Annotated in this window: 103 protein-coding genes, 1 tRNA gene and 2 pseudogenes (1 of these 106 running past the window's edge); 46 read left to right on the top strand and 60 right to left on the bottom strand. The window is 71.0% G+C overall.

Going from position 1 to position 114,061, the window contains the following annotated elements; genetic code table 11:
* The 8 genes from AB0I28_RS15575 to AB0I28_RS15540 all read right to left on the bottom strand — a co-directional run.
* A protein-coding gene (locus AB0I28_RS15575) for a branched-chain amino acid ABC transporter permease (protein ID WP_357493637.1) crosses the window boundary here: on the bottom strand, positions 1-381 show its start. It extends 498 nt beyond the left edge of the window; the window shows 381 of its 879 coding nt (coding positions 1-381); the start codon lies at positions 379-381; its stop codon lies beyond the left edge, outside the window.
* The gene (locus tag AB0I28_RS15570; RefSeq protein ID WP_357493635.1) at positions 381-1,562 is read right to left on the bottom strand and encodes an ABC transporter substrate-binding protein; all 1,182 of its coding nucleotides are present in this window, start codon (positions 1,560-1,562) and stop codon (positions 381-383) included. The genes AB0I28_RS15575 and AB0I28_RS15570 overlap by 1 nt, the downstream gene beginning before the upstream one ends.
* Positions 1,559-2,221, bottom strand: coding sequence for an ATP/GTP-binding protein (locus tag AB0I28_RS15565; protein ID WP_357493634.1), 663 nt, complete (start codon positions 2,219-2,221; stop codon positions 1,559-1,561). The genes AB0I28_RS15570 and AB0I28_RS15565 overlap by 4 nt, the downstream gene beginning before the upstream one ends.
* 9 nt (positions 2,222-2,230) lie before the next feature.
* Positions 2,231-2,647 carry a roadblock/LC7 domain-containing protein gene (locus AB0I28_RS15560; protein ID WP_357493632.1) on the bottom strand — a complete coding sequence of 139 codons (417 nt, stop codon included), beginning with the start codon at positions 2,645-2,647 and terminating at the stop codon, positions 2,231-2,233.
* On the bottom strand, positions 2,634-5,753 hold the full coding sequence (locus tag AB0I28_RS15555) for a sensor histidine kinase (protein WP_357493631.1): 3,120 nt from the start codon (positions 5,751-5,753) through the stop codon (positions 2,634-2,636). The genes AB0I28_RS15560 and AB0I28_RS15555 overlap by 14 nt, the downstream gene beginning before the upstream one ends.
* 256 nt (positions 5,754-6,009) lie before the next feature.
* On the bottom strand, positions 6,010-7,209 hold the full coding sequence (locus AB0I28_RS15550) for a hypothetical protein (RefSeq protein WP_357493629.1): 1,200 nt from the start codon (positions 7,207-7,209) through the stop codon (positions 6,010-6,012).
* A gap of 202 nt (positions 7,210-7,411) precedes the next feature.
* On the bottom strand, positions 7,412-7,825 hold the full coding sequence (locus AB0I28_RS15545) for a PaaI family thioesterase (RefSeq protein ID WP_357493628.1): 414 nt from the start codon (positions 7,823-7,825) through the stop codon (positions 7,412-7,414).
* Between the two features lie 50 nt (positions 7,826-7,875).
* Positions 7,876-8,262, bottom strand: coding sequence for a helix-turn-helix domain-containing protein (locus AB0I28_RS15540; protein WP_357494273.1), 387 nt, complete (start codon positions 8,260-8,262; stop codon positions 7,876-7,878).
* Positions 8,263-8,405: 143 nt separating this feature from the next.
* Here AB0I28_RS15540 and AB0I28_RS15535 point away from each other — a divergent pair, with 143 nt between their 5' ends.
* On the top strand, positions 8,406-9,344 hold the full coding sequence (locus AB0I28_RS15535) for a phosphotransferase (protein ID WP_357493627.1): 939 nt from the start codon (positions 8,406-8,408) through the stop codon (positions 9,342-9,344).
* Between the two features lie 12 nt (positions 9,345-9,356).
* Here AB0I28_RS15535 and AB0I28_RS15530 read toward each other — a convergent pair whose 3' ends face one another.
* A complete protein-coding gene (locus tag AB0I28_RS15530) occupies positions 9,357-10,730 on the bottom strand; it encodes a stress response protein (protein WP_357493625.1) in 1,374 nt (457 codons plus the stop codon).
* Positions 10,731-10,869: 139 nt separating this feature from the next.
* Here AB0I28_RS15530 and AB0I28_RS15525 point away from each other — a divergent pair, with 139 nt between their 5' ends.
* From AB0I28_RS15525 to AB0I28_RS15515, 3 genes are all read left to right on the top strand, one after another.
* The gene (locus AB0I28_RS15525) at positions 10,870-11,247 is read left to right on the top strand and encodes a VOC family protein (RefSeq protein ID WP_357493623.1); all 378 of its coding nucleotides are present in this window, start codon (positions 10,870-10,872) and stop codon (positions 11,245-11,247) included.
* A gap of 248 nt (positions 11,248-11,495) precedes the next feature.
* Positions 11,496-12,296: a serine protease gene (locus AB0I28_RS15520; RefSeq protein ID WP_357493621.1), complete on the top strand. Its 801-nt coding sequence runs from the start codon at positions 11,496-11,498 to the stop codon at positions 12,294-12,296.
* A 146-nt stretch (positions 12,297-12,442) separates the two neighbouring features.
* Entirely contained in the window at positions 12,443-12,709 is a 267-nt protein-coding gene (locus tag AB0I28_RS15515) for a hypothetical protein (RefSeq protein WP_357493620.1), read from the top strand.
* Between the two features lie 47 nt (positions 12,710-12,756).
* Here the strand turns inward: AB0I28_RS15515 and AB0I28_RS15510 are convergent, their stop codons facing one another.
* Together AB0I28_RS15510 and AB0I28_RS15505 are read right to left on the bottom strand one after the other, a co-directional pair.
* Positions 12,757-14,112: an erythromycin esterase family protein gene (locus tag AB0I28_RS15510; protein WP_357493618.1), complete on the bottom strand. Its 1,356-nt coding sequence runs from the start codon at positions 14,110-14,112 to the stop codon at positions 12,757-12,759.
* A gap of 27 nt (positions 14,113-14,139) precedes the next feature.
* Positions 14,140-14,781 (bottom strand): hypothetical protein, encoded by a 642-nt coding sequence (locus tag AB0I28_RS15505; protein WP_357493616.1) that lies wholly within the window; start codon positions 14,779-14,781, stop codon positions 14,140-14,142.
* A 288-nt stretch (positions 14,782-15,069) separates the two neighbouring features.
* Here AB0I28_RS15505 and AB0I28_RS15500 point away from each other — a divergent pair, with 288 nt between their 5' ends.
* A complete protein-coding gene (locus AB0I28_RS15500; protein ID WP_357493615.1) occupies positions 15,070-15,786 on the top strand; it encodes an SDR family oxidoreductase in 717 nt (238 codons plus the stop codon).
* Between the two features lie 182 nt (positions 15,787-15,968).
* Positions 15,969-16,424 (top strand): GNAT family N-acetyltransferase, encoded by a 456-nt coding sequence (locus tag AB0I28_RS15495; RefSeq protein WP_357493613.1) that lies wholly within the window; start codon positions 15,969-15,971, stop codon positions 16,422-16,424.
* A 174-nt stretch (positions 16,425-16,598) separates the two neighbouring features.
* On the opposite strand, the pseudogene AB0I28_RS15490 reads toward AB0I28_RS15495, so the two are convergent.
* Positions 16,599-16,781: pseudogene (locus AB0I28_RS15490) on the bottom strand (NUDIX domain-containing protein); the annotation flags it as partial.
* Between the two features lie 104 nt (positions 16,782-16,885).
* Between AB0I28_RS15490 and AB0I28_RS15485 the strand changes: the two are divergent.
* Entirely contained in the window at positions 16,886-17,233 is a 348-nt protein-coding gene (locus tag AB0I28_RS15485; protein WP_357493611.1) for a PLD nuclease N-terminal domain-containing protein, read from the top strand.
* A 490-nt stretch (positions 17,234-17,723) separates the two neighbouring features.
* Here the strand turns inward: AB0I28_RS15485 and AB0I28_RS15480 are convergent, their stop codons facing one another.
* Positions 17,724-18,527 (bottom strand): YwqG family protein, encoded by an 804-nt coding sequence (locus AB0I28_RS15480; RefSeq protein WP_357493609.1) that lies wholly within the window; start codon positions 18,525-18,527, stop codon positions 17,724-17,726.
* 248 nt (positions 18,528-18,775) lie between these two features.
* Between AB0I28_RS15480 and AB0I28_RS15475 the strand changes: the two are divergent.
* From AB0I28_RS15475 to AB0I28_RS15465, 3 genes and pseudogenes are all read left to right on the top strand, one after another.
* Positions 18,776-19,531, top strand: a pseudogene (locus AB0I28_RS15475) (beta-L-arabinofuranosidase domain-containing protein); the annotation flags it as partial.
* A 304-nt stretch (positions 19,532-19,835) separates the two neighbouring features.
* Positions 19,836-20,393 carry an RICIN domain-containing protein gene (locus AB0I28_RS15470; RefSeq protein ID WP_357493607.1) on the top strand — a complete coding sequence of 186 codons (558 nt, stop codon included), beginning with the start codon at positions 19,836-19,838 and terminating at the stop codon, positions 20,391-20,393.
* 85 nt (positions 20,394-20,478) lie between these two features.
* A complete protein-coding gene (locus AB0I28_RS15465) occupies positions 20,479-22,833 on the top strand; it encodes an AbfB domain-containing protein (protein WP_357493605.1) in 2,355 nt (784 codons plus the stop codon).
* A 50-nt stretch (positions 22,834-22,883) separates the two neighbouring features.
* On the opposite strand, the gene AB0I28_RS15460 is transcribed toward AB0I28_RS15465, so the two are convergent.
* From AB0I28_RS15460 to AB0I28_RS15435, 6 genes are all read right to left on the bottom strand, one after another.
* The gene (locus AB0I28_RS15460) at positions 22,884-23,897 is read right to left on the bottom strand and encodes a LacI family DNA-binding transcriptional regulator (RefSeq protein ID WP_357493603.1); all 1,014 of its coding nucleotides are present in this window, start codon (positions 23,895-23,897) and stop codon (positions 22,884-22,886) included.
* 51 nt (positions 23,898-23,948) lie between these two features.
* The gene (locus AB0I28_RS15455) at positions 23,949-24,968 is read right to left on the bottom strand and encodes an ABC transporter permease (RefSeq protein ID WP_357493601.1); all 1,020 of its coding nucleotides are present in this window, start codon (positions 24,966-24,968) and stop codon (positions 23,949-23,951) included.
* Complete coding sequence (locus AB0I28_RS15450) at positions 24,965-25,924, bottom strand: ABC transporter permease (protein ID WP_357493599.1); 960 nt, start codon at positions 25,922-25,924, stop codon at positions 24,965-24,967. Before AB0I28_RS15450 ends, AB0I28_RS15455 begins: the two co-directional genes overlap by 4 nt.
* 1 nt (position 25,925) lies before the next feature.
* The gene (locus AB0I28_RS15445) at positions 25,926-27,488 is read right to left on the bottom strand and encodes a sugar ABC transporter ATP-binding protein (RefSeq protein ID WP_357493598.1); all 1,563 of its coding nucleotides are present in this window, start codon (positions 27,486-27,488) and stop codon (positions 25,926-25,928) included.
* Between the two features lie 74 nt (positions 27,489-27,562).
* A complete protein-coding gene (locus tag AB0I28_RS15440) occupies positions 27,563-28,639 on the bottom strand; it encodes an ABC transporter substrate-binding protein (RefSeq protein ID WP_357493596.1) in 1,077 nt (358 codons plus the stop codon).
* 144 nt (positions 28,640-28,783) lie between these two features.
* Positions 28,784-29,752 carry a hypothetical protein gene (locus AB0I28_RS15435; RefSeq protein WP_357493594.1) on the bottom strand — a complete coding sequence of 323 codons (969 nt, stop codon included), beginning with the start codon at positions 29,750-29,752 and terminating at the stop codon, positions 28,784-28,786.
* Between the two features lie 369 nt (positions 29,753-30,121).
* Between AB0I28_RS15435 and AB0I28_RS15430 the strand changes: the two genes are divergently transcribed.
* Positions 30,122-33,298, top strand: coding sequence for a S8 family peptidase (locus AB0I28_RS15430; protein ID WP_357493592.1), 3,177 nt, complete (start codon positions 30,122-30,124; stop codon positions 33,296-33,298).
* A 60-nt stretch (positions 33,299-33,358) separates the two neighbouring features.
* On the opposite strand, the gene AB0I28_RS15425 is transcribed toward AB0I28_RS15430, so the two are convergent.
* Complete coding sequence (locus AB0I28_RS15425) at positions 33,359-34,408, bottom strand: aldo/keto reductase (protein ID WP_357493589.1); 1,050 nt, start codon at positions 34,406-34,408, stop codon at positions 33,359-33,361.
* A gap of 129 nt (positions 34,409-34,537) precedes the next feature.
* Between AB0I28_RS15425 and AB0I28_RS15420 the strand changes: the two genes are divergently transcribed.
* The 5 genes from AB0I28_RS15420 (at position 34,538) to AB0I28_RS15400 (ending at position 39,583) form a co-directional block, all read left to right on the top strand.
* Positions 34,538-35,422: a helix-turn-helix transcriptional regulator gene (locus AB0I28_RS15420; protein ID WP_357493586.1), complete on the top strand. Its 885-nt coding sequence runs from the start codon at positions 34,538-34,540 to the stop codon at positions 35,420-35,422.
* Positions 35,423-35,534: 112 nt separating this feature from the next.
* Positions 35,535-37,211, top strand: a complete 1,677-nt coding sequence (locus AB0I28_RS15415; protein ID WP_357493584.1) for a SulP family inorganic anion transporter — start codon at positions 35,535-35,537, stop codon at positions 37,209-37,211.
* Positions 37,212-37,302: 91 nt separating this feature from the next.
* Entirely contained in the window at positions 37,303-37,791 is a 489-nt protein-coding gene (locus AB0I28_RS15410; protein WP_357493582.1) for a carboxymuconolactone decarboxylase family protein, read from the top strand.
* Positions 37,792-37,904: 113 nt separating this feature from the next.
* Positions 37,905-38,837 carry an ATP-binding cassette domain-containing protein gene (locus tag AB0I28_RS15405; protein ID WP_357493580.1) on the top strand — a complete coding sequence of 311 codons (933 nt, stop codon included), beginning with the start codon at positions 37,905-37,907 and terminating at the stop codon, positions 38,835-38,837.
* Positions 38,834-39,583 carry an ABC transporter permease gene (locus AB0I28_RS15400; RefSeq protein ID WP_357493578.1) on the top strand — a complete coding sequence of 250 codons (750 nt, stop codon included), beginning with the start codon at positions 38,834-38,836 and terminating at the stop codon, positions 39,581-39,583. The genes AB0I28_RS15405 and AB0I28_RS15400 overlap by 4 nt, the downstream gene beginning before the upstream one ends.
* Here the strand turns inward: AB0I28_RS15400 and AB0I28_RS15395 are convergent.
* From AB0I28_RS15395 to AB0I28_RS15375, 5 genes are all read right to left on the bottom strand, one after another.
* Positions 39,567-42,704: a BTAD domain-containing putative transcriptional regulator gene (locus tag AB0I28_RS15395; protein WP_357493576.1), complete on the bottom strand. Its 3,138-nt coding sequence runs from the start codon at positions 42,702-42,704 to the stop codon at positions 39,567-39,569. The two genes, AB0I28_RS15400 and AB0I28_RS15395, sit on opposite strands and share 17 nt — an antisense overlap.
* A gap of 244 nt (positions 42,705-42,948) precedes the next feature.
* The gene (locus AB0I28_RS15390) at positions 42,949-44,148 is read right to left on the bottom strand and encodes a DUF4241 domain-containing protein (RefSeq protein ID WP_357493574.1); all 1,200 of its coding nucleotides are present in this window, start codon (positions 44,146-44,148) and stop codon (positions 42,949-42,951) included.
* A complete protein-coding gene (locus tag AB0I28_RS15385; protein WP_357493573.1) occupies positions 44,139-44,291 on the bottom strand; it encodes a hypothetical protein in 153 nt (50 codons plus the stop codon). The genes AB0I28_RS15390 and AB0I28_RS15385 overlap by 10 nt, the downstream gene beginning before the upstream one ends.
* 300 nt (positions 44,292-44,591) lie before the next feature.
* A complete protein-coding gene (locus AB0I28_RS15380; protein WP_357493571.1) occupies positions 44,592-45,674 on the bottom strand; it encodes a hypothetical protein in 1,083 nt (360 codons plus the stop codon).
* Positions 45,675-45,740: 66 nt separating this feature from the next.
* Positions 45,741-47,303, bottom strand: coding sequence for an FAD-dependent monooxygenase (locus AB0I28_RS15375; RefSeq protein ID WP_357493569.1), 1,563 nt, complete (start codon positions 47,301-47,303; stop codon positions 45,741-45,743).
* 122 nt (positions 47,304-47,425) lie between these two features.
* Here AB0I28_RS15375 and AB0I28_RS15370 point away from each other — a divergent pair, with 122 nt between their 5' ends.
* Entirely contained in the window at positions 47,426-49,327 is a 1,902-nt protein-coding gene (locus tag AB0I28_RS15370; protein ID WP_357493567.1) for an alkyl sulfatase dimerization domain-containing protein, read from the top strand.
* Positions 49,328-49,664: 337 nt separating this feature from the next.
* Positions 49,665-49,892: a hypothetical protein gene (locus AB0I28_RS15365; RefSeq protein WP_357493565.1), complete on the top strand. Its 228-nt coding sequence runs from the start codon at positions 49,665-49,667 to the stop codon at positions 49,890-49,892.
* A 260-nt stretch (positions 49,893-50,152) separates the two neighbouring features.
* Here AB0I28_RS15365 and AB0I28_RS15360 read toward each other — a convergent pair whose 3' ends face one another.
* Positions 50,153-50,839, bottom strand: a complete 687-nt coding sequence (locus AB0I28_RS15360; RefSeq protein ID WP_357493563.1) for a 2-phosphosulfolactate phosphatase — start codon at positions 50,837-50,839, stop codon at positions 50,153-50,155.
* Positions 50,840-50,907: 68 nt separating this feature from the next.
* Between AB0I28_RS15360 and AB0I28_RS15355 the strand changes: the two genes are divergently transcribed.
* Positions 50,908-51,549, top strand: a complete 642-nt coding sequence (locus tag AB0I28_RS15355) for a hypothetical protein (protein WP_357493561.1) — start codon at positions 50,908-50,910, stop codon at positions 51,547-51,549.
* Positions 51,550-51,667: 118 nt separating this feature from the next.
* Here the strand turns inward: AB0I28_RS15355 and AB0I28_RS15350 are convergent, their stop codons facing one another.
* The 4 genes from AB0I28_RS15350 to AB0I28_RS15335 form a co-directional block, all read right to left on the bottom strand.
* On the bottom strand, positions 51,668-52,276 hold the full coding sequence (locus tag AB0I28_RS15350) for a hypothetical protein (protein WP_357493559.1): 609 nt from the start codon (positions 52,274-52,276) through the stop codon (positions 51,668-51,670).
* Between the two features lie 212 nt (positions 52,277-52,488).
* Complete coding sequence (locus tag AB0I28_RS15345; RefSeq protein ID WP_357493558.1) at positions 52,489-54,159, bottom strand: hypothetical protein; 1,671 nt, start codon at positions 54,157-54,159, stop codon at positions 52,489-52,491.
* 168 nt (positions 54,160-54,327) lie between these two features.
* On the bottom strand, positions 54,328-56,163 hold the full coding sequence (locus tag AB0I28_RS15340; protein WP_357493556.1) for a hypothetical protein: 1,836 nt from the start codon (positions 56,161-56,163) through the stop codon (positions 54,328-54,330).
* A gap of 284 nt (positions 56,164-56,447) precedes the next feature.
* Complete coding sequence (locus tag AB0I28_RS15335) at positions 56,448-57,386, bottom strand: nucleoside hydrolase (protein WP_357493554.1); 939 nt, start codon at positions 57,384-57,386, stop codon at positions 56,448-56,450.
* Positions 57,387-57,482: 96 nt separating this feature from the next.
* Here AB0I28_RS15335 and AB0I28_RS15330 point away from each other — a divergent pair, with 96 nt between their 5' ends.
* Positions 57,483-58,022 carry a hypothetical protein gene (locus tag AB0I28_RS15330; RefSeq protein WP_357493552.1) on the top strand — a complete coding sequence of 180 codons (540 nt, stop codon included), beginning with the start codon at positions 57,483-57,485 and terminating at the stop codon, positions 58,020-58,022.
* A 69-nt stretch (positions 58,023-58,091) separates the two neighbouring features.
* Here AB0I28_RS15330 and AB0I28_RS15325 read toward each other — a convergent pair whose 3' ends face one another.
* The 3 genes from AB0I28_RS15325 to AB0I28_RS15315 are packed head-to-tail and all read right to left on the bottom strand — an operon-like array spanning position 58,092 to position 61,145.
* Positions 58,092-59,147, bottom strand: coding sequence for a Gfo/Idh/MocA family oxidoreductase (locus tag AB0I28_RS15325; protein ID WP_357493550.1), 1,056 nt, complete (start codon positions 59,145-59,147; stop codon positions 58,092-58,094).
* 1 nt (position 59,148) lies between these two features.
* Positions 59,149-59,955, bottom strand: coding sequence for a sugar phosphate isomerase/epimerase (locus tag AB0I28_RS15320; protein WP_357493548.1), 807 nt, complete (start codon positions 59,953-59,955; stop codon positions 59,149-59,151).
* Positions 59,956-59,990: 35 nt separating this feature from the next.
* On the bottom strand, positions 59,991-61,145 hold the full coding sequence (locus tag AB0I28_RS15315; protein ID WP_357493546.1) for an ROK family transcriptional regulator: 1,155 nt from the start codon (positions 61,143-61,145) through the stop codon (positions 59,991-59,993).
* A gap of 286 nt (positions 61,146-61,431) precedes the next feature.
* Between AB0I28_RS15315 and AB0I28_RS15310 the strand changes: the two genes are divergently transcribed.
* Both AB0I28_RS15310 and AB0I28_RS15305 read left to right on the top strand, forming a co-directional pair.
* A complete protein-coding gene (locus tag AB0I28_RS15310; RefSeq protein WP_357494271.1) occupies positions 61,432-63,288 on the top strand; it encodes an ABC transporter ATP-binding protein in 1,857 nt (618 codons plus the stop codon).
* A complete protein-coding gene (locus AB0I28_RS15305) occupies positions 63,272-64,198 on the top strand; it encodes an aminoglycoside phosphotransferase family protein (RefSeq protein WP_357493544.1) in 927 nt (308 codons plus the stop codon). Before AB0I28_RS15310 ends, AB0I28_RS15305 begins: the two co-directional genes overlap by 17 nt.
* Before the next feature lie 57 nt (positions 64,199-64,255).
* Here AB0I28_RS15305 and AB0I28_RS15300 read toward each other — a convergent pair whose 3' ends face one another.
* Positions 64,256-64,654: a hypothetical protein gene (locus tag AB0I28_RS15300; protein WP_357493542.1), complete on the bottom strand. Its 399-nt coding sequence runs from the start codon at positions 64,652-64,654 to the stop codon at positions 64,256-64,258.
* A gap of 99 nt (positions 64,655-64,753) precedes the next feature.
* The gene (locus AB0I28_RS15295) at positions 64,754-65,839 is read right to left on the bottom strand and encodes a DUF5937 family protein (protein ID WP_357493540.1); all 1,086 of its coding nucleotides are present in this window, start codon (positions 65,837-65,839) and stop codon (positions 64,754-64,756) included.
* A 99-nt stretch (positions 65,840-65,938) separates the two neighbouring features.
* Between AB0I28_RS15295 and AB0I28_RS15290 the strand changes: the two genes are divergently transcribed.
* Positions 65,939-67,240 carry an MFS transporter gene (locus AB0I28_RS15290; RefSeq protein ID WP_357493538.1) on the top strand — a complete coding sequence of 434 codons (1,302 nt, stop codon included), beginning with the start codon at positions 65,939-65,941 and terminating at the stop codon, positions 67,238-67,240.
* Here the strand turns inward: AB0I28_RS15290 and AB0I28_RS15285 are convergent.
* Positions 67,161-67,568, bottom strand: coding sequence for a hypothetical protein (locus tag AB0I28_RS15285; RefSeq protein WP_357493536.1), 408 nt, complete (start codon positions 67,566-67,568; stop codon positions 67,161-67,163). The genes AB0I28_RS15290 and AB0I28_RS15285 overlap by 80 nt on opposite strands.
* A gap of 111 nt (positions 67,569-67,679) precedes the next feature.
* Here AB0I28_RS15285 and AB0I28_RS15280 point away from each other — a divergent pair, with 111 nt between their 5' ends.
* A complete protein-coding gene (locus AB0I28_RS15280; RefSeq protein ID WP_357493535.1) occupies positions 67,680-68,354 on the top strand; it encodes a maleylpyruvate isomerase family mycothiol-dependent enzyme in 675 nt (224 codons plus the stop codon).
* A 338-nt stretch (positions 68,355-68,692) separates the two neighbouring features.
* Here AB0I28_RS15280 and AB0I28_RS15275 read toward each other — a convergent pair whose 3' ends face one another.
* Positions 68,693-69,184, bottom strand: coding sequence for a DUF1877 family protein (locus tag AB0I28_RS15275; protein WP_357493533.1), 492 nt, complete (start codon positions 69,182-69,184; stop codon positions 68,693-68,695).
* A gap of 270 nt (positions 69,185-69,454) precedes the next feature.
* Here AB0I28_RS15275 and AB0I28_RS15270 point away from each other — a divergent pair, with 270 nt between their 5' ends.
* Positions 69,455-70,513, top strand: coding sequence for a tetratricopeptide repeat protein (locus AB0I28_RS15270; protein ID WP_357493531.1), 1,059 nt, complete (start codon positions 69,455-69,457; stop codon positions 70,511-70,513).
* A gap of 156 nt (positions 70,514-70,669) precedes the next feature.
* Here AB0I28_RS15270 and AB0I28_RS15265 read toward each other — a convergent pair whose 3' ends face one another.
* From AB0I28_RS15265 to AB0I28_RS15255, 3 genes are all read right to left on the bottom strand, one after another.
* The gene (locus AB0I28_RS15265; protein WP_357493529.1) at positions 70,670-70,864 is read right to left on the bottom strand and encodes a hypothetical protein; all 195 of its coding nucleotides are present in this window, start codon (positions 70,862-70,864) and stop codon (positions 70,670-70,672) included.
* 114 nt (positions 70,865-70,978) lie between these two features.
* Positions 70,979-71,113: a hypothetical protein gene (locus AB0I28_RS15260; protein ID WP_357493528.1), complete on the bottom strand. Its 135-nt coding sequence runs from the start codon at positions 71,111-71,113 to the stop codon at positions 70,979-70,981.
* Positions 71,114-71,182: 69 nt separating this feature from the next.
* Complete coding sequence (locus AB0I28_RS15255) at positions 71,183-71,500, bottom strand: hypothetical protein (RefSeq protein ID WP_357493526.1); 318 nt, start codon at positions 71,498-71,500, stop codon at positions 71,183-71,185.
* 328 nt (positions 71,501-71,828) lie between these two features.
* Here AB0I28_RS15255 and AB0I28_RS15250 point away from each other — a divergent pair, with 328 nt between their 5' ends.
* The gene (locus AB0I28_RS15250) at positions 71,829-72,437 is read left to right on the top strand and encodes a dihydrofolate reductase family protein (RefSeq protein ID WP_357493524.1); all 609 of its coding nucleotides are present in this window, start codon (positions 71,829-71,831) and stop codon (positions 72,435-72,437) included.
* A gap of 60 nt (positions 72,438-72,497) precedes the next feature.
* The gene (locus AB0I28_RS15245) at positions 72,498-72,827 is read left to right on the top strand and encodes a YciI family protein (RefSeq protein WP_357493522.1); all 330 of its coding nucleotides are present in this window, start codon (positions 72,498-72,500) and stop codon (positions 72,825-72,827) included.
* Positions 72,828-73,141: 314 nt separating this feature from the next.
* On the opposite strand, the gene AB0I28_RS15240 is transcribed toward AB0I28_RS15245, so the two are convergent.
* Entirely contained in the window at positions 73,142-74,269 is a 1,128-nt protein-coding gene (locus AB0I28_RS15240) for a pentapeptide repeat-containing protein (RefSeq protein ID WP_357493520.1), read from the bottom strand.
* 619 nt (positions 74,270-74,888) lie between these two features.
* On the opposite strand from AB0I28_RS15240, the gene AB0I28_RS15235 reads away from it, so the two are divergent.
* A complete protein-coding gene (locus AB0I28_RS15235) occupies positions 74,889-77,144 on the top strand; it encodes a hypothetical protein (protein WP_357493519.1) in 2,256 nt (751 codons plus the stop codon).
* Positions 77,145-77,598: 454 nt separating this feature from the next.
* A complete protein-coding gene (locus AB0I28_RS15230) occupies positions 77,599-78,177 on the top strand; it encodes an HD domain-containing protein (protein WP_357493517.1) in 579 nt (192 codons plus the stop codon).
* Between the two features lie 134 nt (positions 78,178-78,311).
* Here AB0I28_RS15230 and AB0I28_RS15225 read toward each other — a convergent pair.
* Positions 78,312-78,384: transfer RNA gene (locus AB0I28_RS15225), tRNA-Arg, on the bottom strand.
* A gap of 28 nt (positions 78,385-78,412) precedes the next feature.
* Positions 78,413-79,192, bottom strand: coding sequence for a dimethylargininase (gene ddaH / locus AB0I28_RS15220; protein WP_357493516.1), 780 nt, complete (start codon positions 79,190-79,192; stop codon positions 78,413-78,415).
* A 72-nt stretch (positions 79,193-79,264) separates the two neighbouring features.
* On the opposite strand from ddaH, the gene AB0I28_RS15215 reads away from it, so the two are divergent.
* From AB0I28_RS15215 to AB0I28_RS15180, 8 genes are all read left to right on the top strand, one after another.
* Positions 79,265-80,914, top strand: a complete 1,650-nt coding sequence (locus tag AB0I28_RS15215; protein ID WP_357493514.1) for an FAD-binding dehydrogenase — start codon at positions 79,265-79,267, stop codon at positions 80,912-80,914.
* Positions 80,915-80,985: 71 nt separating this feature from the next.
* Positions 80,986-81,510: a potassium channel family protein gene (locus tag AB0I28_RS15210; RefSeq protein ID WP_357493512.1), complete on the top strand. Its 525-nt coding sequence runs from the start codon at positions 80,986-80,988 to the stop codon at positions 81,508-81,510.
* Positions 81,511-81,991: 481 nt separating this feature from the next.
* On the top strand, positions 81,992-83,026 hold the full coding sequence (locus tag AB0I28_RS15205) for an ABC transporter permease (RefSeq protein WP_357493510.1): 1,035 nt from the start codon (positions 81,992-81,994) through the stop codon (positions 83,024-83,026).
* Between the two features lie 3 nt (positions 83,027-83,029).
* Positions 83,030-83,923: an ABC transporter permease gene (locus tag AB0I28_RS15200; protein WP_357493508.1), complete on the top strand. Its 894-nt coding sequence runs from the start codon at positions 83,030-83,032 to the stop codon at positions 83,921-83,923.
* Between the two features lie 15 nt (positions 83,924-83,938).
* Positions 83,939-85,006, top strand: a complete 1,068-nt coding sequence (locus AB0I28_RS15195) for an ABC transporter ATP-binding protein (protein WP_357493506.1) — start codon at positions 83,939-83,941, stop codon at positions 85,004-85,006.
* Positions 84,999-86,090 carry an ABC transporter ATP-binding protein gene (locus AB0I28_RS15190; protein WP_357493504.1) on the top strand — a complete coding sequence of 364 codons (1,092 nt, stop codon included), beginning with the start codon at positions 84,999-85,001 and terminating at the stop codon, positions 86,088-86,090. The genes AB0I28_RS15195 and AB0I28_RS15190 overlap by 8 nt, the downstream gene beginning before the upstream one ends.
* A complete protein-coding gene (locus tag AB0I28_RS15185) occupies positions 86,087-86,293 on the top strand; it encodes a hypothetical protein (protein WP_357493503.1) in 207 nt (68 codons plus the stop codon). The genes AB0I28_RS15190 and AB0I28_RS15185 overlap by 4 nt, the downstream gene beginning before the upstream one ends.
* Complete coding sequence (locus AB0I28_RS15180) at positions 86,290-88,107, top strand: ABC transporter substrate-binding protein (protein WP_357493501.1); 1,818 nt, start codon at positions 86,290-86,292, stop codon at positions 88,105-88,107. The genes AB0I28_RS15185 and AB0I28_RS15180 overlap by 4 nt, the downstream gene beginning before the upstream one ends.
* Before the next feature lie 111 nt (positions 88,108-88,218).
* Here AB0I28_RS15180 and AB0I28_RS15175 read toward each other — a convergent pair whose 3' ends face one another.
* Together AB0I28_RS15175 and AB0I28_RS15170 are read right to left on the bottom strand one after the other, a co-directional pair.
* Positions 88,219-88,986 carry an alpha/beta hydrolase gene (locus tag AB0I28_RS15175; RefSeq protein ID WP_357493499.1) on the bottom strand — a complete coding sequence of 256 codons (768 nt, stop codon included), beginning with the start codon at positions 88,984-88,986 and terminating at the stop codon, positions 88,219-88,221.
* A 14-nt stretch (positions 88,987-89,000) separates the two neighbouring features.
* On the bottom strand, positions 89,001-90,419 hold the full coding sequence (locus AB0I28_RS15170; RefSeq protein ID WP_357493497.1) for an arylsulfatase: 1,419 nt from the start codon (positions 90,417-90,419) through the stop codon (positions 89,001-89,003).
* A 125-nt stretch (positions 90,420-90,544) separates the two neighbouring features.
* On the opposite strand from AB0I28_RS15170, the gene AB0I28_RS15165 reads away from it, so the two are divergent.
* From AB0I28_RS15165 to AB0I28_RS15150, 4 genes are all read left to right on the top strand, one after another.
* Positions 90,545-91,291 (top strand): RNA pseudouridine synthase, encoded by a 747-nt coding sequence (locus tag AB0I28_RS15165; RefSeq protein ID WP_357493495.1) that lies wholly within the window; start codon positions 90,545-90,547, stop codon positions 91,289-91,291.
* 33 nt (positions 91,292-91,324) lie between these two features.
* The gene (locus tag AB0I28_RS15160; RefSeq protein ID WP_357493493.1) at positions 91,325-92,695 is read left to right on the top strand and encodes a hypothetical protein; all 1,371 of its coding nucleotides are present in this window, start codon (positions 91,325-91,327) and stop codon (positions 92,693-92,695) included.
* A gap of 56 nt (positions 92,696-92,751) precedes the next feature.
* The gene (locus AB0I28_RS15155) at positions 92,752-93,174 is read left to right on the top strand and encodes a hypothetical protein (protein WP_357493491.1); all 423 of its coding nucleotides are present in this window, start codon (positions 92,752-92,754) and stop codon (positions 93,172-93,174) included.
* Between the two features lie 95 nt (positions 93,175-93,269).
* Positions 93,270-93,821 (top strand): GNAT family protein, encoded by a 552-nt coding sequence (locus tag AB0I28_RS15150; protein WP_357493489.1) that lies wholly within the window; start codon positions 93,270-93,272, stop codon positions 93,819-93,821.
* A gap of 1 nt (position 93,822) precedes the next feature.
* Here AB0I28_RS15150 and AB0I28_RS15145 read toward each other — a convergent pair whose 3' ends face one another.
* Positions 93,823-94,440: a methyltransferase gene (locus AB0I28_RS15145; RefSeq protein ID WP_357493487.1), complete on the bottom strand. Its 618-nt coding sequence runs from the start codon at positions 94,438-94,440 to the stop codon at positions 93,823-93,825.
* Positions 94,441-94,524: 84 nt separating this feature from the next.
* Between AB0I28_RS15145 and AB0I28_RS15140 the strand changes: the two genes are divergently transcribed.
* Positions 94,525-95,493, top strand: a complete 969-nt coding sequence (locus AB0I28_RS15140; RefSeq protein WP_357493485.1) for a hypothetical protein — start codon at positions 94,525-94,527, stop codon at positions 95,491-95,493.
* Between the two features lie 80 nt (positions 95,494-95,573).
* Here AB0I28_RS15140 and AB0I28_RS15135 read toward each other — a convergent pair whose 3' ends face one another.
* Complete coding sequence (locus AB0I28_RS15135) at positions 95,574-96,815, bottom strand: MFS transporter (RefSeq protein ID WP_357494270.1); 1,242 nt, start codon at positions 96,813-96,815, stop codon at positions 95,574-95,576.
* A gap of 75 nt (positions 96,816-96,890) precedes the next feature.
* On the opposite strand from AB0I28_RS15135, the gene AB0I28_RS15130 reads away from it, so the two are divergent.
* Both AB0I28_RS15130 and AB0I28_RS15125 read left to right on the top strand, forming a co-directional pair.
* Entirely contained in the window at positions 96,891-97,439 is a 549-nt protein-coding gene (locus AB0I28_RS15130; RefSeq protein WP_357493484.1) for a CGNR zinc finger domain-containing protein, read from the top strand.
* An 81-nt stretch (positions 97,440-97,520) separates the two neighbouring features.
* On the top strand, positions 97,521-99,764 hold the full coding sequence (locus AB0I28_RS15125; RefSeq protein ID WP_357493482.1) for a hypothetical protein: 2,244 nt from the start codon (positions 97,521-97,523) through the stop codon (positions 99,762-99,764).
* Positions 99,765-99,771: 7 nt separating this feature from the next.
* Here the strand turns inward: AB0I28_RS15125 and truA are convergent, their stop codons facing one another.
* The 10 genes from truA to AB0I28_RS15075 form a co-directional block, all read right to left on the bottom strand.
* Positions 99,772-100,632 (bottom strand): tRNA pseudouridine(38-40) synthase TruA, encoded by an 861-nt coding sequence (truA, locus tag AB0I28_RS15120; RefSeq protein WP_357493480.1) that lies wholly within the window; start codon positions 100,630-100,632, stop codon positions 99,772-99,774.
* A gap of 34 nt (positions 100,633-100,666) precedes the next feature.
* Complete coding sequence (locus AB0I28_RS15115) at positions 100,667-101,515, bottom strand: hypothetical protein (protein ID WP_357493478.1); 849 nt, start codon at positions 101,513-101,515, stop codon at positions 100,667-100,669.
* A gap of 99 nt (positions 101,516-101,614) precedes the next feature.
* The gene (rplQ, locus tag AB0I28_RS15110) at positions 101,615-102,157 is read right to left on the bottom strand and encodes a 50S ribosomal protein L17 (protein ID WP_357493476.1); all 543 of its coding nucleotides are present in this window, start codon (positions 102,155-102,157) and stop codon (positions 101,615-101,617) included.
* 38 nt (positions 102,158-102,195) lie between these two features.
* The gene (locus AB0I28_RS15105) at positions 102,196-103,212 is read right to left on the bottom strand and encodes a DNA-directed RNA polymerase subunit alpha (protein WP_184790176.1); all 1,017 of its coding nucleotides are present in this window, start codon (positions 103,210-103,212) and stop codon (positions 102,196-102,198) included.
* Between the two features lie 96 nt (positions 103,213-103,308).
* Entirely contained in the window at positions 103,309-103,935 is a 627-nt protein-coding gene (gene rpsD, locus AB0I28_RS15100) for a 30S ribosomal protein S4 (RefSeq protein WP_357493474.1), read from the bottom strand.
* Between the two features lie 17 nt (positions 103,936-103,952).
* Entirely contained in the window at positions 103,953-104,357 is a 405-nt protein-coding gene (gene rpsK / locus AB0I28_RS15095) for a 30S ribosomal protein S11 (RefSeq protein ID WP_184790178.1), read from the bottom strand.
* 42 nt (positions 104,358-104,399) lie between these two features.
* On the bottom strand, positions 104,400-104,780 hold the full coding sequence (gene rpsM, locus AB0I28_RS15090) for a 30S ribosomal protein S13 (protein WP_357493473.1): 381 nt from the start codon (positions 104,778-104,780) through the stop codon (positions 104,400-104,402).
* Between the two features lie 182 nt (positions 104,781-104,962).
* Positions 104,963-105,076, bottom strand: a complete 114-nt coding sequence (gene rpmJ / locus AB0I28_RS15085; RefSeq protein WP_012854604.1) for a 50S ribosomal protein L36 — start codon at positions 105,074-105,076, stop codon at positions 104,963-104,965.
* A gap of 25 nt (positions 105,077-105,101) precedes the next feature.
* A complete protein-coding gene (gene infA, locus AB0I28_RS15080; RefSeq protein WP_013016493.1) occupies positions 105,102-105,323 on the bottom strand; it encodes a translation initiation factor IF-1 in 222 nt (73 codons plus the stop codon).
* A 1,547-nt stretch (positions 105,324-106,870) separates the two neighbouring features.
* Positions 106,871-107,467 carry a hypothetical protein gene (locus AB0I28_RS15075; RefSeq protein WP_357493472.1) on the bottom strand — a complete coding sequence of 199 codons (597 nt, stop codon included), beginning with the start codon at positions 107,465-107,467 and terminating at the stop codon, positions 106,871-106,873.
* 141 nt (positions 107,468-107,608) lie between these two features.
* On the opposite strand from AB0I28_RS15075, the gene AB0I28_RS15070 reads away from it, so the two are divergent.
* On the top strand, positions 107,609-110,188 hold the full coding sequence (locus AB0I28_RS15070; protein ID WP_357493471.1) for a M4 family metallopeptidase: 2,580 nt from the start codon (positions 107,609-107,611) through the stop codon (positions 110,186-110,188).
* Between the two features lie 48 nt (positions 110,189-110,236).
* Here the strand turns inward: AB0I28_RS15070 and AB0I28_RS15065 are convergent, their stop codons facing one another.
* Positions 110,237-111,178 (bottom strand): RNA polymerase subunit sigma-70, encoded by a 942-nt coding sequence (locus AB0I28_RS15065; RefSeq protein ID WP_357493470.1) that lies wholly within the window; start codon positions 111,176-111,178, stop codon positions 110,237-110,239.
* 68 nt (positions 111,179-111,246) lie between these two features.
* On the opposite strand from AB0I28_RS15065, the gene AB0I28_RS15060 reads away from it, so the two are divergent.
* Entirely contained in the window at positions 111,247-111,939 is a 693-nt protein-coding gene (locus tag AB0I28_RS15060) for a DUF899 family protein (RefSeq protein ID WP_357493469.1), read from the top strand.
* A gap of 44 nt (positions 111,940-111,983) precedes the next feature.
* Here the strand turns inward: AB0I28_RS15060 and AB0I28_RS15055 are convergent, their stop codons facing one another.
* Both AB0I28_RS15055 and AB0I28_RS15050 read right to left on the bottom strand, forming a co-directional pair.
* Positions 111,984-112,634, bottom strand: coding sequence for a nicotinamide mononucleotide transporter family protein (locus AB0I28_RS15055; RefSeq protein ID WP_357493468.1), 651 nt, complete (start codon positions 112,632-112,634; stop codon positions 111,984-111,986).
* Between the two features lie 112 nt (positions 112,635-112,746).
* Positions 112,747-113,982 carry an aminoacyl--tRNA ligase-related protein gene (locus AB0I28_RS15050; protein ID WP_357493467.1) on the bottom strand — a complete coding sequence of 412 codons (1,236 nt, stop codon included), beginning with the start codon at positions 113,980-113,982 and terminating at the stop codon, positions 112,747-112,749.
* Positions 113,983-114,061: the final 79 nt, after the last annotated feature.

Here is a 114,061-nt window from a genome sequence, read left to right as displayed (position 1 = left end):
CAGCGCCGACGGCAGCGTCGGGCGCAGCTCGTCGGCGCCGAAGACGCGTTCGAGCAGCGCTCCCCCGGCGAGCGCGATGCCGAAGGTCAGCAGGGCCTGCGCGAGGTGCCCGCGCCCGGCCAGCGGCGTCAGCGCCGCCCACAGGACGCCACCGGCGGCGAGGCCGGCACCGGCGCCGGCGAGCACGCCGAGACCGAGTCCGGCCCAGGTCCCGTCGGAGACGGAGACGGCAACGTAGCCCCCGGCGACGTACACGGTGCCGTGGGCGAGGTTGAGCACGTCGGCGACCCCGAAGATCAGGGTGAGCCCGGCCGCGACGGTGAACAGCAGCAGCCCGTAGGCCAGACCGTTCACGGCCGGGATCAGGTAAGCGTCGATCATCAGTTGCCGACGGTGGCCAGGTCCTCGATGAGCATGTTCGACAGCATCTCGCCGTCCTTGGCGACCTGCCGCAGGTACCAGCGCTGGATCGGCGAGTGGGTGGTCGGGTTGAACTGCCACGAGCCGCGCGGGCTGTCGATCACGCCGAGTTTGCTGATGGCGTCGTTGACGGCCTGCGAGGTGACGTCCTGGTCGGCCGGGATCGCCGCGATCGCGCGGTCGAGGACCGCGGCGGCGTCGAAGGAGGCCATCGCGAAGGTCGTGGGCTGGCGCTGGTAGCGGGCGCTCCACTCGGCGACGAAGGTCCGGTTGGCCGGGTTGTCGAGGTCGGGGCTGTAGTTGAGGACGTTGCGGATGCCCTCGGCGGCGTCGCCCTGGGCGGCCAGTACCGCTCCCTCGGTGAGGAAGGCCCCGTACAGCGGGATGTCGGCCGCGTCGGACTCGGCGTACTGCTTGACGAAGTCGACGGCCGCCTTGCCGGCGTAGAAGCAGTAGACCGCCCTGGCGTTGGTCATGGCGATCTCGTTGAGGTAGGGCAGGAAGTCGGTGGTCTGCGGGAACGGCGTCCACTTGGTCTCGCCGTCGGGGTTGGCCAGCTGACCGCCCAGCTGCTTGTAGGTGTCGACGAAGCCGCGCAGCTCGTCGTGCCCGCCCTGGTAGTCGGGGCCGATGGCGTAGACGGGGCCGTCGACGTTCTCCTTGACGTAAGGGGCGATGGCGATGCCGGGCTCGTCACTGATGTAGCTGGTGTGCCACAGCCAGTTGTTGTCCTTCATGTCGGGGCGGCCGTTCGCGCCGACGAGTGGGAGCTGGTTCTCCTGCGCGAGCGAGGCGATCGCCGCGTAGGAGCCGCCGCCGACGATCCCGGCGAGGGCGTCGACCTCCTCTTGGACGACAAGGCGCTCGGCGGCGGGGAGGGCGGTGGTGGGCCCGTCTCCCTCGTCGGCGACGCGCAGGTCGACCGTCCGGCCGCCGAACTTGCCGTCGTGGGTGTCGAGGTAGAGCTGGAAACCGTCGCGCATGTCCTCGCCGACGGTCTGGTACGTGCCCGACAGGGACGCGACGAAGCCGATCTTGACATCGCCGGATCCGCCCTCGTCTCCGCCGGTGCAGGCGGTGGCCGTCACGCTCAGCAGGGCGGCTGAGGTGAGGGCCACGAAGGCTCTCGTGCGGGATTTCATGGGTGCTCCCGGTCAGTGGGTGGAGTGAGGGGATGACCGCACCGGAAAGCTCTGGGGTGCGGAGGAGCGGAAGCGGTTGCGGTCCGGGAGCCGGCCTTGAAGTGCGCGAGGGTCGAGGCGAGGGCGCTCAGAGCGGCGGGTCGGACACGGGCGTCGCAGGACAGGACCCGGACGCGGGGGGTCACGCCGAGGTCGTCGCGGACCCGGCGGGTCGGGGGCACGGGTGCGTCGTCGAAGCGGTTCACCAGCACGACGAAAGGAAGGCCCCGCCCGGCCAGGAAGGCACGGGCGGGGGCGCTGTCGGCGATCCGGCGGGGGTCGGCCAGCAGGACCGCGCCCCCGGCGCCGTGGGCGAGGCGGTCCCACATGAAGCGGAACCGCGGCTGGCCGGGGGTGCCGAACAGGTACACGTACTCGTTGTCGACGGTGATCCGGCCGAAGTCCATGGCCACGGTCGTGCCCCGCGTCGGGGTCGCCGACACGGCCGCCTCGACGGCGACCGTGCCCACGTCCGAGACGGTCTTGATCAGCGTCGACTTGCCCGTGGCGGGCCCGCCGACGACGACGAGCTTGCCGACGGGTTCGGGAGTCGCGGCCCGTCCCCGGTCGCACAGCCGGTGCAGGGCAGCGCCCCGGCCGCTCACGTACGAGGGGGCCATCTCCTCACCTCAGGTCGTCGACGCGGTCTTGTGCGGGAGGAGGGTCGGGCGCGCCCCGGGGGTCAGGGCGGGTCCGACCTGGTTGATGAGCTTGGTCAGTTCGTGGCCGACCTGGCCCAGGTCGCCGTCCCGGCTGATGAGGGCGACCAGGCACGCGCCACTGGAGACCGACATGGTCGACAGGTAGCCGCCGTCCATCTCGGTGAGGTTGGAGATCACCCGTCCGGCCTGGAGGGATTTGGAGGCACTGTGCAGAAGACTGACCAGGCCGGAGGCCACCGCGGCAAGGCGGTCGGCGTCGTCCTCGCCCAACGCGCTGTTGCGCGCGATGAGCAGGCCGTCGGCGGACACCGCGAGCGTGTGTGTCACGTCGGGCACGCGCGCGACGAAGTCGTTGAGCAGGAAATCCAGGTCAAGCTCGGTCACTGTCTGGCTCTCGATCGGTCGTTGTCATGGACATGGTCTGTTTGATGCTCGAGGTCCCCCGCGCGTAGGCGGCGAAAGTCGCGCCGACCGAATCGGGATCCCGATAGTCGCTCGGCTGGGGGGTGGGCACTGCGGCCGCGCCCTGGTGGTCGTCGGGCAGACCACCGGGCACCAGGTGCGCCATCGGCGCACGGCGGGGAAGTTCGCCAGTGGGACTCAGCAGGGCGCTGGCGGCGTCACTGATGTTGGTCCAGCCGTCCTCGGCGGGGCGCCGCTGCGATGGCACGGACGGGGTGATGATCGGCAGTGCGACGGTCTCCTGGTCGGTGAGCGTCGCGGCGGCCGGCGCGGGGTCGGAGTCGGCCGGCTCCGGTCGGGCCGCGGACTCCACCTCCGTCGCGGGTTCGGGGTCGGGCGCGTCGGCCGGCGGTGCGGCTTCGGCGTCGGGGGCCGGGGACGGCGTCCCGAAGTAGCCGCCCTTCGGCGGCACGGGGGTCTGCTGGAGCGCCCCGGCGATCTCCCCGGCGGGAGTCCTGGCGGGGAGGTTGTCACCGTTGGTCGGGGACAGCCGCTCGAAGAGCCCTCCCGCCAGGGGCGCGGGCTCGGTTTCGCGAGCGGGCTCGGGTTCCGGAGCGGGTTCCGGAGCGGCTGCTGGGGCGTCCGGCGTCCGGCTGGGCATCGGCGCGCTGTACCCGTTCGCGGGGGCGTCCGGCGTCCGGCTCGGCATCGGCGCGCTGTACCCGTTCGCGGGAACCGGTACCGCGTTCCCGCCCCCGGTGTCGCGCCTGGCGAACAGGCCGCCTTTCGAGAGCATTCCCGTCGCCTCGGCGGCCGCGACCTCGCCGGCCTCCGGCTCGGCCGGTTCGTCCACCGGCCGCGGGTGCGGGCTGGGACGGCGTGTCGGCAGTGCGGAGGCACCGCCGGTCGAGGTGTCCTCAGTCGACGGCGTGGACTCGGTGTCGCCGAACGGCCGGAAGGCCTGCGTCGCCTCGGACGCGCCGCTGCTCGCCTCGGTGTTCTCGAATGCCTTGAACGGCTTCGGGGTCTCCTCGGCGACCGGCTCGACCGTCCCGGATGGACGAACGCTCGGCGGGACCGCGACCTCCGCGGTGTCCTCGTCGGCGACCGAGGTCGGCTCGTTGCGCCCACCGGGACTGCCCGTCCCGGCGAACAGCAGCGTCGGCACCGGCGCCTCGTCGACCTCGACCTCGGCGGTCGTCTCGGCCTCCGCGGGGACAGCGCGCTCGACGCGCCGGAACAGCGGAGCGGCCGGGCCGCCGGAGTCGCCGTCGCGCGGCTGCTCCTTCGACAGCAGCGCCGCCGGCACGGTCACCTCGGCGATCGTGCCCTTGGGCTTGTTGTCACGCAGCTCGACGGTGATACCGTGCCGCGTCGCGATCGTGCCGACCACGGTCATGCCCATCGTGTGCAGCGCGTCGAGGTCGAGTCGCGGATAGGCCAGGCGACCGTTGAGCTTCTCCCGCTGCGGCGGTTTGATGCCGATCCCGTCGTCGCTGATCTGGATGATCGTGCGGTCGGCGAGCGCACTGGCCGAGACGGTGACGTGCTGCGAGAAGCGGGTGGCGTTGTCGACGAGTTCGGCGAGCAGGATGACCATCTCGTCGACGAGGCTCGCCTTGACCGCGACGCCTTCGGCGAGTCCGGCGAAGTGGACGCGCGTGTAGTGCTCGACCTGGCCCTGTGCGGCCTTGAGGACGTCGGCGACGGGTTCGTCGCGGACGCGGGCCTGGGCCGGCGAGGAGCCGCCGAGGACGAGGAGGCTGTTGTTGCGGCGGGAGAGCAGCGTGACCATGTGGTCGAAGGCGAACAGCCTTTCGAGCCACTCGGGGTTCTCCTCGCGGTGCTCGGCCTCGTCGAGGGCCTTGGTGAGCCGGCCGGTGAGGGAGTTGCCGCGCCGGGCGAGTTCGACGAACATGCGCGCGATGTGCAGGCGCAGGACGGCCTGTTCGGCGGCGACGCGGACGGCCTCGGTGTGGACGGCGTTGAACGCGCGGGCCACCTCGGCGAGTTCGTCGGCGCCCTTGGCCGGCAGGAGTTTGGTCTGGTCGGCGGCGAACTGGTCGGGGGTGCGGTTGCCGATGGAGTCGCCGTCGTTGAGCTTGGCGACGGCCTCGGGCAGGTCGACGGCGGCGACGCGGTGGGCGGCGTCGCGCAGGCGGCGCAGGCCGCGCACGACGGGCCGGCCGAGGCGGACGGCGAGCCACAGGGCGAGGGCGACGGTGAGGAGCACCGCGCCGGCCTGGAGCCCGGCCCACAGGCGCTGCCCGTCGCGCATCTCGGTGACCACGTCGATGACGTCGCGGTCGACGAGGTCCTGGATGAGGTGGAGGTGCGCCAGGCGCGCGTTCATGGCCTGCGACCAGAAGACGGGCTGGGTGACCAGCCGCTGTCCGGGTTTGGTGCGGGCGACGTCGTCCTCGGCGATCTGGGCCTGGACGGCCTCCATGCCCGAGAGGGACTGCTCGACCCAGCCGCGCCACTCGGGCAGGGCGAGGTCGTTGAACAGGCGCATGGCCTCGATGTAGCCGCTGCGGTCGGCGGTGATCTCCTGCTGTGTGGCGGGCAGGAGCCGGCCGCGGGCGAGGGCGCGCTGGACGGTGGTGCGCTCGGCGCCGGCGTACTCGGCGGCGGCGGCGAGTGCCGCGGCGGCGCGGATCTGGTCGGCGATCTCGCCCTGGGCGCCACCGGTCTGCGCGATGTTCTCGCGGTAGGTGACCATGTCGCCGATGATGATCTGGTAGCGGAACGCGGTGGCCGAGGCGGCGACGGTTCCGGCGACGACGTTCTCGCGCAGGACGTGCAGCTCGGCGAGTTGGCGGTCGACGCGGTCGAGGTGGCCGTCGACGCTCGCCGGCAGGTCGGGCATGCTCGTGCGCTCGGCGAAGTACTCCGCGGCGGCGTCGTCGGTGACATGGGTGTCGGCGAGGAAGATCTCGGCGGCGCTGTCCTTGTGGCCCAGCAGCGTCTCGACGGCCGAGGAGCGCTCGGTCTGCAAGAGGTGTGAGAGTTTCCCGACCGAGGAGCTGAGTACGACCAGGGAGCGCAACGTCCCGGCCTGGCTGGCGTCTCCGACGGTGGTGGCCACGGCCAGCGCGGCGAACGCGATGGCCGTGATGAGTGGGACGGTGACGAGAACGCCGACCTTCCGCGTGATCTTCAGCGGTTCCTCCTACTAGCTGATCACCGACGCCCCCGACCGCGTGTGAAAGTTACGCGCTCTTCAGGGTCGCCCTTGATACACGTACGCGACATGACACGGGGCTGTCATTTCCGGGCGGGGGCCTGCCTTCTGGGGTCCGGGCGCAACTGCGGGCGCGGGTGCCGCGTGTACGGTCCTCGGCTCATCGGCCCGTCTTCGCCGTGAGGGCGCCGGCGGTGAACTCGTCGATGGCGGCGCGCACGTCGAGGGCCGTGGCGGTGTGCTTGAAGCGGGGCACCGACAGTCGGCTGCGGATCGCGCCGAGCCGTGATGTCAGGCGCGCCGTGCGGCGGGCCGGGTCGAGGCCGAGGGCGGGGGTGAGCGCTTCGGGGACGGCGTCGAGTTCGCCCTGGAGGACCCGCGCGGCGGCGAGGTCCATGCCCGCACCGTAGAGGATCCCGAAGCGGCGCTGCTCCTCGGGTGTGCGTTCGTACATGTCGATGGCCTGCTCGGCGCTGCGCGCGGCCCGGTCGCCGTCGCCGAGGGCGAGGTGGACGGCGGCGGTGCACATGGCCAGGCGGGCGGGGGTGAACCCGAACTCGCCGCCGAGTTCCTCGGCGAGGGGGTCGGTGCCGTCGGTGGCGCCTGCGGCGTGGACGGCGCCGATGGCCTCGCGGCCGGAGCCCATGAGGGCGTAGGCGCGGGCGGCGATTCCGTGCAGGCGGCGGGCGGTGCCGCCCGTGGCGTGGCGCAGGCCGGCGTCGACGTGGTCGAGCGCCTCGGTGGGGCGCCGGCCCCAGAAGGCGATGGTGGCGCGGGTGCTGCGGACCCAGGACTTGAGGCCGTCGTGTTCGGCGAGTTCGGCGTAGGTCCAGGCGGCGCGCGCGTGGTCGTCGGCGGCGTCGGCGTGGCCGAGGTCGAAGCTGGTGGTGGCCGCCAGCCCGCAGACCTGGCCGGTGACGGCGAGGAGCTGGGCGACGTGGCGAGGGCGGCGGGTGCCGGTGAGCAGGCCGTAGGCGAGGTCGCGGGTGCGCAGGAGCCTGGGGAGCAGCTGGGTGGGCGGCAGGTGGGCGTAGTCGCGCGCGTGCCGGCGGACCTCGGCCTGTAGCTGTTCGATGAGCAGGCCGGGCACGTCGCCGGTGGCGAAGGCGGTGGCGTGGTCGCGGGAGGCGTCGCCGGCGGCCTGCTCGATCGCGGGCGCCGGCGATGTCGTCTCGGGTTCGTCCTCGCCCGGTTCACCGGCCGGGCCGAGCAGGATCTCGACCGGAAGGCCGAAGAGGCCGCGCATCGCCTCGGCGGTCATCGGGCGGGTGCGGGTGGACTCCGCGGCGAGGTAGCGGTCGAACTGGCGCAGGCCCAGGGTGAATCCGGCGAGGCCGAGTTCCCTCGCCTTGCGGTGCAACAGCTGTAGCGCCCGTTCTCTCCCCCAGGACCGGGCACGCAGCTCCGCTTCCAACCGTGTCCGCGGCGTCGTCGGATGATTCGACACGGGTGCCTTTGTCCAATCTGGAGCGGGTTGCGCGTGTCGCCAGATGGTATCCGGTTGTGCGGCCAGGCTAGAGCGGCGGTCGGCGGATCACCGACGTACCAACGGTAAGGAGTGTTCAACCCAGTAGAGCGTACACAGTGGACGCCTGCGCGACCTGGGTACTCGTGTCCGCCAGCGTCACCTCGATGTCGGTGAAGGCCATGCTGCGGCCCAGTTTGGCGACCCTGGCGGTGAACAGGCTGTCGGCGCCGAGGACGGGCCGGCGGAAGGTCACCGACTGCTGGACGGTGGTCATCGGGCGGTATCCGCCGGAGGCGGCGGACACCGCGATGACGGTGGCGGTGTCGGCCGCGGCCATCACGGCCTGGCCCGACAGCGCGCCGCCTTCCCTTGCCAGCCTTGACGACCAGGGAAGGCGCAGGACGGCGTGCGTGGCGTCCAGCGCGGTGACGGACAGGCCCAGGTCGAGGACCCAGGGGGCGAAGTTGTCGGCGAGAATCGCGTTGGCATCGGCGACCGTGAGCGTCATGGCACCATCATCGCCGACCGTCCACCGTGGACGCCCGCGTAACACGCCGGTCAGGCCGGCGCGGCCGCCGACTCGGCGAGCGCGTCGTACTCGGCGCGCGCGGCGGCGATCTCGGCGCCGTGGCGTTCGGCCCAGGTGGTGAGGGTCATCAGCGAGTCGTAGAGTTCGCGCGCCATGGGCGTCGCCTCGTACTCGACCTTCGGCGGGACCGTCGGGTAGACCTTGCGGGTGAGCAGGCCGTCGCGTTCGAGCTGGCGCAGGTTGAGGGTGAGCATGCGGCGGCTGATGCCCTCGACCTTGCGTTCGAGTTCGGTGAAGCGGACCGGCCCGCGGCTGGTCTCGACGATGATGCTGATGCTCCACTTGCCGCCGACGCGGTCGAGCACCTCGCGCACCGTGCAGGCGTCGGGCTGCTTGTTCTCGACCGGCGCGCACATCTGCCGGGTCTCGGGCTTCGTCTCGGTCACCATGGCGCCTCCTCGGGAAGATCCATGGTCACACATCGTGGGCACTGTTACCAAGGGTGACCCAAGGGGCGAATTCGATGGGAGACAGGCGGTTTTGACGTTAGCCTGTGGCGATGACTGGATCTTCCCACGACCCGGCCGATCGAACCGTGCGAGCAGTCGCCGCCGCCGCGGAGGCGGGCCGCGAACGCGGTCTGGCGGTGACCGAACCGGTCGTGCTCTACGACGTGTTCTCCGTCGTCGTCCACCTCGCCCCCTCCCCCGTCGTGGTCCGCGTGCCGACCGTTCTGCCGGTCGGTTCGACCCTGGAGACGCAGGCCGCGGGGCAGCGCGAGGAGATCGCCGTCGTCGAGTGGCTCGCCGCGCAGGGCTGTCCCGTCGTGGTGCCCAGCCCGCTCGTCGCGGCCGAACCCGTCGAGCGCGACGGTTTCTCCATGACCTTCTGGCAGTGGGCCGACCACCGCCCGCCCGCCGAGCCCGACTGGACCGCCGACACCGCGCCGGTCGCCGACCTGCACCTGGCCATGCGCGACTACGCCGGTCCCCTGCGCTTCCTGCCGTTCCTGTCCGACGTCCCCGCCGCCTTCGGCATGCTCGCCACCCGCCCCGACCTCATCGAGGCCGCCGACCTGGATCGCGCCCAGCGTGAATGGGAGGTGCTGGCGCCCGTCGTGACCACCTCCGACGGGCTGCTCGCCGAGTTCGGCGAGGCCGAGATCCAGCCCGTGCACGGCGACTCCCCGACCTACAACCTCATCAAGACCCCCGAGGGCCCGCTGTACTCCGACTTCGAGCTGGCCTGCCTCGGCCCCATCGAGTGGGACCTGACGCTGCTGGAACCCGCCGCCGTCGCCGCCTACACCGAACGCGCCGGGCGGCTCGGACTGCGCGCCCCCGACGAGCGGCTCCTGCGCGTCATGGAGGCGACCCGGATGCTCCAGGTCGTGGCGGTCCTGTCGATGGTGCCGCAGCTGCCGATGATGGCCGAGGCCCTCAAGGTGCCGCTGGGGCACTGGCGGTCGCGGCCGTTCGCGGGAGGGCTGGGGAGCTGAGGCGCTCGCCGGTCACCGGCGTGAGCCGCGCTCGAAGTTGAGCATCACCCGGGGCGGGTGACGTTCGTCGACGGGGCCGTCTTGGGACGACAGGGCGGTCGCCGCGACGGCGACCGGCTCGACCGGGGGGCTCTCCCGCAGCACCGGCGGGGACCAGGCCTTGAGCTGCTGTACGACGGCGCCGTAGAAGTGGTCGACGGCCCTGATCACCGAGTCGATGAAGGCGTCGGGGCCCCGCCGCCGCCCGGTGCCCATCGGCGCCCGCAACACCAGCCGGAACGCCCGCAGATCGCGCGTGTGGTCCGGGGACAGCAGCAGCGGCTGCGCACGGACGACGCTGAGCGGTTCGGCCGCCGCGACGCCGCGGCCGCGCCGCAGGAAGGACTCGACGCGGATCCCGCCGTCGGCGCCGTCGAGCTGGCCCAGCAGCCACCTCACGCGAGTCGCGGCCCCGCCGGTCTTCGGCGCGTCGAGGTCGACGTGGCAGGTGACGGTGGCGGCCTTCAGGTCGACGGTGACGGCCAGCGGACCCACGGCACTGGGGACCCGGATCGCGCCGGACATGGTCCCGTCGCGGCGCAGGGACGCCGCGAGCGCATGGACCCGCCCGTTCGGGTCGGCGAGTTCCCGGCGGGTCAGCAGCGGCGTCGCGTCGTCTCCGAGCCGCCGTCCCAGGCGCAGGGCGACGAAGCGCACGAGCGCCTCGAAATGGCGGGCGACGTCGACGGCGTCCTCGCAGGCGGGATGGAGGGTGCCTTCGGCGAGCGTCTCGCGCACCGGCGCCCAGGAGGGGCCCATGTCGTCGAATTCGAGCGCGCCGGACTTCGGGTGCTCCAGGTAGCGGATGAGTTCGCCGAGGATCCACGCCTGCTCGGCGTCGGCGACGCCCCGGTGCGCCTTCTGTGCGACGGCCTCGGCGAGGACGTGGGACCAGGTCCAGTGGTACAGCGCGACCTTGCGCGGCTTGCGGCCCTCGACCCGGGTGGGGTGGTGGCCGCTGATCGGCGCGATCTCGTTGGAGATGGTGATGACGGCGTCGAATCCGCGCTCCCGGGCGATGTCGAGGTAGTCCTCGACCTGCGGGGCGCCGAGTGGATTGGCCCCCGTTCGCACCTCGACGAGCGCCGTCCAGGTGCGGTTGCCGCGCCGGATCTCGATGAGGCCGTCGGGGTAGAGCCGCTTGCCGTGGAGGACGAACGGCACCTCGATGTAGGCGGCCGCGACGCCCACCGGTGCACCGAGCGGGCGGGTGAGGGCGCGGCAGAACTCGCGCACCGAGTGCATCACCGCCAGCAGTGCCGAGGTCGCGCGGCGCTCCTGCTCCTCGGCGCCGTTGACGCCCGAGGTGGGAATCAGGCGCGCGAGGTTCCACCGCTCGCGGTCCATGTGGTCGGCCTCCATCCGCCCCCGCTCCGCGCGTGAGCCGCCGGAACTCGGATGTCGGTGCCATCGTACTGCCGCGAAGACGCCCGCGAGGCCGCTGCGCTGCCTTAACGTCGGACCGAGACCCGCGAAGGAGCCCGCCATGATCACCGGTGCGCACGTCATCGTCCACAGCAGCGACGCCGAGGCCGATCGCGTGTTCCTGCGCGACGTGCTCGGCTTCGGCCACGTCGACGCCGGCGACGGGTGGCTGATCTTCGCGCTGCCGCCGGCCGAGGTCGCCGTGCACCCGGCGGCCGAGTCGGGTCGCCACGAGCTGTACCTCATGTGCGACGACGTGGCGGCGACCGTCGCCGAACTGCGCGGTAAGGGCGTGGAGTTCACCGGTGACATCACCGACCAGGGGTGGGGCCGGCTGACCGGCGTCCGGCTGCCCGGCGGAGGCGAGGTCGGTCTCTACGAACCGCGCCACCCGACGCCGCCGCACGAGACCGCGCCGGCGTCCGGTCCGTGGCACTGATCTTGCGCATACCGGGCCGCATACAGATCAACTTCGGCGGTTGACGGCGGGGCGTAAACGACCTTGAATGTCGAAAGGTCGCGAACCGTCGCCGACGCGATCGAAAGCCGCGAAGCGCCCCAGGCGACACCGTTCCCCATGTGCATCCGTGGCCGACGCCGTCCACGACCGTGCCCGAAACCGCCCGTCCGGCGCGGGGAACGAGGACATCACCGAACAATGTGGACTGTCCACAGTGAAGGGATGACATGAAGCGCAAGATCGCGCTCCTCGCCGCCGCGTTCGCGGTGGCCGCCGCCCCGGCGATCACCGCAGCACCGGCCCAGGCCGGAGACATCACGCCCGACATCGTCGGCGGCACACCCGCCGGCGAGCCTTACCCGTTCGTGGCGTCGCTGCAGTACACCCGCAACGGCGTGCCCAACAGCCACCGCTGCGGCACCACCCTGATCGACAAGACGTGGGTCGTCACCGCGGCCCACTGCGTGACCAACGCCGACGGCACCCCGATGCCCGCCGAGACCTTCCACATCGCGATCGGCAACATCGATCACCGCCTCGGTGAGCACATCAAGGTGACCCAGGTCGTCGTGCACCCCGACTACGAGACGCCGGCGGAGAACAACGCCGACATCGCGCTGCTCGAACTCGAGCGCGCGGCGACCCAGAAGCCCGCCGACATCGGGTACGTCGGCGTCGGCGACCCCGTCCGCATGCTCGGCTGGGGACGCACCGTCGAAGAGGATCCCGCCTCGCTGAGCCCCATCCTCCAGGAGCTCGACTCGACGCTGCTGGAGAACCCGCGCTGCGTCGCCGGTGACGAGTGGGACATCACGGTCGGCGACATCTGCGTCGACATCCCCGGCGGAGACACCGGGCCCTGCTACGGGGACTCCGGGAGCCCGGTGCTGAACAAGGACGCGCGCGGCCGCTGGGAGATCCTCGGCGTGGTGAGCCGCGGGCCGGGGACGGGGTGCCTGAACGGGCCGGAGGTGTACACGAGCACGTACTACTACGAGGACTGGATCTGGGCGACCTTGGACGCTTAGGGTTCGAGGGACAACGAGGGCGGGCGGCCGACGCGGAGTCGGCCGCCCGCCTCGTCCGCGCCGGACGGGCTCCCCTTGAGTCCAGAGCACGGCGAGGTAGCTTGGCGACCCTCGCCCGCAGGTTTCGCCCACCCCTGGAGTCGACCGTGCCCCTGGAGCCCTCCGAGATCGCCGCACTGCCGGCCGCCGAGCGCGAGTTCGTCGAGTCCTTGATCGAGGGGCGGGTGTACGCCACCTGCCACGTGCTCGACGAGTACGCCGCGCCACTGGTCCAGAGCTACAACCGCGAACTGGCGCCATCCGGCGAGTCCGCCCGCCTTGAAGCCGAAGGCCACGCCCCCAACGGTTGGGTGGACGTCGTCGAGATCGGACCGCCGACGCGCCGGCGGGTCGTTCCCACCGTAATGGGCTGAACGCCGACGGGCGGCCGACGCCCGTCGGCCGCCCGCCCTCGCGGGTCCTATCCCGTCACCGGCACCGCCGCCGCCGTGCGGCGGATGTGCATCAGCGCGTCGTAGCCGTCGATGATCGAGCCGACCTTCATGAAGTACTCGGCGTCGCGGGCGGGGTCGTAGGCCGAGGAGACAAGGCGGAACTCGGCGGGCGAGTCGAGCCAGCGCGCGACCGTCGGCGAAGCCGTGGCGCGCAGGTCGACGAGGTAGTTGGGAAGTTTCGCGCGGCCGAGGATCTCATCGGTCGTGCCGGCCCGCGGGGCCGGGATCGCGTACACGCGGGGGGATCCGGTCTCCCATCCGGCGTAGAGCTCGCCGTGGTCGAAGATCACGGCGATGGACAGGTAGCCGCGCCCGTGCCGCTGCCGCAGGTGGAACCCGGCACCGGGCAGGGTGACCGGCGGCCGTGGCGGCACCGAGTAGGTCGCCTCGGGGTGGGCGCCGGTGTGCGAGTTGGCGCCCCAGTACACCGTCTTGTGCCCGGTGAGCCCTCGCGACCAGTCGACGGCGTCGGCCATGAACAGGTCGCGCATGGCGCGGTCGTTGGTCAGGTAGAACTCGTAGAAGCCGCAGATCACCCGCGCGTGCTGCCGGGCGAACTCGGCGTCCACAGTCGACGGACCGTCGGGCAGACCGGCGACGAGGGCGCGCACCGCGCGGGCGTGCTCGGTCAGAACCGCGCGCTCCTCGGTGGAACGGGTCAGGTACCAGGTGACGTGCTGAGACCCTTCGCCGTGCATGCCGATGGGCGCCAGGTGCCCCTCGATCTCGGCGACCGCCTCGGGCGCGACCGCCGCGACGTGCGCGCGCAGTTCGTCGAAGTTGAGCTGCCGCAACTGCACCAGGTCGGTACCGAGGAAGCGGACGCGCTCCTCGGGCGGCAGTCCGCGGTTGAAGCAGCGCAACCAGACCAGCAGGCTCACCATGGCCTCGTTGGCCCACAGCGTGCCCGCCTTCGACACGATCTGGCGCACATCCCCCGCACCACCGGCGATGTAGCGATCCATCACCAGGCCGTTGCCGAAGGTCTCCTCGAAGGCGATGGTCCGAAAGCCCATGCGCTCGACCAGGTAGCGCAGCGCCCGGTGCCGCAGGGTGAACAGCTCCCGCCCTCCGTGGGAGGGCTCGCCGAGGCCGACGATGGATGCGTCGGCGACGATCCCGCGCAGCGCCTTGAGGTCGTCGATCCGCCCTCCGGCGTCGAGCCTGGGCAGCGGTACGGCGTTGCGGTCGAGCCAGGCGGTGACCGATGTGTCGGTCGAGGCCGCGGCGGGGCCGGACAACCCGACCGGGAGGGCGGCCGCGCCCGTTACGGCGGCGGCGATGCCGAGAACTCCCCGGCGGTTGAGCTTGGCGTCGAACATGACTGCTCCTGTCTGTTGTGGATTGTCCTAAAGGGAGGTACGCGGTCGGCGGACGAGGTGGAAGGTCGCGGCGAGGATCCACAGGAAGCCGCCGTAACGGCCCAGCGGAATGAACGGGCTGGCGTAGTAGACGGCGATCGCCACGACGGCCAGCGAGGCCAGCGCGCCGATGACGGTGCCGGTCACCGCGAGCCATCGCGGGAACAGGCCGCTCGCCCGGCCGCCGAGGGCGAGGCCCACGAGCAGCGGCGCGAACCAGATCGCGTGCGCCGGCCCGCCGACGAGGAACGCGAGCCACTGGAGCGCCGGGAGCAGGCCCTCCTCGGCGATCACACCGTCTTGCGCCATGACGGCCGTGACGGCCGCCGACATCGCGGTCGTGGCGGCGGCGAGGACTCCCCCGCCGAGGACGAGCTGCCGGTACGGGGCAGCGAGACGGCTCGCGGTGAGCGCGGCGAACAGGAACAGCGCGAACGCCGACGCCACCTGGAGAGTCGCCTGGAGTTCGAGGGCTCCGGCGGTGCCGCGCAGGTAGCCGGCGATCTCCGCACCGGTTCCCTCACCGGGCAGCGGGGCGGTGCCGCTCGTGATCGAGGTGCTCGCCACGAACAAGGCGACGGCGGCGACTCCGCCGAGTGCGCCGAAGCGCTGGAGTTTGGTGTCGGTCATGACCGAAATGCTTCCGGCCGCAGCCTCCACCCGCGTACAGCCGCGAGCTGCATTTGCCGTACCGCATCCGGCGTAGTCGCGGGCCTGCGACGCGCTCCGGGGACGCCCGGCGGCTCAGTGCCGGCTACGCCGGGCCGCTTCCCTTGCGGTGCAAGCAATCCCGGCGAGCGTCGTCGGATCGGCGACGCCTCGACTGACTCGGCCGGCGACGAGCCCAGCTGCTCGGCCGATGGGACGCCCGAGGACCGCACCTGACCTGCTCAGCGGGCTGGAATCTAGGATGGCGGGATGACGAAGGTGGCGTTGGTGACCGGCTCGGCCTCGGGAATCGGCGCGGCGACCGCGCGGAGGCTGTCGGCCGACGGCATGACCGTCGTGGTGCACTCCCGCGCCAGCCGCGAGACCGGGACCGCGCTCGCCGACGAGCTCGGCGGCACCTACCTCCAAGCCGACCTCGCCGACGACGACCAGGCCGCCGCGCTCGTGCCGCGCGTGGTCGAGAAGTACGGGCGCCTCGACGTTCTGGTCAACAACGCCGGAATCAGCCGGCCCGTTCCGCACGACGATCTCGCGGCGCTCAGCGCGGCCGACTGGCGCACGCTCTTCGACGTCAACCTCATCGCCCCCTGGCTGCTGTGCACCGCCGCGCTCCCGGCGCTGCGCGAGTCGAAGGGGTCGATCATCAACGTCACCAGCCACGCCGGCGTACGTCCCAAGGGCAGCTCGATCGCTTACGCGGCGAGCAAAGCGGCGCTCAACCACGTCACCAGGCTGCTCGCCGCCGCGCTGGGGCCCGAGGTGCGCGTCAACGCCGTCGCGCCCGGCCTCGTCGACACGCCCATGACCGCGTCCTGGACCGCCGCGCAGGAACTGTGGCGGTCGGCGAGCCCGATGCGGAGGGCCGCGCGGCCCTCGGACGTCGCCGACCTGATCTCGGCGCTGCTGGCCAACGAGTACATCACCGGCGAGGTGGTGCTCCTCGACGGCGGGCTGAACCTGCGCTGAGCGGCCTAGGGTGTGTCCTGGTGGTCTTGTGGGTGCGAGGCGAGGCTCGTTTTTCTTCTGGCAAGCCGTTCTTTCGCCCTGGTACCGGTGTTGTACCTGGGCGAAGGAACGGTGCCGCCAGGGGGAGAACGAGTCCGCCGCAGCCCCGCAGTGATCACCCGGACACGCCCTAGACTCCGATGGTGAGCACCCCTTCCCCCATCACCCTCGTGCCGGTCGACGCCGACAACTGGCGTGCCGTCGGCGCGCTCAAGGTCGCCGAAGGCCAGCGCGACTGGGTCGCCGAGCCCCTCTACTACCTCTCGCTGTGCCATTACAGCCCCACCGGCTGGCGCCCGCTGGCCATGCTCGACGCCGAGGGGACCGTCGTCGGTTTCCTGATGTGGGCCGTCGATCCCGAGGACGGCGCCGCCTGGCTCGGCGGGATCATCGTCGACGCCGGCCGCCAGCGGCGCGGGCACGGGCGCGCGGCCGTCGAAGCCGCCGTCGACCTGATCGCGACCGAGCACGGGGTGACGAGCTTCGCGCTGTCCTACGAGCCGGAGAACACCGTGGCCCGGGCGTTGTACGCCAAGCTCGGGTTCACCGAGACCGGCGAGATGGAGGACACCGAGATCGTGGCGCGGCTGAAGCGCTGAGGGCGCGCCTCCCCGCGACGCGGGCCTTGCCGCGTGACCTGTCGAGAACGCGCGGGGAGGCGCGGTCGTCATCTCGCGCGGCGAGGCGGCGAGGCCGACAGGGTGAAGGTAGGCGAGCGCGGGGCGGGAAAGCTTGAGCGGACCTTGAGCGGGTGTGCGGTCATCGCCCGAGAAGTCGGCCGTCGCGACCCAGGGCTGGAACACGGCCGACGGTTCGAGGGCGGACGGCCGCCACCCGGTCTCCTCCTCGACCTCGCGCGCCGCGCACGAGACGGGGTCCTCGCCGGGCTCGCAGTACCCGCCGGGCAGTTCCCAGACCCACCGGTCGATCACCCGGCGCTGCCGGTGGATCGCCAGCCCAGGGAACCCCGCCACCCCCTCCCCCACGCCTGCTACCGTGTCGCCTGCCCGCCCTCGCCCCGCTCCCGGCCGCCCGCCGTGAGCGTGCCCGAAAGGACGCCATGTACTACGGCCTCTTCGGACTCCTCGTCCTCGCCCTCTGGCTCTTCTGCCTCGTCGACGTGATCACCGCCGACGAGTGGGCGATCCGCAACCTGTCGAAGACCTCCTGGCTGCTCATCGTGCTCTTCCTCCCGACCGTCGGCTCGGTGATCTGGCTCGTCGCGGGGCGTCCGCAGCACGCGACGGCCCGGCGTCGGCCCGGCGACTCGCCCTTCCCGGAGTACGACCGTCCAGGGCGGCATGTGCCGGTGGATCCGGCGGCCGACGCGGAGTTCCTGCGCCGGTGCCGGGAACGCGCCGAGGAGCAGCGGCGGATCGCGCGCGAACGCAAGCAGTCCGAGGGCTAAGGAAGGCCGCCGGATCTTCGCGACCTCGTCTCGCCGCCCGATCTGCGGCAGATGCCCGCCGCCGTCGAGGATCCGGACCTCCACCCGCGCGAACGCCTCCGCCCGGCGCTGCGGCGAATGACGGCACGACGTTGTCGGCCTCGAACGAACAAACAGAACGGATGCCCCACCGGGTCAAGGAACACCCGCACGCTGGAACTGCGCCAGGACCGCCCCGCACGGTAGAAGGCGGCGAGTTCGCGCGCGTCGGGCGCGTCGAGAACCGTGGCCGCCGGCCTGAACGTCATGCCACGCTCCCTTCGCCGCACAAGCCAGCGCCCGGAGTGACCTCCGGGCGCTGCTTTTTGTGGCGGCATTCCCGCACCCCTAGGGCACGCGGGCTCCCCTTGCTAGAGCCGATCACTCCTGCGCGGGAGGACCGGGTCGCCGAAGACGTGATACCGCCGCGCCGACCACCCTAAACTCATCCTTTCGGATGATATTGAGGCCCCTAGAAACAGCTCCACGTCATCTCGACCCGCTCGAACCGCCCGGCCGCCAGGTCCCCGCGATCGACATACCAGTACGAGACGCCCATGTCGCCCCAGCCGAGGCCGGCCTCGTGGTCGGTGTCGATCTGCGCGAGCAGGACCGGCAGCCCGGGCTCGGGCAGGATGCCGTCGGCGGTCCACACATCGGCCGGCGCGAGTCCGGGCGCATAGTCGGGCGCCTCCTGCACACCGACGCCGTATCCACCGAGCAGGTGGTGCCGGGGCGGAATGGTGGTCCCGACGGCCTCCGTCAGCGCATCCCAGACCTCCTCGTCGAGGTCGTTGCACAGCGCCCACAGATAAGCGTGCACGTGCGCCATGTCCGGCGCGGTGGTCTCGACGGCGGCCGACAGCGGCACGGCCGCGAAATGCCGGAGGTCCGGCGGCGAAGGACGCGGCGCCGCGTCGGCGTCCGGCGGCACGTGGAGGACCCGCCCGTCGGTTCCCTCGTCGTCGAAGCAGAAGAACTCCAGCAGCCCGGCGGACGGCAACCCGAGGCCGGTGTCGGGCAGTGCCGCGAGGTCGAGGGTCAGCAGGTGCCGCAGCTCGGCGCCGTGACCGGCGAGCGGCCAGGGCTCGCCGACGGGGAGCACGGGGTCGCCGGCGAGGTGCCCGACGACGCGCTCGCCGGCCCCTGCGTGGCGCAGCCGGACCGTCGGGCGCAGCAGCGACAGCCAGTACTCGGCGTGCTCCTCGGGCAGCAGTTCCCGGGCGATCGCGGTGAACTCGGCGACGGTGCTCGGGCGGGTCTTCGATGTGGCCACGGTCGGGCATCCCCTCTCGGTCGACGCCCCAGGCTCGCACGGCCCGGCCCCCGCGACCTTGCGGAGACCTTGAGCGCCACAGCGCGAAGGAAACCTCACCGACCCGTTGACTTAACGCCCCGGCATCTCTATAACGTTATAGAGAGGCTCCGAAGTGGACGGATCCGGCTCGAAACGTCCGCCCCGCGGCCGATCCGGTGCGCGCCCGGCGAGGATCTCGCGCACCACCCCACGAAGGGACGGAACTGATGTCACTCCACCGACGCCGGCTCCTCACCAGCGGCATCTCCCTCGTCGGAGGGGCGGCGTTAATCGCCGGCGGTGACCGCTCCGCCTCGGCGGCGGCCCCGGCCTACCCCGGCAATCGCGCCCCCTTACGCCCGGCGGCGTTCCTGCGCTTACCGCCCGGCGCGGTGCGGCCGCAAGGCTGGCTCGCCACCCAGCTCGAACGCCAGGCCGACGGCCTGTGCGGCAGGCTCCCCGAGATCTCGCACTTCCTGCGGTTGAGCACATCGGGCTGGGCCGACGCCTCCCTCGGCGGCCACGCCGACCTGTGGCCGCACATGCCGATGCTCGCCGCGCTGCGCTCTTTCCGCGAGTCCACCGGCGATCCGCGCGTCGAGCCCTTCCTCGGCCGCTTCTTCCAGTTCGTCGACCGCCGGCCCGCGGCCGTGTTCGCCGACGGCTGGGGCACCTGGCGCTGGGGCGACACCATCGACGTCGTCCACTGGCTCTACAACCGCACCGGCGAGTCCTTCCTGCTCGACCTGACCCGCCGCATCCACACCTACTCCGCCGACTGGCGCCGCGGTCTTCCCGATCACCACAACGTCAACGTCACGCAGGGCTTCCGCGAGCCCGCGCAGTACTGGGTCCAGTCCGGCGCCGAGGCCGACCGCGCGGCCGCCTACGGCCTCCACGACCTCGTGCAGCGCGACTTCGGCCAGTTCCCCGGCGGCGGCTTCGCCGGCGACGAGAACATGCGGCCCGACACCAGCGCCAACGGAGTCGACCTCGACAACACCGCCAAGACGATGGGCCAGTTCAGCAACAACTGGGCCATGCAGTCCTTCCGGCCCGGCGTCGACCAGTACCGCTGCCGCCCGCACGACTACGGCATGGGCTGGCCCTACTTCGCCGAGGAGATGTGGCTGGCGACCGACGACGGCGGCCTGTGCGCGGCACTGCACGGCCCCTCGACGGTGACCGCCCTGGTCGCCGGCGGAACCCGGGTGACCGTCACCGAGACCACCGGCTACCACTTCGCCGACACGATCACCTTCCGGTTCCAGACCGATGGCGCCGTCGGTGCGCACCTGGACGCGGCAGCGCAACGCCGTCTCGGTGCACGTCGGCGCGCTCGCGTTCTCCCTGCGCGTCGAGGAGACCTGGGCGCAGACCGGCGGGTCGGCCCGGTTCCCCGAGTACGACGTGCATCCGGCCTCGCCGTGGAACTACGGACTGGTACCCGGACGGCCGATCACCACGGCCACCGGCGGCGACCTCGACGACCCCTTCACGCTCGCGGGCGCGCCGCTTCGACTCACCGCCGAAGCGCAGCGGATCGACGCCTGGCAGGCCGACGGCCAGCGCGTCATCGCACCGCTCCACGACGGTCCGGTCGCGGCGAGCACGCCGGTCGAACGGGTCACGCTCATCCCCATGGGCGCCGCGCGACTGCGGCTGACCTCCTTCCCGCAGACCGGCGGCACCAGGCCGTGGCTCCCGCCGGGGGCGTCCTTCCGGATCCAGAACCGCCACTCCGGCAAGGTCCTGGGCGTCCACGGAATGTCCACGATGGACTCGGCCAACGTGGTCCAGTTCGCCGACAACGCAACCCCCGACCACGACTGGCGCATCGCCTAGAAGCCCACCGCCGCCCGGCAAGCGCACGCGGCGGACGACGACCCCGTCCATCCCCGGGCCCCGGCCCGTCACCCACGGAGACGACATGACCCCGCCGCGCACCCGATCCCGTCCGCTCCTCATCCTGGTCACCACCCTGGCGACGCTCGCCTCGATCCTCGTGACGGCACCGGCCGCGCAGTCCGCGCCGGCCAAGACACCGCCGCTGACGACGCCGTGGACCGGTCAGGCGCTGGCCGGCACGCCGCTGCCGGAGTACCCGCGCCCGCAGATGGTCCGGCCCGACTGGCAGAACCTCAACGGCGAGTGGCAGCTGCGCCAGTCGGCGACCGACGACCCGCCGCAGTTCAACACCACCCTCCCCGAGCGGGTCAACGTGCCCTTCCCGGTGGAGTCGGCGCTGTCCGGCGTCATGCGCCCGGCGAGCGACAACCGCCACTACCTGTACTACCGGCGGACCTTCACCGTCCCGGCCGGCTGGTCGGGCCGCCGGGTGCAGCTCCACTTCGGAGCCGTCGACTGGCAGACCACCGTGTGGGTCAACGGCGTCCAGGTCGGCGGCCACACCGGGGGCTACGACGCCTTCACCTTCGACATCACCCCGCGCCTCAACGGCGGCGCCAACGAGATCATCGTGAAGGTCTACGACCCCACCGACAGCCGCCAGAACGGGACCCTGCCGCTGATCGGGAAGCAGACCAAGACGCCCAGCGGCATCTTCTACACACCGAGTTCGGGCATCTGGCAGACCGTGTGGCTGGAACCGACCCCCGCGGCCTCGATCAGCAGCGTCGACACCTACGCCAACCTGTCCAACAACACCCTGCGGCTGCGGGTCTTCACCCGAGGCGACGTCAGCGGCCACAGCGTCCTCGCCGAGGCCCTCAACGGAACCACCGTCGTCGGCACGGCGACCGGCGCCTTCACCGAGTTCACCGTCCCGGTGCCCAACGCCCGGCGCTGGTCACCGGAGGATCCCTTCCTCTACAACCTCCGTGTCACGCTGCGAAACAGCGGCGGAACCCAGGTCGACCGCACGACGCACTACTTCGGGATGCGCGAGATCACCACGGGCCTGGTCAACGGCGTGATGCGGCCCAAGCTCAACGGCCAGTTCGTGTTCCAGCTCGGCACCCTCGACCAGGGCTTCTGGCCCGACGGGCTCTACACCGCGCCGACCGACGCGGCCTTGGCCCACGACCTCCAGAAGCACAAGGACCTCGGCTTCAACATGGTGCGCAAGCACATCAAGGTCGAGCCGCAGCGCTGGTTCTACCACGCCGACCGGCTCGGATTGCTGGTCTGGCAGGACGTCCCGTCGATGACCGCGCAGGACGTCAACGCCAACGACGCCCAGCAGGCGCAGTTCGAGGCCGAGGCGCGCGAGATCGTCGACGAGCACCGCAGCGCGCCCTCCGTGGTCGCCTACACCGTCTACAACGAGGGCTGGGGCGAGCGCGCGCTGGCCGACACCCGGCGGGTCGGGCAGAACGTGAAGAACCAGGACCCGACGCGGCTGGTGAACCCGCACAGCGGGCACAACTGCTGCCAGTCGCTGGGGGATCCCGGCAACGGCGACATCGACGACTGGCACATGTATCTGGGTCCGGCGTCGCCGCTGCCGTCGGCGACGCGGATCGCGGTGCTCGGCGAGTTCGGGGGTCTGGGCCTGCACGCGCCCGGGCACGAGTACAGCCCGAACGGCCAGTACTTCGCCTATGAGTGGCAGTCCGACTCGAACACGCTGACCAACCGGTACGTCGGACTGGTGCAAGGGGTGCAGAACCTGATGATCAGCCGGGGTCTGAGCGCATCGGTGTACACCGAGATCACCGACCTGGAGGGTGAGCTCAACGGGATGCTCACCTATGACCGGCAGCAGGTGAAGGTCGACCAGGCCCGGGTGCGGGCGGCGAACCTGGCCGTCATCAACGCATCCCGTGCGCTGCCGGCGATGTCGCCGGTGACGCTGCCGGTGAACACGCGCAGGTCGTTCCAGGTCACCACGAGCGGGCACACCGAGAAGTACCTGCGGCACGCCGGGAGCCTCGCCTACACCGAGGTCGTCAACGCCGCCAGTTCGGCGCTGCTGAAGAGCGACGCGACCTACACCGTGCGGGCGGGTCTGGCCGGTTCGGGCTGCTACTCCTTCGAGTCGGTCAACTATCCCGGTCAGTACCTGCGGCATCAGGACTCGCGGGTGCGCAACTCCCCCGACGACGGGTCGGCGCTGATGCGGGCCGACGCGACCTGGTGCGCCCAGTCGGGCGCGACCGGCGGTGGCGTGTCGCTGGAGGCGTACAACCAGCCGGGTTCCTACCTGCGGCACTACAACTCGGAGGTATGGATCACCAACGGTTCCGGTGGGGCCGCGTACAACTCGCCCGCGCTGTGGGCCGCCGACAGCACCTGGAACATCACGACTCCCTGGGCGCCCTGATCCGCGGCGGCTCGGTCGGCCCCGTCCGCTTCGGCGGGCGGGGCCTGCCGCTATCGCCTGCCGAGCGTGCTCTCCCTTGTCACCAGGCGAAACGCGGGCTGCACGTCCCTGGGCGGCCCGGCCGGCTCGCCGAGTACCTGCGCGATGAGGGAGCTCACCGCGAGGGTGCCGATGCGCTCCTTGTCGGGCGAGATGGTGGTGAGGGTCGGGGTGGAGAAGCGGCCGTCCTCGATGTCGTCGAAGCCGATGACGGCGATGTCCTCGGGGATGCGCAGGCCTGCCTCGATGATCGCGCGCATGGCGCCGATCGCGATGAGGTCGTTGTAGGCGAAGACGGCGTCGGGCGGTTCGGGGAGTTCCAGCAGGGTCCGCATGGCCGCGTACCCGTCGGAGCGCACGAAGTGGGCCGTCGAGGCGACCAGTCGCGGGTCGCTCGGCAGCCCGGCGGCCGCCAGTGCCTCCTGATAACCGCGCAGCCGCAGGTGCGCGGGCTGGCGTTCGGCGTCGGGATGCGCTCCGGCGAAGGCGATCCGGCGGCGGTCGAGGGACACCAGGTGCTGCACGGCGGCGTGGCTGGCGGCGAGGTTGTCGATGGCGATGTGGTGGTGCGGCACGTCGTAGATGCTCTCGCCGATCAGGACCAGCGGAGTGCTGCTGCGGCGGTTGAGGATCTCCTCGCGGGTGAGCCCGACCGGGCTGAGGACGAGCCCGTCGATGATCTGCTCGCGAAAGCCCTCGGCGAGCGTCAGTTCGCTCTCCCGGTCACCGTTGGTGTAGTCGATGAGCAGGGTGAAGCCCGACTCGCGGGCCTGCCGGATGGCGAAGCCGGCGAGTTCGGCGAAGTAGGGGTTGTCGAGTTCGGGGATGGCCAGCGCGATGATCCCGGTCCGGCCGTTGCGCAGGTGTCGGGCGCTGAGGTTCGGCACGTAGCCGAGCTGGTCGATGGCCCGCTGCACGCGTTCGCGGGTCGCCGCGCCCACCGGCCGGTATCCGTTGACCACATTGGACACCGTCGCCAGGGACACGCCCGCGAGTTTGGCGATGTCCTTGAGACTGACGCCCACCGGTCGCCTACCTCCGCTCATCGGTGACTGTGACGGCAATGCGCGACCGGTTCAACGAAGCCGCCTGACCTTCCCGAGGTATGTCTGCGCCACGACCACGACCGTCAGGAAGGCACCGCTGACGACCGACTGCGCCGACGAGGTGAGCGTACCGATCTGGTTGATGACGTTCTGGATCACGCCGAGGATGAGCACACCGCAGATGGTGCCGCCGATCCCGCCCGCGCCACCGGCCAGCAGGGTTCCGCCGATGACGACGGCGGCGATCGCGTCGAGTTCCATGCCGACGCCCAGGATCGTCACTCCCGAACCCAGGCGCGCGGTGTTGAGCACGCCGGCGAGCCCGGCGAGGGTGGCGCTCAGCGCGTAGGTGGCGATCTTGACGCGGGCGACGGGGACGCCCATGAGCCCGGCGGCGTCCTCGTTGCCGCCGACGGCGTAGAGGGTCTGCCCGTAGCGGCTGCGCTGGAGCGCGATCGCCGCCGAGATCCCCAGCCCGGCGGCGATGTAGACGGGGTAGCCGACGTCGAAGAGCGTTCCCCGGCCGAGGTCGAGCATCGGCGAGTCGGCCGGCAGGAGGTAGGTCTCGGCGCCCTCGTCGGTCAGCGCCAGCATCAGTCCGCGCGCGGCGAGCAGTCCGGCGAGGGTGACGATGAAGGGCGCCATTCCGGTGCGGGCTATGAGGAAGCCGTGCACCAGACCGATGAGGCAGCACACCGCCAGCGGCACCAGCAGTGCCGGAAGCAGTCCCCAGCGGCCGGCGTAGGCGGCGAGCACGCCGGCCAGCGCGAACACCGCGCCGACCGACAGGTCGATGCCGCCGCCGATGATCACGAAGGTCATGCCGAGGGCGATGATGACCGCGAAGGACGACTGGATCGCGATCCCGGTGAGGTTGTCGAGGGACGTGAAGGACTCGAAGGTCACCGCGGCGGCGAGGAAGGACACCGCCAGCATGGCGAGGGCGCCGTGGCGCTGCGCGAGTCCGGCGGCCTTCTCCGCGCGCGAGGGGCGCATGGTGCGCATTTGGCCGCGCGCGTGGGTGATCGGCTCGGTACCGGTGTCGTTCACCGTGTCCTCCGTTCGCGGGCGACGTAGACGGCGGCCAGGATGATGACCGCCTGGGCCATCTGGGCGGTCGAGTCGGGCAGGTCGTGCTTGATGAGGGTGGCGCGGACGAGCTGCATCACGAGCGCTCCGGCGACGGTGCCGACGATCCGGATGCGCCCGCCGGTCAGCGGAGTACCGCCGACGACGACCGCCGTGATCGCCGACAGCTCGATGAGGTTGCCGATCGTCGAGGGGTCGCTGGCGGTCAGCCGCGAGGTGGCCAGGACGCCGGCGACCGCGGCGAAGACGCCGCACAGGATGTAGGTGACGATGAGGATCCGGCGCACCGGAAGGCCGGCGAGGCTTGCCGCCGCGCGGTTGCCGCCGACGGCCGTGAGCTGCCTGCCGTAGGAGGTGCTGCGGACGAGGAAGGCGGCCACGACCGTCAGCGCGAGGGCGACCAGGACCACGATGGGCACACCTGCGACGTCGTCGCTGCCGAGGGCGAGCAGGTCGGGGTTGTGGAGCTGTTTGAGCTGCCCGTCGGCGAAGACGAGGGCCAGGCCCCGGCCGGCGACGAGCAGGGCGAGGGTCGCCACGATCGGCTGGAGGCCGACGACGGCGACGAGGACGCCGTTGAACAGGCCGGCGAAGACCCCGGCGATCAGGGCCATCGCGATCGACGGCCACACGCCGAATCCGAGGTAGAGCGGGATGATCGCCGCCGCCAGCGCCATGACCGACCCGACGGACAGGTCGATGCCCTCGCTGCCGATGACCAGGGCCATCCCGAGCGCGACGATCACGACGGGCGCGACCTGGACCAGCTGCGTGCGCAGGTTTCCCGAGTCGAGGAAGTTCGGGGTGAACACGGCGTTGTAGGCGACCAGGGCCGCCACGGCGGCGTAGACGCCGTAGTCCTGCACCAGCCGGGGAAGCCCGAAGCGACGGCGCAGCGGAGCGGTGTCGGTGGCCATCTCAGTCCTTCCCCACGGGCGGCGGTGGCTCGTCGGCGGCCAGGGCGGCGATCACGGCGTCCTCGGACACCTCGTCGCCGGTGAGCTCGCCGACGACGGCGCCGGCGCGCAGGACCACGACGCGGTCGGCGCCTTCGACGAGTTCTTCGAGGTCGGAGGAGATCAGGACGACCGCGAGCCCTTCGCGGGCGAGTTCGTCGATGAGGCCCTGCACCTCGGCCTTGGCGCCGACGTCGATGCCGCGGGTGGGCTCGTCGAGCAGGAGCAGGCGCGGGTTGAGGCACAGCCACCGGGCCAGCAGCACCTTCTGCTGGTTGCCGCCGGAGAGTTCGGCGACCTTCTGGTCGGGGCTGGAGGCCTTGATCCGCAGGCGGCGCATGAAGGTCTCGACGATGCGGTCCTGCCGCTTCTTCGACACGAAGCCGAAGCGGGTGATACGCGGTATCGCGGCGAGGACGATGTTCTCGCGGACCGACAGCTCCGGGACGATCCCCTCGGCCTTGCGGTCCTCGGGGAGCAGGACCACGCCGGCGCGGATCGCGGCGGCCGGGGACAGGCGCCGCAGCCGCCGTCCGTCGACGCTGACGGTTCCCGAGTCCAGTGGCAGTGCCCCGATGACGGCCTTGGCGGTCTCTGAGCGGCCCGCGCCGAGCAGGCCGCCGAGGCCGGTCACCTCGCCCGGCCGGACCTCGAAGCTCACGCCCCGCAGGACGTGCCGCTTCGTCAACCCCTCGGCCCGCAGGACCGGTGCGGCGCCGGTGGCCTCGTGTTCGGTGAACCGGGTCTGGCCCTCCTTGCGGACCTGGGCGATCTCGCGGCCGAGCATGTGCGAGATCAGCGTGAGGCGGTCGAGTCCGGCCAACGCGCCGGTGTAAACGACGCGCCCGTCACGCAGGACGGTCACGTTGGAGGCAAGGCGATACAGCTCGTCGAGGCGATGGCTGACGTAGAGGATCGCGATGCCCTCGGACTTCAGCCGGTCGACGACCTCGAAGAGCGTGCGCGTCTCGCGCTGCTCCAAAGAGGACGTCGGCTCGTCCATGATGAGCAGCCGGGCGCGCACGGCCACCGCGCGGGCCAGCGCCACCATCTGCTGGGCGCCCAGCCCGATCGACCGCAGCGGCCTGGTCACGTCGACGGCGACGCCGAACTCGGCGAGGGCCGCGGCGGCCTCCCGGTTCATCCGGGCGACGTCGAGGAGACCGAGCCGGCCGCGTGGTTCGCGGCCCAGGAACAGGTTGCGGGCCACGCTCATCAGCGGGATGAGGTTGACCTCCTGGTAGATCGTGGAGATCCCGGCGTGCTGGGCGTCGAGGGGGCGGGCGAAGGCGACCGGGTTCCCGGCGTAGACGACCTCGCCGCCGTCGGCCTGGTACACGCCGGTCAGCACCTTGATCAAAGTAGACTTCCCGGCGCCGTTCTCACCGACGAGGGCGTGGACCTCGCCGGGCCGGATGGTCATGCCGACGCCGTCGAGCGCCAGCACTCCGGGGAAGCGCTTGGAAAGGTCTCGTACCTCCAGTAACGGCGGGGCGCCGTCGGTGTCCGCCGAAGGGTCGCTCATGCTCGCGCCTCTCTGCTCCGCGACGGTTCGGCGGGCCCGCTTGCGCGCGCGGACCCGCCGTCGACCCGGCCGGTCTAGTAGGTCCCGGCCAGGGAGTCCTTGGCGTTGGTGGAGTCGTACTCCCGGTCGGCGATGATCACGTCGTTGGGGATCGTGGCGCCGGAGTAGAAGTCGGCGGCCGTCTTGAAGGCCAACGGACCGAAGCGCGGGTTCGACTCGATGACGGCGTTGATGGTGCCGTCCACAATGGCCTGTACGGCGTTGCGGGTGCCGTCGATGGACACGATCTTGACGTCCACGCCCGGCTTCTTGCCGGCCGTCTTCAAGGCCGTCACCGCGCCCAGCGCCATCTCGTCGTTCTCGGCGTACACCGCGGTGATCTCGGGGTTGCTGGAGATGAGCTGCTCCATGACGGTCTGGCCCTTGTCGCGGGCGAACTCGCCGGTCTGCTGGGCGACGATCTCCAGGCCCGGTGCCGTGGCGGCCAGCTGCTCGACGAAACCGTTGGTGCGGTCGGTGGTCACGTTGTTGCCCGAGGCACCGAGCAGGATCGCGACCTTGCCGGTCCCGCCGGTCACCTTCACCATCGCGTCGGCGGCGCGCTTGCCCTGGTCGACGAAGTCGGAGCCGAGGAAGGCGAGGTAGTCCTTGCAGGCCGTCGCGTTGATCTTGCGGTCGATGGTCAGGACCGGGACCTTCTTGGCGGCCGCCTCGGCGAGCGCCGGCTCAAGGCCGTCGGAGTTGAGCGGGGCCACGATCAGGAACTGCGCGCCCTGGGCGAGCATGTCCTGGATGTCGCTGATCTGCTTGGGAAGCTGCGACTGCGCGTTGGTGACCAGCAGCTTCTTCACGCCGATCTTCTCGGCCTCGTCGCGGATCGACTGCGTCTCGGCGATCCGGAAGGGGTTGGCCTCCTTCTCCGACTGCGAGAAGCCGACGATCGCGTCCTTCAGGTCGAGCTTGGGGGATCCGTAGTCGGTGAGTGTGCAGCCCGCGCCGCCCGGCGAGGAACTGGCGACGACCTGCTCGCCGCCGCTGGAGTCGTCGGAGGGCGATGCGCCGTCCTCGCTCTTGGTGCAACCGCTCAGCAGCGTCACTCCGGCGAGCAGTACCACGGCCGCGTTGGTCAGAGTCCGTAAACGAAGCGCCATTTCTTCAAGTCTCCTCAGGATGCTCGAGAGCACCGTCCTGGACCGAAACGGTGCCGGCGATCGCCCCGGCGGGCGGGGCTCTATAACGTTATACACGTCGTGTCGGGAGGGGACAAGACACCGAAACACAACGTCCGCAAGGGATCAGGGCCGCCGAGCCATCCCGCCGTAGAGGCGCGCGACCTCGCCGAACGCCCGCTTGGGCCGCCGGGTGCCGTCCTCGGCGCACGCCACCACCCCGAAACCGGCCCGGTCGAGGTCGAGGCGCCGATCCTCGCGGTGCGGGAAGTCGGGCATGGCGAAGGTGAACACGAAGCAGCCGTGCACGCCCTCGTCGTCGTAGAGGTCGATCAGCTCGGCGAGGTGGCGGGCCTGGACGGTCTCGTCGCGCGGATGGCCGTCGCGGACGTGCGGGGTCGCCGAGAACCACTTCACGATCCGGTAGGAGGCCGCGCCCATGTCGTCGGCTCCGGTGAAGGCGCCGCAGCCGAACTCGGTGATGACGACGGGCTTGTCGTTGTCGCGCACCAGTTTCCGCAGCCGGCCGGCATAGTCCGCCCGATTGCGCCCGGATCGGTAGAGGGCGACGCCCACGACGTCGAACAGCGACCAGTCGGGGTTCTCCCACGCCGCCGCCGAGTAGCCCAGCGGGCCCCGGAAGTGGCGGCGCGCGACCCGCGCGGTGTCGAAGAGGAGCCGGTACACGCCCCGGTCGATCCTGCGGCGCAGAAGGCGCCGGTGGTCGATGATGAGCTTGAGGCGCAGGAAGGAACGCGGTGCGGGGACGATGCCCGGGACGGTGTGCGAGAACTCGCTGCCGACGAGCAGCGTCACCCGCCCGGGATGCTCCCGGCGAAGCTCCTCGGCGGCGACGGCGACGATCTCCAGGCGCTCCAGCACCTCCCGCCGCCGCACCTCGGTGAAGTCCGGCCGGATCCACACGTCCAGACCGACTTCAAGGGCCGAGCGGGCGGCCTCGGCGAGCGCCTCGACGTCAGCGCAGATGAGCATCACCGCGGTACAGCGCAAGTCCCGGGCGATCGCCTCCAGGTCGCGGCGGATCACGCCGGGCGAGCCGCCGACCAGGTAGGAGATCCCGCGGACTCTCAGCACCGGCCCACCTGCCGCCGCGCCGAAGGACGTCCGAGGTGGACTGCGCGGTGCGTCATCGTCGATCCTTTCGCGCCGCCGGGAGGCGGACCGGCGTGGACGCCGGGGCCGTAACTGGGAGGGTACGGCTTTCGGGAGACCATGGCGGAGACTCCGCGGAGGCTCGGCTGCGGGACGGCCGTACCCTCGCGGCCGGAGCCGTCGGCCGCGCTGCTCGGGACCGGCGCCCACCTCGCGCGAGCCGCCGATCCGTGCCGCCCCAGGCGATCGGGTCCGAAATTGATCCGTCCGGGCTGAACCCCCCGGCTCGCCCATGTCGTCCTTTTCGTCGACAGACCCCCGAGATCCACAAGAGACGATGCGGAGCACCCCTTGCCATTCCATCCCTCCCTGCTTCTCGCGGGCGCGGGCGCGCTGCTGCTCAGCGGCGCCGCCATACCCGCCGCGGGGCAACCAGGCGCCGCCGCACCGGCCGCCTTCACCGCCGAGGAACTCGCGCAGGCCCGTGAGGTCACGCTCATCACCGGCGACACCGTCGTCGTCACCGCCGACGGCGAGGTCGGCTTCCTCGCCGGTCCCGGCCGCGGCCACGTCCCGCACGTGAAGTACTACTCGGGCGCCGGCGAGGACCGCGACCAGTTCGTCGTTCCCGCCGACGCGCTCGGCCCGCTCCAGGAGGGCATCCTCGACGAGCGCCTGTTCGACATCACCGACCTGGTCGCCGACGGGTTCGCCGACACCGGCGCCCTTCCGGTCATCGTCCGCGACGAGCCCGGCGAGTTCGACACGATGGCCGCCACCGGCAGCCTGTGGGACCGCGTCACCGCCGACCGCGTCGACCGCGTGTGGCTCGACGGCAGGGCGCGCTTCACGCTCGCCGAGTCGGTCCCGCAGATCGGGGCCCCCACAGCCTGGGAGTCGGGTTACACCGGCGAGGGCGTCACCGTCGCGATCATCGACGGCGGCTACGACCCGACCCACCCCGACCTGGCCGGAAGGGTGAAGGCCGCCAAGGACTTCAGCGGCGAGTCGCCCGAGGCTATCGACGGCTACGGGCACGGCACGCACGTGGCGTCCACCGTGGCCGGAACCGGCGCGGCCTCCAACGGCAAGTACAAGGGCGTCGCGCCCGACGCCGACCTGCTGGTCGCCAAGGTCTGCCTCGACGAGGGCGTCTGCGAGGAGAGCGCGATCATCGCGGGTCTGGAGTGGGCCGCCGAGAACGGCGCCTCCGTTGCCAACGTCTCGCTGGGCAGCGGCCCGACCGACGGCACCGACCCGCTGTCGCTGGCGGTCAACGAGATCACCGAGCGGACCGGGATGCTCATCGTCGTGGCCGCCGGAAACGACGGCTGCGAAGGCTGCGTCTCGTCGCCCGGTACCGCCGAGGCCGCACTGACCGTCGGCAGCGTCACCAAGCAGGACACCCTCTCGGAGTTCTCCAGCCAGGGCCCGCGTTTCGGTGACGGCGCCGTCAAGCCCGACATCGCCGGACCCGGCAGCTCCATCACCGCCGCCCGCGCCGCAGGCACGTCCATGGGCGAGCCGGCCGAGGACGGCTACACCACCGCCGACGGCACCTCGATGGCCACGCCGCACGTCGTGGGCGCCGCCGCGCTGCTCAAGCAGGCGCACCCCGACTGGACCGCGGCCCGCCTCAAGGCGGCGCTGATGGGCTCGTCGAAGGGCCTCGAAGGGCTCAGCGTCTTCGAGCAGGGCGCCGGGCGCGTCGACGTCACCGACCTGTCGGCCCCGATCACGGCCGACGGCAGCGTCAGCTTCGGCACCTTCACCTACCCGTACACCGAGGACCCCGCGGCGCAGAACGTCACCTACACCAACGACACCGACACCGCCGTCGAACTCACGCTGACCGTCACCGGCGACCCGCAGTTCACTGTGGACAGTCCTAAGGTGACCGTTCCGGCGCACGGCACCGCCGCGGTCGCGGTATCGGCGAAGATCGCCGGCGGCACCGTCGGAAACTACGGCGCCCACCTCACGGCCACCGCCGACGGAGTGTCGGTCCGCACCGCCCTGGGCGTCGTCCTTGAGCCCGAGCTCTACGACCTGAACGTCGACGTCACCACCCGCAACGGCGGACCGGTCGTCGAAGAGGAGTGGGGCACCTTCGTCATCGTCTACGGCTTCGCCGCCGAGTCCTTCGACGTCGTCGCCATCGACGCCGAGGGCAAGGGCTCCATCCGCCTGGCTCCCGGCCGCTACCAGATCAGCGGCAGCGTCAAGGAAGCCGGCGACTCGCCGTCGATGACGTCCTTCGCCGAGGAGGTCACCATCGCCGGCGGCGACGCCACCAGCACCCCCGACCTGCGCGCCGGACAGCTCGTCGACGAGAACCTCGACGCCGACGACGCCGTGCTCTTCGGCACCATGAACGAGGTCCAGGCTGTCGACGCGGACGGTCAGCACGTCTACGCCTTCAACCAGCTCGCCTCGAACGGTTCGGAGACGTACTCGATCCCCACCAGCGGTCTGAGCACCGGGTTCAACGTCCTGCACGCGGTGACCTACGGCAGCCCGAAAGGCGCGGCAAACGCCTACTCCTACTCCCTGAACTTCTCCGTCGAGGGCGAACTGCCCGGCCGGACCACGTTCACCGTCGGCAACGCCGAACTGGCCCGCGACAACGCCGTCTACCACTCCCAGGGCGTCGCCTACAGCGGCGCGCGGGTCGACTACCTGGTCGACAAGGACTTCTTCTCGATCGAGGCCCCCGCCGCGCAGGTCCCCGGCCGCCGCACCGAGTACTTCACGCCGGGCGACTACCTGGGCACCGTCAGGATCGGCGAGGCAGCGAGCAGGTACGAGTTCATCGAGTACGACAGCGTCAAGACGGCGGGCGGCCGCAAGGACGTCGTGTGGGGCCAGGCGCCGCTCGGCGTCGGCATGCACAGCAACTCCCGCCTGGACGACGAGATCTACTTCGGTCCGGAGATGTACGAGGACACCGGCGCCGACACCCTGGTGACCGACCACAAGAGCGGGAACGTCACCGCGACGGCCGCGCTGACGCTGAACGGCGAGAAGGTCCCGCTGGAGACGCTGACCCCCTGCTGGCAGGCCGCGACGCTGCCCGCCGGCGCGTCGGGGACCCTCGTGTTCAGCTGCGACACGAAGCGCGTCAACGAGTACTCGGTGCTGGGAACCGCCTCCAGCGCGAAGTGGACCATGCAGACCGCGCCCGGCGCGCCCGGCGAGAACCAGGTCCTTCCCATGGTCAACGTCCGGCTGGGCTCGGCGTGCGTGGTCAACGGCTACGCTCCCGCCGGCAAGCGCCAGGACCTGACCCTGGACGTCGTGCGCAGCGACACCACCGCGCCGCTGGGCACCAAGAAGCTCACCTTCGAGGTCTCCTACGACGACGGCAAGACGTGGAAGACGGTGACGGTCAAGCGCACCGGCGACCACGCCGTCGCCTCCATGTGGCACCCCAAGGGCGCGAAGTTCGTGTCCACCCGCATCACCGCCGTGGACGCCGACGGGAACGCCGTCACGCAGTCGACGACACGGTCGTGGGCGCTGAGGTAGCCCTCCGTCCGAGCACAGCGAGAGCCCGCCGGGTCCAGCGACCCGGCGGGCTCCGTCGTGTCAAGGCCTCACCGGACCGCTTCCCACGTTGCCCGCCGTGATGGCGGCGGCGACCTCGTCCAGGTCCTCGTCGGTCAGCGTCACACCGGCCGCGGAGACCCAGCCGTCGACCTGCTCGGCCCGCCGCGCGCCGACGATGGCACCGGTGACACCCGGCCACGCCAGCGTCCACGCGACGGCGGCGGCCGGTGTGGAGATCCCGTGGCGGTCGGCGACGGAGGTGAGGGCACCGGCGACGCCGAGGTTGGCGGCGAGCCGCTCGTTGAAGTCGGGCGCGGCGCGACGCCAGTCGCCGGCGGGCAGGGCGGCGACGCGTTCGGCGGTGAAGGCGCCGGTGAGCAGGCCCGAGGCCATCGGCGAGTAGACGATCACGCCGGTCCCGTTGCCCTCGGCCCACGCGTTGTCCTCGGCGCAGGAGCGGTCGAGGGCGGAGAACGGCGGCTGGCTGGCGTCGACGTGCGCGACCTTCTCTGCGGCGGCGAGCTGCTCGCGGCCGTGGTTGGACAGCCCGATCGCGGCGACCTTGCCCTCGCGCTTGAGCTCGTCCATCGTCGCCCAGTACTCCTCCAGCGGCGTGGCGAGCGCGTCCTCGGATGCCGCCTGCGGCCCGCCGCCCCAGCCGAGCTGGAGCCCGTCGCCGGGCCAGTGCACCTGGTAGAGGTCGATGCGCTCGACGCCCAGCCGTCGCAGCGAGTCCTCGACCTGGCGGCGCACGACCTCGCGGCGCATCACCTTTCGCGCCGGCCGGAACGGGTCGCCGCCGTCGAAGACGAGGCCGGTCTTGGTGAACACGTAGGGCCGGTCGGCCTCGCCGATCTCCTTGAGCGCGCGCCCGACCAGCTCCTCGGAGTGCCCGTCGCCGTAGGCGGCGGCCGTGTCGATCCAGTTGACGCCGGCGTCAACGGCGTGCCGGATGGCGCGCACCGACTCGGCGTCGTCGGTGGCTCCCCAGCCGAACTTCCAGTCCGCGCCGCTGATCGCCCACGCGCCGAATCCGACGCGGGTGATGTCGAGGCCGCTGGTGCCCAGGGGATTCTTCGCGATGGTCATCGTCGTACCTTTCGTTTCATGGTGGTCGACGACCAGGTTGTTCCACCGTGCGCCCGGCGACCAGGCCCCCGCGCTGCCTGGGCACGGCGTGCCCAGGCAGGAACGGCGATCACGACGGATACTCGGGCCATGGACAGGCGTACCCAGTTGGGCGAGTTCCTCCGTTCGCGACGGGCGCGGCTGCGTCCCGAGGAGTTCGGACTGTCCGACTACGGCCGTTTCCGGCGGGTGCCGGGCCTGCGCCGGGAGGAGCTGGCCCGGCTGGCGGGCGTGAGCGTCGACCACTACGTCCGGCTGGAACAGGGTCGCGAGCTGCACTTCTCCGACGAGGTGCTCGACGCCGTGGCCCGCACGCTGCGCCTGACCGCCGACGAGCGCGCGCACCTCTACCGGCTGGCCCGTCCGACCGCGTCGACGGTGCCCGAGCGGGTCCAGCGGGTGCGGCCCGGCCTGCGGCGGCTCCTCGACAACATCCCCGACGTGCCCGCCTACGTCATCGGCCGCGGCATCGAGATCCTCGCCTGGAACCGGCCGGCCGCCGCCCTGATCGCCGACTTCGGCGCCCGCGAGGCCGGCGAGCGCAACTTCGCGCGCATGTTCTTCCTGGAGGCGTCATTCCGCGAGGTCTTCGCCGACCCCTCGGCCAAGGCCGACGACCTCGTCGCCCACCTCCACCATGACGCCGGCGGCAGTCCCGGCGACCCCGAGCTCGCCCGGCTCGTCGGTGAGCTGTCGATCGGCAGCGAGGACTTCCGGCGCCGCTGGGCCGAGCACGACGTGCGGGCCAAGTCCCACGGGCAATACCGCGTCCTGCATCCGGTCGTCGGCGCCCTCGACCTGTCCTACGAGACGCTGCGGCCGCCCGACGATCCCGAGCAGGCCCTGGTCACCTACACCGCTGAACCGGGCACTCCCTCCGACGCCGCGCTGCGGGTGCTCACGGCGCTGGGCGAGGCAGGGTATGTGCGCGGAGCGGCGGTACCCCAAGGCCGGGAGCCGTCGGCCACCAAATAGACCGACAGGTCCTGTATCGACCGGTATGCGACTACCGTGTTCCCATGGTCGGTCAGGTACTCGGTGACAACTCGCGCGACGGTCGGCCCGAGCCGGGCCCGCGAGTGCGGCCGTGAGCGGGCAGGCGGCCCCGCGCGCGTGGTGGCGCGGGTACCGGCCGGCGTGGCTGCGCGGCGACGTGATCGCCGGCCTGACCGTGTGGGCCGTGCTGGTCCCGGAGTCCCTGGCGTACGCGTCGATCGCGGGCGTGCCGCCCGTCGTCGGCCTCTACGCCGCCGCACCCGCGCTGATCCTCTACGCGGCGATCGGCTCATCCCGCCACCTGATCGTCGGGCCGATGTCGGCGACAGCCGCCCTCTCGGCGAGCATCGTCGCCGTCTACGCGTCCTCCGACAGCGGCCGCTACGTCGCCCTCACCACGGCCCTGGCGCTCGCCACCGGTGTCGTGGCGATCATCGCGGGCCTGTTCAGGATGGGTTTCCTGGCCAATTTCATCTCCGCGCCGGTCCTCAAGGGCTTCATCGTCGGCCTCGCGCTGACGATCATCGCCGGGCAGCTGCCGAAGCTGTTCGGCGTCGACAAGGGCGAGGGCGACTTTTTCGCCGAGATGGCCTCACTGATCAGGCAGCTCGGTGACCTCGACCGGTGGACGCTCGGGGTCGGCGCGGTGTCGCTGGCGCTCGTCCTCGGCCTCAAACGCTGGCTGCCCGTCGTCCCCGGCTCACTGGTCGCGGCGGCCGTCGGCGTGCTGGCCGTGGTGACGCTCGGCCTCGAAGACAAGGGCGTCGCCATCGTCGGCCACATCGACGCCGGCCTGCCCAGCCTGGGCCCGCCGCACGGCCTCGACCTCGGCGACTACCTGGAACTGGCCGGACCCGCCGTCGGAGTCGTCCTCATCGGCTTCGCCGAGGGGCTCGGCGCGGCGAAGGTCTACGCCGCCCGGCACGGCTACGACATCTCGCCCAACCGCGAGCTGACCGGTCTCGGCGCGGCCAACCTCGGGTCGGGGCTGGCCTCGGGCATGGTCGTCAACGGGAGCCTGTCGAAGACCGCCGTGAACGGCTCGGCCGGGGCGCGCACACAGATGTCGAGCGTCGTCGTGGCCGTGCTGACGATCGTGACGCTGCTGTTCCTGACCGGCCTGTTCGAGCAGCTGCCCGAGGCGACGCTCGCGGCCGTCGTGATCGCCGCGGTCGTCGAGCTCGTCGACATCGGCTCGCTGCGCGGCTTCTTCACCGTCTACACCCGCCGCCTCGGCGCCATCTACGGCCACGCCGCCCGCGCCGACTTCGCCGCCGCCATCGCCGCCATGCTCGGCGTGCTGCTGTTCGACACCCTCCCCGGGCTGGTCATCGGGATCGGCATCTCGCTGCTCCTGCTGCTCTACCGGTCCTCGCGGCCCAATGTCGCCGTGATCGGCCGCGCCGGGGACGCCTGGGTCGACACCGCCCGCCACGACGGCGCCGAGACCTTCCCCGGCGTCGTGGTCGCGCGCGTCGAGAGCGGCCTGTTCTTCGCCAACGCCGACCACGTGCGCCTTCGGCTGCGTGAGCTGGCCGAGGGCGCCCACGCGGTGATCGTCGACGCCGAGACCATGCCCTTCATCGACGTCACCGGCGCCCAGATGCTCGCCGAGCTGGGCGCACGTCTCAAGGCCGACGGCGTCACGTTGAGCATCGCGCGCGACATCGGCCAGGTCCGCGACGTCCTGCGCCGCACCGACACCGACCCGGCGGCGCTGAGCGTCTACCCGACCGTGCGCGAAGCGGTCGACGCCGCCCGGCGCTGACCGGCGGCCGGAAAGTCCGGCGGGACCGGTCACGTTCGCGTCGCGGGATCCGTCAATGCGATGACACCCCGAAATCGAGGAAGGCACCGCCATGACCGCAACGAACGCCCTCCAGTCGCGACTGCCCAACCCCGCCCTGCTGCTTCCGGAGTTCGGCGACGTCGCCCGCTCCCTGGCCCAGGCCGTCGCGAGCTCCCCGGTCCCCGCGACCACCGTCAACCTGATGCACCTGCGCGCGGGACAGATCGTCGGCAACACCTACCTGACCCTCGCCAACGCCGCCAAGCTCCGCGAGGGCGGCGAGACCGAGGCCCGCCTCACGGCCGTCGCCTCCTGGCGCGACGCCGCCGACTTCACCCCCGCCGAGCGCGTCGCGCTGGCGCTGGTCGAGGCCGTGCTCACCCCCGCCACCGGCGGCGAGCGCGTGCCCGACGAGCTGTACGCCCAGGCCGCCGAGCACTACGGCGAGAAGGAACTGGCGGCCCTGATCGTGGCGATCGGGCAGGTCTCGTTCTTCATCCCGCTCGCGCTGATCGGCAAGCCCCTGGCGGGCGTGGCGCCGAGCGAGCAGTGGCGCTGACGCCAGCCGGCTGACATCGGGAGGGCGCCCCGGGCGCCCTCCCGCCTTGGCGTCAGGGGTCGTGTCAGGGTGGCGTCAGGGCGGTGACAGGGCTGCCGTCGACAGTTGCCGACATGACTACTCCAGCAATCGCGGTCTCGGGACTGCGCAAGGCCTTCGGGGACAAGGTCGTGCTCGACGGCATCGACCTCGAAGTCCCCGCCGGCACCATCTTCTCCCTGCTCGGCCCCAACGGCGCCGGCAAGACCACGACGGTCAACGTGCTGAGCACGCTGATCACCGCCGACGGCGGGACGGCGGGCGTCGCCGGGCACGACGTCGCCGCCGACCCCAAGGCCGTGCGTGCCACGATCGGCGTCACCGGCCAGTTCGCGGCCGTCGACGAGCTGCTCACCGGCCGGGAGAACCTCCAGCTCATGGCCGACCTCAACGGCGTCCCCGACGGCAAGCGCGTGATCGCCGACCTGCTGATGCGCTTCGAACTCACCGAGGCCGCGGCGAAGTCGGTGACGACCTACTCCGGCGGCATGCGCCGCAAGCTCGACCTGGCGATGACGCTCGTCGGCAACCCCCGGATCATCTTCCTCGACGAGCCCACCACAGGCCTCGACCCGCGCAGCCGCCGCACCATGTGGTCGATCATCCGCGAACTCGTCGCCGACGGCGTGACGATCTTCCTCACCACCCAGTACCTCGAAGAGGCCGACCAGCTCGCCGACCGCATCGCCGTCCTCGACCACGGCCGCCTGGTCGCCCAGGGCACGCCCGCCGAACTCAAGCGCCAGATCCCCGGCACGCACGTGCGGCTGCGCTTCACCACCGCCGCCGAACTCGACGCGGCCGCCTCCCTCTTCCCCGGCTCCACCCCCGACGCCGACGCCCTCGAACTGCGCGTCCCCAGCGACGCCGGCACGAAGTCGCTGCGGGCCCTGCTCGACCGGCTCGACGAGAACTCCCTGGCCGCCGAGGAGTTCTCCGTGCACACCCCTGACCTCGACGACGTTTTCCTCGCCCTGACGGGCCGCACCACGGAGGCCGCGAAATGAGCGCCAAGTCCCACTCGGCGGTAATGCTGCGCCGTAACTTCAAGCACGTCGCCCGCAACCCCACCTCGGTCTTCAACGCGATCCTCATGCCGATCGTGATGATGCTGATGTTCGTCTACATGCTCGGCGACGCCTTCGCCGTCGGCGTCGACTACGTCGACTACGCCACACCCGGCATCCTCCTCATGGCCGTCTGCTACGGCCTCGGATCCACCGCCACCGCCGTCAACTCCGACATGACCAAAGGCATCATCAACCGCTTCAAAGTCATGGACGTCTCCCGCGGCGCGGTCCTCAACGCCCACGTCATCTCCAGCGTCCTGACCAACCTGCTCGCCATCGCCGGCGTCATCGGCGTGGCCTTCCTGCTCGGCTTCAGCCCCGCCGCCGGTCCCCTCGACTGGCTCGGCGTGGCCGGCATGATCCTGCTGCTCGCCGTCGCGGCCGGCTGGTTCACCGTCGCCCTGGGACTGTTCGCGAAGTCCCCGGAGACCGCGGGCATGGCCGCCGTGCCGCTGGTGATGCTGCCCTTCTTCAGCAGCGCCATCGTCCCCGCCGAGAAAATGGGCCCCGGCGTCCGCGAGTTCGCCGAGTACCAGCCCTTCACGTCGATCATCGAGACCATCCGCGGCCTGCTCGCCGGCGCCCCGGACACCGGCTACGCCATCACCGCCGTCGCCTGGTGCCTCGGCATCGCGATCATCGGCTACCTGTGGGCGAGGTCGCTGTTCAAGAAGCGAGCGTGACGGCGGCCAACTCCGCGCCGATCGCCTCGGTGCCCTCCCGAACCGCCTCGGCGTACCCCGCGTCGCCGAGGCGGTTTCGCGCTTCCCGCTCGATGCGGTCCATGTCCGGCTGGGCGCGGTCGCGCAGCCCGCGCACACGGGTGCTCGCCGCGAGGAGCCTCGCGGCCTGTCGGGGCTCGTCCTGGCGCAGCGCGAGGTCGGCGAGCCCGATGAACGTCTGCGCCAGCATCGGCGCGTGCCCCGCCTCGGCCGCGGCCTCGTAGGCCGCGGCGAGGTGGTCGCGGGCTTCGGCGAGGTCGGTGGCGAAGTAGCCCAGCAGGTCATGGGTCAGCGCGCGCATGTCGGCCCGTTTCGCGGTGTCGCCCAGCAAGGTCATCGCGGCCTCCAGCTGCCGGCGGGCCTCCTCGGCCTCACCGCGCCAGCGGGCCAGCTCCGCCTTCGACAGGGCCAGCTCCACCTTCGCGTCGAGCCAGGTGACCTTGCCGGCATAGCGTTCCGCCTCGGCCATCGCCGCCGCGCATTCCTCCGCACGCCCCATCAGCCAGTACAGCTGGGACTGCCGCGCCCGCATCCGGATGATGTCCTCGACGGAACCGACCTCGGTGACCACCTCGATCGCCTGCTCCAGGTGCTCACAGGAACCGGCGAACTCACCGCGCACCGCGATGCGGTCGGCCAGCTCGGTCAGTGCGAAGTAGACCCCGAAACGCTCGCCGAGCACCCGGAACTCCGCCAGCGCCATCTCCAGGTAGGCGTCGGCGTCCCTGCCGCCGTGCCCGACCATGGCCCGCATCTTTCCCAGGTGCAGCCTGGCCAGCGCCCGCACCCAGGGGTCGGGGTTCTCCAGCAGCGGCTCCCACGCCGACAGGAAGCCCAACGGATCCTCCAGGATCCGCTCCAACGGCACGATCAGCGCCAGCAGCGGATGCGGTGAACGACTGCTTTCGCGCAGCCGGCCCGTCTCCCGGATCCACTCCGCCGCGGAGCGTTCGTCACCCCGCCCGGAACTGCGGAACATCGCGACGAGCCCGTACACCAGGGCCCGCACCTCGGAGGAGGCCTCACCCGGCATGTCGGCGGCCGCCGAGACCAGCTCGAAGCCCTCGGTCTTGTTACCGCTGAGCCACCAGTACCACCCGGCACCACCCGCCAGCCGCATCGCGGACTCCGCCTCGCCCGCCGCGAGCGCACCGCGCATGGCCGCGCTGATGTTGTCGTGCTCGGCGCCGAGCAGCGCGAGCCATTCGAGCTGCTCGGCACGGCGAAGATGCGGGTCGGCGGTCTCGGCCAGCTCCGTGAAGTGGGCCAGATGCGCCTGCCGCGCCCGATCCGACTCCCCCGCCTCGGCGAGACGCTGCTGGGCGTACTCCTTGATCGTGCCGAGCATCCGGTAGCGCGCGGCACCGTCGCCCTGGACGACCACCAGCGACTTCTCCGCCAGCGCGGTCAGCAGCTCCAGGACGTCCTCGGGCTCGACGGCCGCGCCGGCGCAGACCCGCTCGGCCGCCTCCATGCTCGCCCCGCCCGAGAACACCGACAACCTGCACAGGACCGTCCGCTCGGCCTCCGACAGCAGCTCCCAGCTCCAGTCGACCATCGCGCGCAGCGTCCGATGCCGTGGCAGCGCCGTCCGGCTCCCCCCGGTCAGCAGGCGGAAACGGTCGTCGAGGCGGTCGGCGAGCTGCTCGATGGACATCGTCCGCAGCCGCGCGGCGGCCAGCTCGATCGCCAGCGGCATGCCGTCCAGCGCCCGGCAGATCCGCAGCATCGTCGGCAGCGTCCCGGCACCGGCGGCGAAGTCCTTGCGCACCGCGCCCGCCCGCTCGCTCAACAGCCGCACGGCCGGCGCCTCGGCGATCTCGGCGAGACCGGCGTCGGGGGCTGGCAGGGTCAGCGGCTCGACCGGCCACAGCTCCTCGCCGGTGATGCCGAGCGGTTCGCGGCTGGTCACCAGGATCCGCAGCCGCGGGCACTCGCCGAGCAGGCGGTGGGCGAGGGCCGCGGCGGCTTCGATGACGTGCTCGCAGTTGTCGAGGATCAGGAGCACCTCGCGGTCGCGGATGGCCGCGATGAGCCGCTCGACGGGCTCGACGTTCGAGGCCTCGGTGAGCAGCGCGTCGCGCAGGCCGAGGCCGGCCAGAGTCGCCTGGGCCACGTCGCCGTCGGTGCCGATCGCGGCGAGTTCGACCAGCCAGGCGCCGTCGGGGAACTCGCCGACGATGGTGCGCGCGGTCTCCGTGGCCAGCCGGGTCTTACCCGACCCGCCCGGGCCGATGAGGCTGGTCAGGCGCGACTCGGCGACGAGGCGGGCGACGGCGGCGACGTCGGCGTCCTTGCCGATGTAGCTGGTCAGCTCCGCGCGCAGGTTCGTCCTGCGGTCCTCGTCGCGGCGCCCGACCTCGCCCCGAAGGAGAGCGACGTGCAGCGACGACAGCTCCGGCGAGGGGTCGACGCCGAGCGCGTCGGCGAGGGCCTCGCTCGTGCGCTGGTAGACCAGCAGCGCCTCGGAGTCGCGACCGCCGGCGATCAGGGCGCGCATCAGCGCGGCGGCGAGGCGTTCGCGCACCGGGTGGGCGGCGACGAGGTCGGTGAGCTCCGAGACGAGTTCCGCGCCGTTGCCCAGGCCGATCTCGGCGTCGAAGCGATCTTCCATGGCCGTCAGCCGCAACCGTTCCAGCCGGGTGACCGCCGCGTCGAAGGAGCCGCTGTCGACCAGCCCGACGTCCTGCATGGCCGCGCCGCGCCACAACCGGACGGCCTCACGCAAGCGACGCGCGCGCTGCGAGTCGTCGTCGTCGCGGACCTGGCCGACGAGCCGCTCGAAGCGGACGGCGTCGACGTCGTCGGGTGCGACCGTCAGCCGGTAACCGTCGGTGTGGCCCTCGATGGAGCCCTCCGGCAGCACCTTCCGCAGCCGGGAGACCAGCCGCTGGAGCGCGTTCGTCGCGTCGGAAGGCGGGTGCTCGCCCCAGATCCAGTCGACGAGCGCGGCCTTGGAGACCACGTGTCCGGTGTTGAGCGCGAGGGCGATCAGCAACCCGCGCAGCCGGGCGCCCGGCACGTCGGCGGACGCGCCGTCGTCCGTGCGAACCTCGAACGGTCCTAGCATCCCGATCTGCATTCGCCGATTTTGCCACGCCGGGAGACGGGCCCACGGGCTGGTGAGGCGGAGGTATCAGCCGACGCCCGGCGTTGTCATGGGCGGGCCTTCTCGACCGGCGGGATGCGCCAGGTGCCGTCGAGGTACTCGGTGGTCGCGTAGAGGCGCATGGGGAGGTTGAAGGGCCCGGCAGGAGCGCTTTTGGGCACACGATATCCGATGAGGTCGTTTCGCCCGGAGACAAAGGCCGGAGTGCGCGGGGTGGTCAGTCCTCGCCGTCGTCCCGGCTCCGACGCTGCTGGAGGGTGAGCATGTCGGCGGCGAAGCAGACGACGGCACCGCCGGCGTCGCGGCCGATCCAGGTGGGATAGGCGCCGTCACCGAAGTAGCAGGACCAGCCGATGAGGTTGGCGTCGGAACCCGGCACGGTGAGCCGGTTGCCGGGGAAGAGGGCGGAGGTGAGGTCGTCGTCCTCCTCGGCGAGCGCGGCGAAGACCGGCAGGTTCGCGGCGTCGACGAAGCAGGCGGTGCCCGAGTCGACGCCGAAGCCGAAGAAGGAGCCGTCGGTGAGCGTGCGCACGTCCTGGCCTTCGGTGAGCGCCATCTCCCAGGAGGTGACCGGCTCGTCGGTGATCCGCAGGAGCACCGCGCCTTGGGGCGAATACCGCGGTCCGTCGGTGTCCTCGACCTCGGCGAACACCACCGGGTAGCGGCCCGGCGCGACCTGGACGGTGAACGCCTTCTGCTCGAACTCGCAGAAACCCGGATCGCACGCGACAAGGCGCCCGCTGGGCATGTCCAGCTCCCCGACCGGTTCCCACCGCACCGGGCGGGCCTCGTCCATCCAGGTGACGGTCGCCCCCGGCGACATCAGCGCGTTCAGGTAAGGCGCGGCGAGCGGCGACGGCGGCCGCCACGGGCGGAACTCCTCGCCGAGGGTCCGCGAACCGTCGGCGGGCTCGACGACCGGAACCTCCTCGACGGCGAAGCCGAGCAGCCCCGACCACTCACCGAACTCGGGCAGTTCCCGCCACAGGCCCGACACGTCCGCACGCCCGGCCGAGACGCCGCTCCCGCCTCTGCGCCCGCGCCTGCGGGTCTCCCTGCGCGTCCGTCCGTCGATGCGCCGGATGAGGGACTCGACCCAGACATCGGGGTCGCCCTGCGACTGGTCAGGCTCGAAGCGCCAGTCGGTGTCGGCGACGGGGAACATCTCCTCGCCGCGAAGGCGGCGGTACACGGTCCGCGACACCCGGCGGCCGAGCTCGTCGGCGAGCGACACCGCGAGATAGTAGTGCTGCCAGGCGATGTCGAGCACCGCCACCGGAAGATCACCGCGGCTGGCCACGACGCTGTAGGGGCGCCCCTCCCAGTCGGCGGCGGCGGCGTCCTCCTCGGTCAGCCATCCCACGGGCGTCGCGTCGTGCCAGTCGAGGCCGTCGCAGTAGCGCAGCGTCACGTCCATCGTCGTTCCTTCGTGTCGGGCAGCGGGCGGGCGAAACCTAGCCGCCCCCACCGACATCCGGACAGCCCCGGCACCTCCGGCGCGACGTCGCAGTCCGCACCGTCCTCGTCACCGGTGAGCCGGCACCCGATCACCACGTCCATGGCCACGAGTCTCCCCCACCCAGAACCGACGTACCCTTGTACCAGTTCCCCTGGTCAGCCAGGGGAACGACCATCCCCATTGGGGAGGTCCGCCTCGGGGCCACGGTCGCTGAGGCGGGCCTGGGCAGTAGTCCATGTGTAGGTGCTCCCCGCGCTTCGGGTCAAGGCCCACGCGCTCACGCCGAGCCGACATGGCCATCCCGCATCGCGAGCGTTGCGGGACCTGGTCACCGCCTTGTCGCCCAGGGGCCTTCGACGAAAAGGCCGCAAGCGGCGCGCAGGGCGGTGACCGCCGCGACCTCAGCCGCGCGGCGGCTCGACGGTCCTCTCCCCCTTGGCCATGACCAGTTCCTTCACCCGCAGCACGATCCCGCCGCGTCTGGTGGGCTTGACGCCGTCGAGCAGTTCGCCGATGCGCTCGGACCGCTCGGTGAGCGAGTCGAGCCGTTTCAAGGCCGCGAAGGTACCGGCGTAGGCGGCCTCGGTGTTCCCGCTGAGCACCTTCACCAGCAGATCCGCCTGCGAGTAGCCGTGCCGCGCGGGCCGCAGCAGCAGGTCGATCGTCCTGGCGAGGTAGCGCCGCACCGGCGGATGGTCGGGGTCGAGCCGTCCGCCCTGGCACAGGCCCGCGACGATCTCGGCCGCCATGAAGTCGGCGTGCAGGCGCGAGACGTGGATGCGCAGCCGACGGGCGGCATCGGCGTCGCCGTCGGCGTCCTGCGTGATGGCCCAGCTCGACATCCGCACCCCACCCCGCAGCACCCAGTCCTGCGCGAGATGCCCACCCGCCCGGGGATCCTCAAGCGGGGCCTCGGTGATCACCCCCGGTGTGGCGGCCTGGAGCCACCAGGACTGCGGGTCGGGCCCCTCGCCGGCGGTCGTGCAGCGCAACAGATGCCGGGTGAGCACCGGACCGAACTGCGCGAGCGGCCGACGTCGCTGCGATAGGCCGCGCAGCCACACCGGCGCCGAGGTCGCGGCCTCTTCGAGCAGCTCCCGCGACACCGGCGCCCCGAACCCGCTGATCTTCAGGCACGCCTCGAAGCGCCCGACCACGCCGTCGGTGTAGAAGTTGCGGTACACCGGCCGCATGGTCGTCCACTCCGCCCAGTGCGCCCCGCTCGGCCCGACGTGCGAGCGCTCCATCCGCACGTTGCGCGACACGTCGATGTAGACCGACTCGCTCAGCCACGGCGCCGCGCCGCCTCTAAGACGCGGCCGCACCGGGCCGAGACCGCGCACGTAGTTGCTGCGGTAGTGGTCGGCCGACCAGCGCGAGTACGCCCGGTCGGGCCTCGGCCACACGGGCAGCTCGTCCCGGCCGGTCGGGGCGGCGATGAGCGGGCGCAGGTCGACGACCGGTATCTGCACGGTCACGAACATGGTTCAACCCTAGGCCGCGCCAGACCGAAGTGGACGGACGACGGGCCGGGCCGTTCGTCCAGCCCGTCAGCGGCCGCCGACCCAGTGGTCCAGCGCCTCCCGCAGTGCCGGCCCGGCGGTGCCGGCGGGCTCTCCGGTGCCCGCGGCCCAGGCGACGTTGGCGTCCGGGCGGATGAGCAGCGCGTCGGCGGGCGCGTGACCGGACTCGGCGACCACTACCTCGACGCGGTCGCCCCACTCCCGCACGGTCTCGCGGAGATCGGCGCGCTCGGCGAGGTCGAGGAACACCGGCCGGGCGGCGCGCATGAGTTCCGCGACGCTCGTGGTGCCCCGTTCGGTGCGCAGGACGAGGTCGGGCGCGAAGTAGCCGGCGAGCGCGTGCGGCGAACCGGGCATCGGGTAGCGGATGTCGGCGCCCGAAAGGAGTCCGCCCATCCGCAGCAGTGCCTGCTCGTCGACCAGCAGCTCCTGGAACAGCTCCCGGAGCGCCTCGGCGGCGGGGTCGTGCCCGCGGCGCAGCGCCACCTGCGCGCTCGTGTGCAGCATGGTCCGCGCGCCGGCGAGGTGGCGCTCGTCGTGGTAGCTGTCCAGCAGCCCGCCGGGCGCTCCCCCGGCGAGGTCGGCGGCCAGCTTCCAGGCCAGGTTGACCGCGTCGAGCATGCCCGCGTTGATGGCCACACCGGTGGCGGGGAACAGGTGCGCGGCGTCGCCGGCCACCATGATCCGGCCCAGGCGGTAGCGCTCGGCCTGCCTGGCCTTGAAGGTGAACCGCGACAGCCGATGCGCCTCCCCGACGGCCAGTCGCACCCCGAGCACGCGTGCGACGCTGTCCTGAAGCTCGGTCACGGTCAGCGGGACGTCATCGTCGTACTCGGTGCTCTCCTCCTCGACCGTGTACAGCGATACGACCGCGGAGTCCGGCGACGCGCTCATGCCGAACAGTCCGCCCTCGGTGCGGGTGAAGCCGAACGCGATCGTCCCGAAGCCGGGGACGTCGAGACCGCCATCGTCGCGGACGGTCACCGGGTCGGAAAGGGTGACCTGGGCGAGGCGGTTGACCTCGGGATAGGACACGCCCGGAAACGCGATCCCGGCCAGCTCGCGGATCCGGCTGCGCCCACCGTCGCAGCCCACGAGATACCGGGCGCTCATCGTGTACGGACCGTCCGGGCCGAGCACCTCGACGGTCACTCCGGCGTCGTCCTGGCCGACGGCGACCGCCTCGTGTCCGCGCCGGACCTCGACGCCGTTCTCCCCGGCTAGCTCGTCGAGCACGCCCTCCAGCCGCTGCTGCGGCAGGTGCAGGGCGTGCATGGGGGTCTCGGCGAGCCCGGTGAAGTCCAGGTGCACGCCGCCGAAGGGGAAGCGCGGAGCCGGGGGCGGGGCGGTGCAGGCCGCCTCGAAGCGTTCCAGCAGGCCCCGGTAGCGCAGCAGGTCCAGGATCTGACCGCCGAGCCCGCCCGCCTTGGGGACGTTCCGGCGTTGCCGCTTGCGTTCCAGGACCACCGGCCGGACCCCGCCGAGGATCAGTTCGTCGGCCAGCATGAGGCCGGTCGGCCCGGCCCCGACGACGACCACGTCGGCGTCGATGCCCGGCGGGGACTGCGAAACGGGGGCGTCGGTCCTCATCTCGACGATCTTGCCATCGTGCCGCCGGGCCGCGAATCCGCACGACGCGCGGCTGCGGCGTGGGACCATGACCGGACCGTCGAGGACGTGTGTTCCGGCTGTTCATCCGGGGGGATGTGGGGATGTCGCACGCACCGAAAGATCCGACCGAGGCCACGGTGGAGGCCAACCGCGCCGCGGTGTCCAGGTACGACATGGACGACCGCCGGGACTTCGACGACGCCGAGCGCGGCCTGATCGCGCCCTTGCCGGACGGGAAGGTCACCGACCCCGACGGGAAGGTGCTGTTCGACCTCGGCGACTACGACTTCATCGGCGACGACACCCCCGCGCCGGACTCCGTGAACCCGAGCCTGTGGCGCCAGTCGCAGGTGATCACCAAGGGCGGGCTGTTCAAGGTCACCGACGGCCTCTACCAGGTCCGCAACAACGACATCGGCAACCTCACGGTCGTCGAGGGCGAGACGGGCGTGGTCGTCATCGACTGCACGACCGGTGTGGAGAACGCCCGCCAGGGCATGGACCTGATCCGCGAGCACGTCACCGACAAGCCGGTCGCGGCGGTGATCTACACCCACACCCACATCGACCACTACGGCGGTGTCAAGGGCGTCGTCGACGTCGAGGACGTCGCCTCGGGCAAGGTCCCCATCATCGCGCCGGGCCACCGGTTCGACAAGTACGCCATCGGCGAGAACGTCGTGGCCGGCAACGCGATGTCGCGCCGGGCCGGGTACGCCTTCGGCAACCGCCTGGGCCTCGGCGAGCGGGAGATGGTCACCTGCGGGATCGCCATCGGCGGCGGGGTCGGCATGACCGTCTCCTACATCTCGCCGACCGACCTGATCACCGAGACCGGCACCAAGCGCGAGCTGGCCGGGCTGGAGTTCGAGTTCCTCTACGCGCCCGACACCGAGGCGCCCGAGGAGATGCACATCTGGATTCCTCAGCTCAAGGCGCTGACCTGCGCCGAGAACGCCAACCACTCGCTGCACAACATCCAGACCCTGCGCGGGGCCCGCACCCGCGACGCCCGCAACTTCGCGCGCTACCTCGACGAGACCCTCCAGCGCTGGGGCGACGACGCCGAGGTCCACTACGGACCGCACACCTGGCCGGTGTGGGGGAACGCCGAGATCGCCGAGTTCATCGGGTCGCAGCGCGACACCTACAAGTACATCCACGACCAGGCCCTGCGCTGGGCCAACAAGGGCCTCACCCCGCTGGAGGCGGCCGAGATCGTCGACCTGCCCGAGTCGCTGGGCCGCAAATGGTACAACCGCGGCTACCACGGCACCGTCCACCACGACGTGCGCGCGGTCTACACGAAGGAACTGGGCATGTGGGACGGCGACCCGGTCTCGCTGCATCCGCACCCGCCGGTCGAGTCGGCCAGACGCTACGTCGACCTCGTGGGCGCCGAGCGGATCCTCGACGAGGGACGCCGCGCCTTCGACGGCGCCGACTACCGCTGGGCCGCCGAGATCGTCCACAAACTCGTCTTCGCCCAGCCCGACAACGCCGAGGCCCGCGAACTGCAGGCCGACGCCTACGAGCAGATGGGCTACCAGGCCGAGGGCCCTCAGTGGCGCGGGATCTTCCTGTCGGCGGCCAAGGAGCTGCGGGAGGGCGTCGCGCCGGCCTCGTTCAGTTCCGTCAGCCCCGACAGCGTCCAGGCGATGCCGCTCGACATCCTCTTCGACTTCGTCGCGGTGCACCTCATCGGCGAGAAGGCGGCCGACGCCGACCTGCGCCTGGACTTCACCTTCACCGACCTCGGCGCGACCTGGCACGCCTGGGTCGCCAACGGGGTCCTCAACGCCCGCGAGGGCACCGGCCCCGACTCGCAGGTCACCGTCGCCGGCGCGAAACCGGCCATCATCGGCGCGCTCCTCCAGCCGGGGGCGGCCGAAAAGCTGATCCGGTCCGGCGGGCTCACGACCACCGGCGACGCCACCGTCCTGTCGTCCCTGACCGCGCTCATGGACACCTTCGACCCGGACTTCAACATCGTCACGCCCTGAACCGACGGCCGCGACGACCATGGCTCCGCCCGGTTCGGGCGGAGCCATGGTCGTGTCGAAGGGTTTCGGGCGCTGGACCGCGGCGACCGCTTCCGGCCTCACCGTCGCGGGAGCGGGCGCCGGCCGGGTGAGGATCCGCCGCAGGATGAGGACGTAGGAGACGAGCAGGACCGCCGCGCCGACGGGGATGAGGTCCTTGTCGATGAAGGGCATCGCCAGGTCGAAGAGCACAAGCGCCGGGGTCCACGCCTTGATCTCGCGCATCGCGGCGAGCTGGACCACCAGGCCGAGCTGACCGAGGTAGAACAGGTAGGGGCCGAGGTCGTAGGCGAACAGCGTGAGGGCCGGGTTCTGCCGCATCTCGGCGGTCTGGAGGCTCATGGCGAGGCGGTCGGCGGACATGAACCCCGCGATGACGTCGATGGAGAACTGCACGACCAGCGCCAGGGCGCCCAGCGTCGCCGCCACCGTCAAAACGGTCGCGAGGACGTTGCGTCCCGCCAGGCGCCGCATTTCCACGAACACGACGACGAACAGCGCCATCGCCCCGATGAAGGCGAGGTGACCGGTGGTCCAGGCGAGACCGGGGCCGCGGTGGCCGTCGAAGCCGTCGATGATCCGGATGGCGCCGTACGCCAGGGTGAGCAGCGGGGCGCCGATGAAGGCGATGCGGGGGTTCATGTCCAAGACTCCTCGGGGTGGCGGGGGGAACACCGACACCACGAATCCTGGTCCGCACGGCCCTCGTTGACATCGCCGTCGCGAGTGATCCCCGTACTCATTCGCACGAGTGAGCACGCCATTCCGGCCGGGTCGCGCCGGTGATCAGACCGCACGCGAGCGCAGGACCATCAGCGAGTCCTCAACGCGCGCCACCATGGCGAAGGGGAAGCGGTCGACCTCCAGGCAGAGCGCGACGTCGTCGGGGTGGACTCCCTCGCGGACGCCCTCGGTCAGTTCGGCGGCGGCACGCGACTCACCGGCGCGGCGGAGGAAGCCGGCGGCGTCCGTCTCGCGCCCGTCGACGCGGCCCGCGATGTACTGGGCGCACGCCAGATCCTCGTCGGCGAGGCCGTCCTCGCCGGTGACCACGAAGGTGACGCCGTCGCTCCCATGCGCCCGAAGTGCCCTGGCCGTCGCCTCGGCCACCACGAAACTCGCGCACAGCACCAGCGAGGACTCCTTGACCGCGAGCGCGCCGACCGTCCCCGCCGTGGTCTTGTGCACGACGGTTCGCCCGCCGAGGTCCATCGAGCGCAGGAGACCCGGCGAGTTGACCGCGTCGAACCCCGGCGCGGGCGGTCCGTCCTTGATCGCCACCCAGTCGGGGTGCCGCGACTTGAGGGCGAGGACCTCGTCCAGCGACTCGGCGAGCACGATCCTGTCGGCCCCGCGCGCGAAGGCCCAGGCCGCGACGGTGAAGGCGCGCATGACGTCGACGACGACCGCCACGGACGGGGTCTCGGTGAGCTCGGGGATGCCGAGGAAACGGTGCCGATCCATCTCGATCATGGTCGGAAACGATGTCACACGCCCCTGGGACGATGGCCCCCTGGTTGCACCGGAAGGAGTCACACCACTTGATCGAGTTCCCACGCGTCTGGTCGGCCACCGACCTCGGCGAACTGCGCCCCGCCGGAGCGTTCACCACCTACGCCGGCTGGCCCTACGAGACCCTGCCGTCCCTGCGCCCCGAACGTCGCGACGGCTTCGCCTGGGCCGGGGATGCGGCGACCTCGGCGCCCGACGCCGAGCGGCTTGCCGAGCTGGAGACGCTGGCCCGCTCGCTGCCACCGGGGATCGCCCTGCCCGAGTCCTTCGTGCGCTACATGTCCCGCCCGGCACTGACGGCGTTGCTGGACGAAGTCTCCACGACCGCCTGCCGCACCGACCTGTCGGACGTGATCGCGAGCCCGGTGGAGGAGGGCGCCCATCTCGTCAGGTTCTTCCGGGACCAGCAGGACTGCGTGTTCTGGTACCTCTATCTGCGCCCGAACGGTGAGAGCTTCGTCGTCGACTCGGAATGGTCGGAGCGGTTCGCCGACGCGGAGGGGCGGCCCGAGTTCTTCTGGAGCGCCCCGACGATCGAGGAGTTCACCTACCGGTACTGGCTGGAGTGCAAGTGCTGGTACGTGCTGTCGGACTACTTCGAGGGCGAGGAGACCCCCGAGGTCGTCGCCTACCTGAGCCACTACGGCGAGAAGGTGCCCACGGGGGAATAGCGCCCGGCCTTTCGCCGTGGGTGGTACCGCGACGACGTACCCCGTCCCGCCCGGCGCCCCGGACGCGTAACGGCCACCGACGATGCCCGTGGCGTGGTCGGTGGCCGTGGTCGCGGGGTCAGATGCTGCTGCAATCCATGTAGCCGAGGCTGCCGATGCATCCGAGCACGTGGTACCAGGCTTCGGGAGCCGCGCCGGCCGAGGCGGGCGTCAGCTCGCCCTTCCAGGTGCGGTCGAGCAAGTCGGCCGGGCTCGTGATGCCCGTGGCGCTGAACGTGCCCGAGAGTTCCTCCTCGGCGGCCATGCCCGCGCCGGGCTTCTCCAGCGTCACCGTGACGGTGACGGTCAGGTCGCCGCGCATCGTCGGCGGGGCGCCCGCGGGGGCGCCGAGGGAGGCCTCGGCCTCGCCGACCAGCTCGACGGTGATCTTCCCGTAGGTGGCGGAGTCGCCCTCCAGGGTCAGGCCGGTGACCGGGATGGCGCCCTCGGCGGACTTCCCGGCGTCGCCGGCCGTCAGCCTCCCGGCGAGCGAGACGACCTCCTCACCCGCGCCGGCCGCCGACGCGGGGTCGCTCAGCCTGAAGGCGCCCTCGATCTCCCGCTCGGCCTCGACGCTGCTCGCGGTGTTCGCCGACGCGCCGCCCCCGCCGGCCATCAGCGCCAGGCCGCCGCCGAGCACGGCCACCGCGAGGCGGCCCCATCGCTTCCTGCTGAGTGTGTCGCTCACGTCGTGTTCCCCCGTCGTGTCCGGCGACGCTCCGAAGGCGCCGCGTCCACTCTGGGGCTACCCACCGGGACTCACTTCGGTCACTCGGGGACCGGCCATGGCGGAAGTACGCCAAGATTCGCGAAAGCCCGACCGGTGGCCCCGGCTGGTAGGAGCCGGGCCACCGGTCGGTGTCCTGAGTGGAACGTGAGCGCCGGAAGAGACGGTCGTGCCTACGAGCAGGTGACCAGGACGAAGGTCAGGACGTGGCAGGTGGCGCTGTCGGTGTCGTTGGTCGCGTTGGTGTCAGTCGGGGCGGAGGCGGTGCGCAGGCCGGTGACGGTGACGTTTCCGAGTGACAGCAGGTGGAGGGGGACGCGGAAGGTCTTCGACGCGTTGGCGCCGTTGGTGATGGCGCTGTAGGTGCAGGTGACGGTGCCGGGTGTGGCGGTGCAGCCCGATGAGAGGTTGGTGGCGGTGGCGCCTGCGGGGATGCTGGCGGTGATGGTCGCCGTCGTGGCGGTCTGGGGGCCGTTGTTGGTGGCCTTGAGGGTGTAGGTCAGGTAGGGCACGAGGATGCCGAGGTGGGGTTGGGCGCCGACGTCGACTTTGATGTCGGCGTAGGCGTTGACGGTGGTCGACTCGGCGTCGGTGTTGTCGGCGGGGTTGGGGTCGACCTGCGCGGAGGTCGACGTGGCGGTGGCCGTGACCGTTCCCGCAGCGGTCGGGGTGACGGTGATGGCCACGGTCGCCGAGGCCGAGACGGCCAGGCCGCCGAGGTTGCAGGTGACCACGGGTGCGGCGGTGGCGCAGGAGCCCTGCGACGCGGTCACGGTGCCGATCGTCGCGGTCGCGCCGGACAGGGTGATCGTCGCGGAGACACCGGTGGCGGCGGGCCCGTTGTTGGTCACGGTGGCGGTGTAAGTGACCGCGCCGCCGAGGCCGACCGGGTCGGCGGAGTCGGTCACGGTGGTGGCCAGGTCGGCTCCGGAGGGTGCGACGCCGACGGCCCAGTCGGAGGCTTGACCGAACGCGGTGAAGGTGGCCAGGGTGGTCGGGCCGGTGCCGTCGGAGTTCATGCTGATGACATCAGCGCCATCGGTATAGACGATCTTGGTGCCGTCCGGTGACCACTGGGGGAAGTAGGCGCTGGAGGCCCCGGGCGCCACGTCGACCACGCCGGTTCCGTCGGCGTTGATCGTTCTGACCTGGCGGTTGAATCCGTTGTACTCGAAGGACTGGGCGACGAGTCTGGTGCCGTCGGGCGACCAGTCGGGGGTGTACATGCCGAAGGTCCCGGCGGCGAAGGTGAGCTGGGTCTGGCCGGTCCCGTCGGCGTTCATGACCCACAGGTTGTTCTTGCCGTTGAAGCGGGTGAAGGCGATCTTCGTTCCGTCCGGCGAGAAGATCGGCGAGCGACCGGCGGTCAGGCCCGTCAGGCCGGTGCCGTCGGCGTTGACGACCGAGATGCCGTCGACCTCGTCGTTGAAGGCGATCTGGCCCGTAGGCGACCATGACGGCAGCGTGTCGCTGACACCGGCGGCGGGATTGCCGTTGGTGACCTGGAACAGGTTCGAGCCGTCGGCGCCGGCCGTCCAGACCTGATAACTCCCGGAACGGTTGGTGATGAACGCCAGCTTCTGACCGTCGGCCGAGGCGACGGGGAACAGGTCGTCGCCGGTGCCGGTGGTCAGCTGGGTGCTGCCGGTCCCGTCGGCGTTCATCGAGTACAGCTTCGACGTCCCGGTGGCGGTGGAGCGGTAGTGGATCTTCCCGTTGTCGCCCGGGAACGCCGCCTGCGCGGCCGTCGACGCGGCGAGCGGGACGATCGCGGCGGCGAGGACCATCACGGCGGTGAGTGAGACGGCGCGTCGAAGACGGAGGATCTTGGCGGTGGAGTTCACGTCGACTCACCTCTTTCCCGGGACATGGCCCGGAGAGGGACGGCCTCCACAGTGACCGCCCGGAGAATGTTCGGCAATGCCTTTCGCGAAGCACCCCTCACTCATCCGGGCGGGTGTGCCCAGAGGAGCGAGGGGTACCGGTGTGCTGCCTTCACGCGCTGATCGCGGTCAGCAGCTCGACGTGGTATCGCCGCCGTCGGCGGTGCAGGTGTCGGAGCCGAGTCCGCCGTTGGCGGTGTCGCCGCCGACGCCGTCCTGGACGTTGATGCTGTCGTTGCCGAGGTTGCCGCTCATGGAGTCGGTGCCGTCGGTGTCGACCATCGTGTCGTTGCCGTTCTGCCCGTCGAGGTCGTCGTTTCCGGGGCCGCCGTAGATGTGGTCGGCGCCGTTGTCGAACAGGTAGAGCAGCGAACCGAGGAGGGTTTCCCCGTAGTTGGTGTCGTTGCCGGCTTCTCCGTAGAGGTGGTCGGCTCCGTTGCCGCCGCCCATGATGTCGTCCCCGGACCCGCCGTAGAGAACGTCGTCACCGTTGCCGCCGTCGACGATGTCGTTGCCCGTTTCGGCATGGATGGTGTCGTTGTTGTTGCCACCGTTGATGTCGTCGGCGCCGCTGCCCCCGTAGACGGTGTCGTTGCCGTTCCCGCCGTTGATGGTGTCGTTGCCGCCGAGGCCGCAGAAGACGTCGTTGCCGTTGGTCCCGTTGAGCGTGTCGTTGCCCGATGTGCCCGTGATGGTGCAGCCGAGGGCGTTGTTGATCGTGGTCGACTCGGCATCGGTGTTATTGGCGGGAACCGGGTCGGTCAGCGAGGACGAGACCGTCGAGGTCGCGGTGATGCTGCCCGTGGCCTGCGGCTCGATGGTGATGGTGATGGTCGCTGCGCCCGAGGCGGCCAGGGCACCGACCGGGCAGGTCACGGTGGGCGCGCTGATCGTGCAGGAGCCCTGTGTGGTGGTGGCCGCGGCGATGGTGCGGGCCGCTCCGGACAGGGTGATCGACGCCGAGGCGTCGGTGACGGCCGCGGGGCCGTTGTTGGTCACCGTGGCCGAGTACGTGTAGGTGGCACCGAGACCGACGGGGTCGGCCGAGTCGGCGACGGTCGTGGCGAGGTCGGCTCCGGCGGGCGGTGCGTCGTCGACGGCCCAGTCGGTAGCGGACCCGAAACCGGTGAAGGTGTACACGGTGCTCGGGCTGGTGCCGTCGGCGTTCATGCTGATGACGTTGCCGCCGTCGGTGTAGACGATCTTGTCGCCGTCCGGCGACCACTGGGGGAAGTTGATCCCGAAGCTGGTGCCGCCGAGGAGGTTGACCGACCCGGTGCCGTCGGCGTTGATGGTGCGGACGCTGAAACCGCCGCCTTCAAAGGACCGTGCGACGAGTTTCGTGCCATCGGGCGACCAGTCAGGCGTGTAGAGGCCGAAGCCGCCGCTGCCGTTGGTGAGCTGGGTCTGACCGGTCCCGTCGGCGTTCATCACCCACAGATCGCTTTGGCTGCTGAAGACGGTGTAGGCGATCTTAGTGCCGTCCGGGGAGAACACTCCTGAGCGGCCACTGGCCAAAGGCGCGGTCAGACCGGTGCCGTCGGCGTTGACGACGCGGACGTTGTTGCTGTCGTCGTTGAAGGCGATCTGGGTGCCCGACGGCGACCACGACAAGATGTTGTCGTTGAACCCGGGACGCGGAGAGATGTTCGTGACCTGGAACAGGTTCGACCCGTCGGCGTCGGACGTCCAGATCTGGTAGGTCCCGCCGGCGTTGCTCAAGAACGCCAGCTTCGAACCGTCGGCCGAGGCCACCGGGAACACCTCCTCACTGGACCCCGTGGTCAACTGGACGCTCCCCGTCCCGTCGGAGTCCATCGAGTACAGCTTCGCCGGGCTCCCGAAGTCGGCGGCGGCGTGGTAGAAGATCTTCCCGTTGCCACCCGGGAACGCCGCCTGCGCGCCCGTCGAGATAGCGAGGGGAGCCATCGCGGCGGCGAGCAGCGCGATCACGGCGACCGACACCGCGCGTCTGACTCGAGAGGATGTTGCGGAGGAACTCATGGGGGCATGTCCCTTTCCGGGCATGGAGCACGACACCGTGAGGCCGAGCCTGTTCGTCGACCGGCCGTCGGCGGAGTGCTTCTAGGAGTCGGCCGCAGGGGCGTCTTCGCGGACCTGAAACGACTCTCGCTGTTACGTACAGTGATCACAAGGGACCGCGAGTCCCCGCGCGAGGGACACCCACACCGCCCGACCCGATGCCCCGACGGCCCTGGCGATCACCGCGGCCTTCGAGCGCCGCCGGGTCAGCCGAGAAACGCCGACCGCAGGAAGTCCCGGTAGACCTCGCCCGACGCGCGCAACGCGACGGTCGCGTTAGCCGGCTCGGGACGCCAGGGACGGGTGTCGACGAGCAGTTCACCGACGGTGCGAGCGCCGGTCGTCTCGACGCTGACGTGCGCGCGGACGCTCTCGGTGACGAGGTCGGGCCGCAGCAGGTAGGCGACGCACATGGGGTCGTGGACGGGCGCGGAGTCCTCGGCCGGCCGAAGGTGCTCGATGCGGTGGCGGATCAGCATCGCCGCGCCCTTGGCCGCAGGGGTGCCGATCCGGTCGAACCCGGCGCAGTCGGCCTCCGACAGCGGCGCGCTGTGCGTCGCGTCGAGCGGGAAGATCACGACCTCGCCGATCCCGGCGCTCAGCACCGTCTCGGCCGCCTCGGGGTCGACCCAGAAGTTGAACTCGGCCGCCGCCGTGACGTTGCCGTTCGCGTGCGCGCCGCCCATGATCACCAGGCGCGGAATGCGCGCGGCCAGGCGGGGCTCCAGCGCCAGCGCGAGCGCGATGTTCGTCAGCGGCCCGACCGCGACGAGCGCCACGTCGGCGAAGGCGTCGTCCATGTAGGTGTCGACGAGGAACGCGGCGGCCCGGTGGCCGGCGGGGACCGAGACGGCTTCGGGGAAGTCGAGGTGGGGCCGCTGGAAGCCGTTGCCCTTGTTCAGGACCGCGCGCGGGATGGGGAAGTCGGCGCGTGTCAGAGCTCGGGCGGCACCCGCGTGCACCGGGACGGTGGCGCCGACGTGGTCGAGGACCCGCAAGGTGTTGTCGGTGGTGTGCTCAAGGGCGACGTTCCCGCTGACGGTCGTGATGGCGACGAGGTCGAGGCCGGGATGCGCGGTGGCGGCGAGGAGCGCGACCGCGTCGTCGGATCCGGTGTCGCAGTCGAGAACGAACCTGACCGGCACGGCGGCTCCTTTCGCGTGGTGCCACGACCCTAGCGGCCCGGCGCCGCGCCGGTCGGCCGCAGACCGCAGGAGACGGCGTCAGTCTTAAATGGACAGATGAAAGCCTCTCGCATCCAGTCGGTGGCCGTGGTCTCCATGGTCGTCCTCTGCGCCATCGGACCGACCGTCTTCCTGGTCGCGGCCGCGGTCTTCAACCCGGCCAAAATGCCACTGCGTGACCTGCCCGGCCCACTCGTGGGTGCGATCATCATCGCGGTCATCGTGCTGGCGGTCCTCTTCGGGAACTCGCCACCGAGAGCCCCGGCAGAAGAGGATCCGCGCCGGCGACTGACCCGGCGCGCGGCAGAGGTCAACACCGCCATCACCGAGGCGGTGCGGGTCATGGGAGAACTCGCCGCCGACCTCGACGGGCTCCAGAGGTCGCGGGCCGCCTTGGAGGCCGAGGCCGCCCGGCAGCAGGAGTACCTGGAACTCGACCGCGACGAGGCCGCCAAGGTCATGGCACTGGTGCACGGCAACGAAGCCGGCAAGGAGAAGGCGCAGCGCCGCCGCGAGATCGTCATCGCCGTCGCCGGCTGCGTCGCGGGAGCGGCCTTCGCCGTGGCCTGGGACCTGATGAAGACCGCATGGCTGTAGGGCCGGCACGAGGAGACTGCCGCGCCGGACCGGTCGCCCGGGGGCCGCGACCCCCGGGCGACCGGTTGGTCAGCGGGTGATCGCGACCTCGGCGCCGCTCTCGGCGGAGTCGTAGATCGCGGTCAGGATGCGGGCCATCTCCAGCCCCTGCTCCGCCGTCGCGTCGGCCGGGATCTCGCCCCGGCAGATGCGCAGGAAGTGGTCGATCTGGTTGGCGAACCCGACCTTGAAGTCGAACCCGAGCGAGTCGATCTGCGGCTGGATGTGCAGCAGCGTGTCGTGCCGCTCGGTGACCATCAGCAGCTCGGGCTCGATCTCCGCGCCGCCCTTGTCACCGTGGATCCGGACGCTGATCTCGTTGCGGGCGTGCAGCGAGTACGAGGTGTCCACGTCCAGGACGGCGCCGTTGTCGAAGCGGATCTGCGCGGTGGCGTAGTCCTCCACCGTGTTCGCCCGCGCCGCCGACGCGGCCCGGTACCGGCTCAGATTCTGGATGTTGTCGCGCGCGCCCAGCGGCGAGAACGTGACACCCGACGCCGACACCGCCTTCGGCATCCCCATCAGATACCAGCACAGGTCGATGATGTGGACGCCCAGGTCGATCAGCGGGCCACCGCCGGAGATCGCCGCGTCCCCGAACCAGCCGCCCGGGTTGCCCGCCGCGCGCAGCAGCGTCGCCCGAGCGGCGTAGACGTCGCCGAACTCGCCCGCGTCCAGGAAGCGCTTCGTCACCAGCGCGTTCGGCGCGAACCGCCGCACGTACCCGATCTGCAGCGCCTTACCCGTCTCCTCGACCGCCCGGACCAGGTTCTCGGCCTCGGCGACCGTCACCGTCATCGGCTTCTCGACCAGCACGTCCTTACCGGCCCGCAGCGCCGCCTCGGCGATCGGGGCGTGCAGCGTGTTCGGCACGCACACGCTCACCGCGTCGATGGCCGGGTCGGACAGCAGTTCCAGGTAGTCGCCCGTCACCCGCGACACGCCGAACTGCTCGGCGCGCGCCTTCGCGCGCTCCACGTCCACGTCGCACAGCGCGACGAGTTCGGCCCGCTCGTTCTTCTGGTAGGCGCCGAGGTGCTCGACGGCGATCGCGCCGAGCCCGATCACCGCAATCCGTGTCGTCATCTCAGGCAACGCCTTCCGTCAGTCGAAGAATGTTCGCCAGCGAGCGCTCGATGGCCGGCAGCGGCGCCTCCATGCCCTCGAACTCCAGGCTCACCGGAATGTCGGGCCTGGTGGCGACCAGCGCCAGCAGCCCGGGCAGGTCGACGTCGCCGTGACCCGAGACCGTCCCGAGCAGGTAGTCGCCGGCCAGCGTCTTGAGCCAGCCCTCCCCCGCCGAACGGCGGATGTGGAAGTCCTTCACGCCGATGGAGGCCGACACGTCGATCAGGGTGGCGGCGGTCTTGCCCGGCACCTCGCCGACGCACAGGCCGTTGCCCAGGTCCAGCGTGACACGGAAGTTCGGGCGGCCGACGGCGTGCACCAGCCGGGAGACCCGCTCGCTGCCGTTCATGAAGAAGCCGTGGTTCTCGACCGTCGACACGATGCCCAGGTCCGCGGCGTGGTCGGCCACCGCGCGACAGCCCTCGACGACCTTCTCGAAGGTCGACTCGAACTCGCCCTGGTCCTTCTCGCGCCACGCCCACGGCGAGACGTCGTGGCGGAAGATGCGCGCGCCGAGGCGGTGCGCCACGTCCAACTGCCGGCGCAGGCGGTCGATCTCCCCGCCGTCGGCGGTCCGCAGATCTCCGCTGACCAGGTAGTTCAGGATCGGTACGCCGATCTGTTCGGCGTGCTTGGCGGCGTCGCGGACGACGCCCTCGTTCTCGACGTAGTACTCGCCGTCCATCGCGGCGACCTCGATGTGCCCGGCCGACGAGGCCGCGACCCAGTCGAGGACCCCGATCAGGTCCATCTCGCCGCTCGACATGAGATCACGGAAGCAATAGGTACTGACTCCGAGTTTCACTTGGTGGTCCTCTCCGCAGGGTGGGTGATGTGGTGCCACGGGCTGGGGTAGCCGTGGACGCCGTAAATGCCTGAGCCGCATCGGTCGAAGGCGTTGCCGACCGCGCCGAGCACGACCGCCTCGCGGCCCAGCGCCGAGGCGACGAAGGGCGGGCGCTCAGGGAAGATCAGTTCCTTCTCGACCGCGGCGGCCAGGGGTCGCAGCAGCGCGCCGCTGTCCTGTGCCGCACCGCCGCGCACGACCACGACCTCGGGGTCGACGACCAGCAGCACGGTCGCGATCCGCCCGGCGATCTGCGCGCAGAAGTCCTCGAGTTCGGCCCGCGCGTCGGCGTCGCCGGCGGCGGCCGCGCTCAGCACTTCCGCGCCGGTCGGTCGCACCGACCAGACCAGCTGCCCGCGCTGCGCGTTGCGTGTCCAGCGCATGCCGCGCTGCGCGCCGAGCTCGCCGGCGAGGCGGTGGCGGCCCTGCCGGATGTCGCCGTTCAGGACGATCGAGACCGACAGCCGGTGTCCGATCTGGAGGTAGACGACGTCGGAGTGCCCCCGGCCCGCGCCGCCGCGCTGCTCGGCGAGCGCGGCGAGTTTGATGTCGTTGTCGACGACGATCGGCCGGTCGAGTTCTTCGGCCAGCGTCTCGGCGACGGGGAGGCCGACGAGGCCGGGGAGGGCGAGGCTGGCGCGCAGGCTGCCGTCGGCCTCGACGACGCCGGGCAGGCCGACGCCGACGGCGCGCAGGCGCCGCAGGTCGAGGGAGCCGGCGGCGGCGTGGAGCGCGCGGGGGATCAGGGCGAGGTCGGCGTGCCGGTCGGGGGCCAGGTCGGCGTATCCCACGCGGCGGCCGGACAGGTCGCAGATGATCGCGCGGGCGCCGCGCGGGCCGAGGTCGACGCCGGCGACGAGGCCGGCCTCGCGGGCGAAGCGGAAGGCGCGGGCGGGACGGCCCGGGCCCGCCGTCGCCGGGCTGGTGGGTTCGACGAGTCCGGCGTCGAGGAGGTCGTCGAGGACGGCGTGGACGGTGGGCCGCGACAGGCCGGTGCCCTCGCTGATCACCCCGACCGTGCGCGCCTCGTCGGCGTCGGCCAGCAAACGCAGGCAGGCGACCTGATTGGCGGCTCGTTCCGCCTGGGCGGCTCCGCGTGCAGTGTCCATGAACCTCGAACCTATTAGAGAACCGGCTTTAATAAAGACGCTAGCAGAATGCCGCCGCCGGAGGCAATGGTCGCCACCAGGGCGATCGCCGCCCGCCGAAACTCGCGTGCGCCGGTTCCCTTCGGGCCGCTAGCATCCGGCCGACCCCGACACAGAGGAGTTCCGCTCATGCCCGCCACAGGTACGACCCCCATCCGGACACCGGCGGCAGTGCGGGGCTCGCGGCCGGTTCCTCCCCCTGACGTTCCCCGCGTCGCGTGCCTGGAGGGCATGAGTGTTCCGTCCGCTGTTCGGCCTCCTCGAAAACTCCACTGACCCGTTCCGTGCGCACGATTTGCGCACACCTCCCGACCGCCCCTGGCGGTTCCTCCTCGACGCCTTCCGCCCGCTGCGGGGCGTCGTCGCCCTGAGCGTCTTCTTCACCGTCGTCGGAGCGGGCGTCGAGGTCTGGCTCATCGGCTTCGCCGGTCGCCTCGTCGACACCCTCGCCGACACCGCGCCGAAGGAGCTCTGGGCCGTCCACGGCACCGAGCTGCTCACGGTGGCGGCCCTCCTGCTCATCGGCAGGCCGCTGCTCCACCTGCTCAGCGAGGGCCTCGACGACATCGCCTTTCGCCCCAACGCCAGGGCCACCGCCATCTGGCGCGCCCACCGGCACGTCTCCCGGCAGTCGGTCGGCTGGTTCCGCGCCGACCTCGCCGGACGCGTCGCCACCTGGGTCCGCGAGGGCGGCACCGCGGCCTCCGACGCCGCCTACAGCGTCGTGCACACGCTCGCCTACGTCGGCGCCTACATCGCCTTCTCGGTCTGGCTGATGGCCTCGATCGGCGCGCGCATGGTCTTCCCGCTGCTCGTCTGGATCGCCCTCTACACCGCGATGACCGCCTACATCGTGCCCCGCTACCGCCGCGCGTCCGAGCGCCGCCAGCGGGCCGAGTCGCAGCTCAACGGCCACCTCGTCGACTCCTACGCCAACATCGACACGCTCGCGCTGTTCGCCGACCGGGCCGAGGGCGACCGCGAGGACCGTCGCGTCTTCGCCACCGCCCGGCGCGGGCACTTCGGCGTCCAGCGCCTGGAAGTGCTCATCAACACCGGCATGATGGCCCTCAACGGCGTGCTCATGGTCGGCCTCGTCGGCTACGGCATCCACCTCTGGACGACCGGCGGCGCACCGATCGGACTGGTCGCCGCGGGCCTCGCGCTGAGCTTTCGCATCACCGCGATGGCCGAATGGCTCCTCGACGGCGTCTCGGCGCTGTTCGGCTCCATCGGCGTCCTGCGCCAGGCGCTGCTCACCGTCGCCCAGCCGCTCGCCGTCGCCGACGTCCCCGGCGCCGGGCCGCTCGCGCTCGGCGGCGGCGGCATCCGCTTCGAAGGCGTCAGCCACCACTACGGCAAGGGCGAGGGCGGGCTCGACGGTGTCTCGCTGGAAGTGAGCGCCGGTGAGAAGGTCGGCCTCGTCGGACGCTCCGGTGCCGGCAAGTCGACCCTGGTCAACCTCCTCCTTCGCTTCCACGATCCCGAGGACGGCCGGATCGAGATCGACGGCCAGGACGTCGCCGGCGTGACGCAGGAGAGCCTGCGCCGCGCGATCGCGATGGTCCCGCAGGAGGCGACGCTGCTGCACCGCTCGGTGCGCGGCAACATCGCCTACGGCGGCGGAACCGACGAGGGCGTCGAGGCCGCCGCGCGCAAGGCGAGCGCGCACACGTTCATCACCGGGCTGCGCGACCGCGACGGCCGTACCGGGTACGACGCCCACGTCGGCGAGCGCGGCGCGAGGTTGTCGGGAGGTCAGCGGCAGCGCGTGGCCCTGGCCCGGGCGATCCACAAGGACGCGCCGATCCTGGTTCTGGACGAGGCGACCTCGGCGCTGGACTCCGAGGTCGAGGCGGCGATCCAGGACACTCTGGACGAGGTGATGAGGGGCCGGACTGTCATCGCGATCGCGCACCGGCTGTCGACGATCGCGAGGATGGACCGGATCGTCGTCCTCGACGCCGGTCGTGTCGCCGAGGAGGGCGGGCACGCCGAGTTGCTGGCGCGGGGCGGGATCTACGCCTCGCTGTGGGCACGACAGTCGGGCGGTTTCCTCGGCGTGGATCCGGATGTGGAGGTGGACAGTGACCGTTCACGATGAGGTCGGGGCCGTCCGGCCGTCGACGCTGGCGTGGGTGAGCCGGCACCTTGAGGTCGGCGAACGCGTCGTCAGGGCCGAGGCGCTGCACGGTGGCATCACCTCCGAGATGCGGAGGCTGACCGTCGCCGGGCCGGACGGGGGCACACGTGAGCTGGTGCTGCGGACCGTGCTCGACATGGAGGACGCCGCGGACTACCTGGACCGGGAGGTCTGCGCCCTGACCCAGCTCCCGGGGACCGGCGTGCCCGCTCCCGAGCTGGTGGCGGTCGATGCGACCGCCGCGCACTGCGAGTACCCCTCGCTGCTCATGACGCATCTGGCCGGCCGGACCGTCCTCGCCGACGAGGGAGTCGCGGCCCGTGTTCCCCTGCTGGCCCGTCAACTCGTGGCGATCCACGCGCTGCGGCCACTCGCGCGGCCCCGCGAGTACGTGGCCCTGACGACCGCCGACACCGTCGTGGTTCCCGAAGGCGCCGACCGAACGGCGTGGGCGGCGGCGATCGACATGATCCGCGAGCCCCCGCCGCCCTACGAGGGCCGCTTCCTGCACCGCGACTTCCAGCCCGGCAACGTGCTGTTCGGCCCCGGGCCCCGGCTCACCGGCGTCGTCGACTGGGCGTCGGCCTCCTGGGGCCCGACGGATCTCGACGTGGCGCACTGCTCCGCCGCGCTCGCGCTGCTGCACGGCCCGCAGTGGGGCCTGCGCCTCACCGAGGCCTACGAGGAGGCCGGCGGCGTCCTGGCCGCGACCGCGAGCGAGCGGCGGTACTGGCCGGTCCGCGCTGGACTGACGTACTCGGAGGAACTGCGGAGGGTGTCGCAGCCCTGGCGGGAGGCCGGCCGGACGGAGCTGACGACACGGTTCCTGGCCGCTCGGCTGGACGCCTACGTCACCGGCTTGATGGGCTGACGGCCGCGCACGACGAGGGGCCCCGGGCGATGCCCGGGGCCCCTCGCTCACGTGCGCCTACTCCGTGATGGTCTTGGAACCGCACCTTTGGCCGGTGTTGTCGCTCGAACCGTCCACGATGCAGATCATCATCACGTAGTTGGTCCCCGACTTGATGTCGTAGGTGAAGGAGGTCTGCGCGCCCTCGTCGCCGTTGCCGTTGTAGACGGAGTTCAGCACCAGCGTCTGGCCGGCGTTCAGCAGGTAGCCGCGGACGCCGTGGCCGTCGGGGTAGAGGTCGGTCACGCCGAACCTGTCACCGTCGTCGTAGTGGCGGATGGTGCCCAGGACGTTGCCGCTGGTGTCGTGGCTGTAGATCTGGGTGTCGGCGGCCTGCGCCGGCCCGGACATGCCGAGGACGATGAGCGCGGTGGCGGTCCCGGTGAGCGCGGTGCCGAGGATGGATTTCTTGGACATGTGAGTCCCCTCCGTGAAGCTCGGGTGAATGCGAGCCCCACGGTAGGAAGAGGCCGGGGGAATTTCCTTTAGTCAACCTTTAGCCGCAACCGCATCGCTCTAGCGCAGCAGCGCCGACAGCAGGTCCGTGCCCAGCGCCGTCGTCGCGGAGAGGTCGAGGCTGTGGTGGACGTAGCGGCCGCGCCGCTGGGCCGTGAGCAGCCCGGCGTTGCGCAGGACGGCGAGGTGGCGCGACACCTCCGGAGCGGACAGTTCCCAGGCGCGGGCCAGCTCGCCGGTGGTGTGCGGGCCGCGGACCAGGGTGCGCACCAGCCGCAGCCGTACGGGATGGGCGAGCGCCTCCAGCCGCAGCGTGACGGTCTCCAGCGACACCGGTTCCGCCGGGGTCGGCTCGGCGACGGGGTACTGCACCACCGGCTGCCAGCCGCGAGCGTGGACCACGAGGAGATGCGGGCTGCCGAAGACGCTGGGGATGAAGGTGACCCCGGTGCCGTGGGCGGCGGTCGCGTTGTCCTGCAACTGATCGACGATGATCCGGTCGCCGTCCGGCGCGAGCGTGACCGCGTCGGAGACCGACGCCAGCGCCGCCTCGATGCCCTGGCGCTTCAGCAGGTCGTCCTTGAGACGCCGGTCGGTGGCCAGCCGCACGGCGACGCTCGTCCAGGCGGCGTCGAAGAAGGCGTCGGCGCACTGTTCGAGGGTGCGGCGCACCCGTGCCCGCACGGCGGCCGGATCCGCGAGCAGCCGTTCGGCGAAGGCCTCCTGCACCGGGCCGCGGGCCTGCGCCAGGTCGAGCGCCCGGTCGCGCGCGGTCGTGTCGGCCAGCGGCGAGGGCCCGGCGAAGTGGACGCGGTTGCTGCCGCAGGTGGTGACGAGCGCCGAACTCACGTAGGTTTCGTCGTCGATCCGGTCGACGTCGTCGAGCTCCTCGGCGAGGGTCGGCCGTGGCCGGGAGGGGACCAGGAAGTCGGCACGCGAGGAGCGCCAGAGGAACTCCGCCTCCCGCAGGCGCTCGGCCAGCTCCGGCCGCATTCCCGCCCAGACGTTCCCGGCCCAGCCGGCCAGGCGCGGATGATGACCGGGTTCGGCGAGGACGTGCAGCATCGCGGTCAGCTCGGCCAGCGGGGAGGCGGCGAAGCGCAGGCGCTCGGACGGCGGGCCGCTGATGTCGATCCTCAAGGTCACCTCCACATCATCACCGGCCGGACGGCCATCGGCCACGTCGGTTGACGATGTCCGTCAACTGACGAGCCGAAACCGGCGGTCGGCCGCACCGTTGGCGCCATGGCAACCCTCACCAAGATCTGGCCGCGTGCCCTCGTCCGGGCCTCCGGAGGCCCCCGCTACGCCGTGGCCCTGGCCGTCGACGCGCTCGGCACCGGCCTGCTGCGGCCCTTCCTGCTGCTCTACGGGGTGACCGTGCTCGAGTTGTCGGCGCCCGCCACCGGCGTCGCCATGACGGTCGGCATCGTCGTGGGACTGCTGTGCATGCCCATGGTCGGCCGATGGCTGGACCGGGGAGCGCGCAGCACCGTCGTGGCTGCGTCGATGCTGGTCCGAGTGCTGGGCGTGGCCCTGCTGCTGGCCGCCCCGACCGGAGACGTCTGGATGTTCGCGACCGCGGCGCTGTTCCTCGGCATCGGCAACCAGGCATGGCCCGCCGCCCACGCCGCCCTCGTCGCCACGATCGCCCACGGCCGGGAACGCGACACCGCCCTCGCGGCCGCCCGCTCCCTGCGCAACGCCGGCCTCGGAGTCGGCGCCCTGCTCGCCACCGCCTGCCTGGCCGGCGGGACCACGGCCCTGCAGGTACTGGCGGCCGTCACCGGTCTCGCTTACCTCACCGCCGCGACCTTGGCGTGGTCGGTCAAGATCCGGGCGACCACCCCACCCCCCACCAAGGGCACGAACGCCGAAACCCCACCCCGCCTACGCACGATCCTGGCCGCCAACGTCATCTACGCCTTCTGCCTCAACATCCCCGAGATCGCCCTCCCCCTCATCATCGTGACCCAACTGCACGCGTCCCCCATGTGGTCGGCGGCCATCTACGTCGCCAACACGGTCCTGGTGGTCACCCTCCAAGTCCCCGTCACCATGCTCATGTCCCGCTTCCCCCGACGCGTGGTGCTGGCCCTCGCCGGAGTGGTGCTCACCGCCTCCTACCTGGGATGCCTGGCCGCCACCTCGCTGGGCCACGGCTGGGCCGCCCCCGCCCTCGCCGCGATCTCGGTGGTCTGCACCCTCGGCGAAATCCTCTACGTGGGCAGCGCCACCCCCCTCATCACCACGCTCGCCCCGCCCCACCTCCTGGGAAGAGCACTGGCCCGCCTACAGCTGTCGACGGGTTTCGGCCTGGCCGTCTCCCCCGCCGTCATCACCGCACTGGCACCCCACGGCGCAACCGCCCTCTGGGGCTCCCTCGCCGCAGCGACACTGCTGTCCGCCGCCGCCGTCGCCACCGAGAAAGAGCGCGGCGAACCCCGCCCGGCGACCGATGAGGAGGTCACGCCTCCCCACGTCGCATCTCCTCCGCAAGCCGCCGCGCCGCCTCCGCACCGTCGACCCCAGCCGCAGGCCAGTTGATGTTGAACCGCGCCGGATCCCCCCGCTCCACCTCCACATCGAGGACAGTCCCCGGCCAGGGCCACCGCCCCCGATCAATGCGCCCCTCCCGCTTCACCGCCGTGGGGGCAAAGCCGGCGCCGCGAACCACCCCGTCGAGCACGAAGGACACACGTCCCGGCCCGCTCGACGGTGAACTGACCGCCACCACCGTCAACTCACCGGCCACCGGATCACTGAGGCGGACAGTGCGATGGGCGAGCACAGCACCGACGATCAGCCATGCCGTGTAGGCAAGGCCACCGAGCGGCAGCAGGGCAAGGATGAGGAGCCAGAGGGGAAGGTCCACACGGCGATTATCGCCGCACCGCGCCCCGCTGATCTCCTACGGATACGGCGATCTGCTCACCGAGTTCACCGGCGGGGAGCCGTTGTGGTGAGCCCGCGTAGGGTCGCCGCCGTGGATCATAACCGTGTACTCGAAGCCTTTCGCCTCGAAGCCGAGGCGCTGACCGAAGCCGTCACAGGGCTGTCCGAAGTGGAGTGGAATCTTCCGACGCGCTGCTCCCCGTGGTCGGTGCGGGAGCTACTCGGGCACGTGTCCGCCACGGTCGACCGGCTTCCGGGAATGTTGGAGGCGCCGCCGCCCGGCGAGGCCGAGGTCTCCGCGGTCGAGTACTACCGGCCTGACGAGCGCTTCTCGGCCGAGACGAACGACGCGCGTATCGCCTTGGGCCGCAAACGGGCCTCGGAGGCCGCCGACGGCGCCGCCGCCTTCTCCGCCACTTGGCGACGGGCCGATGAGCTCGTCCGGGACCAGCCTTCCGGCCGGACGGTGCGGACACGCCATGGCGATGCCATGCTCCTGTCGGAGTTCTTGCTGACCCGCGTCGTTGAGGTCGCGGTCCACGGCCTCGACCTGGCGGACGCGCTCGGGCGAGCGCCGTGGCTGACCACCGCGGCCGGTGACGCCGTGCTGGAGTTGCTTCTCGGGGCGGATCATCGAACGGCGGCGAGCCGGCTGGGTTGGGAGCAGCCGCACCTGCTGCGCAAGGCCACCGGCCGCGAACCCTTGGACGCCGCCGAGACGATGCTGGTCGAACGCCTCGGGATCCGATGGCTCACCCTCGGGTGATGTGCGAAGAGTGGCCGAACAAGGCGACGGTGAAGTTCGGACTTTCGAGCAAGGCCTCGCCGACACGCTCAGCCCCGGCCGAAGTGTCCAGGCGCGAAGCAGTGCCCGGAGGGCGGGCCTCCGGGCACTGCTTCTGTGGCGGTGTTCCCCGTACGTCTCGAGAACGCGCGGGCCCCCCTCTTCTTGAGCCGGTCACCCAAAGCAGCGGATGACCAGACCGCCGGAGAGGTGGATACCCACCTGGCTGAGCCGGACAAACTCGGCCGTTCGGCTGATTCTCTCGCGGTCCTCCGCCGCGCGGGGACATTCGGGACGAGTTCCGCGCTCGTGTGCGCCGGTCAGTAGCTGAAGTGCGCGATGACCGCGGCCTTCGCGGTGGCGGCAGCGCGGAAGAAGTCGGCGAGGCCCTGATAGTGCCCGTTGAGGTAGGCGATGGCGTCGTCGCCGTCCTCCCACAGCGAGGAAGGGTAGACGGCGGCGGCGGTCATGGCCGCGCCGTCGAAGTGGTGCGCGAGGGCCGTGAACGGCGTGCGGCCGAGCAGCTCGGCTGTGGCGGCGACCTCTTGGGGGCCGCGGATCTCCAGGGTCCCGTCCTCGTCGATCGTCTCCTCGACCATGAGGCGCACACCGAGTCCGGCCGCCCCGAAGAGGTGGTCGAGCCCGGCCCACGCCTTGTCGAGGTAGGCGAAGCGGCGGCCGTCCTCCCAGAGGAGGTCACGGGCCCAGTCGGGGTCGGCGGCGGCCTTCTCGGCCTCGGCGGCGGTCACCGCGGTGAAGGACATCACCATGCCCATGCGCTGCTCCTCGGGGATCGAGTCGTGTCGTCGCATCGGAGTCTGCAGGACGGATGCGACACGACCCGTTAGGGGCGACGGCGGCCCGCTCTCCGCTCGACCCGGGTGGCGCCGGGTAGGGATCATGCTGTGGAGCCGGCGCAAGGCGCCGCACCCCACCGGTCACCCGGGGAGGTGCGTCCACTGAGGACATCCGAGCGTGCCCTCGGCGGCGGCTCGGGCGCACTCGGCGGCGAAGCACTCGTCGGCCAGACTTGGACCATTCCCCGAATCCACGCCACACCACCCCAGGAATAGAGCATCGGCTTGGCTGCCTACGACCACCTATCCGACGTCGCCATCACCGCCGCCACCCGTGCCGCCGCCGAAGGCGACACCGAGGCGATGTTCAACCTCGCCGTCCTGCTCGACCAGCGCGACGACCTCGACGAAGCCGAGACCTGGTACCGGCGCGCCGCCGCCGAAGGCGACACCGGCGCGATGTTCAACCTCGGGGCCCTGTTCCACCAGCGCGCCGACCTCGACGAGGCCGAGACCTGGTACCGGCGCGCCGTCGAAGCCGGCCACACCGACGCGATGTCCAACCTCGGGGCCCTGTTCCACCAGCGCGACGACCTCGACGAAGCCGAGACCTGGTTCCGGCATGGCGCCGCCGAAGGCGACACCGACGCGATGTCCAACCTCGCCGTCCTGCTCGACCAGCGCGGCGACCTCGACGAAGCCGAGACCTGGTACCGGCGCGCCGTCGAAGCCGGCCACACCGACGCGATGTCCTACCTCGGGCTCCTGTTCAACCAACGTGGGGACCTTGCTGAGGCCGAAACGTGGTTCCAGCGTGCCATCGACCAGGCCGGTGACATCGGCGCGATGTCCAACCTCGGGGTCTTGCTCAAGCAGCGCGGGGACCTTGCTGAGGCCGAGACCTGGTTCCGGCGCGCCGTCGAAGGCGGCCACACCGGAGCGCTGTTCAACCTCGGGGTCCTGCTCGACCAGCGTGGGGACCTTGCTGAGGCCGAGACGTGGTACCGGCGCGCCATCGACCAGGCCGGTGACATCGGCGCGATGTCCAACCTCGGGGCCCTGCTCAAGCGGCGCGGGGACCTCGACGAGGCCGAAACCTGGTGCCGGCGCGCCATCGACGAAGCCGATGACACCGACGCGATGGTCAACCTCGGGAACCTGCTCAAGGAGCGCGGTGACCTCCACGAGGCCGAAACCTGGTACCGGCGCGCCATCGACGAAGCCGGCCACACCGACGCGATGTACAACCTGGGGATCTTGCTCGAACAGCGCGGAAACCTCGACGAGGCCGAAACGTGGTACCGGCGCGCCGACGGCGAAGGCCACGTCGGCCACCTCACCTAAAGTCTCCGGGCGGGAGGCGGCCGCAGCCACCGACGGCCTCCAGCGGCGACCAGACGCAACGCTTGATCACCTTCACACGCGCGGCCGGAGCGAGTACCGGGGCGCGACGGGCCGAGGGCGTAGAGCCGCGTGGCCCACCCACGCGGCTCTCGGCCGCTAGCAGCAGCCGGCAGCCACCCAAGGGCCCTTGTAACCATTGGTGCAGACCTTGCGCTGCACTCGAACGCCGGTTTTCACGCAACTGAAGTGGGGTTTGCACACATGCTCGAAGAAGCACACGGTCGCGTGCGCGCGGGCCTTGGGGACGAGCCGCGCGAGCAGCCGGTCGCCGAATCCGCCGAGGGTCTTCATATACCGCTCCGATCATTCGATACCGGGATGGTGTCGCGGCAAGTGTGCGTGCGCTACGAGCGGATTTCCTTGACCCGATCTTGAGCCGACCTCGATGTTCGTGGCGCCCCGCAGTCACTCATGCCGGGAGGTCTTCAGCACGGCACCGGCGGCAACGACGCCGGGCAGCGGGTCGTCTTGGACGCGGTGCGCGGTGGTCACGTACTCCGCGAGCTGCGCGGCGTCGACCGGGACCGTCGCCAAGCCCACCGGCGAACCGGAGGGCACGCCACCGCCCCGCAGCTTTAAAAGCGTGAGGAGGTGCAGGCGGCCATGGGCTCAGCGCGGCGGGCGGGCGGCCATCCAGGCCTCGATGTCGGCCAGTGGCCAGTAGAGGCGGTAGAGGATCCGCAGTGGCGTCGGGAACGGCAGCGCCTTGGGGGCATCGCGGTTGAGCCAGCCGGTGATGGTCTGGGAGGGAACGCCGACAACCGCAGCGGCGCCCGCGGTGTCGACCCACACGCCGTCGCCGGGCAGCTCGGGCAGACCCAGCAGGCGCCCGGCCGGAGCGGTGCCGGCCTCAAGGGCCGCGGTGAGGTCCTCGATGCGCGTGCCGAGAGAACCCGGGTCGACAGCGGGGTTCGCGGGGTCGGTCATGCCGCGAAGCCTATCGCAGTTTTAAAACTGGGGCGAGGTCCGGTGACGGCCGCCGACCAGTTCTGGATCGCATCGCGCTGGGCGGCGGCCGCGGGGTCGCGAGCGTGGGACAGGTTGCCAGCGGCGACCTGCAAGGTCACCATCGGCCAAGTGCCCGATAGCGGTCATTACCGCGCACTCGGACGATCTTGGTAGGACCAAGACGGCTCCGCCCTCACCAGCCTGGCGAAAAGGGTCTGGAGGCGGTGTCGGATCGGGGTGGTGCCGTTCGTAGTAGGGGTGAGGCCGCCCACCAGGGGCGGCGCCCAGGGCGAAGGAACCACCGACAATGAAGCTGACGACCATGACTCAGGTCACCCTCGATGGGGTGATGCAGGGAAACGGCGCCGCATCCGATGACCGCAGGAACGGGTTCGAGCGCGGCGGATGGGCCCGGGGAGCCGGTGACGACGACACCAGGGCGTTCATCACGCAGGCCTTCCAGCGCGCCGAGGCGTACCTGTTCGGCCGGCACACCTACGAGATGTTCGCCGGCTCCTGGGGAGCCGTCAACCAAATGCGCGTTCACCCCATCGGCGTGGCCCTGAACAACAGCCCCAAGTACGTCGCCTCGACCACGCTGTCGGCGCCGGGCTGGAAGGACACGACCGTTCTTCGCGGTGACCTCGCCGCGGCCATCGGTGAGTTGAAGGCCAAGCCCGGCGGTGAACTGCAGGTGCACGGCAGCGCCGTCCTGATCCGGTGGCTGCTGGCGAACGATCTGGTCGACGAGATGACTCTGATCGTGATCCCGGTGATCCTCGGCCAGGGCGCACGACTGTTCCCACAGTCCGGTCCCGACATCGCGCTCGACCTGATCGAGTCGCGTGTCGACTCCAAGGGCGTGACGATCCAGGCCTACCGGCCGGCGGGGCGCCCGCGGTACGCCACCGCCTGAAGCTCCCGGCCGGCCAACCGCGAACCACGCTGTCTCAACCCCAGAGGAGCTGAACGTCAGATGCAGTACCTGATCTCGGTGATCGATGACAAGAGCAACCCCGGCAGCAACGACAGGCACGCGGCCATCAGCGCGTTGAACAGACGACTGACCGCCGGGGGCCACTTGGTATTCGGGGGCGGACTCGCCGGCACCGACGCGGCCACGGTCGTCGACAACCGAGGCGAGCAGCCGTTGTTCACCAACGGGCCCTTCGTGGAGTCGAAGGAATACCTCGTCGGCTTCTGGGTGTGGGAGGCCGACGATCTCGACGCGGCACTCGAACTCGCCACCGAAGCGTCGAAGACCTGCGACCGCAAACTCGAAGTCCGGCCCTTGTCTCGGCCGTAGCACCGAGAAGGCGACCACCCGCACCCGCCGGCTGTGGTGGGCGCGAGTGGTCGCCGCATCCTTGGCGGCACAGACACCGCGTCCACCCTCGGGATCGCCGCGACGAACCAGCCTGTCCACCAGCGCGCAGAGCCGCACCTCATTGGACGCGGGCCTGCTGCTGTGGGTCTCGACGATCGCGGCGACCGGCCGCGCTCGTCGTCGGGCACGGGATCTCGTCACCGCGCGCGGGCGGTGGCCCGACCCGGCCGACATCGCCGCGTTGGAGACGATGGTCGAGTACCGGCGGCTCAACCCCGATCGGTGGGCGTCGGTCAGCCACCGACGGCGTCCTCGGCGGCCGCGGTTTCGGTCTCGGGGTCCTGCCACAGCAGCATCAGGCCATCGGTACTGGCATTGTCGGTGAACACCGCCGTGTCGAACCCGGCGTCGTCGGTGAAGATCGCCTCGCCGAACCCGGCGGCGCGCCCGGTGAACATCGCCCCGCCGAACCCGGCGCCGCCGGTGAACACCGCCCCGATAAACCCCGCGCCGCCGGTGAACACCGCCCCGGAGAAGTCCGCACGGCCGGTGAACGTCGCCCCGACGAACCAGGCATGGCCGGTGAACACCGCCGCGTTGAACCAGGTGCGGCCGGTGACCACCGTCCCGCCGAACGCGGCGTCGTCGGTGAACACCGCACTGCCGAACCAGGCGCCGCCGGTGAACACCGCCTCGACGAACCCCGCGCGACCGATGAACACCGCCTCGGCGAACGAGGCGCCGCCGGTGAACACCGCCCCATCGAACCCCGCGTAGCCGGTGAACACCGCCCCGCCGAACCAAACGCCGTCGGTGAATATCGCCCCGCCGAACCCGGCGTAACCGGTGAACACCGCCCCGCCGAACCCCGCGTCGTCGGTGAACACCGTCCCTCTGAACCTGGCGTCGGTGGTGAAGGTGGTGTTGGTGAAGGTGGCGGTGGCGATCCAGCAGTCGCTCAGGTCGACGGCCGGTAGGCGGGTGTTGCTGAGGTCGATGTCGAGAGGGCCCCAGAAGGTGGGTGTCACCGGGGGTGGGGTGATGCGAGGGTTGCGTTCGGCGTGGGGGCGCGGGTCGCGCAGGCGTGCGGTGAGGAGTTCGGCGATGGTGGTCTGGACGTGCTGTTCTTCGCTGCTGACGGTGGTTTCGCGGGGTGGTTCGGGGGCATCGTTTGGGCCGGGGTTGGTGGGCTGAGGGTTGGTCATGCGCAGGTAGGAGCACCAGAGGTTGACGATGACCTGGCGGTGTTCGGGGTGTTCGCGGCCGAGCCGGTCGAGGGCGTGCACACCGCCGAGGCGGACGGCGGGTTCGTCGCTGCCGAACTGGTCGACGGCTTTCAGGTACAGCTCGGTGACGCGGGTGTCGTCGGCGACCTCGACGCGGTGGTCGTGTCCCGGCGGCCGTTTCTCCCACTGAGCCATGGCGATGACCTTGCGCGACCGGCCACCTCGATCACCATCGGCCGAACAGCCCGACGCGCGACAGTGTCCCGTTTCTATCGCCGGCTCGGCAAATCCTCCTCATCGCTGATCCCATTCGGACGGCGGCCCTGACTGGCAGGGCCTCCTCCCACGGGTGTCGTCCGTGCTGGCGCGTCCCGTCGGAATTCTGACAGACCGTCATCAATGCCCCGGGCCCTCAAAGGTCGACGGAAAGTCCGCCACCGCGACGACACCAGGGACAACGGTGTCGTCGCGGGAATACCGGGGTCAGTTCGCCCCAAGGTCCCCGGCCCTCCTCCCGTCGTCGTTTGTTGACATATCGATCGACGGTCTAGAAGCATCCTCCGCACGACCGGCACCGGTTCCGCCACAACCGCGCCCGGGACGACGATCGGCGTGCGGGGGTGCCAGGACGCCGGTCACGTCGGCCAATGCGAGGAGGACCTCTGTGGATCCCCGGTACCCTGATCGGCCCCGTCCAATCTGGCCGGTAGGCCCGCCCCCGACTCCCGCACCGCGTCCCTGGTCCCCACCGCCTCCGCCCACCGATCCCCCGAGCATCCGACTGACGCGCTGGCACGCCCTCGCCGTCGTCGGGGTGCTGCTGGCGTGCATCGGGCTCACCGGCCTGATCGCCTGGAAGCCGTGGGGGCCGGCCACGCAGTTCGTCGCCGGTGCCGCCGATGTCCTCGATGCCGCACCGGCCGTGCGGCTTGGCTACGTCTACAGCGCCGGGGGACACGAGGTGTCGGGGACGTTCACCGTGACCGCCGACGGCTACGCCTCCGGGACCGTCGATGATCCCGGCTCTGGCACCGCCGCGCTCATGGCCACCCCCGACGGTTCGGCCGTCTATGGCAACGCCGAGTGGTGGCTGTCGCGGGCGCCGGACCGGGTCAGCCGTGTCCGCGACCACTGGGTGCGGCCGGAGGCGGCCATGGCCTTCCCGCTCGACGTCGCGTCTTCGCTGAGTCCGGCGGCGCTAGCTGACCTGGTCCGCGCGGTCTCCGGGCACGGCGAGCCCGTCGACCACGACACGATCGTGGACGGGAGCGCGGTGACCACCATCGTCTCCGGCGACTGGGAGCTCCAGCTCACCCGCGACGCCCCGGTGCGCGTGGTTTCGCTGGCGGGCCCCATCGACTCCGGCGGCTTGCACCCGTCGGCCGCCATAGGCCCCGGAGCGCACATCGTCCCCGTAGGACTGACGGAGCACGTCAAGGACGGTCCCGGCAGCGCCTCCATCGCGCTGACGCCCGATCCTGAGGACGCCTCCGGTGCCGCGAAAGCGCGGACGGACTCCGACGCGGCGATGCGGGGCAAGGGCACCACACCGCCGGGGATGCCCAAGACCACCGACCAGCCCGGTGCGAGCGGCGCGGCTCCCCCGAGCACCGCCGACCTACCGCCCGAGCAGCCCCGGTTCGAGACCGAGCTGAACTCCAGCGACTGCAACACCCCGACCTGCTCGTGGTCGGTCACCACCACCAACACCGGCAACGCGCCCGGGACCGGCACCGTCTACTCCGGCGCGATCCCGGTGGTGCCGCCGATGCCGCGCCCGATCGGGCAGCTCGCCCCAGGGGCGAGCACGACCGCGGAGTTCAGTGCACCCAACCCCGCTCCTCCTGGCGGGACCATCCAGGTCACGGTCATCGCCGGCGCCTACTGCCAGGAGCTGTACGGACCGGATTCCAAGCCGTACGAACGGCTGCTGGGGAAGGGCGTCGATCCGGCGAAGGCCCTGCCGAGCCTGGACAAGGCGTATGTCCCCTTCGCGGTCGACGCGATGAACCGGATGCTCGACGCGGGCCTCGACGGTCCGGCCGTCAATGACGCGATGGCGAAGGTGGAGGAGTACCGGCTCCAGCCTGCACTGTTCCACCTCAACGCCGCCGGCGCCCGCTTCCAGGGGATCGGGACGATCGCCGAGAGCCTGGCGGCGGCCCGGACGTACGAGGACATGATGCGGGTCGTGGAGGCCGTCGACTTCACCCGCGATCTCCTCGACCGGGCACCCGGCGGCACCGTAACCCTGACCGCGCCGAACGCCTCGAAGGGCGGGCCGTGGGTCGTCGGGCTCGACTCCGGCGGGGACCTCTACCGCTATGTCCTGACCACCGCGAGCACTGCCGCCGAGCTGGCCGGCGCACTCAACGACGCGACCGACCTGCTCGATGCGGACGTGAAGGGGATTGTGCGTATCAGGGTCGAGCGGGCCTGGGGTGAGGGCGCCGACTCGCTCTGGAACGAGGACTGGCCCGAGCTGCAACGCGATCTCCACAAGAAGAACGGCGGGATCAAGATCTGCCGTGACGGCGGAGACGGGCTGGCCGCCCTGCTCATCGACAACAAGCTCGGCGAGCATCAGCTGGCCACAGAGGACTTCTGCGCCCCCGAGACCGACCCCGCGAAGCTGAAGACCCCGCGTCACGACAAGGCGCGCGACAAGGCCACCGAGTTCATCAAGGAGCACCTGGAGGCCAACGGACTGACCGGGACCGTCGGAGTACGTGAGCTGATCGTCCCGGGCGGAAGCAAAAAGGGAACCGGGAACATCGGCAAGATCGACAACTGGGTGCTCGACGACAACAACGTCCTGCACATCTGGGAGATGAAGTCCGAGAGCGAGGCGTACAAGGGCCCGGGTGAGCTGGAGTGGTACCGGCAGAAACTGCTGGAGACGGGCGCGTACGCCGATGTCGTCCTCGGCTTCCCGCTCGGTGAGGTGCTGACCGAGCCGGGTGTGCTTCCCTCGGAGACGCTGGAGATCGGCGACTGGGACGGGACCCGCACCGGGAAGCCGACGGGTGAGAACCCGCTGGGGGTGCTGGTGTACCGGTCGCTGTACTGAGCCCCTCGTCAGACCCAACCTCATCGCCGGTCCAGCCCCCCGGCCTGCGCCGGTACCGGAGTCGGCTGTGTCACCCGGTCGGGGCTGGCCTGGAAGAGCACCACCCGCTCGGCCACCACGCGGTGAAGGCAACAACGAGCCGCCCCCAACGACGTCTCGGCCTGACCAGCAAGACCACCGTTAGCTGTTCATCCTGTCCCGATCCGGGCGGACCCGGTCTACGGCGAGGTTGTAGACCACCGGGCGCTTGCCCTCCGGGATGTGCAGCACCTGTGGCTTCTGCTTCGCTCGCAACGCGGCCTCGTGATCGACGATCCCGAGACGACCTCTTCGCTGCTCGAACGTATTCCGCCGCTCGAAGAATCTGACCGGGTGTCCGCCCAGGCCCGCCGAGCACTACGCTCGATCGCCGGGGTCCTCGCCGACCTCGTACCCGGAAATGGAGCGAGCAGGCATGACTGATCCCACCGCCGGAACCGCGAACTATCTGCTGGAACTCGGTCTCCTCAAGCGCGCGCGTCGCTCAGGCTGGTGGATCGCAGGCATCAGGGACCCGGAGAGCATCGCCGAACACAGCTGGCGCACCTCGGTCACGGGAATGGTCATCGCCAGCCTCGAAGGCGCCGACCCCGCGAGGACGGCAATGCTCTGCACGCTCCACGACACACCTGAGACGCGCATCGGCGACATCCCCAAGATCGGCCGCGACTACCTCACGGCCGCCACCCCCGAGGCGATAACCCGTGACCAGACCGCCGGCTGCCCCGAGCCCGTCGCCACGACGATCCGCGACGCGATCACCGAGTTCGAAGCCGGGGAGACCCTCGAAGCAGTGTGCGCCCGCGACGCCGACAAGCTCGAGTGCCTGATCCAGGCGGTCGAGTACGGCCACCAAGGTGTCTCCACCGTCGGACGCTGGATCGACAGCAGCCTCGCCGCCCTGAAGACCGCGAGCGCACGCGCCATCGCGCAAGAAGTCATCGACAGCGACCCACTCGCCTGGGAAAAGACACGACACCAGGCAGATGAGTAGGGCCTGAAGGACGAGGTCAGCAGAGAATCGCCGCCGGCCGGGGCACCCCACCACCCGCAACCCCAGCCAGAGGGGGCGTGGGTGGAGACGGAGTCTCCCCACCGTGCGAGCGAAGCGAGCACAAGGCAGCGCCGTGCCCCCGGCAGGATTCGAACCTGCGACACACGGTTTAGGAAACCGATGCTCTATCCCCTGAGCTACGAGGGCGCGCGGTCAGTCTAACTGGGCTTGTGGGTCATCTTTCGGCGTGGTGGTGCTGTGCGCGGAGGCGTACGGAGAGGCAGGTCACGCAGCCTTCGAGCTTTTCGTACTCGCTGATGTCGACGGGGACGGGTGTGTAGCCGAGGTCGGCGAGGAGGTCTGTGGTGTGGGGTGCGGAGGTGGCGATGAGGAGCCGGCCGTTCCCCAGATCGACGACGTGGGCTCCACTCTCCTCCGGCACTCGCAGGTAGTGAGGGAAGAGGGGGTTGTGGGGGGTGTGGCCGATGACGGTGCCGTCGGGGAGTGCGGTGTAGGCGGATTTGAGGTGGAGGGTGTCGGTGAGGGGGACGGCGATGACGTGGGCGCCGAGTGGGGTGAGCAGTGCGCGGAGGGCGGCGACGCCGGCGGCGTTGGTGCGCCCGCCGCGGCCCACATAAACGGTGTCGCCGACTTTGAGGACGTCGCCGCCGTCGAGGGTGGCGGGCCCCCGTAGCTCGGCGACGGGGCAACCGAGGTCTTCCAGGGCCGCGCGGACGGCGGGGGTTTCGGGCCGCCGCGCCACGGCGCCGGGTCGGGTGATGACGGCGACGTTGCGGAACATGACCACGGTGTCCTCGACGAACACGCCGTCGGGGCAGTCGTCGGCGGGCGCCGCTTCGAGGGTCGTCCAGCCGTTGGCGGTGAGGGCTTCGACGTAGGCGTCCCACTGGGCGGCGGCGAGGCCGGCGTCGACGGGGGTGCGTTCGAGGTGGGTGACGATGCCTTCGGTGAGGCGGGGCCCGGGTCGCCGGACGAGCGCGAGTCGGCTTGTCATCGAAACTCCTCACTGCTTGGTGCGGGGGCCGTTCCTGTGGTAAATCTCTGCGCACAGATAGGGAGGCGGCACATGGACGCTGACGTCATTGTGGTCGGAGCCGGACTGGCGGGGTTGGTCGCCACGGCGGAGCTGGCCGACGCCGGCCGGAAGGTGATCCTCCTGGATCAGGAGCCGGAGGCCTCGCTGGGGGGCCAGGCGCACTGGTCCTTCGGCGGCCTGTTCCTGGTCGACTCGCCGGAGCAGCGCCGGATGGGCGTGCGCGACTCGCACGCCCTGGCCTGGCAGGACTGGCTGGGCAGCGCGGGTTTCGACCGCGAGGAGGACGCGTGGCCGCGCAAGTGGGCGGAGGCGTACGTGGACTTCGCCGCCGGCGAGAAGCGCCCGTGGCTGCACGCGCAGGGTGTGCGTTTCTTCCCGGTGGTGGGCTGGGCGGAGCGGGGCGGGTATCTCGCCGACGGTCACGGCAACTCGGTACCGCGTTTCCACGTCACGTGGGGCACGGGCCCGGGCGTGGTGGCGCCGTTCGAGCGGCGGGTGCGCGAGGCGGTCGCGAAGGGCCTGGTGACCCTGGCGTTCCGGCATCAGGTGGACGAGCTGGTGCTCTCCGACGGCGTGGTGACGGGGGTGCGTGGAAGCGTGCTCGCCGACAGCGCGGTCGGGCGCGGGGAGGCTTCCTCGCGTGAGGTGTCCGGCTCCTTCGACCTGTCGGCGCAGGCCGTGGTGGTGACCTCGGGCGGGATCGGCGGCAACCACGAGCTGGTGCGCCGCAACTGGCCCGAGCGCCTGGGCACGCCGCCGAAGCGGCTGCTGTCGGGCGTCCCGGAGCACGTCGACGGGCGGATGCTCGCGATCAGCGAGAAGGCCGGCGGCAACCTCATCAACCCCGACCGGATGTGGCACTACACCGAGGGCATCGAGAACTGGGCGCCGGTCTGGGCCGAGCACGGCATCCGGATCCTGCCGGGGCCGTCGAGCCTGTGGTTCGACGCGACGGGCCGGCGCCTGCCGCCGCCGCTGTTCCCGGGCTTCGACACGCTCGGCACGCTGGAGCACATCATGGGCACCGGCCACGAGTACACGTGGTTCGTGCTCACGCAGAAGATCATCGAGAAGGAGTTCGCGCTCTCGGGCTCCGAGCAGAACCCCGACCTGACCGGCAAGAGCGTCCGGCAGGTCCTTCAGCGGGTGCGGGCGGGCGCGCCGGGGCCGGTGGAGGCCTTCAAGCAGAAGGGCGCCGACTTCATCGTCGCCGACACCCTCACCGAGCTCGTGCGCGGAATGAACGGCCTGACGGCCGAGCCGCTGATCGACGAGGCCGACCTGCGCCGCCAGATCGAGGCGCGCGACCGGGAGATGCGCCACAAGTTCACCAAGGATCTCCAGGTCACCGCCATCCGGGGTGCGCGCAACTACCGCGGCGACAAGCTGGTGCGGGTCGCGTCGCCGCACCGCATCCTCGACCCCAAGGCGGGCCCGCTGATCGCGGTGCGGCTGAACATCCTGACCCGCAAGACCCTCGGCGGCCTGGAGACCGACCTCGACGCGCGCGTGCTGCGCGCCGACGGCGAGCCGCTGCCGGGCCTCTACGCGGCCGGCGAGGTCGCGGGCTTCGGGGGCGGCGGCATGCACGGCTACCGCTCGCTGGAGGGGACGTTCCTGGGCGGCTGCATCTTCTCGGGCCGCCAGGCCGGGCGCGCGGCGGCGCGGGCGACGGCCTGACGTTCGCCAAGGACCCCACCCGTCCCTCCTCCATGCAGTAGATAGGAGGGAGGACGGGAACGGGGGCCCGGGTGTTCAAAGGCAGGCACGACAGCGCGCGTCGGCGCCGACTGCGCGTCGGGCTGGTGCTGGTCGCCGGGCTGGTGGGCTTCTACGTGCTGCCCATCGACGCCAACGACGCCGCGTTCATCCCGCGCGGGCTGGTGTGCGTGCTGGCCGTCGCGGGGCTGGGGTGGCTGTTCGCGCGGCAGATCCGCGCGCAGGTGACCGCCTCCGACGACAGCGGGGTGCGCCTGGAGTCGCTGTTCTACCTCGTCGCGCTGACGGTGTTCACCTTCTCCTTCGCGTACTTCTTCCTCGCCAAGGCCCAGCCGAGTGAGTTCGTGGGGCTGTTGACGCGCACCGACGCGCTCTATTTCACGGTGACGACGATGGTGACGGTCGGGTACGGCGACGTGCACGCCCAGGGCCAGAGCGCGCGCCTGCTGGTGACGGCGCACATGATCTTCGACGTCGTGTTCGTCAGCGCCTTCGTGACGGTTCTGTCAGCGCGGGTGCGACGCAACGTGGAGAGCCGGCGGGGCCAGGAGCGCTGAGCGCTCGCGTTTGATCACTCGTGCGCGAAACTGCGACGGCCTCGGGGGTGCCCGGCACGCCTCGCGGCGACCGACGGGCTTCCGCAAGCCCTGCACGCTCGTTATTAAAGAGTGTTTACGCGCAGCGGCCCTGTGCGCATTGTGCGCGCGCGAAACTGCACCATCCTCCAGTGCCGCCTTTACCCCCTTCCCGAAGGCACAAAACCCCTGCCGAGCACGCTAGATTCCATATTCGGACAGCAAGGCGCACTAACTATCCGGCGTGGACATTCGGTTACTCTCCGTTGACGATCATGTACTGAGATGGAAGATAACGATTCGATACCGCCTCTGGCGCGCAATATCGCGCAAGGGTTACGCTCCAACGCACATCGCGCCGGAGTGAGCCCGCTCACTCCGTACCGGATCACAGTCGATCTTGGGGAGGAGCTGGGTGGCAACCGTCAGCCCTTCCGTCGCTACCGCCAAAGTGGGCGACGGCATGTCTATCCCCCGACGGATTTGGCGCAGCTACGTGCTTCGCCGCATCCTGCGGGCCATCTTCATCGTCTGGGTCGTCGCAACGGGCGTGTTCTTCCTCGTCCGTCTGCTTCCGGGCAACCCGGTCGACGTCTACATCAACACTCAGATCGGTCAGTACGGGATGACCTACGACGCCGCGGCAGCACAGGCGGCGGCGTTGTTCTCCTTCGACCCCGGAACCCCGCTGTGGCAGCAGTACCTCGACTACCTCGGCGGCATCGTCCGCGGTGACTTCGGCATGTCGATCCTGTCGCCCGGCACCTCGGTGACCACCAAGATCGCCACGCACCTGCCGTGGACGCTGTTCAGCGTCGGCATCGCCCTGATCATCTCGGTCAGCATCGGACTGCTGCTCGGCATGACCATGGCCTACCGGCGGGGCGGGTTCCTCGACCACGCGATCTCCACGATCGGGTCGACACTGCACGCGATCCCCAACTACCTGCTCGCGCTGATGATCGTCGTCTTCGGCGCCGTCCAGCTCGGGATCATCAACTACGGGCAGATCCGCGGGAAACTCTCCCCCGGCATCGAACCGGAGTTCTCCCTGGCCTTCGTCCAGGACGCGTTCTACCACGCGAGCCTGCCGATCCTGACCTACGTGCTGACCACGGTCGGGACCTGGGCGCTGATCATGAAGTCCTCCACGACGCAGATCCTCGGCGAGGACTACGTCATGGTCGCCCGCGCCCGCGGCCTCACCGACGGCCGCATCCGCACCTCCTACGTCGGCCGCAACGCCGTCCTGCCGCTCGTGGCGCAGATCGCCACCCAGGCGGGCTTCGTGGTCGGCGGCGCGATCTTCGTGGAGAAGATCTTTCGCTACGAGGGCATCGGCATCACCCTGTTCGACTCGGTACAGGCCCGCGACTACCCCGTCATCCAGGGCGTCCTGCTCATCGTGACGATCACCGTGGTGACCGCGAACCTGCTGTCCGACCTCGTCTACAGCGTGCTCGACCCCCGCATCCGCAGCGATGAGAAGGAGGCCTGACCGGTGGCACAGGTGACCACGGCCCCCACCACCGGGGCGGCCAACCGGGGCGCGCTGCGCGGCTTCTTCCGCGAGCTGACCCGCAGCAAGACCGGCTTCGCGGGCTTCGTCATCGTCGCCCTGATCCTCGGTATGTCGGCGCTGGCGCCGATCTTCGTCGACAGCTCCAACCCCACCGACGTCGACGCGATCTGGGGCCCGCCGAGGGCCGGCCACTGGCTCGGCACCGACGGCTCGGGCAAGGACACCCTCAAGCAGATCGTGCTGGGTGGACAGACGGTCGTCCTCGTCGGCTTCCTCGCCGCGGCGATCACCACCGTCATCGCGGTCGTGATCGGCTCGCTGGCCGCCTACATCCGCGGCCGCTTCGACGGCTTCATGCTCCAGCTGACCGACATCGTCATGACGATCCCCCAGATCGTCCTGCTCGCCGTCCTCGGCGCCTTCTTCAGCCTCGACAGCCCCATCGCGCTGGCGCTCATCATCGGCTGCCTCACCTGGCCGGTCCTGATGCGCTCGATCCGCGCGCAGGCCCTGTCACTGAAGGAGCGCGAGTTCGTCGAGGCCGCCAAGCTGCTCGACCTGGGCACCACCCGCGTGGTGTTCGGCGAGATCGTGCCGAACATGGCCAGCTACATCCTGATCAACTTCATCATCGCCGTGACCAACGCGATCTACGCCCTCGTCGGCCTCTACGTCCTCGGCCTCGCGCCGCTGGCCGGTGCCAACTGGGGAATCATGATCAACAGCGCCTGGATCGGCGGCGCGATGTTCCTGCCCGCGGCCATGCCCTACATCCTCGCGCCCATCGCGATGATCGCCCTCCTCCAGCTCGGTCTGATCATGCTGACCCGTTCGCTGGAAGAGATCCTCAATCCGCGGTTGCGGGACAAGTAGAGAAGGGTGTGACCGTTGCCGACCACAGATCCGCCGAAGACCGACGGCCCGATCCTGTCCGTCCGTGACCTGCACGTCGCCTACCGCACCGGCGACGGCAAGACGGTCGAGGCCGTCCGCGGAGTCGACTTCGACCTTTACCCCAACCAGTCGCTCGCCCTGGTCGGCGAGTCGGGTTGCGGTAAGACGACGCTCGGGCTCGGCCTGCTCCGGCTGCTGCCGAAGCTGGGCAGCGTCCCCAAGGGGAGCATCACCTACAACGGCCGCAAGGGCGAGAGCGTCGACGTTCTGGCCCTGCGCAAGCAGGAGCTGCGCAAGTGGCGCTGGCGCGACGCGGCCATGGTCTTCCAGGGCGCGATGAACTCCTTCAACCCCGTGCTGCGCATCATCGACCAGATGGGCGACACCATCCGCGCCCACCCCGACGGCGAGCGCAAGCCGTCGAAGAAGGAGATCTGGGAGCGCAGTGCCGAGATGCTGCGTGCGGTGCGGCTGGAGCCCAACCGGGTTCTGCCGAGTTATCCGCACGAGCTTTCGGGCGGGATGCGGCAGCGTGTGCTGATCGCGATGAGTCTGCTGCTGGATCCGAAGCTGCTGATCCTGGACGAGCCGACGACGGCGCTGGACATCTTGACGCAGCGGGCGATCGTGGACGTGCTGCACGAGCTGCGCGCGGAGCGCAAGTTCGCGATGGTGTTCATCTCGCACGACCTGGCGATCGCCGCCGAGCTGGCCGACCGGGTGGCGACGATGTACGCCGGGCGGATCATCGAGACCGGTACGGCGCGTGACATCTTCTACGGTCCGCGGCATCCGTACACGGTGGGCCTGATCAAGGCCGTGCCGCCGGTGGTCGGCGATCTGCCGGAGCTGGCGTCGATTCCGGGTACGCCGCCGAGTCTGTCGAACCTGCCGAGCGGGTGCGCGTTCGCGCCGCGCTGCGGGTACGTCGAGGAGCGGTGCACGAGCGTCGATCCGGAGCTCGATCCGATCACGGAGCGGGCGGCGGGCCAGACGCACGCGGCGGCTTGCGTCCGCTGGCAGGACGTCGTCTACGAGCGCAAGGTGGTGGCACATGCTTGAGGGAAACGGCGTCGAGACCGAGACGATCGTGCACGAGGAGCCGGCGTCGGCCGCGGCGCGGCCGGAGCCGTTGATCACCCTGCGCGGTGTCTCGCAGTCCTTCAAGACCCGCAAGGGCGATCTGCAGGCCGTCGACAACGTCGACCTGTCGGTCGGTCCGGGCGAGGTCTTGTGCCTGGTCGGTGAGTCGGGTTGCGGTAAGACGACCACGGCTCGGATGGCGGCCGGTCTGGCGCGTCCGAGCGCGGGTCTGGTGGAGTACCAGGGCCGCGACATCTGGTCGATGTCGAAGCGGGAGTTCACCGACTACCGCAAGTCGGTGCAGTACGTGCACCAGGATCCCTACGCGTCGCTCAACCCGATCCGCGACATTCATCGCACCCTCGCCACGCCGCTCAAGAAGCATGGTGTGGCGAAGGGCCGCAAAGACGGCTGGCAGCAGGCGGCAAAGCTCCTTGAGCAGGTCGACCTGAGTCCGGCCGAGTCCTATCTGCCGAAGTTCCCGCATCAGCTGTCCGGTGGGCAGCGGCAGCGGGTCGCGGTGGCGCGGGCGCTGTCCCTCAACCCGAAACTGATCATCGCCGACGAGGCGACGTCGATGCTGGACGTCTCCATCCGGATCGGCATGCTCAACATGCTCGGCAGGCTTCGCGACGACCTGGGTGTGGGCTTCCTGTTCATCACCCATGACCTGGCCATCGCGAAGTACTTCGGCTGGCACGGCCGGATCGCCGTGATGTATCTGGGCCGGGTCGTCGAGTTCGGTCCCACACCGCAGGTCATCAACGACCCTCAGCACCCTTACACGAAGGCGCTGCTGGACGCGGTTCCCGAACCCGATCCCGACCTGACCCGCACCAAGAAAGCCGGCGGCGGTCTGCGCAGCTCGGAGATTCCGAGCCTCGCCGATCTTCCGTCCGGCTGCTCCTTCCACCCCCGGTGCCCGCTCTTCGAAGCCGACACCTGCGATGTGCTGCGGCCTGAACTAGAGACCGTGGCCACCGACCGCGAGGTCTCCTGCCACGTGGTCGGAGGTGCCTCACCCCTGCACGTTCCCCGTGCCCGGTCCGGCGGCGGCGAGTGAACTCGCTGCTGGCGCGAGCGGTGTTGAACCTGGCGGGCTTTCTGGTCGCCGGTTCGCTGCTCATGCTCTTGCTCGTCGAGTCCGGAACGGCCGAGTTCGTCATCACGGTGATCACGCTCGGTCTGGGGATCGCGCTAGGCGCCGTCGCAATCGTTCTGATCCGTCGCTCCCGACGGTTTATGCCTCACAAGGAGGACCAGTGACCACCCAAGATTTCGACCTGTCGCGGCGGCGGCTGTTCCAGCTGGCGGGCGTCGGCGCCGTCGGCGCGGTCGGCGTGTCCGGACTGGCCGCCTGCTCGCCCGCTTCGCCTGATGGCGAAGGCGAAGGCGGTGGCGAGTTCCACGGCGCGTGGCCTTTCAAGGTCTCGCCCGAGGGCCACTACAACAACGCCGGTACGCCTTTCGCGGGTGTCCCCACCCGCATTCTCACCGATGGTCCCTACGGTGACCTTCTGTGCCTCCCGTCGGCCTACTACTACTGGGCCGAGAAGAAGTGGGAGTACCTGATCGCCGAGTCGCACAGCGCGGACGCGGCGGCCAACACCTACACGGTGAAGATCCGTGCCGGGCTCAAGTGGAGCGACGGTACGGCGATCTCGTCGGAGGACTACCTCACGACCTTCCACGTGCAGTGGATCCAGCGTTCGCCGCTGTGGAACTTCGTGTCGAAGATCGAGGCGCCCGACGCCCAGACCTTCACCATCACGATGAACAAGCCCTCGACGGTCGTCGAGCGCTACCTGCTGCGCAGCAACATCGTGTCGACGGCCGTGTACGGCGAGTGGGCCGGCAAGGCCAAGGCGCTCATCGACGGCAAGAAGACGATGGACGACGCCGAGGGCGTCGAGCTGGGCAAGTCCTTCCAGGAGTTCCGTCCCGAGAAGTACAACGTGTCGGGTCCCTACGACATCGACTACGGAACGGTCGCGGACACGCAGATCACCCTGGTGAAGAACCCCTCGGGGTTCGCTGCCGGGACGGTCAAGTTCGACAAGGTCGTGCTGTACAACGGTGAGACGCCCGACGTGACGCCGCTGGTGTCCGACGGCAGTGTCGACTACGCCACGCACGGGTTCCCGGTGGCGTCGGAGGCGGCGTTCAAGGCGGCCGGTTTCCGGATCATCCGCCCGCCGAACTACTCGGGCCCGGCGATCCTGTTCAACCTGGACAAGCTGCCGGAGTTCAAGGACGTCCGTGTCCGCCGTGCCATCGCCCACGCCATCAACCGCGTGGACAACGGCAAGGTCGCCCTGGGCGAGTCGGGCAAGGGCGTGGAGTTCATGGCCGGTTTCGCCGACGGCGCGATCGACCAGTGGCTGACGCCTGAGGACAAGGCCAAGCTGAACCCCTACCCGTACGACCTCGCCAAGGCCGAGGCCCTGCTGACCGAGGCCGGCTGGAAGAAGGACGGCGACACCTGGAAGACCAAGGAGGGGAAGGCCGCCGAGTACGAGATCCAGTTCCCGTCGGAGTTCGCCGACTGGTCGCAGGCCGGTACGAACGCCGCCGAGCAGCTGTCCTCCTTCGGCATCAAGGTCACCCCGCGCGGTGTGACGTTCACGCAGGCCCCGATCGACATCGACAAGGGCAACTTCCAGCTGGCGATCCAGCAGTGGGGCGCCTCGGCGCACCCGCACCCGCACTTCTCGTTCGTGGCGGACCTGTTCACGCACAACATCCCGATCGCCAAGAACCAGGGCGGTAAGGGCATGGCCTTCGAGCTGAAGGTGAAGTCGGAGATCTACGGCGACCTGGACCTGACGACCGTCGTCAACGACGCCGGTTCGGGTCTCGACGAGGCCGAGCAGAAGCAGAACGTCACCAAGGCGGCGATCGTGTTCAACGAGCTGCTGCCGATGGTTCCGCTGTTCGAGCGTCTGGGCAACAACCCCGCGAAGGAGGGCGGCCGGGTCAAGGCGTTCCCGGCCGACACCGACCCGGTGGTGCAGAACGCGATGTACGCCGACAACTACGTCGTGCTGGGTCTTCTCACCGGGAAGATCGAGCCCAACTAGTCGAGGTGGCGCGGTGGCCGGGTTCTTCGGGACCCGACCGCCGCGGCGGGGCCGCACCGTCCATGTGAGATAGTCCACATAGGACTGCGGTCCGAAAGACCTGAAATGAGGTCAGGCGGCATGACCCCCGGGGTTTTCTCCGGGGGTCTTGTCGTTGCCGCCGAGGGCGCGTTCCTCGACGACGTCCGCGGCCTCCCTGACGATCCGGGCGAGCACCTCGGAGTCGGCCAGGCAGCTGATGTGCGTGCGGCGGGGCAGGACCATCAGGCGGCCGTCGCGGCAGACCCGCAGGAAGGCCTTCTCCTCGGCGCGGAAGGGATCGCGACCGCCGTTGACCAGCCACACGGGTCCGGGATATTCGCCGAGTTCGGTCCTCGGGTCGAGGCCGGACAGGGCGTCGACGACCTGCGGCATCGTGGTGGAGTCGAGGCCGCCGGCGACCATGGCCTCCGCGACGGCCTGCGGGAGGGTGCGGCGGAAGGCCCAGGTGCTGAAGCGGTCGGCGCGGCGCTGGTTGGCCGAGGCCATCCGCGCGGCCATGCGGTAGATCGCCAGGAGCGGGCCGCGAGGCGTGGCGGTGCAGCCGAGTGCGACGAGCCCGGCGACGCGTTCGGGGTGCCGCGCGGCCGTCGCGATGCTCACGTAGCCGCCCATCGAGTGCCCGACGACCAGCGCGCGGCCGCCGAGCGCGTCGATCGCGGCGGTGACGGCGTCCACGGCGGCGTCGAGGGTGAAGGGCACGTCCCGTCGGCCGCCGTGGCCGGGAAGGTCGGGGGAGGCGACGGGATGGCGGCGCCCGACGATCTCGGTGACCGGCCGCCACACGGTCCCGCTGATGCGGATCCCGTGCACGAACACCAGCGGCAGCCGTTCGGCCATTGACGTGCCTCCGTTCACAGATGCGTCCGCGCCGGCCGGCCCGGGACCAGGCGCCCGGCGTCGACGTAGCCTTCGGGGCGGCCGCCGAGTTCGGCGACGAGCCGCGACCGCTGCGCCGCGAGGCCTTCCGGGTCGAGTCCCGCGAGGTCGCGGCACTCGGTCGGGTCGGCGCTCAGGTCGAACAGCTGCTCGCGGCCGTCGCCCGACAGCCACACGTACTTGTACCGCTCGTCGGTGATCCAGTGCATGGACTGCCCGAAGAGCTGGTGTTCACCGTGCAAGTATTCGCGCACGGCGCCGCTTTCGCCACGCGCCAAGGGAAGCAGGCTCGAACCGTCCACAGTGGGCACGTCCAGGCCGGCGCAGTCGAGCAGGGTCGGCATGACGTCGCGCAGCTCGACGACCTCGTCGCTGGCGACTCCCCCGGGCAGCCCCGGACCGGCCAGCAGCAGCGGGACCCGCGCCGAACCCTCGTAGGGGTAGGCCTTGCGCCACATGCCGTGCTCGCCGAGCATCTCGCCGTGGTCGGAGGTGAAGCAGATCCAGGTGTCGTCGAGCTCGCCGAACTCGGCGAGCACTTCCAGGAAGTAGTTGAGCTGGGCGTCGATGTGGGACATGTGCCCGAAGTAGCCGGCGCGGGCGCGATGCGCGGTGACCGGGTCGTAGGTGGCGACGTTGGCGTCGGCGCGCGAGTCGTCGCGCCAGCCCTCGTAGATGCCGGTCCAGTCGCCGGCGGGCGGGTCGTAGGCGGGCGCGCTCAGGTACTGCTCGAAGGCCCAGGCCGGCGGGTCGTAGGGCGGGTGGGGGCGGTGGAAGGACAGGTTGAGGAAGAAGGGGGCGGTGGTGTCGCGGCGGTAGAGGAAGTCGATCGCCTCGGACACGACCCAGTTGGTGGGGTGCAGGGCCTCGGGTCCGTCCCAAGGGCGCGCGACCACGGAGTTGCACTGGAGGCCGAGGGACGCCTCGTCGGCGGTGGGATCGCCGGTGCGCCGGGCCAGCCAGGCCCGGTAGTCGTCGTGGAGGCGGGGGTCGCGGCGGCGGTCGCGGGCGAAGTGCAGGTAGCCGTCGTGCAGGACGACCTCGTCGAAGCCGATCCGGTTGCGCTCGGGGTGGACGTGCATCTTGCCGATCGCGCGGGTCTGGTAGCCGGCGCGGCCGAACTCGCCGGCCATGGTGACCGGGTAGTCCCACACGACGCCGTCCTGGTAGCCGACTCGGCCGTGCGAGCGCTGGGACAGCCCGGTGTGGAGGGCGGCGCGGGCCGGGATGCACGAGGGGGTGGCGCTGTAGGCGCGGTCGAAGCGGGCTCCCCGGGCGGCGACCTCGTCGAGGTAGGGGGTGCGCACGACGGGATGACCGGCCCCCGACAGGGCGTCCCCGCGCCACTGGTCGGCGGTGACGAGCAGGACGTTGGGACGTTTCGGGGGCGTCATGATGATCGACACTACGCCCGGGGTGATCGGCTTCGGAGGGCGCTCGGCCACCGCCGCCGAGCTCAACACCCCCTCGCGCTCGCGCCCATGACCGCCCGGGCCGCCCGGGCGCCTACCATCAACCGGTGACCGAGGCTGACTGGACGCAACTGCGCGCGCGAGGAACCATCCACGAGGACGAGGTCTGTCTCGTGCTGAACAAGCCGGCGGGCCTGTCGGTGATGGGCGAGCGCCACGACACCGACCTGGTCCGCCTCGCCGCCGAGGCCGGGGAGACGCTCTATCCGGCCCACCGGATCGACAAGGTGACCTCGGGGGCGATCCTGCTGGCCAAGGAGCTGGCCGCGCACGGGGATCTGACACGGCAGTTCAACAAGCGCACGGTCGGCAAGTCCTATCTGGCGATCACCGCCGCGACGGGTCTGCCGGCCGAGGGAACGATCGAGCTGCCGTTGAGCGTCGGGCGCAAGAACCGGGTGCGGGTGGCGGCTCCGCGAGAGAGCATCGCCGAGCACGGGGGCGTGTGGAGCGTGCCCGACGGGGACGTGTTCACCCACGTGAAGTCCTATCCCTCGGTGACGGGTTTCAAGCGTCTGTGGGAGGGCGAGGGGCGCACTCTGCTGTCGGTGCGGCCGGAGACCGGCAGGCGCCATCAGATCCGGGTGCATCTGGCCTGGATCGGGTTCCCGATCGTGGGCGACCCGCTCTTCGACAAGGCCGCGGGCGGGCGTACCGGGCTGCACTCGTGGCGGCTGGCCTTCGACGCGGCCGGTGAGCCGGGCCGGCGTGTCGAGGTGGCGGCCGAGCCGGGCGCGGATTTCCTCGCGCTGGCCGGGGCCGAGGTGCCCGCCGAGGTCTTCGCGGAGGTATAGCCGCTCGCGGTCGCCTCGGGCACCATTGCGGCCATGCTCGTCCTCCAGGTCTGTGTCTTCGCGATCGCCGCGTGGCTCGGCGCTCATCTGCTCGCCCGCTCGCCGGGGAAACCCGCCGTGCGCTGGGCGGCGGTCGGCGCTCTGGGTTACGCGCTGGCGATCGGCGCCGACGCTCTCGCCCGCTCGGTGGATCCGCACGATCCGCCGGTGCTGTGGACCTGCCTGTTCTTCGCGGTGCCGATGGTGACGTGGCCTTTCGTGCTGCTGCGCCTCGCCGAGCCGGGTGGGGAGGTCCCGGCCGGGCAGCGCCGGCTGGTCGCGTTCACCGCCGTGTCGCTGCTCATCGCCGGCGGGCTGGCCTTCACGTTCCGCTCGGGGGCCTGGCTGCCGGCTGTCTTGGCGGTCGTGCCGCTGCTGACCTTCGCGATGACGTTCCGGCGGATCAGGCACCGGCGGGTGCGTGCGCTGTCGACGGTGGCGACACTGCTGTTCGGGCTCGGCGTCACCCTCCCCGTCTACGCCGCCGACCTGCTGCCCGACGGGCTCGTGCTGCCGATGCTCGGCGTCGACCTCATCGTCTTGACCGTCGCGGTGGCGATCGCCGACGCCTTCGACGAGGGCACCGAGCTGCGCGCCGACATGGCCCGCTCGGCGCTGTTCTCGGGTCTGGCCGCGCTCGTCTTCGGCGGGCAGGCGGGGCTGGTCATCCTCGCCATGGGCACCTCGACGGCGACCACGGCGCTGCTGTTCGGCCTGACCGCCGCCGCGGTCACCGGGCAGGCGCTGCACAGCGTCGTCGACCGGGCCGTCGACCGGCTGGCCTTCGCCGGGCGGCCCGACACCGCCCGCGAGCGCGAGGAGCTGCGCGAGGCCGCCGACTCGCTGGCGCGTCGCCCGGCGCCGTCGTCGTTCGCGCTGCCGCCCGAGGCGGAGTTCAACCGGCTCGTCCGGCGCGCGCTGAGCGACTACACCCATCTGGGGCGGCTGGTCGCCAGCCCGCTGACGGGTCTGCCGGTGATCGGCGAGCGCCTTTCGGCCCGCGGCGCGCAGGATCAGCCGCTGGAGCGGGCCGCGGAGTTGAAGGCGGTCCTGCGCGAGGGCATCGAGCGGCTGCGGCCGGTCGCCGGGGAGTTCTCGACGAGCGACGAGTGGCGCTTCTTCAACGCCGTCCACTACCCGTACGTCGTGGGTCTGCGGCCCTACAGCGTCCGGGCGCGCCACGAGGACCTGACGCCCGACGCGGCGGCGGCGCTGAAGTGGTTTCGCGCCGGGGTGCCCGAGCGGACGCTGCACAACTGGCAGAACCAGGCCGCCGCGCTCATCGCCGGGGACCTTCGGACGCGGATCGAGGCGGATCCGGCAGTGTCCGGCAGTGCCGGGGCTGTACCCGGCAGTGCTTCCTGAGCAGTGTCGATGACGTCGAACGACGCACATCGAACCCGCTAGGGAAGGTACGAACCATGACCACTCTCACCCGCACCCCCGACACCTCCGCCCTCGCCGACGGCACGCGTTTCCTGCGGACGGTGATCCGCCTCGACGCGGTCGTCACCGGTCTGGCCGGCCTCATGCTGCTGGCGACCGGGCTCGGCGCCGTCGAGAACCTCTCCGGCATCCCGCTGGCCTTCCAGACCGGCGGGGGCGCGTTCCTCATCGCCTTCGCCGCCGGCGGGCTGGTGCTGGCCTCGCGTCCGCGGATCCCGCGCGGCCTGGTGTGGGCGATGGTCGTCGTCAACGCCGTGTGGGTCGTCGACTGCGCGGTCGTCCTGGTCGCCGACCTGATGCCGCTGACGGCCTTCGGGCTGGTGATGATGATCGGCCAGGCCGTCGTGGTCGCCGTCTTCGCCGAACTGGAGTACATCGGGCTGCGCAAGACCCGCTGACCCCCTCGCACGCCTCGGACCCGCCTGCCCCGCAGGCGGGTCCGTGGTGTCACGTCCGGGTTGCGGCGACGCAACACTGATGCCACAATGACGTCATGCATCCTGTGGAACTGAACGGGCCTCGCGTGACCTGGCGCGAGCTGACCGTCGACGACGCCGAGGCCATGGTCGAGGTGATGTCCGATCCCGAGGTCTTTCGCACCGCCAGCGACAACGAGGTCCCCGACCTGGAGATGTACCGCTCCTTCATCGCCGACTACTCGGGCAAGGCCGTCGACCCCGAGCGCAGGCAGTACAAGCTCGCCCTCACCCTCGACGGCGAACTGGTCGGCACCGGCGGGATCGAGATGACCTGGCACAGGTCCAGCAACGCCGAGATCGGCTACCTGGTCAGCCGCCCGAACTGGGGCAAGGGCCTGGGCACCGAGGCGGCCCACCTGCTCGTCGACTTCGCCCTGACCGAACTGAAGGCCCACCGGGTCTGGGCGGGCGCCGACGTCGAGAACCCCGCCTCGATCCGGATCCTGGAGAAGGTGGGGATGACCCGCGAGGGGATCCGCCGCGAGGACCGCTTCAAGGACGGGCGCTGGATCAACTCGGCCGTCTACTCGATCCTGGAGACCGACCCGCGCCCCTCGCTTCGCTGACCTAGGCGGCGTCCTCTTCCTCGGGCCGGCGGACGGCGAAGACCCGGTAGCCCTTCTGGCTGGCGTGGCGCTCGACGTCCCAGCCCCGCTCGATCAGCCATTCCTGTAGCGAGTCGGCGCCGAGGAACTTCGCCACGACCAGCCAGGCGACGCCGCCTTCGGCCAGTCGCGGCAGCCAGGTGTCCATGAGTTCGTGGACGACGGCCTTGCCCACCCGGATCGGGGGGTTGGACCAGATCTGGTCGAAGGTGGTGCTGTCGGGGACCTCCTCGGGGGTCGAGGCGATCACGTGGTCGGCGAGGGAGTGCGCCGCGGCGTTCTCCCGGACCAGGTCGAGGGCCCGCGCGTTGACGTCGACGGCGTGGACGAGGCCGCCGCCGGCAGCGGCCAGGGCGGTGGCGATCGGCCCGTATCCACAGCCCAGGTCGAGGTAGGTGCCCGGAGTCGTGGGCAGCGGCGCCTTGCGCAGCAGCACGGCGGTACCGGGGTCGAGCCGGTCGGCGGAGAAGACGCCGGATGAGGCGACGAGACGGAACTGGCGGCCCGCCGCACTCACGTTGACGTAGCGGCGGCGCTCCACCCCTTTGGGGTCGGCGGAAAAGTAATGCTCGGCGGACATTCGGTCATTGTGCGGCACACCTTAACGGGAGTGTTTCGCGGATCCGCTCACGCGGGAGTCCACGCTTGACTACTGTCTGTCGGCGTGACTTATCGCACCGCGACCGACGCCGAATCCCGGCGCCGCAGTCTCGACGGTGGTCCTTCCCCTTTCCGGGCGCCCGAGGCGTCGATGGTCGAAGAACCGCTGTACGACCCGTTCTCCCCCGCCGACGAAGAAACCCCCACCGAGTCGACCGAAGTCCACCATGGACAACCCGAGGACACCCTCGGTGACCTTGACGACGAAGCACCCGACGAGCCGGTCGATCCCCGGCTCGGCAGTTCGGCCTTCGCCCTCTCGGCGCATCGCCGGCTCGCGCAGTCGCGGGCCAACGTCCGTTCCTGGATGCGGATCCTGGCGACCGTCATCGGCATCGCGCTGCTGGCCGGCTGCGCGGCCGGCACCTTCGTGCTGCTCCGCGAGGACGCGGTCAACGAGCCGGGCACCGCCGGGGCGACCGCTCCCCCGGCCGGCGGAGAGGAGCAGGCGGCCGATCCGCTCGACGCCCGCGCCACCGACCCGGCTCCGGTGACCGTCACCGAGCTGTTCGCCCAGACCGGCGTGATCGCCGCGTCGGGCACCTACGAGACCGTCAAGGCCGAGGCGCTGGCCAACTGCGCCGCCGCCGCGACCGGCAAGCTCGCCGAGCTCCTCGACCGGCACGAGTGCAGCCAGGTCGTGCGGGCCACGCTGCTCAGCCCCGACGGCTCCTTCGCGCTGACCGCCGGTGTGGTGAACCTGGTCGACGCCGAGAGCGCGCAGGCCGTGCGGACCGGTGTCGAGGAGGACGCCGGCGACTTCACGATCCTCCACGGTGGCGGCGACACCGCCGTCCTCGGCCGGACGGCGACGGTGCTGGGTTACAACACCTACGGGCATTTCCTGCTGTACGTGGTGATCGCGCCGACCGACGGGTCCCGGCCCGACCAGGGCGACCCGGTCTACGCCGCCATCGTCGGCGAGATCGTCGAGACCCACTTGGCGCAGGCGCTGCGGCCGCGACAGGGTTAGGGCGTATCCGGTGGATCACTGCGGGGCTGCGGCGGGCTCATTGTCCTTCTGAACTCCGCCTCGCACCCACAAGACAAGCCCTAGGCCGCCGTCGCGACCTCCGCCGGGCGCGCCTCCTGGGGCGTGCGCAGGCGGCGGATCCGGCCGAGCACCATCGGCAGTGCCGAGACGGCCATCAGCGCGGTCCCGGCGCCCACGCCCCAGCGTGAGCCGATGGTCTCGCCGAGGACGCCGCCGAGCGCGGCGCCGATGGGGAGGACCCCGAAGGTGATCAGGCGGTAGCCGCCGTTGCTGCGGGCGAGCGCGCCTTTGGGCATGACGACCTGGCGGAGTGTCACCGACAGGACGTTGGCGGCGCCGAGGCCGGCTCCGGCGGCGAGCTGGAGTCCGCCGAGGGCGAGGCCGAAGGCGCCGCCGGTCCAGGGGATCAGCGCCAGCATCAGGGGTGCTCCGGTGGAGAAGGCCAGAGCGGCGGCGAAGGCGCGGCCGTAGCCGAGGCGGGCGGCCAGGCGCAGGGCGACCATGGTGCCGAGAAAGGCGCCGGCGCCGGTTCCGGAGAGGGCGACGCCGTACCAGCCGGGGTCGAGGCCGCGGTCGGTGACGGCGAGGACGACGAGGTTGACGATGAGGATCTGCGCGCCGGCGTTGTAGAGGGCCGCGTGGGTGGTCATGGCGCGCAGGAAGGGGTTGCGCAGGACGACGCCGAGGCCGCTGAACAGGTTCGGCTTCACGGTGGGCGGGGCCGGGAGGGGTTCGGGGCGTTTGGCGGCGCCGATGCCGACGGCGCTGGCGAGGTAGCTGACGGCGTCGGCGGCGAGCGCGACGGCGGGTCCGAGGAGCTGGACGAGGAGGCCGGCGAGGCCGGGTCCGGTGACCTGCGCGGCGGTCGTGGAGCCCTGCATGGACTGGTTGGCCTGCGGGAGGTCGTCGTCGGCGACGAGGGTGGGCAGGTAGGCGAAGGCCCCGATGTCGAAGACGGTGCTCGCCGAGCCGACGGCGAAGGCGACGGCGGCCAACAGCGGCACGGAGAGGCCGTCGAGGACGTAGGCGAGGGGGACGACGGCGAGCGCGGCGGCGCGGACGAGGTCGGCGGTGATCATGACGCCGCGGCGTCTTCGGGTTTCCAGCCAGTGTCCGGCGAGCAGGGGCAGCAGGATGCTCGGGAGGAAGGTCGCGGTGGCGATGGCGGCGACGCCGGCCGCTCCGGTGTCGAGGAGGAGCGTGGCGACCAGGGGCAGGGCTACGTAGGTGATGTCGGCGCCCATGACCGAGATGGTGTGTCCGGTCCAGAAGCGGCGGAAGTCCCGGTCGCGGCGGAGCACGTGCAAGGTGTTACCTCCATAATGGGTTCACCGGTAACGTTACCGGCATCGAGAGTTTAGAGGTAACCTTTTGGCATGGGACAACCGGGGGATCGCTCACCGGCACCGGGCGCGCTCGCCCTGGTGCAGGACTTCGTCAACACCACCGACATCGAGGTGGGCGTCGACGACATGCGCACTCCCGCCGACCTCACCGCCTTCGCCACCGCGCACGGCCTCCCCGAACGCGACTACACCGACGACGACGTCGCGATCTGCCGTGAAGCGCGCGAGGCGCTGCGCGACGCCGCGCAGGCCCACGCCGGCGTCGACCTCGACGACGGCGGAGCGCTCGACGCCCTCCTCGCGCGCGGCCCGCTGACCGTGCGGATCGGGCCGACCGGCGAGGCGAGCGCCCGTCCCGTCGAAGGCCTGCGCGGAGCCGACGCGCTGCTCGCCGAGCTGGCGGCGGCGATCGTCGTGTCCGTCGCCGAGGGAACCTGGCGGCGACTCAAGGCATGCGCGATGCACTCGTGCCGGTGGGTCTACTACGACAAGAGCCCGTCGGGCCGCAGCCGCTGGTGCACGATGAGCATCTGCGGCAGCCGCGCGAAGATGCGCGCCTACCGCGACCGCAAGGGGTAGCCGGTATCCACAGGGGACACGCGGGCGTGTCGCCCCCTCCCGCTAGCCTGCGGGGAAAGCCCCCCGGACAAGGAATCCCCCATGATCGAGAACAGCGTCCTGGCCGTGCTCGCGCTTTTGGAGGCCGCCGATCCCGGCGACTGGTCGAGGCTGCTCGCCTCGCACCGCGAGCCCCTGGCCAGGGTGGCCCGATCAGCGCCCCGGTTGCCCGACAGACTCATCGAGCACGCCTTCGACGCACGTGACCCCGAGCTGCTGAAGGCGATCGCGAGCAACCGCCGGCTGGTCGCCGACCCCGCGTTCCGCGCCCGGCTGGCGGCGCTCGGAATAGCGGGCATCATCGTCGCGGCCCTCGACTGGCGCTCGCACGCCTACGGCGATCAGGATGGCTGGACCACGGCCGAGATCCGCGCGATGCTGGCGCGACCGGAGGCGGGCGACCCGATGTGGAGCGATCCCGACCTCGCGCGAACGCTGCTCAGCACTCTCGAAAACTCACGCCGCAGCGTGCTGGTGGCCTGCCGCGCGCCGGGCGCCGCCGCCAAGGCCTATGGCCGAACGTACCGCGAGCTGCTCGCCGACCGCCTGCGCGCGCTGGTCTCGACCGCCGAGGCCGACGGCCTGGACGCCGTCGAGAACCTGCTCGCCACCGACGACACCCCCGAGGTTCCGCGCCCACTCGACCTGGCGACACTGCGCGCGGCCGCCGAACGCGCCGAGAGCACCGAGGGCCTGCTCCCCGAACTCGACGCCGGTGTCACCGGGTCGGTGAGCCAGCGCGCGTCCGTCGACTGGACGGTCCTGGCCGCCGCACACGGGCGCAAACGCTTTCGCAAGGACATCGTCAGCGCGCTGACCGCGCGCGCCGACTGCACCGCCGAGGCCGCCAAGGCCCTCGGCGACATCGGGCGGGTCGCCGAACTCGGCGACCACGGCTGGATTCTCGACCACGCCCGCCCGGCGAAGAACGCGCTGAAAGCACTGCGGGGAAACGAGTCCGAGCGCCTGCGGGAAGTCGTCGCCGACGTCCTCGGAGACGACCCCGGCGCCTGGCGGATGGTGCGCGCCGAGATCCCCCGGTTCAAAGGCACCGTCGCCGAGCTGCTCGCCCTGGTCGCCGAGCGCAAGGCCGCCGGCCGCCTGCCGGCCAGACCCACCCCCGCCGACGTCGCCCCACCCGAGCCCGGCGGCCGCCTCGGGCTCAAGATCCCCGACGCCGCCTACCTCGCCCTGCTCGACGCCGCCGCCCCCGAGGTCCGGCTCACCCTCCTCCCCGACCTCGACGGACAAGCCGCGCACGCGCTGCTCACACAAGGCGAACACCGGCCCGAATGGACCGCGCACCTCATCGCCCACGGCGACCACACCCTCCTGACCTGCCTCGCCGACGACCGGCGCCTGCCGGCCGACCAGGTCGCCGCCCTCATGGCCCTCGACATCCCCGAGGTGAGCCACGCACTCGGCGCCAGGCACCGCGACTGGCCCCCCAGGCTCGCCGTGACCTGCCCCGACACCGCACTGCGAAAGGTCATCCTCGGCAAGGTGCACGTACGCGGGGAGACACCGAGACTGCGCCTCATCCTCGACCAGTGGGAACGCCACGGCCGCGAGGAGATCCCCGCCATGATCGAGATCGATGTCGCCCAGTCCGGACTGCCCGCCTTCACCGCGGCGATCCGCAAACGCGTCACGGCCCTGCTCGACGACCCCGACGAGACCGCCGCGCTGGCCGCGCTGCGCGCCCAGGTCGCCGACGGCGAGTCACCCGCCGGGCAGATCGCGCTGCTGCGCAAGGCGAGCCGGGGGAAGTTCAAGCCCGCCGCCATCGAGCACCGCTCCTGGCACTGGCCCGAACTGCTGGCCGAACACGAGCGCGAGCCCTTCACCGACCAGACCCTGTGGACCCTCGCGCAGCAGGACGGATGCCCCGAGGAGCTGCGCGAGATCGCCGCGGGCCTGATCCACCACTGGGAGAGCGAACCCGAGGCGGCCCTGGCCGAAGGCAAGACCCCGGCTGCCGTGCTCGCCGAGCACAAGGTGGAGTCCGCCAACGAGTTCTGGGTCCGGCGACTGTTCAGAAGCGGCCACCTGACCTGGCCGGACGTCTTCGCCCACGCCCGGCCGGCGGAGGCCGCGCTGGCCTTGGTCGAGTACGCCGCCGAGCCCGCCAAGGCCCGCGAGGAGCTCGCCGGGCTGGTGACCGCGAACCTCGGCGACTCCCCCGACGTCTGGCAGCTCACCCTGGCGATGCTGCCCGACTTCGCGGGTTCACCGGCCGAACTGCTGCGCACGGCGTCCCTGACGATGCACGGGACGGCCGCGTGAGCCGGCCTCAGCCGCCCAGCGTGCGCACCCGGCGGGTCGTCTCGTCGCGGGCGGTCCAGCCGGCGGCGTCGGCGGGATAGTCGACGCGCACGAGAGTCAGGCCGTGCGCGGGGGCGACGATCACCTCGCTGGAGCGCTCCGAGCGCGACAGCAGCCCGCCGGGCCAGTCCGCGGCCCGGCGGCCGTCGCCGACCGCGAGGAGCGCGCCGACGAGGCTGCGCACCATCGAGTGGCAGAACGCGTCGGCCGACACCCGCACGCTGATGCGGCCGTCGGGCTCACGGGTGACGTCGAGACGGTTCAGGGCGCGGATGGTCGTCGCACCGTCGCGCCTCTTGCAGAAGGCCGCGAAGTCGTGCTCGCCCAGCAGGGCCGCCGCCGCCCGCGCCATCGCGGCCACGTCGAGGGGACGGTTCCAGGCCAGCGTGTCGCGCCGCCACAGGGGCTCCACGCCCCAGGTCGCGTCGGTGACGCGGTACTCGTAGTGGCGGGCCAGCGCCGAGAAGCGCGCGTCGAAGGCCCGGTCGATCTCCTCGACGGCCGTGACGCGCACGTCCGGCGGGAGGATCCCGCGCAGGCGCCACAAGACCTTGTTCTCGCCGTCCTGGGCGCTCCAGCGGGCCGCGTCGACGTCGGCGTGGCAGACCTGGCCCGTGGCGTGCACACCGGCGTCGGTGCGCCCGGCCACGACGAGCGTCACCAGCGGACCGAAGAGGTGTTCGAGGGCGGTGCGGACCTCGCCGGCGACGGTTCGCGCCGTCGGCTGCGGCGCCCAGCCGTGGAAGTCGGTGCCGTCGTAGGAGACCGACAGGCGCAGACGGACGGTCTCGGCAGGAGGGGCCTCGGGGGCGGCTTCGGGCGCGGTCACGCTGGTCAGGATGGCACGAAGGCCGCACCGCGGATCACAGGGGCAGGTTCGTGTAGACGCACAGGCCGGCCGCGTACAGGAGCGCGACGGCCGGGACCGCCAGGACGAGGGTCCGCAGCAGGAAGAAAGGGCCGAAGGGGCGGGAGGCCCGGCGCGGGTCGAGCGGGTCGTAGACGAGCGCGACCTCGCGCCGCCGCGCGCGAAACGACCAGGCCGAGGCCACCGAGACGACCCCGCGCCACAGGTGACCGTCGACTGTCCGGAAGTCCATCACCGGGAAGGTGAACAGCGCCCCCCAACCGCCGACGGCGTGGTCCCGGACGCTCACGCCGAGCGCTTCGACCCCGCGCCGCCGCAAGATCAGCAGCGACCGGACCCGGCGCACGACACGCCACAGCAGGAACCCGCCCGCCGCGCCGGTGAGCGCGATGACGGCGACCAGCCCGACCGCGTCGTCACGGCGCACCGATCCGGCCAGCGGCTGGAGCAGCAACACCGACAGCCCGCCGAGCACGAACAAGCCCCAAGTGGTCACGAGGCGGCCGTAGCGGCCGGTGAGCCAGGAGGGGTCCTCGGTGCGCGTGATCAGCGCGTGGCCGTCGGCGGCGGGCGTGGACGTGGCGACGACATCGCGCAGGACGCGGGCGAAGACGTCGGCCGTCCCGGCGGGCAGGTCGACGCCGTCACCGAGGCCGTGGGTGGAGTGGGCCGCCCGGCCCGAGAACACGACCCGCACCGTCCCATCCGAGGTGGGCTCCGCCGACGCGATCGCACCAACGGGAACGGTCCAGCTCGTGCGCCCGGCGGTGACGCGCAGGCGCCTACCGTCGAAGCGGGCGGTCAGACGGCGCGAGACCAAGGCGACCTCACGGGCAGTGGGCATGCGCGAACCCTACCGGCCCGGCGGCCCCACGCGCGACTCCCGAAACGACGACGGCCCCCACCGCGAACGGTGGGGGCCGTCGATGTCAGGCGAAGGCGACTACTTGTCGTCGTCCTTCTTCTCGTCGGCGTCGGCGTCGGCGTCGGCCTCGGGGGCCTCTTCCTTCGCCTCGGCGGGCGCCGGAGTCGTCTCGTCCTCGGTCTCGCCGGCGAGTGCGGCGACGGCCTCGGTCTTGACCGACTTGCGGGCCTGCTTCTTCGCGGCGGGCGCCGGGGCGGCGACAGCGAGTTCCTCAACGAGCTCGATCTGCGCCATGGGGGCGTTGTCGCCCTTGCGCGGGCCGAGCTTGGTGATACGCGTGTAACCACCGCTGCGGGTCTCGTAGCGCGGCGCGATCTCCTCGAACAGGGCGTGCGCGACGTCCTTGTCGTGGAGGATCGCGATCGTGCGACGACGCGAGGCGAGGTCGCCGCGCTTGGCGTAGGTCACCAGGCGCTCGGCGTAGGGACGCAGCTTGCGCGCCTTCGCCTCGGTCGTCTTGATCTTGCCGTGCTTGAACAGCGACGTGGCCAGGTTGGCCAGCAGCAGCTTCTCGTGCGACGGCCCCGCGCCGAGGCGCGCGCCCTTGGTGGGCTGTGGCATTGGTCTAGCTCCTTGGTCTTAACTATGCCGCCGCAGCCTTAGAGCTGCTCGGTCTCCCGGTAGTCCTCGCCGTCGTCGTCACCGAAGGCGTCGACGGCCTCGGCCGGGTCGAAGGTGCCCACGGAGTCCTTGAGGGACAGACCCATGCCAGCGAGTTTCATCTTCACTTCGTCGATCGACTTCTGCCCGAAATTCCTTATATCGAGCAGGTCGGCCTCGGTGCGGTTTATCAATTCGCCGACCGTGTCGACGCCTTCGCGCTTGAGGCAGTTGTACGACCGCACGGTCAGTTCCAGGTCCTCGATCGGCAGCGCGAGATCGGCGGCCATCTGGGCGTCCTGCGGGGACGGCCCGACGTCGATGCCCTCGGCGGTCGAGTCGAGTTCGCGGTACAGACCGAACAGCTCCACGAGCGTGGAACCGGCGGAGGCCAGTGCGGTGCGCGGCGTCGTCGACGCCTTGGTCTCGACATCGACGATGAGCTTGTCGAAGTCGGTGCGCTGCTCGACACGGGTCGCCTCGACGCGGTAGCTGACCTTGAGCACCGGCGAGTAGATCGAGTCGATCGGGATGCGTCCGATCTCGGAGTTCGGCTGCTTGTTCTGCGGCGCGCTGACGTAGCCGCGGCCCCGCTCGACGGTGAACTCCATGTCGAGACGGCCCTTGCCGTTGAGCGTGGCGAGGTGCAGCTCCGGGTTGTGCACCGAGACACCGGCGGGCGGCTGGATGTCACCAGCGGTGACCTCGCCCGGGCCCTGCTTGCGCAGGTACATGGTGACCGGCTCGTCGTGGTCGCTCGAGACGCACAGCTGCTTGACGGCCAGCACCAGCTCCACGACGTCTTCCTTGACGCCCGGGATGGTGGTGAACTCGTGAAGCACACCGTCGATCTTGATCGAGGTCACGGCGGCACCGGGGATCGAGCTGAGCAGCGTACGGCGCAGCGAGTTCCCGAGGGTGTAACCGAAGCCGGGCTCCAGGGGTTCGATGGTGAACTTGGAGCGGGTTTCCGAGATGGACTCTTCGACCAGTGACGGCCGCTGAGTGATGAGCACTGTTCCTCCAGTTGTACGGGGACGCCCACTATTTGACGCCCGCGAACATGCGGTCGGCCGCACCCGGCGTGAGCCGGGCGCGGCCGGTGAGTCCTACTACTTCGAGTAGAGCTCGACGATGAGCTGTTCCTGGACCTGGGTGTCGATGACCTGACGTGCAGGCAGCGAGTGGACCAGGATCTTCATGCGGCTGGGGATGGGCTCCAGCCACGCCGGAACGCGCTTCTCGCCGGCCTCGGCACGCGCGACCACGAAGGGCGTCATCTCGACGCTCTTGGTGCGCACCTCGACGATGTCCTTCGGGGAGACCCGGTAGGACGGGATGTCGACCTTGCGGCCGTTGACGATGAAGTGGCCGTGCTTGACCAGCTGGCGGGCCATGTCGCGAGACTTGGCGTAGCCGGCGCGGTACACGACGTTGTCCAGGCGCGATTCGAGGATCTCGAGCAGGACCTCACCGGTCTTGCCCTGACGCTTGTTGGCTTCCTCGTAGTAGTTCCGGAACTGCTTCTCCAGAACACCGTAGGTGCGCTTGGCCTTCTGCTTCTCGCGCATCTGAAGGAGGTACTCGGTCTCCTTCGGACGCCCGCGACCGTGCTGCCCGGGCGGGTAGGGACGCGACTCAAGGGGGCACTTCGCGCTCTCGCACTTGCTGCCCTTGAGGAAGAGCTTGACCTTTTCGCGACGGCAACGACGGCAGTCGGGTCCGGTATAACGAGCCATGTTTCCTATCCCCTGCCCTAGACCCGGCGCCGCTTCGGCGGACGGCAGCCGTTGTGCGGCTGCGGGGTCACATCCTGAATCTGACCGACTTCGAGACCAGCCGCCTGAAGGGAGCGGATGGCGGTCTCCCGGCCGGAGCCGGGACCCTTCACGAAGACGTCGACCTTGCGCATGCCGTGCTCCATCGCGCGGCGCGCGGCGGCCTCGGCGGCCATCTGCGCGGCGAACGGAGTCGACTTGCGGGAGCCCTTGAAGCCGACCTGGCCCGACGAGGACCAGGAGATGACGGCCCCGGTGGGGTCGGTGATGGAGACGATGGTGTTGTTGAACGTGCTCTTGATGTGAGCGTGCCCGTGGGCGACGTTCTTCTTTTCTTTACGACGGAGCTTCTTGGTTGCTCCGGCGCGTGCCTTAGGCGGCATGTTTCGTTGCGCTCCTTGGTGTAAGCCTGTGGGGACCGACTGCTACTTCTTGCCGGGCTTCTTCTTGCCGGCCACGGTGCGCTTCGGACCCTTGCGGGTGCGAGCGTTCGTGCGAGTGCGCTGTCCGCGCACCGGCAGACCGCGGCGGTGCCGGATGCCCTGGTAGCAGCCGATCTCGACCTTGCGGCGGATGTCGGCGGCGACCTCGCGGCGAAGGTCACCTTCCACCTGGTAGTTCTGCTCGATCCAGTCGCGGAGCGATACGAGCTCGGCGTCGGAGAGGTCCTTGACGCGCTTGTTCGGGTCGATGCCCGTTCCCGCGCAGGTCGCGATCGCACGAGTGCGGCCGAGACCGTAGATGTACGTGAGGCCGATCTCCAAGCGCTTCTCGCGCGGGAGGTCGACTCCGGCTAGACGTGCCATATCTGGGCTTGTACTCCTCTATGTTCGGAGGTGGTCGCCACCCCTGCCCTCGTCAGCCCACGTCGCGGTTTCGCGACAAGACGAGGCCCTGGCCTCCGTGCCAGGGGTCATCCGCGTGCTCGGGCCTGTTACGGCCCGGATGAGCGGACGGCGGGGGACGCTGCTGTGCCTGTGGTCTTCGATTAGCCCTGACGCTGCTTGTGGCGCGGGTCCTCGCAGATCACCATGACCCGACCGTGACGGCGGATCACGCGACACTTGTTGCAGATCTTCTTAACGCTCGGCTTGACCTTCACGGCTGCCCTACTGTGTTCTCGTCGGTCAGCGGTAGCGGTAGACGATCCGCCCGCGGGACAGGTCATATGGAGACAGCTCCACGACGACCCGGTCTTCGGGAAGGATTCGGATGTAGTGCTGTCGCATCTTGCCGCTGATGTGCGCCAGTACCTTGTGGCCGTTGGTCAGCTCAACCCGGAACATGGCGTTGGGCAGAGGCTCGATGACACGACCCTCGATTTCGATGGCGCCGTCTTTTTTCGGCATGTCCTCCGCTACCGTGACTCTCTGATTGCGAATACGTGGTGGCACACTTTCGCGCCCTCAGCCGCTCCGCCGGCCTTGGGAAGCGCTCCTAGGCACAGCAGAATGGGCGCGGTGCGCCGTCGATGAACTGTACTCCCCCTGCTCGCGAGACGCCACTTCGGGTAGCGAAGGGACCCCAGGAGTGGCGGGGGTCACGGACTGACGCGGCCGACAGGACGGGGGTAGGGCGGGGCCGGTGGGGCGGCGACGGTGGGGGCGGGGCAGGGAGGGCGGGAGTAGGCGGGGGCGAGGTGGGGCCGGGCGGGGTGGGGACACGCTGGGCCGGCGGGGCCACTGCGCCACCGGCGAGGGCCGGCGAGGACTGGCGAGGGCCGGCGAGGACTGGCGGCCAGCGGCCGAGGCGAAGCCGGCCGCACACAAGAGCCGAAAGTCAACGGCCCGCAACCCAGGCGAGAGGTCCGGGTCCAGGGACGGAGTTCCTGGTGGGGGTCTGGGGGCGAAGCCTCCCAGCGGGGTCCAGGGGCGGAGCCCTTGGCGGGGTCCGGGGCGGAGCTCCGGTGGGGGTGCGGGGGGCGAAGCCCCCGGCCGGGGGCTTGACCTTGAGGGTTGAGGGCTGAGGGCTGAGGGCTGAGGGCTGAGATTAAGCCTGGGGCTGGAGCCGGGGCTTGACCTGGATCTGGGCTTGAGCTGGGCTTGAGACCGGGCTCGGGCTGGGCTCGGGCTGGGCAGGAGTGGCTTGGTGAGCGAGCTGGCTGCGGCAAGGTCCTCGGGCCGAGGTGACGCCTGGCCCCGGGGGTTGGTGAACCCGCGGAAGCCCGGGTGGGGTGACGCCTGAACTGGCGGTCCCGGCCGGTGTGCGCGCCAGTGGGCGGGGCGAGAGCTCAGAGCGCGGTGCCGGCGCTGGTTGAGTCGGCTGCGGCAGGGCCCTCCGGCTGAGGTGACGCCTGCCGGTGGTGGCCCGGGTCGGGTGACGCCTGAACATACCGGGGAAATGACGGAGAGTGGGCCGCCTGCGGCAGCGTCCCCGGGCTGAGGCCGCGCCCGCCCGTGGTGGACCGGCTGGGATGACGCCTGAACACCCGGGGCAAATAGCGGCGGGGCGGGACGCTGCGGCAGCGTCCCCGGGCTGGGATGACGGCTGACTTCTGTGCTTGCTTGGTCGGCAGCTAACGAAGACGCCTTGCGGGCATGGGATCGGGCTGCGGCACTGCCTCCGGTGCCGGGTCCCCGGCCGGAGGTCACGCCTGAACTGGCGGGTACCCGGCGCGAAGCTGCCGGCCCCGGCCGGAGGTGACGCCTGAACTGGCGGGCACCCACCCTGCGGCTCCCGGCCCGGCCCGGCCGGCCGGCGTGACGCCTGAACCGACAGGCACCCGGCACGAAGCCGCCGACCCCAGCGTCGGATGCGAAGCCGCGGCGAGCGCGGGTGCGGAAGAGAAACCAGCCGGGCGAGACTTCGCACGACCGCGGTCGAGCCACAACAACCCGCCCGCCTCCGCAGCACCCTCCGCAGCACCCTCCGCAGCACCCTCCGCAACACCTGCCCCCTACCCCCTCAACTCCACCACCGGCATCTCCCCGCCCAGTCCCCCGACCGTCAGCCGCCCGCTCACCCGCACCCCGTCGGCGCGCACGCCCACGACGTCGTAGATCCCCGGCAGCAGCAGCAGCTCCATGCTCCCCGCCCCCACCTCGCGCCCGGCGACCGTCAGCGACGTCAGTTCCTCCTCGACGACGATCGACGACTTCACCAGCGGGTACAACACCACGTCCCTGCCGTCATCGCTGCCGACGGCGAAGGTGAGCTCCGTCTTCACACTGAGGGTGAGGTCGGTGGATCCGGCTTCGATGACGGCGTCGTAGTCATGGGAAGACTCGTTCGGCGCTGTCTTGACGATGCGTTCGGGGGTCCAGGGGTAGGTGGGGACGATGGTGTCGCTGACGGCGGGGCCGCCGGGGTCGGCGAAGGAGTGTTTCTGCGCTTCCTTGAGGTCGCCGCGTTCGATGGCGGCGAGGAAGTTCATGGCGACCTGCCCCTCCGGCGGCCGGGTCAGCACGTACACGCCGATCGCCACGAGCAGCAGGACGACCGCACCGGCCGCCGTCAGGGCCGTGCGGCCCCGTCCCCCCTTGAACGCGCTCATGGGCCGCACGTTAACCGCATCCGTCAACTGTGAAGTTTGTGAATGACTCCTCTTGACGGGCGGCGTCCGCTCCCGATAGCAATATGGGCAATGTTGTTTAAAGCTGTTGGCTTCGCGGCCGACGGCCCAAGGGAGGCGACCATGTCCCGAACCATGCGCGGCGCGCTCTTAGCCGCCGCCGGAGCGCTCGCCGCGACGGCACTCACCGCCCCACCCGCGCACGCCGGCCCGACGCTCACCCCACTGGAGGCGAGCGCCCTCGACACCGCGCTCGCCCACGTCGGGGCCCGCGCGACGGGCTCCGGCGGCTTCATCCCTCTCGACGTCGTCTCCGACGGCGCCGACACGACCGTCCGGCTCCAGCAGCTCCACGGCGGGCTTCCCGTCTTCGGCGCGCACGCTCTCGTCCACCTCACCGGGGGCGCCGCCGACGATGAGCAGGATCCCGTCACCGGCCGGACCTACGACCTGGGCGTCGGCACGTCGGCGCGGGTTCCCGCCGAGGCCGCCGGGCGCAAGGCTCTCGACAGCCTCACCGACCTCCGCACTCGCGCCGGCGCCACCGTCACCGGCACCGAGCTCGCGGTCCTGCCACTCGGCGACGGCGTGCTCGTCTGGCGGGTCGGCCTGTCGGGCCTCGACCACGAGAAGCGGCTGCCGATGATGCGCGACGTCTTCGTCGACGCGCTGACCGGCGGCGTGCGGATGTCCTACGACACGATCGAGTTCGCCGGTCCCGCCGAGGGAACCGGCGTCGCCCACGACGGCACGACGCTCCCGCTGGAGGTCTACCGGAACGACGCGGGCGCCTTCGAGACGCGCGACCGCTCGCGTCCGATGTGGACCGACGCGGGCGGCGAGATCCTCACCTACGACGCCGAGGGCCGCAACTACTGGGAGTACTCCGGGCTCTTCCCGCCCGACACGAAGCTCGTCACCGGCCCGACGAGCGACTTCGGGGGCCGCGCCACCGAGTCGGGCGCGGTCGACGCGCACTGGGGCGCCGGGCAGGTCTACGACTACTACCGCTCGCGCTTCGGGCGGGACGGCCTCGACGGCGAGGGCGGCTCGATGATCTCGGTCGTCGGCACGACCTACTTCGGCCGGCCCTTCGTCAACGCCTTCTGGGACGGCACGAAGATGGTCTACGGCTGGTCGAACGGCGAGATCCGGCCGCTGTCGGCCGACCTGGACGTCGTCGGGCACGAGATGAGCCACGGCGTCATCACCAACAGCGCCGATCTCGTCTACATCGGGCAGTCGGGCGCGATGAACGAGGCCGTCGCCGACTACTTCGGCAACGCCGTCGACGTCGACGTGAGCGGCACTGACATGGCCGACCCCGCCTCGGGCCTGCTCGGCGAGGACCTGTGCCGCACGACGGCTCCCGCCGAGTGCGCGCTGCGCGACCTCAACGACGGCCGCACCACCCTCGACGGCTTCCTCGGCGTCAACATCCGCACCGACTCCGGCGGGGTGCACCTCAACTCCACGATCTTCTCCGGTGCGCTGTGGGACATCCGCCAGGCGATCGACCCGGCGAAGGCCGACAAGGTCGTCTACAAGGCGCTCACCGAGTACATGACGCCCACCGACACCTTCAGCGACGGCCGCGCGGCCGTCGAGGCCGCCGCCCGCAAGCTCGGGCTGTCGAGGGCCGAGCGCGCCGCCATCTCGCGCGCCTTCGACGCGCACGGCGTGTATCCGGGCTGGGAAGGGGATCTGGGCGTCGACAGCGACGTGCTCTTCGAGGCCGTGACCGACCGCTCGGTCACCCTCGACGCCGCCGGCGGCGCCTACGTCGTGACCAGTTCCGGCGAGCAGGGCGATGCCTACCCGACCATCTGGACCGGCCGCAGCGACGGCCGCGGCAAGGCCCGCGCGGTCAGCCCCGACGACGGCCGCTACCACTCGGCGCCCTCCACCGACGGCGAGACGGTCGTGTGGACCGCCGAGGGCTACACCGACGACGACCAGCCGTGGGCGGCGGTGCTGGCCCGCTCGGTGAAGGGCGGTCCGATCCGCACGGTCGCCGAGGCCTTCGACGGGACGAGCTTCGCCTCGCCGGTCGTCGACGGTGACACGATCGCGTGGACGGCGAGCGAGGTCCCGGCCTTCGAGACCAACGTCTACGTGCGGGCCGGCGCGGCGAAAGCGGTCGCGGTCACGCCCGAGGCCGGGATCCAGGGGTCGTGGCTCGACGTTCGCGGCGGCCGCCTCGGCTACGTCGAGATCGACCCGTCCGGCGACTGGAGCTACCGACCGGTCGTCTACGACCTCGCCACCGGCGCCAAGACCTACTTCGAGCACCGGCCGGAGTTCGTCTACAACAAGGACGTCGTGCTCGGCGCCGGCGGCCTGAGCTGGGTGCAGGACACCGACGTCGACGGGTACGCGGCGATCATGCGGGCGAAGTACGACGGGAGCGGCGTTCGCGCGCTGGTCGCCGAGGGCTCCGCCGGCGCGCCCTTCCAGCCCGCACTCGACGGCAACGACCTGTGGCTGACCTACAGCACCCGCGACGGCTCGGCCACCGGGAACGCCGGACTGCCGAAGCTGCTGCAGATGCCGGTGCTCGGCGGCCCGTCGTGGCGGGTGTCGTGCAACCGCGGCGACCAAGGGCTGTTCGCCGCCGACGTCTTCCTGCGGGTCGTGTGGCTCGACGGGACGACCGGCATCAGCGACGTGGTGACCCGGGGGACGCCGGCCGGGCGCTGCTAGGGGCCGACAGAAGGCGGGCGCGCGGCGAGCTGACCGCGCGCCCGTTTCTCACGGCACCAACAGTCTCGGCATGCCGAAAGCGGTGACGTGGTGGGCGCCGATGAACGCGTTCGACTCGGCGATCCGCCCGCCTTCGATCCGGAGAACGTCCACGGCGAGCGCCTCGTAGTGCGTCGCGCCGGGTTCGCGCAGGTAGCACAGGAGGGCGGGCCGGCCGTTCGCCGAGGCGGGGAAGGTGCGCCAGTCGAGGGGGCGGCCGAGGAAGTCGGCGGCGGCGTCGACGCCGACGATCGCCGGCTCGGGCGGCATGGTGATCCGCACGTCCTCGGCGAGCAGGGCGCGGAAGTCGGCGGGTGAGCGTGCTTCGGCGTAGCGGCGCAGGAGGTCCTCGTCGGCGGAGGTGAGGGCGGGGCGGCGCCAGTCGCGCGGGTCGGCGGGGGCGTGGCGGCGGACGGCGGCGCGGGCGCGCTGGAGGAGGCTGTTGGCGGCGGGGAGGGCGACGCCGAGTGTGTCGGCGACCTCGGCGGGGGTCCAGCCGTGCACGTCGCGCAGGACGAACGCGGCTCGCTGGCGTGGGGGCAGGTGGGTGAGGGCGGCGATGAGGGCGAGTTCGACGGTCTCGGCGGCGGCGTGGGCGGTGTGCGGGCCGGCGTCGAGGAGGGTGTCGGGGAAGGGGCCGAGGGCGGTGTTCCACTCGAAGGCGTCGCCGGCGGGCGTGGTGCGACGGGAGGCGGCCTTGCGGGTGTCGAGGAAGAGGTTGGTGGCGATGCGGTAGAGCCAGGTTCGGGCCGAGGCGCGGCCCTCGAAGGTGTCGCGGGCCTTCCAGGCGCGCAGGAAGGTCTCCTGGACGAGGTCGTCGGCATCGGCGACGTTGCCGGTCAGGCGGTAGCCGTGGGCGAGCAGTTCGCGGTGGTGGGCGGCGTGGGCGGCTTCGAACCAGGCCCGGCTTTCGTCGGCCATCGCGTCGTCTCCTCGTGTGGGTGCGGACACAGTACTCGGCGCGGCGATGACGTCCGGCGGGGTTCGTCGTCGGTACGTGTGACGAGAGGAGACATGCGATGACCACCACCCCCGTTCCGCGCGTCGTCGACCGTGAGACCTGGAGCCGCGAGCGTGCGGCGCTGCTGTCACGGGAGAAGGCGCACACCCGTGAGGGCGACGCGATCGCCGCGGCTCGCAGGCGGTTGCCGATGACCGAGGTCGACGCGGGAATCGGTTTCACCGGCGCCGACGGGCCGGTGACGCTGCTGGACCTGTTCGAGGGCCGTGAGCAGCTGTTCGTGTTCGGGCACATGTGGCACCACGGCGGGTCTTTCGCCGACCAGTGCCGGGGCTGCACGGCCAACGTGTGGAACTTCCAGGACGCCAGTTACCTCAACGCGCGCGGGGTGACCTTCGCCGTGGTGTGCGAAGGGGCCTACGCCGAGATCGCGCCCTTCCGGGAGTTCATGGGCTACCCGGTGCCCTGGTACTCCTCGGCGGGTGCGGAGGCCGCGGGTTTTCCCGCCGACGCCTTCGCCTTCTTCCTGCGGCGCGGTGAGCGGGTGTTCCTCACCTACGGGACCGACCATCGCGGCTGCGAGGTGATGATGCCGGCGCTGCTGCTGCTCGACATGACCGTCTACGGCCGTCAGGAGACCTGGGAGGACTCTCCCGAGGGCTGGCCGCAGGATCCGGCGCAGAGCTGGTTTCGGCGTGACGGGCGCCCGCTGCCGCAGTGGACGCGGCCCGGGGTGACGGCCGTGGAGTGAACGGCCGAACGCCCCCGGGCACGCGGCCCGGGGGCGTCGTCGTCCTACTTGGAGGCGGCGGCCGCCGCGGCGACGGAGCGCTGCGCGGTCTTGCGCCAGTCGAGGAAGCCCTTGATCACCAGACCGGCGAACACGACGTAGACCAGCGCCGAGAAGTACAGCCCCGACTTGATCTGCAGCGGCACTCCGACGATGTCGACGGCCAGCCACACCAGCCAGAACTCGACCAGCCCGACGGCCTGCGCGCCGAAGGCGACGAGCGTCCCGACGAAGATCCACGCGTCCGGGAAGGGGTTCCAGGAGGCGTTGTAACCCTGCGAGTTGAGGTACTGCAACAGCGCGCCGAAGGCACCGGTGCCGACGACCATGATGACGCCCATGAGCACGCGTTCGCGGGTCGACGCGGTGCGCACGACCATCCCGAAGACGGTGCGCTTGTGGCGCGTCCAGGCCCACCAGCCGTAGACGGAGATGAGCAGGATCGCCACCTGCCGCATGGCCAGTCCGCCCAGGGGCGCGGAGATGTAGACGATGAAGAGCATGACGGTGGCGAGGATCTGCACCGGCCAGGTCCAGATCGTGCGCCGGTCGGCGAGGAGGACGACGAGCAGCGCCGACAGCTGGCCGACGAGCTCGGCCCAGGAGATGTGCTGGCCGAAGATGGTCAGGCCGTGGTCGAGGAGGAACTGGCTCACGAGCGCGAAGCGTACACGGCGGCTGCGCTGGGTGGCCCGAGTATTTCGGCCCGTGGAATTCAGTGGGTGCGGCGGGCTGCGCGCGGGCGCCGGGTGACGCCCGCGCGCCTGTTCAGACCGCGGTCACCAGTTGGGCGAGTTCGGCGACCGGGACGGTTCTGGTCACGTCGGCGAGCCGGTCGCTGTGCTCGACCCGGCCCTCCTCGGTGCGGGCGCCGACGACCGCGCGGTGCGGGATGCCGATGAGGTCGGCGTCGGCCAGTTTGGCGCCGGCGCGGGCGGGACGGTCGTCGAGCAGGACGGTGTGTCCCCGCCGGTGCAGTGCGGCGGCGACCTCCTCGGCCCGCTGGTGCTGCTGGGCGCTGAGCGGGATCACGTGGACGGCGTAGGGGGCGACGCCGGCGGGCCAGACCATCGCGTCGTCGGTGGACAGGATCTCGGCGATGGCGCCGACGAGGCGGGTCGTGCCGATCCCGTAGCAGCCCATGTGGATGCGCTGGGGCACGCCGGTGGCGTCGGGGAGCCGGAAGCCGACGGCGTCGGCGAAGCGGGTGCCGAGCTTGAAGATGTTGCCGACCTCGATGGCGCGGACGGGTTCGAGCTCGGCGATCTCCTCGGGGGTGTACCGGTCGAGGATCTCCTTGTTGATCGCCGTGCCCTTGCCGTGGTCGAGGTAGACGGTGTCCTCGCCGTGCGGGGTGACGGCCTGGAACTCGTGGGAGAACTCGCAGAAGTCCCCGCCGGAGGCGTAGGTGTAGTGGGTGACCTCGCCGAGGCCGCAGCGGGCGAAGACGCGACGGTAGGCGTCGGCGACCTGCTCGTAGTACGTCTCCAGATCGGCGCCGGAGAGGTGGAAGGAGTACATGTCCTTCATCCCGAACTCGCGTCCGCGCAGCAGGCCGGACTTGGGGCGGGCCTCGTCGCGGAACTTGTTCTGGATCTGGAAGACCGCCGTGGGCAGGTCCTTGTACGAGGCGACCTGCGCGGCCATCAGGGGCGTGACCACCTCCTCATGGGTGGGGCCGAGGACGGCGGTGTCGCCGCCGGTGCGAAACAGGATGGGCATGTCCTGCCGGCCGGTGGCCTCCCACGCCGCGATGGGGTGCAGCGCGGGCATGAGGACCTCGTTGCCGCCGACCGCCGTCATCTCGTCGCGCACGATGTCCTCGATGTTGCGAAGGACCCGTAGGCCGAGCGGCAGGAAGGAGTACACGCCGGCCATGAGCTTGTCGACGTATCCGGCGCGTTCGAGGATCCGGGCGTTGCGGCTGGGCTCACCCGCCGGCGGTTCCCGGCGCGTTCGGTGGGCGAGCGTGCTCTGCCGGGTCACACCTTGCGAGCGGGTCATGATGACGGCCCTTCTTCCGCGAGTCGGAGACGTGCGTGGTCGAGCCGAGCCTAGGGATCGCGCCCCTCCCCGCCCACGC

The sequence above is a fragment of the Phytomonospora sp. NPDC050363 genome (assembly GCF_040655735.1).
Taxonomy (GTDB): domain Bacteria; phylum Actinomycetota; class Actinomycetes; order Mycobacteriales; family Micromonosporaceae; genus Phytomonospora.
The sequence above is the reverse complement of the archived record's forward strand: the minus strand, read 5'-3'. Positions and strand labels throughout refer to the sequence as shown.

Coding starts and splice junctions, on each gene's coding strand:
- AB0I28_RS15535 (WP_357493627.1), top strand. CDS start 8,406: ATGACTGGATCTTCCCACGACCCGGCCGATCGAACCGTGCGAGCAGTC.
- AB0I28_RS15450 (WP_357493599.1), bottom strand. CDS start 25,924: ATGGCCACCGACACCGCTCCGCTGCGCCGTCGCTTCGGGCTTCCCCGG.
- AB0I28_RS15380 (WP_357493571.1), bottom strand. CDS start 45,674: ATGTTCGTGACCGTGCAGATACCGGTCGTCGACCTGCGCCCGCTCATC.
- AB0I28_RS15050 (WP_357493467.1), bottom strand. CDS start 113,982: ATGACCCGCTCGCAAGGTGTGACCCGGCAGAGCACGCTCGCCCACCGA.
- AB0I28_RS15530 (WP_357493625.1), bottom strand. CDS start 10,730: ATGGACCGCGAGCGGTGGAACCTCGCGCGCCTGATTCCCACCTCGGGC.
- AB0I28_RS15275 (WP_357493533.1), bottom strand. CDS start 69,184: ATGCGACGACACGACTCGATCCCCGAGGAGCAGCGCATGGGCATGGTG.
- AB0I28_RS15375 (WP_357493569.1), bottom strand. CDS start 47,303: ATGAGGACCGACGCCCCCGTTTCGCAGTCCCCGCCGGGCATCGACGCC.
- AB0I28_RS15360 (WP_357493563.1), bottom strand. CDS start 50,839: ATGATCGAGATGGATCGGCACCGTTTCCTCGGCATCCCCGAGCTCACC.
- AB0I28_RS15425 (WP_357493589.1), bottom strand. CDS start 34,408: ATGACCATCGCGAAGAATCCCCTGGGCACCAGCGGCCTCGACATCACC.
- AB0I28_RS15445 (WP_357493598.1), bottom strand. CDS start 27,488: ATGAGCGACCCTTCGGCGGACACCGACGGCGCCCCGCCGTTACTGGAG.
- AB0I28_RS15060 (WP_357493469.1), top strand. CDS start 111,247: ATGACCACCACCCCCGTTCCGCGCGTCGTCGACCGTGAGACCTGGAGC.
- AB0I28_RS15125 (WP_357493482.1), top strand. CDS start 97,521: ATGATCGAGAACAGCGTCCTGGCCGTGCTCGCGCTTTTGGAGGCCGCC.
- AB0I28_RS15205 (WP_357493510.1), top strand. CDS start 81,992: ATGTCTATCCCCCGACGGATTTGGCGCAGCTACGTGCTTCGCCGCATC.
- AB0I28_RS15500 (WP_357493615.1), top strand. CDS start 15,070: ATGACGAAGGTGGCGTTGGTGACCGGCTCGGCCTCGGGAATCGGCGCG.
- AB0I28_RS15400 (WP_357493578.1), top strand. CDS start 38,834: ATGAGCGCCAAGTCCCACTCGGCGGTAATGCTGCGCCGTAACTTCAAG.
- AB0I28_RS15155 (WP_357493491.1), top strand. CDS start 92,752: ATGACCACTCTCACCCGCACCCCCGACACCTCCGCCCTCGCCGACGGC.
- AB0I28_RS15370 (WP_357493567.1), top strand. CDS start 47,426: ATGTCGCACGCACCGAAAGATCCGACCGAGGCCACGGTGGAGGCCAAC.
- AB0I28_RS15385 (WP_357493573.1), bottom strand. CDS start 44,291: ATGGACGTGGTGATCGGGTGCCGGCTCACCGGTGACGAGGACGGTGCG.
- AB0I28_RS15150 (WP_357493489.1), top strand. CDS start 93,270: ATGCATCCTGTGGAACTGAACGGGCCTCGCGTGACCTGGCGCGAGCTG.
- AB0I28_RS15390 (WP_357493574.1), bottom strand. CDS start 44,148: ATGGACGTGACGCTGCGCTACTGCGACGGCCTCGACTGGCACGACGCG.
- AB0I28_RS15145 (WP_357493487.1), bottom strand. CDS start 94,440: ATGTCCGCCGAGCATTACTTTTCCGCCGACCCCAAAGGGGTGGAGCGC.
- infA (WP_013016493.1), bottom strand. CDS start 105,323: ATGCCGAAAAAAGACGGCGCCATCGAAATCGAGGGTCGTGTCATCGAG.
- AB0I28_RS15315 (WP_357493546.1), bottom strand. CDS start 61,145: ATGGACACTGCACGCGGAGCCGCCCAGGCGGAACGAGCCGCCAATCAG.
- AB0I28_RS15240 (WP_357493520.1), bottom strand. CDS start 74,269: ATGGCTCAGTGGGAGAAACGGCCGCCGGGACACGACCACCGCGTCGAG.
- AB0I28_RS15510 (WP_357493618.1), bottom strand. CDS start 14,112: ATGTTCGACGCCAAGCTCAACCGCCGGGGAGTTCTCGGCATCGCCGCC.
- AB0I28_RS15190 (WP_357493504.1), top strand. CDS start 84,999: ATGCTTGAGGGAAACGGCGTCGAGACCGAGACGATCGTGCACGAGGAG.
- AB0I28_RS15075 (WP_357493472.1), bottom strand. CDS start 107,467: ATGAGCGCGTTCAAGGGGGGACGGGGCCGCACGGCCCTGACGGCGGCC.
- AB0I28_RS15410 (WP_357493582.1), top strand. CDS start 37,303: ATGACCGCAACGAACGCCCTCCAGTCGCGACTGCCCAACCCCGCCCTG.
- AB0I28_RS15230 (WP_357493517.1), top strand. CDS start 77,599: ATGACTGATCCCACCGCCGGAACCGCGAACTATCTGCTGGAACTCGGT.
- AB0I28_RS15395 (WP_357493576.1), bottom strand. CDS start 42,704: ATGCAGATCGGGATGCTAGGACCGTTCGAGGTTCGCACGGACGACGGC.
- ddaH (WP_357493516.1), bottom strand. CDS start 79,192: ATGACAAGCCGACTCGCGCTCGTCCGGCGACCCGGGCCCCGCCTCACC.
- AB0I28_RS15440 (WP_357493596.1), bottom strand. CDS start 28,639: ATGGCGCTTCGTTTACGGACTCTGACCAACGCGGCCGTGGTACTGCTC.
- rpsD (WP_357493474.1), bottom strand. CDS start 103,935: ATGGCTCGTTATACCGGACCCGACTGCCGTCGTTGCCGTCGCGAAAAG.
- AB0I28_RS15525 (WP_357493623.1), top strand. CDS start 10,870: ATGATCACCGGTGCGCACGTCATCGTCCACAGCAGCGACGCCGAGGCC.
- AB0I28_RS15070 (WP_357493471.1), top strand. CDS start 107,609: ATGTCCCGAACCATGCGCGGCGCGCTCTTAGCCGCCGCCGGAGCGCTC.
- AB0I28_RS15130 (WP_357493484.1), top strand. CDS start 96,891: ATGGGACAACCGGGGGATCGCTCACCGGCACCGGGCGCGCTCGCCCTG.
- rpsM (WP_357493473.1), bottom strand. CDS start 104,780: ATGGCACGTCTAGCCGGAGTCGACCTCCCGCGCGAGAAGCGCTTGGAG.
- AB0I28_RS15485 (WP_357493611.1), top strand. CDS start 16,886: ATGTACTACGGCCTCTTCGGACTCCTCGTCCTCGCCCTCTGGCTCTTC.
- AB0I28_RS15160 (WP_357493493.1), top strand. CDS start 91,325: ATGCTCGTCCTCCAGGTCTGTGTCTTCGCGATCGCCGCGTGGCTCGGC.
- AB0I28_RS15540 (WP_357494273.1), bottom strand. CDS start 8,262: ATGTGCGCGCCGGTCGAGAACAAGCAGCCCGACGCCTGCACGGTGCGC.
- AB0I28_RS15175 (WP_357493499.1), bottom strand. CDS start 88,986: ATGGCCGAACGGCTGCCGCTGGTGTTCGTGCACGGGATCCGCATCAGC.
- rpsK (WP_184790178.1), bottom strand. CDS start 104,357: ATGCCGCCTAAGGCACGCGCCGGAGCAACCAAGAAGCTCCGTCGTAAA.
- AB0I28_RS15420 (WP_357493586.1), top strand. CDS start 34,538: ATGGACAGGCGTACCCAGTTGGGCGAGTTCCTCCGTTCGCGACGGGCG.
- AB0I28_RS15330 (WP_357493552.1), top strand. CDS start 57,483: ATGAAAGCCTCTCGCATCCAGTCGGTGGCCGTGGTCTCCATGGTCGTC.
- AB0I28_RS15115 (WP_357493478.1), bottom strand. CDS start 101,515: ATGCCCACTGCCCGTGAGGTCGCCTTGGTCTCGCGCCGTCTGACCGCC.
- rplQ (WP_357493476.1), bottom strand. CDS start 102,157: ATGCCACAGCCCACCAAGGGCGCGCGCCTCGGCGCGGGGCCGTCGCAC.
- AB0I28_RS15520 (WP_357493621.1), top strand. CDS start 11,496: ATGAAGCGCAAGATCGCGCTCCTCGCCGCCGCGTTCGCGGTGGCCGCC.
- AB0I28_RS15405 (WP_357493580.1), top strand. CDS start 37,905: ATGACTACTCCAGCAATCGCGGTCTCGGGACTGCGCAAGGCCTTCGGG.
- AB0I28_RS15255 (WP_357493526.1), bottom strand. CDS start 71,500: ATGACCGACCCCGCGAACCCCGCTGTCGACCCGGGTTCTCTCGGCACG.
- AB0I28_RS15545 (WP_357493628.1), bottom strand. CDS start 7,825: ATGACGCTCACGGTCGCCGATGCCAACGCGATTCTCGCCGACAACTTC.
- AB0I28_RS15300 (WP_357493542.1), bottom strand. CDS start 64,654: ATGTCCAAGAAATCCATCCTCGGCACCGCGCTCACCGGGACCGCCACC.
- AB0I28_RS15290 (WP_357493538.1), top strand. CDS start 65,939: ATGGCAACCCTCACCAAGATCTGGCCGCGTGCCCTCGTCCGGGCCTCC.
- AB0I28_RS15465 (WP_357493605.1), top strand. CDS start 20,479: ATGACCCCGCCGCGCACCCGATCCCGTCCGCTCCTCATCCTGGTCACC.
- AB0I28_RS15505 (WP_357493616.1), bottom strand. CDS start 14,781: ATGACCGACACCAAACTCCAGCGCTTCGGCGCACTCGGCGGAGTCGCC.
- AB0I28_RS15170 (WP_357493497.1), bottom strand. CDS start 90,419: ATGACGCCCCCGAAACGTCCCAACGTCCTGCTCGTCACCGCCGACCAG.
- AB0I28_RS15215 (WP_357493514.1), top strand. CDS start 79,265: ATGGACGCTGACGTCATTGTGGTCGGAGCCGGACTGGCGGGGTTGGTC.
- AB0I28_RS15320 (WP_357493548.1), bottom strand. CDS start 59,955: ATGTCGAGCGGCGAGATGGACCTGATCGGGGTCCTCGACTGGGTCGCG.
- AB0I28_RS15325 (WP_357493550.1), bottom strand. CDS start 59,147: ATGACGACACGGATTGCGGTGATCGGGCTCGGCGCGATCGCCGTCGAG.
- AB0I28_RS15250 (WP_357493524.1), top strand. CDS start 71,829: ATGAAGCTGACGACCATGACTCAGGTCACCCTCGATGGGGTGATGCAG.
- AB0I28_RS15245 (WP_357493522.1), top strand. CDS start 72,498: ATGCAGTACCTGATCTCGGTGATCGATGACAAGAGCAACCCCGGCAGC.
- AB0I28_RS15565 (WP_357493634.1), bottom strand. CDS start 2,221: ATGGCCCCCTCGTACGTGAGCGGCCGGGGCGCTGCCCTGCACCGGCTG.
- AB0I28_RS15265 (WP_357493529.1), bottom strand. CDS start 70,864: ATGAAGACCCTCGGCGGATTCGGCGACCGGCTGCTCGCGCGGCTCGTC.
- AB0I28_RS15570 (WP_357493635.1), bottom strand. CDS start 1,562: ATGAAATCCCGCACGAGAGCCTTCGTGGCCCTCACCTCAGCCGCCCTG.